Annotated in this window: 105 protein-coding genes, 1 tRNA gene and 3 rRNA genes (1 of these 109 cut by a window edge); 49 read left to right on the top strand and 60 right to left on the bottom strand. The window is 55.1% G+C overall.

The window, feature by feature from the left end; translation table 11 throughout:
• Positions 1 to 140: 140 nt before the first annotated feature.
• The 15 genes from glmS to asnC form a co-directional block, all read right to left on the bottom strand.
• Positions 141 to 1,970: a glutamine--fructose-6-phosphate transaminase (isomerizing) gene (glmS, locus tag ACQG0S_RS22555; protein WP_063137911.1), complete on the bottom strand. Its 1,830-nt coding sequence runs from the start codon at positions 1,968 to 1,970 to the stop codon at positions 141 to 143.
• Positions 1,971 to 2,210: 240 nt separating this feature from the next.
• A complete protein-coding gene (gene glmU, locus ACQG0S_RS22550; protein ID WP_063137912.1) occupies positions 2,211 to 3,581 on the bottom strand; it encodes a bifunctional UDP-N-acetylglucosamine diphosphorylase/glucosamine-1-phosphate N-acetyltransferase GlmU in 1,371 nt (456 codons plus the stop codon).
• Between the two features lie 138 nt (positions 3,582 to 3,719).
• Positions 3,720 to 4,139, bottom strand: coding sequence for a F0F1 ATP synthase subunit epsilon (locus ACQG0S_RS22545; protein WP_006177560.1), 420 nt, complete (start codon positions 4,137 to 4,139; stop codon positions 3,720 to 3,722).
• 20 nt (positions 4,140 to 4,159) lie between these two features.
• Positions 4,160 to 5,542: a F0F1 ATP synthase subunit beta gene (gene atpD, locus ACQG0S_RS22540; RefSeq protein WP_003862362.1), complete on the bottom strand. Its 1,383-nt coding sequence runs from the start codon at positions 5,540 to 5,542 to the stop codon at positions 4,160 to 4,162.
• Positions 5,543 to 5,573: 31 nt separating this feature from the next.
• Positions 5,574 to 6,437, bottom strand: coding sequence for a F0F1 ATP synthase subunit gamma (gene atpG, locus ACQG0S_RS22535; protein ID WP_003862364.1), 864 nt, complete (start codon positions 6,435 to 6,437; stop codon positions 5,574 to 5,576).
• A 51-nt stretch (positions 6,438 to 6,488) separates the two neighbouring features.
• Positions 6,489 to 8,030, bottom strand: a complete 1,542-nt coding sequence (gene atpA / locus ACQG0S_RS22530; RefSeq protein ID WP_006808751.1) for a F0F1 ATP synthase subunit alpha — start codon at positions 8,028 to 8,030, stop codon at positions 6,489 to 6,491.
• 12 nt (positions 8,031 to 8,042) lie between these two features.
• Positions 8,043 to 8,576: a F0F1 ATP synthase subunit delta gene (atpH, locus tag ACQG0S_RS22525; protein WP_003862369.1), complete on the bottom strand. Its 534-nt coding sequence runs from the start codon at positions 8,574 to 8,576 to the stop codon at positions 8,043 to 8,045.
• Between the two features lie 14 nt (positions 8,577 to 8,590).
• Positions 8,591 to 9,061: a F0F1 ATP synthase subunit B gene (gene atpF, locus ACQG0S_RS22520; protein ID WP_003862370.1), complete on the bottom strand. Its 471-nt coding sequence runs from the start codon at positions 9,059 to 9,061 to the stop codon at positions 8,591 to 8,593.
• A gap of 48 nt (positions 9,062 to 9,109) precedes the next feature.
• Entirely contained in the window at positions 9,110 to 9,349 is a 240-nt protein-coding gene (atpE, locus tag ACQG0S_RS22515; protein WP_000429386.1) for a F0F1 ATP synthase subunit C, read from the bottom strand.
• Between the two features lie 49 nt (positions 9,350 to 9,398).
• Positions 9,399 to 10,214 carry a F0F1 ATP synthase subunit A gene (atpB, locus tag ACQG0S_RS22510; protein ID WP_022649873.1) on the bottom strand — a complete coding sequence of 272 codons (816 nt, stop codon included), beginning with the start codon at positions 10,212 to 10,214 and terminating at the stop codon, positions 9,399 to 9,401.
• 8 nt (positions 10,215 to 10,222) lie between these two features.
• A complete protein-coding gene (gene atpI / locus ACQG0S_RS22505) occupies positions 10,223 to 10,603 on the bottom strand; it encodes a F0F1 ATP synthase subunit I (protein ID WP_003862375.1) in 381 nt (126 codons plus the stop codon).
• A gap of 616 nt (positions 10,604 to 11,219) precedes the next feature.
• On the bottom strand, positions 11,220 to 11,843 hold the full coding sequence (rsmG, locus tag ACQG0S_RS22500; protein ID WP_023305125.1) for a 16S rRNA (guanine(527)-N(7))-methyltransferase RsmG: 624 nt from the start codon (positions 11,841 to 11,843) through the stop codon (positions 11,220 to 11,222).
• Positions 11,844 to 11,950: 107 nt separating this feature from the next.
• Positions 11,951 to 13,840 carry a tRNA uridine-5-carboxymethylaminomethyl(34) synthesis enzyme MnmG gene (gene mnmG / locus ACQG0S_RS22495; RefSeq protein ID WP_063137913.1) on the bottom strand — a complete coding sequence of 630 codons (1,890 nt, stop codon included), beginning with the start codon at positions 13,838 to 13,840 and terminating at the stop codon, positions 11,951 to 11,953.
• A gap of 374 nt (positions 13,841 to 14,214) precedes the next feature.
• On the bottom strand, positions 14,215 to 14,664 hold the full coding sequence (gene mioC, locus ACQG0S_RS22490) for an FMN-binding protein MioC (protein ID WP_032626719.1): 450 nt from the start codon (positions 14,662 to 14,664) through the stop codon (positions 14,215 to 14,217).
• Positions 14,665 to 14,754: 90 nt separating this feature from the next.
• Positions 14,755 to 15,213: a transcriptional regulator AsnC gene (gene asnC / locus ACQG0S_RS22485; RefSeq protein WP_003862383.1), complete on the bottom strand. Its 459-nt coding sequence runs from the start codon at positions 15,211 to 15,213 to the stop codon at positions 14,755 to 14,757.
• A gap of 151 nt (positions 15,214 to 15,364) precedes the next feature.
• Here asnC and asnA point away from each other — a divergent pair, with 151 nt between their 5' ends.
• Positions 15,365 to 16,357 carry an aspartate--ammonia ligase gene (asnA, locus tag ACQG0S_RS22480; RefSeq protein WP_003862385.1) on the top strand — a complete coding sequence of 331 codons (993 nt, stop codon included), beginning with the start codon at positions 15,365 to 15,367 and terminating at the stop codon, positions 16,355 to 16,357.
• Here asnA and viaA read toward each other — a convergent pair whose 3' ends face one another.
• Entirely contained in the window at positions 16,358 to 17,809 is a 1,452-nt protein-coding gene (viaA, locus tag ACQG0S_RS22475; RefSeq protein ID WP_063137914.1) for an ATPase RavA stimulator ViaA, read from the bottom strand.
• The gene (ravA, locus tag ACQG0S_RS22470; RefSeq protein WP_063137915.1) at positions 17,803 to 19,299 is read right to left on the bottom strand and encodes an ATPase RavA; all 1,497 of its coding nucleotides are present in this window, start codon (positions 19,297 to 19,299) and stop codon (positions 17,803 to 17,805) included. The genes viaA and ravA overlap by 7 nt, the downstream gene beginning before the upstream one ends.
• A 222-nt stretch (positions 19,300 to 19,521) precedes the next feature.
• On the opposite strand from ravA, the gene kup reads away from it, so the two are divergent.
• The 7 genes from kup (at position 19,522) to rbsR (ending at position 27,442) form a co-directional block, all read left to right on the top strand.
• Complete coding sequence (kup, locus tag ACQG0S_RS22465; protein ID WP_006808744.1) at positions 19,522 to 21,390, top strand: low affinity potassium transporter Kup; 1,869 nt, start codon at positions 19,522 to 19,524, stop codon at positions 21,388 to 21,390.
• 197 nt (positions 21,391 to 21,587) lie between these two features.
• Positions 21,588 to 22,007, top strand: a complete 420-nt coding sequence (rbsD, locus tag ACQG0S_RS22460) for a D-ribose pyranase (RefSeq protein ID WP_003862392.1) — start codon at positions 21,588 to 21,590, stop codon at positions 22,005 to 22,007.
• 7 nt (positions 22,008 to 22,014) lie between these two features.
• A complete protein-coding gene (gene rbsA / locus ACQG0S_RS22455; RefSeq protein WP_022649867.1) occupies positions 22,015 to 23,520 on the top strand; it encodes a ribose ABC transporter ATP-binding protein RbsA in 1,506 nt (501 codons plus the stop codon).
• Positions 23,521 to 23,524: 4 nt separating this feature from the next.
• Positions 23,525 to 24,490, top strand: coding sequence for a ribose ABC transporter permease (gene rbsC / locus ACQG0S_RS22450; protein WP_022649866.1), 966 nt, complete (start codon positions 23,525 to 23,527; stop codon positions 24,488 to 24,490).
• Positions 24,491 to 24,517: 27 nt separating this feature from the next.
• Positions 24,518 to 25,408, top strand: a complete 891-nt coding sequence (rbsB, locus tag ACQG0S_RS22445; RefSeq protein ID WP_003862397.1) for a ribose ABC transporter substrate-binding protein RbsB — start codon at positions 24,518 to 24,520, stop codon at positions 25,406 to 25,408.
• 108 nt (positions 25,409 to 25,516) lie between these two features.
• Positions 25,517 to 26,446 (top strand): ribokinase, encoded by a 930-nt coding sequence (rbsK, locus tag ACQG0S_RS22440; RefSeq protein WP_022649865.1) that lies wholly within the window; start codon positions 25,517 to 25,519, stop codon positions 26,444 to 26,446.
• Between the two features lie 3 nt (positions 26,447 to 26,449).
• Positions 26,450 to 27,442 carry a ribose operon transcriptional repressor RbsR gene (gene rbsR / locus ACQG0S_RS22435; RefSeq protein ID WP_072202236.1) on the top strand — a complete coding sequence of 331 codons (993 nt, stop codon included), beginning with the start codon at positions 26,450 to 26,452 and terminating at the stop codon, positions 27,440 to 27,442.
• On the opposite strand, the gene mdtD is transcribed toward rbsR, so the two are convergent.
• Positions 27,408 to 28,841, bottom strand: a complete 1,434-nt coding sequence (gene mdtD / locus ACQG0S_RS22430; protein ID WP_022649863.1) for a multidrug transporter subunit MdtD — start codon at positions 28,839 to 28,841, stop codon at positions 27,408 to 27,410. The genes rbsR and mdtD overlap by 35 nt on opposite strands.
• Complete coding sequence (locus tag ACQG0S_RS22425) at positions 28,838 to 29,545, bottom strand: FadR/GntR family transcriptional regulator (protein ID WP_023298937.1); 708 nt, start codon at positions 29,543 to 29,545, stop codon at positions 28,838 to 28,840. Before ACQG0S_RS22425 ends, mdtD begins: the two co-directional genes overlap by 4 nt.
• Before the next feature lie 450 nt (positions 29,546 to 29,995).
• On the opposite strand from ACQG0S_RS22425, the gene ACQG0S_RS22420 reads away from it, so the two are divergent.
• The 4 genes from ACQG0S_RS22420 (at position 29,996) to rrf (ending at position 34,972) form a co-directional block, all read left to right on the top strand.
• Positions 29,996 to 31,537, top strand: a 16S ribosomal RNA gene (locus ACQG0S_RS22420).
• Between the two features lie 84 nt (positions 31,538 to 31,621).
• Positions 31,622 to 31,697 (top strand) — tRNA-Glu (locus tag ACQG0S_RS22415).
• Between the two features lie 182 nt (positions 31,698 to 31,879).
• Positions 31,880 to 34,785 (top strand): 23S ribosomal RNA (locus ACQG0S_RS22410).
• 71 nt (positions 34,786 to 34,856) lie between these two features.
• Positions 34,857 to 34,972, top strand: a 5S ribosomal RNA gene (gene rrf / locus ACQG0S_RS22405).
• The 16S, 23S and 5S rRNA genes sit together here with 1 tRNA gene alongside, the layout of an rRNA operon.
• A gap of 99 nt (positions 34,973 to 35,071) precedes the next feature.
• Here the strand turns inward: rrf and mobB are convergent.
• The gene (mobB, locus tag ACQG0S_RS22400; RefSeq protein ID WP_022649861.1) at positions 35,072 to 35,575 is read right to left on the bottom strand and encodes a molybdopterin-guanine dinucleotide biosynthesis protein MobB; all 504 of its coding nucleotides are present in this window, start codon (positions 35,573 to 35,575) and stop codon (positions 35,072 to 35,074) included.
• Entirely contained in the window at positions 35,572 to 36,156 is a 585-nt protein-coding gene (mobA, locus tag ACQG0S_RS22395) for a molybdenum cofactor guanylyltransferase MobA (protein WP_022649860.1), read from the bottom strand. The genes mobB and mobA overlap by 4 nt, the downstream gene beginning before the upstream one ends.
• A gap of 68 nt (positions 36,157 to 36,224) precedes the next feature.
• Here mobA and ACQG0S_RS22390 point away from each other — a divergent pair, with 68 nt between their 5' ends.
• The 3 genes from ACQG0S_RS22390 (at position 36,225) to dsbA (ending at position 38,207) form a co-directional block, all read left to right on the top strand.
• Positions 36,225 to 36,494: a YihD family protein gene (locus tag ACQG0S_RS22390; RefSeq protein ID WP_048966008.1), complete on the top strand. Its 270-nt coding sequence runs from the start codon at positions 36,225 to 36,227 to the stop codon at positions 36,492 to 36,494.
• Between the two features lie 75 nt (positions 36,495 to 36,569).
• Positions 36,570 to 37,556, top strand: coding sequence for a serine/threonine protein kinase (locus ACQG0S_RS22385; protein WP_022649859.1), 987 nt, complete (start codon positions 36,570 to 36,572; stop codon positions 37,554 to 37,556).
• 27 nt (positions 37,557 to 37,583) lie between these two features.
• A complete protein-coding gene (gene dsbA, locus ACQG0S_RS22380; RefSeq protein WP_022649858.1) occupies positions 37,584 to 38,207 on the top strand; it encodes a thiol:disulfide interchange protein DsbA in 624 nt (207 codons plus the stop codon).
• Positions 38,208 to 38,228: 21 nt separating this feature from the next.
• Here dsbA and ACQG0S_RS22375 read toward each other — a convergent pair whose 3' ends face one another.
• Positions 38,229 to 39,137, bottom strand: coding sequence for an acyltransferase (locus tag ACQG0S_RS22375; protein ID WP_022649857.1), 909 nt, complete (start codon positions 39,135 to 39,137; stop codon positions 38,229 to 38,231).
• Positions 39,138 to 39,576: 439 nt separating this feature from the next.
• Here ACQG0S_RS22375 and polA point away from each other — a divergent pair, with 439 nt between their 5' ends.
• Positions 39,577 to 42,369 (top strand): DNA polymerase I, encoded by a 2,793-nt coding sequence (polA, locus tag ACQG0S_RS22370; RefSeq protein WP_048966007.1) that lies wholly within the window; start codon positions 39,577 to 39,579, stop codon positions 42,367 to 42,369.
• A gap of 311 nt (positions 42,370 to 42,680) precedes the next feature.
• Here the strand turns inward: polA and yihA are convergent, their stop codons facing one another.
• Positions 42,681 to 43,310: a ribosome biogenesis GTP-binding protein YihA/YsxC gene (gene yihA / locus ACQG0S_RS22365; RefSeq protein WP_003861913.1), complete on the bottom strand. Its 630-nt coding sequence runs from the start codon at positions 43,308 to 43,310 to the stop codon at positions 42,681 to 42,683.
• A gap of 191 nt (positions 43,311 to 43,501) precedes the next feature.
• Here yihA and ACQG0S_RS22360 point away from each other — a divergent pair, with 191 nt between their 5' ends.
• The 3 genes from ACQG0S_RS22360 to hemN all read left to right on the top strand — a co-directional run bounded on the left by ACQG0S_RS22360 (position 43,502) and on the right by hemN (position 45,968).
• Entirely contained in the window at positions 43,502 to 43,729 is a 228-nt protein-coding gene (locus ACQG0S_RS22360) for a hypothetical protein (protein ID WP_022649855.1), read from the top strand.
• Positions 43,730 to 43,890: 161 nt separating this feature from the next.
• Positions 43,891 to 44,406, top strand: a complete 516-nt coding sequence (gene yihI, locus ACQG0S_RS22355) for a Der GTPase-activating protein YihI (protein WP_022649854.1) — start codon at positions 43,891 to 43,893, stop codon at positions 44,404 to 44,406.
• A 188-nt stretch (positions 44,407 to 44,594) separates the two neighbouring features.
• Positions 44,595 to 45,968 carry an oxygen-independent coproporphyrinogen III oxidase gene (gene hemN, locus ACQG0S_RS22350; RefSeq protein ID WP_048966006.1) on the top strand — a complete coding sequence of 458 codons (1,374 nt, stop codon included), beginning with the start codon at positions 44,595 to 44,597 and terminating at the stop codon, positions 45,966 to 45,968.
• A 100-nt stretch (positions 45,969 to 46,068) separates the two neighbouring features.
• Here the strand turns inward: hemN and ACQG0S_RS22345 are convergent, their stop codons facing one another.
• From ACQG0S_RS22345 to glnA, 4 genes are all read right to left on the bottom strand, one after another.
• Complete coding sequence (locus tag ACQG0S_RS22345) at positions 46,069 to 46,179, bottom strand: YshB family small membrane protein (RefSeq protein WP_017382667.1); 111 nt, start codon at positions 46,177 to 46,179, stop codon at positions 46,069 to 46,071.
• A 110-nt stretch (positions 46,180 to 46,289) separates the two neighbouring features.
• Positions 46,290 to 47,702, bottom strand: a complete 1,413-nt coding sequence (gene glnG / locus ACQG0S_RS22340; RefSeq protein WP_022649852.1) for a nitrogen regulation protein NR(I) — start codon at positions 47,700 to 47,702, stop codon at positions 46,290 to 46,292.
• An 11-nt stretch (positions 47,703 to 47,713) separates the two neighbouring features.
• Positions 47,714 to 48,763 carry a nitrogen regulation protein NR(II) gene (glnL, locus tag ACQG0S_RS22335; RefSeq protein ID WP_003861923.1) on the bottom strand — a complete coding sequence of 350 codons (1,050 nt, stop codon included), beginning with the start codon at positions 48,761 to 48,763 and terminating at the stop codon, positions 47,714 to 47,716.
• 167 nt (positions 48,764 to 48,930) lie between these two features.
• The gene (gene glnA, locus ACQG0S_RS22330) at positions 48,931 to 50,340 is read right to left on the bottom strand and encodes a glutamate--ammonia ligase (RefSeq protein WP_003861925.1); all 1,410 of its coding nucleotides are present in this window, start codon (positions 50,338 to 50,340) and stop codon (positions 48,931 to 48,933) included.
• Positions 50,341 to 50,717: 377 nt separating this feature from the next.
• Here glnA and typA point away from each other — a divergent pair, with 377 nt between their 5' ends.
• A complete protein-coding gene (gene typA / locus ACQG0S_RS22325; RefSeq protein ID WP_022649851.1) occupies positions 50,718 to 52,541 on the top strand; it encodes a ribosome-dependent GTPase TypA in 1,824 nt (607 codons plus the stop codon).
• A gap of 79 nt (positions 52,542 to 52,620) precedes the next feature.
• Here the strand turns inward: typA and ompL are convergent, their stop codons facing one another.
• Positions 52,621 to 53,307 carry a porin OmpL gene (ompL, locus tag ACQG0S_RS22320; protein WP_048966005.1) on the bottom strand — a complete coding sequence of 229 codons (687 nt, stop codon included), beginning with the start codon at positions 53,305 to 53,307 and terminating at the stop codon, positions 52,621 to 52,623.
• A gap of 205 nt (positions 53,308 to 53,512) precedes the next feature.
• On the opposite strand from ompL, the gene ACQG0S_RS22315 reads away from it, so the two are divergent.
• Entirely contained in the window at positions 53,513 to 54,517 is a 1,005-nt protein-coding gene (locus ACQG0S_RS22315; protein WP_000427620.1) for an IS110-like element IS4321 family transposase, read from the top strand.
• Between the two features lie 218 nt (positions 54,518 to 54,735).
• On the opposite strand, the gene ACQG0S_RS22310 is transcribed toward ACQG0S_RS22315, so the two are convergent.
• Genes ACQG0S_RS22310 through yihU form a run of 6 tightly spaced genes read right to left on the bottom strand, consistent with a single transcriptional unit; the run spans position 54,736 to position 62,685 of the window.
• On the bottom strand, positions 54,736 to 56,133 hold the full coding sequence (locus tag ACQG0S_RS22310; RefSeq protein WP_032676786.1) for an MFS transporter: 1,398 nt from the start codon (positions 56,131 to 56,133) through the stop codon (positions 54,736 to 54,738).
• 43 nt (positions 56,134 to 56,176) lie between these two features.
• A complete protein-coding gene (locus ACQG0S_RS22305) occupies positions 56,177 to 57,559 on the bottom strand; it encodes an MFS transporter (protein WP_048966004.1) in 1,383 nt (460 codons plus the stop codon).
• 45 nt (positions 57,560 to 57,604) lie between these two features.
• Positions 57,605 to 59,629, bottom strand: coding sequence for an alpha-glucosidase (locus tag ACQG0S_RS22300; protein ID WP_048966003.1), 2,025 nt, complete (start codon positions 59,627 to 59,629; stop codon positions 57,605 to 57,607).
• Positions 59,630 to 59,645: 16 nt separating this feature from the next.
• The gene (gene yihS, locus ACQG0S_RS22295) at positions 59,646 to 60,887 is read right to left on the bottom strand and encodes a sulfoquinovose isomerase (protein WP_022649846.1); all 1,242 of its coding nucleotides are present in this window, start codon (positions 60,885 to 60,887) and stop codon (positions 59,646 to 59,648) included.
• Positions 60,888 to 60,901: 14 nt separating this feature from the next.
• On the bottom strand, positions 60,902 to 61,777 hold the full coding sequence (gene yihT / locus ACQG0S_RS22290; protein WP_048966002.1) for a sulfofructosephosphate aldolase: 876 nt from the start codon (positions 61,775 to 61,777) through the stop codon (positions 60,902 to 60,904).
• A gap of 17 nt (positions 61,778 to 61,794) precedes the next feature.
• Positions 61,795 to 62,685 carry a sulfolactaldehyde 3-reductase gene (gene yihU, locus ACQG0S_RS22285; RefSeq protein WP_048966001.1) on the bottom strand — a complete coding sequence of 297 codons (891 nt, stop codon included), beginning with the start codon at positions 62,683 to 62,685 and terminating at the stop codon, positions 61,795 to 61,797.
• Between the two features lie 155 nt (positions 62,686 to 62,840).
• On the opposite strand from yihU, the gene ACQG0S_RS22280 reads away from it, so the two are divergent.
• From ACQG0S_RS22280 to nadS, 8 genes are all read left to right on the top strand, one after another.
• Positions 62,841 to 63,737, top strand: a complete 897-nt coding sequence (locus tag ACQG0S_RS22280; RefSeq protein WP_048966000.1) for a sugar kinase — start codon at positions 62,841 to 62,843, stop codon at positions 63,735 to 63,737.
• A gap of 34 nt (positions 63,738 to 63,771) precedes the next feature.
• Positions 63,772 to 64,572, top strand: a complete 801-nt coding sequence (locus ACQG0S_RS22275; protein ID WP_048965999.1) for a DeoR/GlpR family DNA-binding transcription regulator — start codon at positions 63,772 to 63,774, stop codon at positions 64,570 to 64,572.
• A 118-nt stretch (positions 64,573 to 64,690) separates the two neighbouring features.
• A complete protein-coding gene (yihX, locus tag ACQG0S_RS22270) occupies positions 64,691 to 65,290 on the top strand; it encodes a glucose-1-phosphatase (protein WP_003861947.1) in 600 nt (199 codons plus the stop codon).
• A complete protein-coding gene (locus ACQG0S_RS22265; RefSeq protein WP_023298923.1) occupies positions 65,284 to 66,165 on the top strand; it encodes a virulence factor BrkB family protein in 882 nt (293 codons plus the stop codon). Before yihX ends, ACQG0S_RS22265 begins: the two co-directional genes overlap by 7 nt.
• Positions 66,162 to 66,599: a D-aminoacyl-tRNA deacylase gene (gene dtd, locus ACQG0S_RS22260; RefSeq protein ID WP_048965998.1), complete on the top strand. Its 438-nt coding sequence runs from the start codon at positions 66,162 to 66,164 to the stop codon at positions 66,597 to 66,599. Before ACQG0S_RS22265 ends, dtd begins: the two co-directional genes overlap by 4 nt.
• 44 nt (positions 66,600 to 66,643) lie before the next feature.
• Complete coding sequence (gene fabY / locus ACQG0S_RS22255; RefSeq protein WP_022649838.1) at positions 66,644 to 67,585, top strand: fatty acid biosynthesis protein FabY; 942 nt, start codon at positions 66,644 to 66,646, stop codon at positions 67,583 to 67,585.
• A gap of 148 nt (positions 67,586 to 67,733) precedes the next feature.
• Positions 67,734 to 68,045: a toxin HigB-2 gene (locus ACQG0S_RS22250; protein ID WP_045308723.1), complete on the top strand. Its 312-nt coding sequence runs from the start codon at positions 67,734 to 67,736 to the stop codon at positions 68,043 to 68,045.
• Positions 68,046 to 68,336, top strand: a complete 291-nt coding sequence (nadS, locus tag ACQG0S_RS22245; protein WP_032626927.1) for a NadS family protein — start codon at positions 68,046 to 68,048, stop codon at positions 68,334 to 68,336. It abuts the gene before it with no gap.
• Positions 68,337 to 68,377: 41 nt separating this feature from the next.
• On the opposite strand, the gene fdhE is transcribed toward nadS, so the two are convergent.
• From fdhE to fdnG, 4 genes are read right to left on the bottom strand one after another with little or no spacing between them, the layout of a single operon-like run.
• A complete protein-coding gene (gene fdhE / locus ACQG0S_RS22240) occupies positions 68,378 to 69,307 on the bottom strand; it encodes a formate dehydrogenase accessory protein FdhE (RefSeq protein ID WP_022649835.1) in 930 nt (309 codons plus the stop codon).
• Positions 69,304 to 69,939 carry a formate dehydrogenase cytochrome b556 subunit gene (fdoI, locus tag ACQG0S_RS22235; RefSeq protein WP_006808711.1) on the bottom strand — a complete coding sequence of 212 codons (636 nt, stop codon included), beginning with the start codon at positions 69,937 to 69,939 and terminating at the stop codon, positions 69,304 to 69,306. Before fdoI ends, fdhE begins: the two co-directional genes overlap by 4 nt.
• On the bottom strand, positions 69,936 to 70,838 hold the full coding sequence (fdxH, locus tag ACQG0S_RS22230; protein ID WP_003861960.1) for a formate dehydrogenase subunit beta: 903 nt from the start codon (positions 70,836 to 70,838) through the stop codon (positions 69,936 to 69,938). The genes fdoI and fdxH overlap by 4 nt, the downstream gene beginning before the upstream one ends.
• A 12-nt stretch (positions 70,839 to 70,850) precedes the next feature.
• Positions 70,851 to 73,901 carry a formate dehydrogenase-N subunit alpha gene (gene fdnG, locus ACQG0S_RS22225; protein WP_169440837.1) on the bottom strand — a complete coding sequence of 1,017 codons (3,051 nt, stop codon included), beginning with the start codon at positions 73,899 to 73,901 and terminating at the stop codon, positions 70,851 to 70,853.
• A 371-nt stretch (positions 73,902 to 74,272) separates the two neighbouring features.
• On the opposite strand from fdnG, the gene fdhD reads away from it, so the two are divergent.
• The gene (gene fdhD, locus ACQG0S_RS22220) at positions 74,273 to 75,109 is read left to right on the top strand and encodes a formate dehydrogenase accessory sulfurtransferase FdhD (RefSeq protein ID WP_045308722.1); all 837 of its coding nucleotides are present in this window, start codon (positions 74,273 to 74,275) and stop codon (positions 75,107 to 75,109) included.
• 114 nt (positions 75,110 to 75,223) lie between these two features.
• Positions 75,224 to 75,436 carry a DUF1471 domain-containing protein gene (locus tag ACQG0S_RS22215; RefSeq protein WP_003861966.1) on the top strand — a complete coding sequence of 71 codons (213 nt, stop codon included), beginning with the start codon at positions 75,224 to 75,226 and terminating at the stop codon, positions 75,434 to 75,436.
• A 40-nt stretch (positions 75,437 to 75,476) separates the two neighbouring features.
• On the opposite strand, the gene ACQG0S_RS22210 is transcribed toward ACQG0S_RS22215, so the two are convergent.
• A complete protein-coding gene (locus tag ACQG0S_RS22210; protein ID WP_426750778.1) occupies positions 75,477 to 75,800 on the bottom strand; it encodes an AzlD domain-containing protein in 324 nt (107 codons plus the stop codon).
• Complete coding sequence (locus ACQG0S_RS22205) at positions 75,800 to 76,459, bottom strand: AzlC family ABC transporter permease (RefSeq protein ID WP_022649831.1); 660 nt, start codon at positions 76,457 to 76,459, stop codon at positions 75,800 to 75,802. Before ACQG0S_RS22205 ends, ACQG0S_RS22210 begins: the two co-directional genes overlap by 1 nt.
• Before the next feature lie 103 nt (positions 76,460 to 76,562).
• Here ACQG0S_RS22205 and ACQG0S_RS22200 point away from each other — a divergent pair, with 103 nt between their 5' ends.
• The 6 genes from ACQG0S_RS22200 to ACQG0S_RS22175 all read left to right on the top strand — a co-directional run bounded on the left by ACQG0S_RS22200 (position 76,563) and on the right by ACQG0S_RS22175 (position 83,487).
• Positions 76,563 to 77,111, top strand: coding sequence for a helix-turn-helix domain-containing protein (locus tag ACQG0S_RS22200; protein ID WP_023305101.1), 549 nt, complete (start codon positions 76,563 to 76,565; stop codon positions 77,109 to 77,111).
• Between the two features lie 465 nt (positions 77,112 to 77,576).
• A complete protein-coding gene (locus tag ACQG0S_RS22195) occupies positions 77,577 to 78,116 on the top strand; it encodes a fimbrial protein (RefSeq protein ID WP_022649829.1) in 540 nt (179 codons plus the stop codon).
• 59 nt (positions 78,117 to 78,175) lie between these two features.
• A complete protein-coding gene (locus ACQG0S_RS22190; RefSeq protein WP_022649828.1) occupies positions 78,176 to 78,904 on the top strand; it encodes a fimbrial biogenesis chaperone in 729 nt (242 codons plus the stop codon).
• 35 nt (positions 78,905 to 78,939) lie between these two features.
• A complete protein-coding gene (locus ACQG0S_RS22185) occupies positions 78,940 to 81,462 on the top strand; it encodes a fimbria/pilus outer membrane usher protein (protein WP_048965900.1) in 2,523 nt (840 codons plus the stop codon).
• A gap of 19 nt (positions 81,463 to 81,481) precedes the next feature.
• Positions 81,482 to 82,786 (top strand): fimbrial protein, encoded by a 1,305-nt coding sequence (locus ACQG0S_RS22180; RefSeq protein WP_022649826.1) that lies wholly within the window; start codon positions 81,482 to 81,484, stop codon positions 82,784 to 82,786.
• Positions 82,783 to 83,487 (top strand): fimbrial biogenesis chaperone, encoded by a 705-nt coding sequence (locus ACQG0S_RS22175; RefSeq protein ID WP_022649825.1) that lies wholly within the window; start codon positions 82,783 to 82,785, stop codon positions 83,485 to 83,487. The genes ACQG0S_RS22180 and ACQG0S_RS22175 overlap by 4 nt, the downstream gene beginning before the upstream one ends.
• Before the next feature lie 31 nt (positions 83,488 to 83,518).
• Here the strand turns inward: ACQG0S_RS22175 and rhaM are convergent, their stop codons facing one another.
• The 9 genes from rhaM to rhaB all read right to left on the bottom strand — a co-directional run bounded on the left by rhaM (position 83,519) and on the right by rhaB (position 93,464).
• On the bottom strand, positions 83,519 to 83,833 hold the full coding sequence (gene rhaM, locus ACQG0S_RS22170; protein WP_022649824.1) for an L-rhamnose mutarotase: 315 nt from the start codon (positions 83,831 to 83,833) through the stop codon (positions 83,519 to 83,521).
• Positions 83,830 to 84,978: a lactaldehyde reductase gene (fucO, locus tag ACQG0S_RS22165; protein ID WP_048965901.1), complete on the bottom strand. Its 1,149-nt coding sequence runs from the start codon at positions 84,976 to 84,978 to the stop codon at positions 83,830 to 83,832. Before fucO ends, rhaM begins: the two co-directional genes overlap by 4 nt.
• 135 nt (positions 84,979 to 85,113) lie before the next feature.
• The gene (locus ACQG0S_RS22160) at positions 85,114 to 86,115 is read right to left on the bottom strand and encodes an ABC transporter permease (protein WP_048965902.1); all 1,002 of its coding nucleotides are present in this window, start codon (positions 86,113 to 86,115) and stop codon (positions 85,114 to 85,116) included.
• Complete coding sequence (locus tag ACQG0S_RS22155; protein ID WP_022649821.1) at positions 86,112 to 87,116, bottom strand: ABC transporter permease; 1,005 nt, start codon at positions 87,114 to 87,116, stop codon at positions 86,112 to 86,114. The genes ACQG0S_RS22160 and ACQG0S_RS22155 overlap by 4 nt, the downstream gene beginning before the upstream one ends.
• Positions 87,116 to 88,618: a sugar ABC transporter ATP-binding protein gene (locus ACQG0S_RS22150; protein ID WP_022649820.1), complete on the bottom strand. Its 1,503-nt coding sequence runs from the start codon at positions 88,616 to 88,618 to the stop codon at positions 87,116 to 87,118. The genes ACQG0S_RS22155 and ACQG0S_RS22150 overlap by 1 nt, the downstream gene beginning before the upstream one ends.
• Before the next feature lie 99 nt (positions 88,619 to 88,717).
• Positions 88,718 to 89,704, bottom strand: a complete 987-nt coding sequence (gene rhaS / locus ACQG0S_RS22145; RefSeq protein ID WP_023298909.1) for a rhamnose ABC transporter substrate-binding protein — start codon at positions 89,702 to 89,704, stop codon at positions 88,718 to 88,720.
• An 82-nt stretch (positions 89,705 to 89,786) separates the two neighbouring features.
• The gene (gene rhaD / locus ACQG0S_RS22140; RefSeq protein ID WP_022649818.1) at positions 89,787 to 90,617 is read right to left on the bottom strand and encodes a rhamnulose-1-phosphate aldolase; all 831 of its coding nucleotides are present in this window, start codon (positions 90,615 to 90,617) and stop codon (positions 89,787 to 89,789) included.
• Positions 90,618 to 90,738: 121 nt separating this feature from the next.
• Complete coding sequence (rhaA, locus tag ACQG0S_RS22135; protein ID WP_169440836.1) at positions 90,739 to 91,998, bottom strand: L-rhamnose isomerase; 1,260 nt, start codon at positions 91,996 to 91,998, stop codon at positions 90,739 to 90,741.
• Positions 91,995 to 93,464 (bottom strand): rhamnulokinase, encoded by a 1,470-nt coding sequence (gene rhaB / locus ACQG0S_RS22130; protein ID WP_155025053.1) that lies wholly within the window; start codon positions 93,462 to 93,464, stop codon positions 91,995 to 91,997. The genes rhaA and rhaB overlap by 4 nt, the downstream gene beginning before the upstream one ends.
• A gap of 301 nt (positions 93,465 to 93,765) precedes the next feature.
• Here rhaB and rhaS (ACQG0S_RS22125) point away from each other — a divergent pair, with 301 nt between their 5' ends.
• Both rhaS (ACQG0S_RS22125) and rhaR read left to right on the top strand, forming a co-directional pair.
• The gene (gene rhaS, locus ACQG0S_RS22125; RefSeq protein WP_022649815.1) at positions 93,766 to 94,602 is read left to right on the top strand and encodes an HTH-type transcriptional activator RhaS; all 837 of its coding nucleotides are present in this window, start codon (positions 93,766 to 93,768) and stop codon (positions 94,600 to 94,602) included.
• A gap of 73 nt (positions 94,603 to 94,675) precedes the next feature.
• Positions 94,676 to 95,524, top strand: coding sequence for an HTH-type transcriptional activator RhaR (gene rhaR, locus ACQG0S_RS22120; RefSeq protein ID WP_022649814.1), 849 nt, complete (start codon positions 94,676 to 94,678; stop codon positions 95,522 to 95,524).
• On the opposite strand, the gene rhaT is transcribed toward rhaR, so the two are convergent.
• Positions 95,525 to 96,559 (bottom strand): L-rhamnose/proton symporter RhaT, encoded by a 1,035-nt coding sequence (rhaT, locus tag ACQG0S_RS22115; RefSeq protein ID WP_048965904.1) that lies wholly within the window; start codon positions 96,557 to 96,559, stop codon positions 95,525 to 95,527. It abuts the gene before it with no gap.
• Positions 96,560 to 96,847: 288 nt separating this feature from the next.
• Here rhaT and sodA point away from each other — a divergent pair, with 288 nt between their 5' ends.
• Both sodA and yiiM read left to right on the top strand, forming a co-directional pair.
• A complete protein-coding gene (gene sodA, locus ACQG0S_RS22110) occupies positions 96,848 to 97,468 on the top strand; it encodes a superoxide dismutase [Mn] (protein ID WP_003861999.1) in 621 nt (206 codons plus the stop codon).
• Between the two features lie 66 nt (positions 97,469 to 97,534).
• Positions 97,535 to 98,209 (top strand): 6-hydroxyaminopurine reductase, encoded by a 675-nt coding sequence (gene yiiM / locus ACQG0S_RS22105; RefSeq protein WP_048965905.1) that lies wholly within the window; start codon positions 97,535 to 97,537, stop codon positions 98,207 to 98,209.
• A 99-nt stretch (positions 98,210 to 98,308) separates the two neighbouring features.
• Here the strand turns inward: yiiM and cpxA are convergent, their stop codons facing one another.
• A complete protein-coding gene (gene cpxA / locus ACQG0S_RS22100; RefSeq protein ID WP_022649811.1) occupies positions 98,309 to 99,682 on the bottom strand; it encodes an envelope stress sensor histidine kinase CpxA in 1,374 nt (457 codons plus the stop codon).
• Entirely contained in the window at positions 99,679 to 100,377 is a 699-nt protein-coding gene (cpxR, locus tag ACQG0S_RS22095; RefSeq protein ID WP_003862004.1) for an envelope stress response regulator transcription factor CpxR, read from the bottom strand. Before cpxR ends, cpxA begins: the two co-directional genes overlap by 4 nt.
• A gap of 150 nt (positions 100,378 to 100,527) precedes the next feature.
• On the opposite strand from cpxR, the gene cpxP reads away from it, so the two are divergent.
• The 6 genes from cpxP to ACQG0S_RS22065 all read left to right on the top strand — a co-directional run bounded on the left by cpxP (position 100,528) and on the right by ACQG0S_RS22065 (position 106,674).
• Complete coding sequence (gene cpxP / locus ACQG0S_RS22090) at positions 100,528 to 101,034, top strand: cell-envelope stress modulator CpxP (protein ID WP_023298904.1); 507 nt, start codon at positions 100,528 to 100,530, stop codon at positions 101,032 to 101,034.
• Between the two features lie 153 nt (positions 101,035 to 101,187).
• Positions 101,188 to 102,072, top strand: a complete 885-nt coding sequence (gene fieF, locus ACQG0S_RS22085) for a CDF family cation-efflux transporter FieF (protein ID WP_023298903.1) — start codon at positions 101,188 to 101,190, stop codon at positions 102,070 to 102,072.
• A 184-nt stretch (positions 102,073 to 102,256) separates the two neighbouring features.
• On the top strand, positions 102,257 to 103,219 hold the full coding sequence (pfkA, locus tag ACQG0S_RS22080) for a 6-phosphofructokinase (protein WP_003862009.1): 963 nt from the start codon (positions 102,257 to 102,259) through the stop codon (positions 103,217 to 103,219).
• A 232-nt stretch (positions 103,220 to 103,451) separates the two neighbouring features.
• The gene (locus ACQG0S_RS22075) at positions 103,452 to 104,441 is read left to right on the top strand and encodes a sulfate ABC transporter substrate-binding protein (protein ID WP_023298902.1); all 990 of its coding nucleotides are present in this window, start codon (positions 103,452 to 103,454) and stop codon (positions 104,439 to 104,441) included.
• A 111-nt stretch (positions 104,442 to 104,552) separates the two neighbouring features.
• Entirely contained in the window at positions 104,553 to 105,296 is a 744-nt protein-coding gene (locus ACQG0S_RS22070) for a CDP-diacylglycerol diphosphatase (protein WP_048965673.1), read from the top strand.
• Positions 105,297 to 105,369: 73 nt separating this feature from the next.
• Positions 105,370 to 106,674, top strand: a complete 1,305-nt coding sequence (locus ACQG0S_RS22065) for an SLC13 family permease (RefSeq protein WP_048965674.1) — start codon at positions 105,370 to 105,372, stop codon at positions 106,672 to 106,674.
• 47 nt (positions 106,675 to 106,721) lie between these two features.
• Here ACQG0S_RS22065 and tpiA read toward each other — a convergent pair whose 3' ends face one another.
• Positions 106,722 to 107,489: a triose-phosphate isomerase gene (tpiA, locus tag ACQG0S_RS22060; RefSeq protein ID WP_003862019.1), complete on the bottom strand. Its 768-nt coding sequence runs from the start codon at positions 107,487 to 107,489 to the stop codon at positions 106,722 to 106,724.
• Positions 107,490 to 107,600: 111 nt separating this feature from the next.
• Positions 107,601 to 108,197, bottom strand: a complete 597-nt coding sequence (locus ACQG0S_RS22055) for a DUF1454 family protein (protein WP_022649805.1) — start codon at positions 108,195 to 108,197, stop codon at positions 107,601 to 107,603.
• Between the two features lie 112 nt (positions 108,198 to 108,309).
• Between ACQG0S_RS22055 and ACQG0S_RS22050 the strand changes: the two genes are divergently transcribed.
• On the top strand, positions 108,310 to 108,729 hold the full coding sequence (locus ACQG0S_RS22050) for a DUF805 domain-containing protein (protein WP_022649804.1): 420 nt from the start codon (positions 108,310 to 108,312) through the stop codon (positions 108,727 to 108,729).
• Here ACQG0S_RS22050 and fpr read toward each other — a convergent pair whose 3' ends face one another.
• From fpr to ACQG0S_RS22030, 4 genes are all read right to left on the bottom strand, one after another.
• A complete protein-coding gene (fpr, locus tag ACQG0S_RS22045) occupies positions 108,730 to 109,476 on the bottom strand; it encodes a ferredoxin--NADP(+) reductase (RefSeq protein ID WP_022649803.1) in 747 nt (248 codons plus the stop codon).
• 96 nt (positions 109,477 to 109,572) lie between these two features.
• On the bottom strand, positions 109,573 to 110,583 hold the full coding sequence (gene glpX, locus ACQG0S_RS22040) for a class II fructose-bisphosphatase (protein WP_048965675.1): 1,011 nt from the start codon (positions 110,581 to 110,583) through the stop codon (positions 109,573 to 109,575).
• 170 nt (positions 110,584 to 110,753) lie between these two features.
• Positions 110,754 to 112,262 carry a glycerol kinase GlpK gene (gene glpK, locus ACQG0S_RS22035; RefSeq protein WP_022649801.1) on the bottom strand — a complete coding sequence of 503 codons (1,509 nt, stop codon included), beginning with the start codon at positions 112,260 to 112,262 and terminating at the stop codon, positions 110,754 to 110,756.
• Between the two features lie 21 nt (positions 112,263 to 112,283).
• Positions 112,284 to 113,129 (bottom strand): MIP/aquaporin family protein, encoded by an 846-nt coding sequence (locus tag ACQG0S_RS22030; protein WP_022649800.1) that lies wholly within the window; start codon positions 113,127 to 113,129, stop codon positions 112,284 to 112,286.
• 400 nt (positions 113,130 to 113,529) lie between these two features.
• Between ACQG0S_RS22030 and zapB the strand changes: the two genes are divergently transcribed.
• Positions 113,530 to 113,769 carry a septal ring assembly protein ZapB gene (zapB, locus tag ACQG0S_RS22025; RefSeq protein WP_022649799.1) on the top strand — a complete coding sequence of 80 codons (240 nt, stop codon included), beginning with the start codon at positions 113,530 to 113,532 and terminating at the stop codon, positions 113,767 to 113,769.
• Between the two features lie 583 nt (positions 113,770 to 114,352).
• Here zapB and rraA read toward each other — a convergent pair.
• Complete coding sequence (rraA, locus tag ACQG0S_RS22020) at positions 114,353 to 114,838, bottom strand: ribonuclease E activity regulator RraA (protein ID WP_022649798.1); 486 nt, start codon at positions 114,836 to 114,838, stop codon at positions 114,353 to 114,355.
• A 92-nt stretch (positions 114,839 to 114,930) separates the two neighbouring features.
• Positions 114,931 to 115,343: the end of a 1,4-dihydroxy-2-naphthoate polyprenyltransferase gene (gene menA / locus ACQG0S_RS22015; RefSeq protein ID WP_088581795.1), read on the bottom strand. The gene runs 514 nt beyond the window's last position; 413 of the gene's 927 nt are visible here — the last part of the coding sequence; the start codon falls outside the window, past its right edge; the stop codon is at positions 114,931 to 114,933.

The following is a 115,343-nucleotide window of genomic DNA, read 5'->3' as shown; positions in this document are numbered from 1 at the left end:
CCATAGATAAATCATAAATTTAATGATTATTATGACAGCTTGTTTTCAGTAATATTTTCTTTATGTGACACTGATAAAATAGCTGAAAATGACGGATTGTCATAAAAAAAGGCTCCACCGGATGGCGGAGCCTGGAAGGATTATTCTACGGTAACGGACTTCGCCAGATTTCGCGGCTGGTCAACGTCGGTGCCTTTGATCAGCGCGACGTGGTAAGCCAGCAGTTGCAGCGGTACGGTGTAGAAGATCGGCGCAATCACCTCTTCCACATGCGGCATCTCGATGATGTGCATGTTGTCGCTGCTGGCGAAACCGGCATCTTTATCCGCAAAGACGTACAGTACACCACCACGGGCGCGCACCTCTTCGATGTTAGATTTCAGTTTTTCCAGCAGTTCGTTGTTAGGTGCCACCACGATAACCGGCATATCCGCGTCGATCAGCGCCAGCGGACCGTGTTTCAGCTCGCCTGCCGCGTAGGCTTCCGCGTGGATGTAGGAGATCTCTTTCAGCTTCAGCGCGCCTTCCAGCGCGATAGGGTACTGATCGCCACGGCCCAGGAACAGAGCGTGGTGCTTATCAGAGAAATCTTCAGCCAGCGCCTCAATGCGCTTGTCCTGAGACAGCATCTGCTCGATACGGCTCGGCAGCGCCTGGAGACCGTGAACGATATCATGCTCAACGGAAGCATCTTCGCCTTTCAGACGCGCCAGCTTCGCCACCAGCATCAGCAGAACGGTCAGCTGAGTGGTAAACGCTTTGGTGGAAGCGACGCCGATTTCAGTGCCCGCTTTGGTCATCAGCGCCAGATCGGATTCACGCACCAGCGAGGAGCCCGGTACGTTACAGATGGCCAGCGAACCCAGGTAACCCAACTCTTTAGACAGACGCAGCGCCGCCAGGGTATCGGCCGTTTCGCCAGACTGGGAAAGGGTGATCATCAGGCTGTTACGGCGCACAGCGGATTTACGATAGCGGAACTCAGATGCGATTTCGACGTCGCACGGCACGCCCGCCAGGGATTCAAACCAGTAGCGAGAGACCATACCGGAGTTGTAAGAGGTACCGCAGGCCACGATCTGAATGTGCTCGACTTTGCTCAGCATTTCGTTGGCATTGGCGCCCAGCTCGCTCAGATCCACTTCACCATGGCTGATGCGCCCGGTCAGGGTGTTTTTAATGGCGTTTGGCTGTTCGTAGATCTCTTTCTGCATGTAGTGACGATAAGCACCTTTGTCGCCCGCGTCGTATTGCAGGTTTGATTCGATTTCCTGGCGCTTAACCTGCTCGCCTTTCGTGTCGAATACGGTCACGCTGCGACGTGTCACCTCGGCAATGTCGCCCTCTTCCAGGAAGATAAAGCGACGGGTAACCGGCAGCAGCGCCAGCTGGTCGGAAGCGATAAAGTTTTCACCCATGCCCAGACCAATCACCATTGGGCTACCGGAACGCGCGGCCAGCAGCGTGGACGGGTCGCGGGAATCCAGGATCACCGTACCGTAAGCACCACGCAGCTGAGGGATAGCGCGCAGAACCGCATCACGCAGTGTACCGCCCTGTGCCAGCTCCCAGTGCACCAGGTGAGCAATCACTTCGGTGTCGGTTTCAGAGACGAAGGTATAGCCGCGCGCTTTCAGTTCTTCACGCAGCGGTTCGTGGTTTTCGATAATGCCGTTATGCACCACCACAATGTGTTCAGACACATGCGGGTGTGCGTTGCCTTCAGATGGCTCACCGTGAGTCGCCCAGCGGGTATGCGCAATACCGGTGCCACCGTGCAGCGGATGTTCCTCCGCCGCCTGGGCCAGCATCTGCACTTTACCGAGACGACGCAGACGGGTCATATGACCTTCTGCATCGACGACAGCCAGACCGGCTGAGTCATAACCACGGTATTCCAGACGACGTAAACCTTCGAGAAGGATTTCAGCAATATCACGCTGCGCAACTGCGCCAACAATTCCACACATAGTTAGATTTCCTGATTATGGCGTTATGCCATGCGTTGTCGCTGACCTGTATTTGCCCTTTCCGGGCACCCCGAGCCTTGTAGAGAGTGGGGTTATTTTTATGGGTACTGCTGGTGGGGGGAGGATTATGTTATCCCCTCACCCCAGCCCTCTCCCCATAGGGGAGAGGGTGAAAACCGCACCATTCAGTTCCCCTCTCCCCTATGGGGAGAGGGTCAGGGTGAGGGGTGTATATTGTCGTTACTTTTTCTTCACCGGGCGTTTCCAGCCCTGCTTACTGACCTGCGGAACGCGGCTTAACACCAGCTCGTTCTCGGCCACATCGCGCGTAACGGTTGTCCCGGCGGCAATGGTCACGCCTTTGCCCACGGTAACAGGCGCCACCAGCTGGGTATCGGAACCTACAAACACGTCATCACCGATGATGGTTTTAAACTTATTGGCACCGTCATAGTTACAGGTAATCGTCCCTGCACCGATGTTTACGTTGTCGCCAATTTCCGCATCGCCCAGATAGGTCAGATGACCGGCTTTCGAGCCTTTACCGAGACGTGCTTTTTTCATTTCCACGAAGTTACCTACATGAGCGCCTTCCAGCAGCTCAGCGCCCGGGCGCAGACGCGCAAACGGGCCGATGGTACAGGCGGAATCCAGACGCGCATCTTCTACCACGCTGTACGGGCTGATTTCGCAGTCGTCACCGATCACGCTGTTTTTAATCACACAGCCGGTGCCGATTTTGACGCGGTTGCCCAGCGTGACGTTACCTTCCAGGATAACGTTAGTATCTATTTCAACGTCGCGCCCGTGGGTCAGCGTGCCACGCAGATCGAAACGCGCCGGATCGCGCAGCATCACGCCCGCCAGCAACAGTTTTTCTGCCTGCTCGGACTGGTAAATACGCTCCAGGCGTGACAGCTGTAGACGGTTGTTTACGCCGTCCGTTTCGCTGATACGCGCCGGATGAACGGCGGCAATCTCACGCCCTTCCTGGTACGCCATCGCAATGATGTCGGTGATGTAGTATTCACCCTGCGCGTTGTTATTATTGAGTCTGGACAGCCAGCGCTTCATATCCGCACCGTTCGCAATCAGGATGCCGGTGTTGATCTCCTGAATCTGACGCTGTTCGTCAGTGGCATCTTTATGCTCAACAATCCCGGTTACCTTGCCGTTTTCACGCGTAATGCGGCCATAGCCGGTTGGATCGTCCAGCACGACGGTTAACAACCCAATGCCACCCTGCGGTTTGGCTTCACGCAGGCGAGTGAGGGTTTCAACGGAGATCAGCGGGACGTCGCCGTAGAGCATCAGGATGTCTTCATCATCAGCGAAGAAGGGTGCAGCCTGCTGCATTGCATGACCCGTACCCAGCTGTTCTGCCTGTAGCACCCAGTTGAGATTGTCGTCACGCAGCGTTTTTTTCAGCAGATCGCCGCCATGTCCATAAACCAGATGCACCTGGCTGGCGCCTAATTCATTAGCTGCATCAATAACATGCTGCACCATTGGCTTTCCTGCCAGCGTGTGGAGCACTTTAGGCAGATCGGAATACATGCGGGTACCTTTGCCTGCGGCAAGGATCACCACGCTCATCGCACTGTTTAACATACGCATCCTGACGGTAGTTTGTGTGAGAAGTAAAAACGTTTGATGCTTAAAATTCTACATCTTTTTCATCATGAATTAAGGCCGAAAAAAAAAGCCAGCCTGGGATCCAGACTGGCTTTTGTGCTTTTCAAGCCGGTGTTACATCGCTTTTTTGGTCAACTCGATAACGCGCAGTTTCGCGATCGCTTTGGCCAGCTCCGCAGACGCCTGAGCGTAATCCACGTCACCATGAGAGCTGCTAATGTGCTCTTCAGCCTTACGCTTCGATTCCAGGGCTCGCGCTTCGTCGAGATCCTGGCCACGAATAGCGGTATCGGCCAGAACGGTCACACTGCCTGGCTGCACTTCAAGAATGCCGCCGGACAGATAGATAAACTCTTCATGACCGAACTGTTTAACGATGCGGATCATACCAGGCTTAATGGCGGTGAGCAGCGGTGCGTGACCCGGGAAAATACCCAGTTCACCTTCACTACCCGTTACCTGGATTTTCTCGACCAGACCAGAGAACATTTGTTGCTCTGCGCTGACGACGTCCAGGTGGTAAGTCATTGCCATATCACCCTCCGATTAAGGCGTTAAAGTTTTTTGGCTTTTTCCACGGCTTCTTCGATGGAACCAACCATGTAGAACGCCTGCTCTGGCAGGTGATCGTATTCGCCTTCCATGATGCCTTTAAAGCCACGGATGGTGTCTTTCAGGGAAACGTATTTACCTGGAGAACCGGTGAATACTTCCGCAACGAAGAACGGCTGGGACAGGAAGCGCTGGATCTTACGCGCACGTGCTACCACCAGTTTGTCTTCTTCAGACAGTTCATCCATACCCAGGATGGCGATGATGTCTTTCAGTTCCTGGTAACGTTGCAGCAGGGACTGTACACCACGCGCGGTGTCGTAGTGTTCCTGGCCAACAACCAGTGGATCCAGCTGACGGCTGGTAGAGTCCAGCGGGTCAACGGCCGGGTAGATACCCAGAGACGCGATCTGACGGCTCAGTACCACGGTTGCATCTAAGTGAGCAAAGGTGGTGGCTGGAGATGGGTCAGTCAAGTCATCCGCAGGTACGTATACCGCCTGAACGGAGGTGATAGAACCAGTTTTGGTAGAGGTGATACGTTCCTGAAGAACACCCATCTCTTCCGCAAGCGTAGGCTGATAACCTACCGCTGAAGGCATACGACCCAGCAGTGCAGATACTTCAGTACCGGCCAGGGTGTAACGGTAGATGTTATCAACGAACAGCAGAACGTCACGGCCTTCGTCACGGAACTTCTCAGCCATCGTCAGGCCAGTCAGCGCAACGCGCAGACGGTTTCCTGGTGGCTCGTTCATCTGGCCGTAAACCAGGGATACTTTATCCAGAACGTTGGAGTCGGTCATTTCGTGGTAGAAGTCGTTACCCTCACGAGTACGTTCACCAACACCCGCAAACACGGAGTAACCGGAGTGCTCGATCGCGATGTTACGGATCAGCTCCATCATGTTTACGGTTTTACCTACACCCGCACCACCGAACAGACCAACTTTACCGCCCTTCGCGAACGGGCACATCAGGTCGATAACTTTGATGCCGGTTTCCAGCAGTTCCTGAGAGCTGGACAGCTCTTCGTAGGAAGGTGCCGCGCGGTGGATAGCCCAACGCTCTTCTTCACCGATGTCGCCTTTCATGTCGATTGGTTGACCCAATACGTTCATGATACGACCCAGTGTTGCTTTACCTACCGGGACTTCGATCGGGTGCTCAAGGTCTTTCACTTCCAGACCACGACGCAGACCGTCGGAAGAACCCATGGCGATGGTACGCACGATACCGCCGCCGAGCTGCTGCTGAACTTCCAGCACCAGGCTCTCGTTACCATTTTGTACCTCAAGCGCGTCGTACACGCGTGGTACGGCGTCCTGAGGGAACTCGACGTCCACCACGGCGCCGATTACCTGGACAATCTTTCCAGTAGCCATCTTGAATCCTCTACGTAATTCGTAAACCTGGTTAAACCGCGGCGGCCCCCGAGACGATCTCGGTGAGTTCCTGAGTAATGCTGGCCTGACGAGCTTTGTTGTAAACCAACTGCAGCTCTTTAATCAGGCTGCCGCCATTATCGGTCGCGGCTTTCATCGCCACCATTCGTGCGGCCTGCTCGCTGGCCAGGTTTTCTACAACGCCCTGATAAACCTGAGATTCAACGTAACGACGCAGCAGGGTATCCAGCAGCGGTTTCGGATCGGGTTCATACAGGTAATCCCAGGCTTTCTGTTTCAGCTCGTCATCTTCTGATGCCGGTAACGGCAGCATCTGAGTGAGCGTAGGCACCTGAGACATGGTGTTAATAAATTTGTTGCTGACAACGTACAGTCTGTCCAGACGGCCTTCATCGTAGGCCTGCAACATCACTTTAACCGGGCCGATCAGTTCGGACAGGGACGGGTTATCACCCATACCGGTCACCTGAGCGACAATGTTGCCACCAACGGAGTTAAAGAAAGAGACGCCTTTAGAGCCAATCAGTGCCAGATCGCACTGAACGCCTTTATCGGACCAGCCTTTCATATCCGCCAGCAGTTTTTTGAACAGGTTAATGTTCAAGCCGCCACACAGACCACGGTCAGTCGACACCACCAGGTAGCCCACGCGCTTAACGTCGCGTTCTTCCAGGTAAGGGTGCTTATATTCCAGATTACCGTTTGCAAGGTGACCAATCACTTTGCGCATGGTCTCTGCATAAGGACGGCTGGCCGCCATGCGATCCTGCGATTTACGCATTTTGGAAGCGGCGACCATCTCCATCGCTTTAGTGATCTTTTGCGTGTTCTGGACGCTTGCGATCTTACTACGTATCTCTTTTGCGCCGGCCATGAGCTTCTCCTCAATGCCAGACGGCTTGTCCTGAGACAAGCCGCCGGACGATTACCAGGATTGGGTTGCTTTGAAGGAATCGAGGATAGCTTTCAGCTTGCCTTCGATTTCGTCGTTATAGCCACCGGTCTGGTTGATCTCTTGCATCAGCGGAGCGTGATCACGGTCGACGTAAGCCAGCAGAGCGGCTTCGAAGCTACCGATTTTCGCCAGTTCCACATCTTCGAGGTAACCGCGTTCAGCCGCGAACAGTACCAGGCCCTGCTGAGCAACAGACATTGGCGCGTACTGTTTCTGCTTCAGCAACTCGGTCACTTTCTGACCGTGGCTCAGCTGTTTACGGGTTGCTTCGTCCAGATCGGATGCGAACTGAGAGAACGCAGCCAGTTCACGATACTGTGCCAGCGCGGTACGGATACCACCGGACAGCTTCTTGATGATCTTGGTCTGAGCAGCACCACCCACACGGGATACGGAGATACCCGGGTTAACCGCCGGACGAATACCGGAGTTAAACAGGTTGGTTTCCAGGAAGATCTGACCATCGGTAATGGAGATTACGTTGGTCGGAACGAACGCAGAAACGTCACCCGCCTGGGTTTCAATGATCGGCAGAGCGGTCAGAGAACCTGTTTTACCCTTCACTTCACCTTTGGTGAAGTTCTCGACGTATTCCGCATTAACGCGGGAAGCACGCTCCAGCAGACGAGAGTGGAGGTAGAATACGTCGCCCGGGAATGCTTCACGTCCTGGTGGACGACGGAGCAGCAGGGAAACCTGACGATAAGCAACAGCCTGTTTAGACAGGTCATCGTATACGATCAGCGCATCTTCACCGCGGTCACGGAAGTATTCGCCCATTGCGCAACCAGCGTATGGTGCCAGGTATTGCAGTGCAGCAGATTCAGACGCGGTAGCTACCACAACGATGGTGTTAGACAGTGCGCCGTGCTCTTCCAGTTTACGAACCACGTTGGAAATGGTGGACGCTTTCTGGCCGATAGCCACGTACACACATTTGATGCCGGAATCACGCTGGTTGATGATGGCGTCGATTGCCATCGCGGTTTTACCGGTCTGACGGTCACCGATGATCAGTTCACGCTGACCACGACCGATTGGGATCATGGCATCAACGGACTTATAACCCGTCTGCACTGGCTGATCAACGGACTGACGGTCGATAACGCCAGGTGCGATAACTTCGATTGGGGAGAAGCCATCGTGCTCAACCGGACCTTTACCGTCGATTGGCGCACCCAGGGTGTTAACAACGCGACCCAGCAGGCCACGGCCAACCGGCACTTCCAGAATACGGCCAGTACACTTAACCTTCATGCCTTCGGCAAGGTCAGCGTATGGACCCATCACAACGGCACCTACGGAGTCGCGCTCCAGGTTCAGTGCGATAGCGTAACGGTTACCCGGCAGGGAAATCATCTCACCCTGCATACAATCGGCCAGGCCGTGGATGCGGATAACACCGTCACTTACAGAAACAATAGTACCTTCGTTGTGAGCTTCACTCACAACACTGAACTGAGCAATGCGCTGCTTGATCAGTTCGCTGATTTCGGTGGAATTCAGTTGCATGCTCCAGTCCCCTTAAGACTGCAAGACGTCTGCAAGGCGCTCAAGACGGCCGCGTACGCTGCCATCAATGACCATATCACCCGAACGGATGATTACGCCTGCCATTACAGACTTATCGATTTTGCAATTCAGCTTAACTTTGCGTGACAGACGTTTTTCCATCGCGGCGGTGATTTTCGCAAGCTGTTCATCACTCAGTTCAGTCGCGGAAGTTACTTCAACTTCAGCGGTAGCTTCACTAAGGGCACGTAAGTGCTCAAACTGCTCGAGAACATCCGGGAGCACACGGAGACGACCATTTTCCGCCATCACCTTAATCAGGTTCTGGCCGTTGGCATCCAGTTGCTCTCCGCACACGGCGATAAACGACGCGGCGAGGGTTTCAGGCGCTAACGCACCAGAAAGCAACTCGGCCATTTGTTCGTTTTTCGTCACCTCAGCGGCAAACGCCAGCATATTCTGCCAGCGATCGACATTTTGGTGTTCGACAGCAAAGTCAAAAGCTGCTTTGGCGTAGGGGCGAGCTACCGTAACAAATTCAGACATCAGCCCCTCCCTCCTTACAGTTCAGCGACAAGTTTGTCCACGATGTCGCTGTTAGCAGCTTCATCCACGGAACGTTCGATGATCTTCTCGGCGCCAGCAACAGCCAGAATCGCAACCTGCTTACGCAGTTCTTCACGAGCACGTTTACGCTCAGCTTCAATTTCAGCCTGAGCCTGTGTCACGATCTTAGTACGTTCCTGTTCTGCTTCAGCTTTGGCTTCGTCCAGGATCTGAGAACGGCGTTTGTTAGCCTGTTCAATGATTACCTGAGCTTCAGCTTTCGCTTTTTTCAGCTGGTCTGTCGCGTTGGCCTGTGCAAGGTCCAAATCTTTCTTAGCGCGTTCTGCGGAAGCCAGACCGTCAGCAATTTCTTTCTGACGTTTTTCGATGGCAGCCATTAAAGGCGGCCATACATACTTCATACAGAACCAGACAAAGAGAATAAACGCGATGGCCTGGCCGAGGATTGTTGCGTTCATGTTCACAGCACAATACCTCTTAAATTTCTGTGGCTTGGGGTTTTAAAACAACTACTACGCGACAGCAAACATCACGTACAGACCCAGACCTACAGCGATCATTGGGATTGCATCCACCAGACCCATAACGATAAAGAACTGAGTACGCAGCAGAGGAATCAGATCAGGTTGACGCGCTGCGCCTTCCAGGAATTTGCCCCCGAGGATGCCGATACCGATCGCAGCACCGATAGCCGCCAGACCCATCATCACAGCGGCAGCCATGTACAGCAGATCCATATTCAGGTTTTCCATGACAGTCTCCAGTTTGTTTCAATTAAAACGTAGTAGTGTTGGTAAAAAATCAGTGCTCTTCAGACGCCATCGACAGATAGACGATCGTCAGAACCATGAAGATAAAGGCTTGCAGCGTAATGATCAGGATGTGGAAAATGGCCCATGGCACATTCAGAATCCACTGTGACCACCACGGCAGAAGACCCGCGATCAGAATGAAAATCAGCTCACCCGCATACATGTTGCCGAACAGTCGCAGACCCAGTGAAACAGGTTTGGACAGCAGGCTAACGCCTTCCAGGATCAGGTTGACCGGAATAAACGCCCAGTGGTTGAACGGCTGCAAGGTAAGCTCTTTCACAAAGCCGCTTACGCCTTTCATTTTGATGCTGTAGAAAAGAATCAGGATAAATACGCCCAGCGCCATCGACAGGGTGATGTTCACGTCGGCAGACGGAACCACGCGCAGTGCAGGCAGACCGAAGACATGCTCGCCGATCCACGGCAGGAAATCGATAGGCAGAAGGTCCATCAGGTTCATCAGGAAGACCCAAACGAACACGGTCAGGGCCAGCGGAGCAATCAGCTTGCTCTTACCATGGTACATGTCTTTGACGCTGCCATGGACGAAGCCGATGATCATCTCGATGAACGTCTGGAATTTCCCTGGAACACCGCTGGTCGCTCGTTTAGCAACACCGCGGAACATGGCCAGGAACAGAAGACCCAAAACCACCGAGAAGAACATGGAGTCGATGTTGATCGTCCAGAAGGTGGCCGGGGGGTTATGTGGATCCACCAGCGAGAATGTACGCAGGTCCAGCTGAAGGTTATTCAGATGGTGACCTATGTAATCCTGCGGCGTCATATTTTCTGAAGCCATGATGCCTTTTACCCTTTGTTATTGATTACAGCTGGAGCCAGAACTTGTACCACCAGCACCAAAACCCACGTTGCTATCAGCGGCATGAATACCACTTTCAAAACCGCCAGCGCCATCACCAGTAGAGCAAAGGTCAGCAACACCTTACACACTTCGCCGAGAGCGAAGGACCAGGCCACGCGGCCTTTGGCGGGTGTATGCGCCTGATGACGCCAGGCAAAAATCATAAACAACACGTTTGGCAGAACCACCGCCAAACCTCCGCACGCGGCGGAGATGCCCCAGAAGGGGTCTTTGAGGCTAAACAGCAGTCCACTTGCTATCACAGCCAGAAACTGAATGAACAGAAGCTTACGAGCAACGTTTCTACTCAAGAGCGACACAGACATCACGTTTTTACTCCTGCTCCCTTCGAGGTATGCCGCGTGTCGTATAAAACGTCCTTTAAGGCTCAGAGTCAAGCATCAAAAAGCGGTCAAATTATACGGTGCGTACCCGTGATTTCAAACATTAAGTAGCGAAAAGGTGAATAAATGTTTAAATATTTTTCCCCAGTCCTATTTTTCAACTTTTGAACTCAGTGCCAACCTTCAGGCAAAACTGCAAACAGCGCGGAAACGTTGGTGATAAAGCGTGCACGAGATCACAAAATACACATTTGCGATAAAGTGGTATTTATCAAAGACGTAAAACGATTTATTTCATCCGATTGAAATTAAAGCAAAAAAATCGCAACTATTTTTAAAACAGAGCCGTATACAACAAAAACCTTTTATTGACATTCTTAATAAATATTTAACATTTCATTCTTGTTGCCTTTACCCACTTTTAGCAGGCTGATATTTTCATGGTTGACTATCTTCAGGGTGAACGAATCACTTCAGGTTAACCATAAGAAAATCCATGGTGACAACAAGGTTAAATTAACTACGGCCAAATCAGACTGGATGTGCTGCTTTTTAACACCATCAGAACAGCACAAATTCCACATTTTTTATTAATTTTTTAAAATGTGTTTGGCTTAATTATCACCAGATGACGCTCACCTTCGAGCTGAGGGATCTGGAGTTTTTCAATGGATTCCACTGCAAAACCGTCCGGAAGCTGCTCTATTTCGTCCCCCGGAAGTTGTCCTTTCAGCGCATAAAAACGGCCCTTATTCGCCGGCAGGTGTTTGCACCAGCTCACCATGTCATTGAGTGAGGCAAATGCGCGGCTGATAACGCCGTCAAACGGTGGCTCTGCCGGGAACTCCTCTACCCTGCTCTGCACGGGCGTGATGTTTTCCAGCTTCAGCTCATGCTGAACCTGTCGTAAAAAGCGTACGCGCTTGCCCAGACTGTCCAGCAGCGTGAAATGACTCTCCGGTCGAACAATAGACAACGGAACGCCCGGCAAGCCCGGACCGGTGCCCACGTCGATAAAACGTTCACCGGTAAGATACGGCGCCACAACGATGCTATCGAGAATATGGCGAATCAGCATCTCGTTGGGATCGCGTACGGAGGTGAGGTTGTACGCTTTATTCCATTTGTTCAGCATATCGACATAGGCCACCAGCTGATTTTTCTGGTGATCGGTGAGCGAAATACCTGCCTGTTCCAGCAGACGAGAGAGTTTATTGAGCACGGAGGATACCTGTTGAGAGATTTTTCGCCCGGTGGCGCTGCCGCTTACCGGGCCTACGATTAAGTAGGGCGGGTAAGCGAAGCGCCACCCGCCAAAAACAATGTTAATTACGCGCTGCGGCGCAGCATACCCTGCTTTTTCAGCCACACCAGCAGAATCGAAATCGCGGCAGGTGTGACACCGGAGATACGTGAGGCCTGGCCAATCGACACAGGTTTGTGATCGTTCAGCTTAGCGATCACTTCGTTGGAAAGCCCCGTCACCTGACGATAGTCCAGCATTTCCGGCAGCAGCGTATTTTCGTTGCGCTGCTGTTTTTCGATCTCATCCTGCTGACGCGCGATGTAACCTTCGTATTTCACCTGAATCTCGACCTGTTCAGCCGCTTCAGCGTCTTCAAGGCCCGGTGCGAACGCGGTCAGTTTGACCAGATTCTCGTAGGTGACTTCAGGACGGCGCAGCAGATCTTCACCACTGGCTTCGCGCGAAAGCGGCGCAGTTAAGTGAGCGTTCACTTCAGCAGCAGTTTCCGCCTGCGGATTCACCCAGGTGGTTTTCAGGCGCTGACGTTCCTGTTCGATACGCTCCAGCTTCTCGTTGAAGCGCGCCCAGCGTTCGTCATCCACCAGACCCAATTCGCGGCCCACCTCGGTCAGACGCAGATCGGCATTGTCTTCGCGCAGCATCAGGCGATATTCCGCACGAGAAGTAAACATGCGGTACGGTTCTTTGGTCCCCAGCGTGCAGAGATCGTCGACCAGAACGCCCAGGTAAGCCTGAGAACGCGCCGGTGCCCAGCCCTCTTTCTCGGCAGAGAAGCGAGCGGCGTTCAGACCGGCCAGCAGCCCTTGTGCGGCAGCTTCTTCGTACCCGGTAGTGCCGTTAATCTGGCCTGCGAAGAACAGACCCTGGATGAATTTGCTTTCCAGCGTCGGCTTCAGGTCACGCGGATCGAAGAAATCGTACTCAATAGCGTAGCCAGGACGAACGATCTTCGCGTTTTCCATCCCCTGCATTGAACGCACAATCTGCATCTGCACGTCGAACGGCAGGCTGGTGGAGATGCCGTTCGGGTAAATTTCGTTCGAGGTCAGCCCTTCAGGTTCGAGGAAGATCTGATGCTGGTTACGATCGGCAAAGCGCATCACTTTATCTTCGATCGACGGGCAATAACGTGGGCCGATCCCTTCGATCACGCCGGCGTACATTGGGCTGCGATCGAGGTTGCTGCGGATCACGTCATGGGTTTTTTCATTGGTGTGCGTGATGTAGCACGGCACCTGCTGCGGATGTTGCGCCGCATTGCCCATGAACGAGAACACCGGCATCGGGTTATCACCGTGCTGCTGTACCAGTACGCTGAAATCAATGGTACGCGCATCAATTCGCGGCGGCGTACCGGTTTTCAGGCGGCTTACGCGCAGCGGCAGCTCACGAAGACGACGAGACAGCGGAATCGACGGCGGATCGCCCGCACGGCCACCGCTGTAGTTGTCCAGACCAATATGGATTTTACCGTCCAGGAATGTCCCGACCGTCAGCACCACCGCTTTTGCGCGGAACTTGAGACCCATCTGGGTCACGGCGCCAACAACACGATCGTTTTCCACGATAAGATCTTCTACAGCCTGCTGGAAGATCATCAGGTTCGGTTGGTTTTCCAGCGCGGTGCGCACAGCCTGACGGTAAAGCACGCGGTCTGCCTGTGCACGGGTGGCGCGAACAGCCGGACCTTTACTCGCGTTTAGTATCCTAAACTGAATGCCCGCATGATCGATCGCTTTCGCCATCAGGCCGCCAAGTGCATCCACTTCTTTTACCAGGTGTCCTTTCCCAATGCCGCCAATCGCCGGATTACAGGACATTTGTCCCAGCGTGTCGATATTGTGTGTCAAAAGCAGGGTCTGCTGACCCATTCGCGCTGCGGCCATTGCGGCCTCAGTGCCTGCGTGACCCCCGCCAATGATGATGACGTCAAAAGGATCCTGATAAAACATGGTGGTCTGCCTCGCGTAAAGCGGTATGAAAATGGATTGAAGCCCGGGCCGTGGATTCTACTCAACTTTAGTCTTTCGAGAAAGCATTGGGATCCTGGGCTATTAAAAAGAAGATCTTTTTATTTAGAGATCTGTTCTATTGTGATCTCTTATTAGGATCGCAGACCTTTGTGGATAAGTCCGATCCCATAAATAAGATCATGCAGTTAGGAAGGATCGTTTGCTGTGAATGATCGGTGATCCTGGACCGTATAAGCTGGGATCAGATCGCCACTTTATACACAGGTCAAAAACTAAACTAACGTTGTTCTTTGGATAACTACGGGTTAATACGAGCTTTTAACCAGAGTTATCCACATCTGATCGCACGATCTTTAATCGTTTTTGAGTAAATTTTTCCATTCCGCGAGCCAGATCTCGGCTGGATCTTCGGGAATATCATGATCGAGGATGTTGATCTTCAGTGTTTCACCCAGCTGTTTTGCTCCGCAGGCGGTCACCGCAGCTTCTACTTTCTCTATGGCGCCACAGAAAGTGTCATATTCACGGCTGCCGATCCCTACAGCGCCAAACCGGACGTTTGCCAGATCGGGCTGTTGTTCCAGCAGTTCGTCATATAAAGGTTGCAGGTTATCCGGCAGATCGCCCGCGCCGTGCGTGGAGGTGATCAGCAGCCAGACCCCGTCAGTCGGGAGATCTTCCAGCAGCGGTCCGTGCAGCGTTTGTGTAGAAAAGCCCGCGTCTTCCAGCTTCTCAGCCAGATGTTCCGCTACATATTCCGCACCGCCCAGGGTGCTGCCGCTGATAAGAGTAATGTCCGCCATTGATCGCTCGCTCAGATAAAGAGGCGGCCATTGTACGCTGTGAACGAGCTGGGATCTACCTGTGGAAAATGTGGGAATGAAATTGCCCGATCACGGGCGGATAGTACGCATGATCGGGTTTTGCAGGGAGATCAGGGTTTCGGTGGACTGAATTTCATCGATTGTTTGGATCTTGTTGATAAGTACCTGCTGGAGGGCGTCGATGGATCGACACATGACCTTTATAAAGATGCTGTAGTGCCCGGTGGTGTAGTACGCCTCAGTGACTTCATCCAGCGCGTTCAGCTTCTCCAGCGCGGAGGGGTAATCTTTGGCGCTTTTCAGAATAATGCCAATGAAGCAGCAGACGTCGTAGCCGAGTTGCTTCGGGCTGACATCAATGCGTGCGCCGGTGATGATCCCGGCCTGCTTCATTTTCTCTACGCGAACGTGAATAGTCCCCGGGCTGACGCCAAATTGTTTCGCCAGTTCGGCATACGCGGTGCGTGCGTTGGCCATGAGCGCTTCCAGAATGCCGCGGTCCAGATTGTCGATCTGATAATTTTCCATAGGTTTTTCTTATGAAGATTAATGATTCCTTCTATTCTAGCGCCTTATTTTAACGAATCAAAAGTGAAGGTGGCTTTTTGTTGATGGGTTATTGAATTAAGCGCCTGTTCTGTTGCTTAATCAGTATTAACAGGACGCAGGAGTATAAATAATGAAAACCGCTTACATCGCAAAACAACGCCAGATCAGTTTCGTTAAATCCCATTTTTCTCGCCAGCTGGAAGAGAAGCTTGGCCTTATTGAAGTGCAGGCGCCGATTCTGAGCCGCGTGGGTGACGGGACGCAGGATAACTTGTCTGGTTGCGAAAAAGCGGTACAGGTAAAAGTGAAAACACTGCCAGACGCCCAGTTCGAAGTGGTTCATTCCCTGGCGAAGTGGAAGCGTCAAACCCTGGGACAACACGACTTCAGCGCGGGCGAAGGGCTTTACACGCATATGAAAGCCCTTCGCCCCGATGAAGACCGCCTCTCCCCCATTCACTCTGTCTACGTTGACCAGTGGGACTGGGAGCGCGTAATGGGTGACGGCGAGCGTCACGTCGGTACGCTGAAATCTACCGTTGAGGCGATCTACGCCGGGATCAAAGCGACCGAAGCGGCCGTGAGCAAAGAGTTTGGTCTGGCACCGTTCCTGCCGGAAACGATCCACTTTGTTCACAGTCAGGAGTTGCTGAGCCGTTTCCCGGATCTGGATGCCAAAGGCCGTGAACGCGCGATCGCCAAAGAGCTGGGCGCGGTATTCCTGATCGGCATTGGCGGGAAATTGTCTGATGGTAAACGTCACGACGTCCGTGCGCCGGATTACGATGACTGGAGCACCGTGGGCGAGAGCGAATATGCCGGTCTGAACGGCGATATCCTGGTCTGGAACCCGGTTCTGGAAGATGCGTTTGAACTCTCTTCGATGGGGATCCGCGTGGATGCTGAAGCACTGAAGCGTCAGCTGGCCGTGACCGGTGATGAAGATCGTCTGCAACTGGAGTGGCACCAGGCGCTGCTGCGCGGTGAAATGCCGCAGACCATCGGCGGTGGTATTGGCCAGTCTCGTCTGACCATGCTGCTGTTGCAACTGTCCCATATCGGTCAGGTGCAGTGTGGGGTCTGGCCGCAGCAGGTACGTGAGAGCGTCGGTTCTCTTCTTTAATTAACGTCGCCAGCGTCTGAGCAGGCGGCTACGCAACCCGGTATCAAAGCGCCAGATGTGATCGAAGATGCGCATGATGCCGGGTTTTCCATGTGCAGACATCGCCACGGCATGGAAGCGGTGCTGATGCACGCGCTGCATCTCCTTCACTTTATTCACGACGTCGTCCGGCAGCCGCTGGGCAATAAAATCGGAAATCACCACCGCATCCGCGTCGTACCAGTCTCCGCCCTGCATGCGCTCAATGATGCTGCGAAAACAGCTGGCCAGATCGGTGCCGCCGCGAAAGCGCTGGCTTAAAAAGCGGATCGCCTGCTCCAGCCCCTGTGGGCTGGTCAGTTCATACCCCACCACTTCGCTGGAAAATAACATGATGTAGCAGCGACGACGATCGGCGAGCGCCACGCGCATCAGAGCCAGGCAGAACGCTTTTGCACACTGCTCGTTAAATCCCCCCATCGATCCGGACGTATCTACGCAAACAATGAATGGACCGCGCGGTTGCTCATCAAAGTCCTGATGCACCACCGGGCGCTGGCTGTTTTTTTCGCGCCAGGCTTCGCCATGCAACCGATAGGTAAGAAGCTGTTTTTCCACCAGCCGACGATAAAACTCATACTCCAGTTCGGTCATTCCCAGCGTGCTGAGTTCCGTAGGCAACAGGCGCAGGATATCATCGCTTTGCTGTAAGCCGTCCACCTGCTCCGGTACGGTGGACGGCTCGCGTACCAGCGTACGAAAGGTTTCCATCGGCGCATCTTTCTTTGGAACTGACCTGGCCTCCCGGGAACGACCAAGCTGTTCAGCAAGCTTCATCAGCTCCGGCTGTTGTGCCAGAAAGTCGCCGTACTTCACGATCAACTGATAATCGCCACGTTTTAACTGACCGGCACTCATATCCCAGAGTCGACCGGCGGCGTTTTCATTCTCCACCAGCACCTGTTCTAGCTGGCCGCTTAACGTCATCCGCTCCTGAACTTCGCTTAACAGCTGTTCGCGCTCTTCGTCCAGCAACTGCTGGTTGAGAGAGGTGGCCTGAACGACAAGACTGAGCCGCCAGCGCTGTAAAAACAGCGTATGCAGGGCGGGAGTAAAGCTGGGGTTGTCCGTGACCAGCGCTCTGGCCTGGCTGGCAAACGGGGAGTGAACGTTATCTAGCAGCGTCAGGGTTTGCTGTAGCTGGGCAATAAACTGCGGCGTTGAAAGCCGCTGGCACTGCTGGTAACCAGCCACTTCCTCTGTCAGTTCCGGCGGGACTTCCGTCTCCTTAAACCGCTGGCGCAGGTTATCGCGCCAGCGGGGAAGATCGTCCGTCATTGCTTTTCTGAGCTTCGGAAATTTTTCAAAGAAGGCCGCCAGCTGCGGTGAAGCGAGCAGGGTAATGACGACCTCTTCGATCAACCCTTCCTCGCTAACCGCCAGCATGACGTTAAGCGTGTCCAGCGTTAGCATTGACGCGCCTGTTTAATCTGCGCGCTGACATCCTGCAAGCTGGCTTCAATGCGACCTAACCAGTCGCTATGGATAAAGAGGCATTTCTGCTGCTCGCTGAAGCGCGTGTGCTGCTGATGCCATTCGTTATCCAGCGCTTCGAGCTGCTGTTTGATCTCCTCCGGAAGACTGTCAGAGGCCGTGCCCGGCAGCGCCAGGCGCGATCCCTGAAGGCTGACGTCGCGGATCACAAGGTGCTGGCTGCTGTCGACTTCCATCGACAGCGGCTGTGCAAAGCCGATACCGTTGAGTTTACCGCGGATCTCGCCGCCCTTATCCAGCCACTGAACCAGCGCAACGCGTTCGATCGTCACGTGCACCACCTGCATATCATGAAGCTTTAGCGGCTGCTGAAGAAGAAGCGTGAGCGAGGTGTCAGTCAGCTCGGCTGGCAGTTCATAGTGCGGTTTACGGGCAAACATCCCGCCAAGACGGTTCACCTTCAGCGCGGTTTTGTCACTTTGCTGCTGCTGAAGCTGAAGACGACGTTGGGCAATCGCCCCCAGTTGATTAAGCATGGATTGCTGACCCCACGCGTGCCCGGTCATCAAAACGTCCAGCTGCTGCTGCATCAGATTCATCCCATCTGCGTCGTGCCACAGACAGTCTTTCAGCAGGATCAGATCGATGGGGGCGACAGCATCGCGGCCGCTGAACAGGGCGCTTGCCTGAAGCAGACGAATGGCTTTTTTCCAGCGACGGTCGGAGACGTAAGGCGCGGAGGGCAATAAATCAAGCTGCTGGCGCAGCATGAAGATCAGCTCAAAGACGGCATCGGGCAGCTTAATTTTGCCTATCTCTTCCTGCCACTGGTCATACTCTTCGTCCGTGACCTGTAATGATGGTGCCACCGGATTTTCGTTTTCGTCCTGCTGGCTTACCAGCATTGAGCGGAAGTTCGATTTGTCCTGGACTTTATCCAGCCACAGGCGGATCAGCATGCGGTCATACAGCGCTTCCAGGCTGCTGTCGGCTTCGGGAAGTTCGTTAGACGCGGCCACCAGCAACCGCATGGGGATCTTCTCTTCGCTCGCGCCGTTGCGGAAGCGGCGTTCGTTGATTGCCGTCAGCAGGGTATTCAGAATGGCCGGGCCGGCTTTCCAGATCTCATCAAGAAAGACGATTTCCGCTTCCGGGAGATAGCCCGCCGTCAGACGTTCATAGCGTCCCTCATCTTTTAACGCCTGAATGGAGAGCGGGCCGAAAACTTCTTCCGGCGTGGAGAAGCGCGTCATCAAATACTCGAATGCGCGAGCGTTCTGGAAAGCGAATTTGAGGCGGCGTGCGATCAGACTTTTGGCAATGCCCGGCGGACCCAGCAGAAACACGCTTTCCCCGCTCAGCGCCGCCAGTAAACAGAGGCGAATGGCGTGGCTACGCTCGTAAAGGCCTTTCTCCAGCGCACTGCTGAGGCGGGAAATTCTTTCTGCTAATAAATGTGAGTGAGCCATAATAGTTTTGCATCCTTTCGCCGTCGTGGCGGCTAATTGAAGCGAGTATAGACGTTTCGGTCTGGCCTGGTAATAGGCTGAAGTGCGGCGCTATTTTCTTTGCGCTACATTAATGCGGCTGCATTTAGGGGTACGATTTTGCATTGAATCGTGCATACTGTGCGCTTTTTGTGGGCCAAGGGACTAAGCACACATTTGTTATTCAAACGAAAAGACTAGTCTATGAGCACTGATAATAAGCAATCATTACCCGCAGTAACGCTTGCAGCGATCGGGGTTGTCTACGGTGATATCGGCACCAGCCCGCTTTATACGCTTCGTGAATGTTTGTCCGGTCAGTTTGGTTTTGGTGTAGAGCGTGACGCCGTATTTGGTTTCCTCTCGCTCATCTTCTGGCTGCTGATCCTGGTGGTCTCCCTTAAGTATCTCTCTTTCGTTATGCGGGCTGATAACGCGGGCGAGGGCGGTATTCTGACCCTGATGTCCCTTGCTGGGCGCAATACGTCTGCAAGAATGACCTCCGTGCTGGTCATCATTGGCCTGATTGGCGGCAGCTTCTTCTATGGGGAAGTCGTGATTACGCCAGCGATTTCGGTGATGTCGGCCATAGAGGGGCTGGAGATTGTCGCGCCTCAGCTTGATACGTGGGTGGTGCCACTCGCTATTATCGTGCTGACGTTGCTGTTTGCTATACAAAAACACGGTACCGGGCTGGTGGGTAAGCTGTTCGCGCCTATTATGCTGGCCTGGTTCCTGATCCTGGCGGCGCTGGGCTTACGCAGTATTATTGCCAACCCGGATGTCCTGCACGCGCTGAACCCAATGTGGGCGGTGCATTTCTTCCTGGAATATAAAGTGGTGTCGTTTGTGGCGCTGGGCGCGGTAGTGCTTTCCATTACCGGTGTTGAAGCGCTGTATGCAGATATGGGCCACTTCGGGAAACTCCCAATTCGCGTCGCCTGGTTTAGCGTTGTTCTGCCTTCACTGGTGCTGAATTACTTCGGCCAGGGCGCGCTGCTGCTTGCCCATCCTGAAGCGATTAAAAACCCGTTCTTCCTGCTGGCGCCGGACTGGGCGCTGGTTCCGATGCTGATCCTGGCGACGCTGGCGACGGTCATTGCCTCTCAGGCTGTTATTTCCGGCGTATTCTCCCTGACGCGTCAGGCCGTGCGTTTGGGTTATCTCTCCCCAATGCGCATTATCCATACCTCTGAGATGGAGTCAGGCCAGATCTACATTCCGTTCGTCAACTGGCTGCTCTATTTCGCGGTGGTGATTGTTATCGTCAGCTTCGAGCACTCCAGTAACCTGGCGGCGGCGTACGGTATCGCGGTAACCGGAACGATGGTGTTGACCTCTATTCTCTCTACCACCGTGGCGTACCGTAACTGGCACTGGAATAAGTTCCTCGTGGGGCTGATCCTGGTTGGCTTCCTCTGCATCGACGTACCGCTGTTCTCTGCGAACCTCGATAAGATTGTCTCCGGTGGCTGGCTGCCGCTGACGCTGGGTCTGGTGATGTTCATCGTGATGACGACGTGGAAGAGCGAACGTTTCCGCCTGCTGCGACGTATGCATGAGCACGGTAATTCTCTGGAGGCGATGATCGCCTCGCTGGAGAAATCCCCGCCGGTGCGTGTGCCGGGTACGGCGGTGTATATGTCTCGTGCGCTGAACGTGATCCCGTTTGCACTGATGCATAATCTTAAGCACAACAAAGTGCTGCACGAGCGCGTGATCCTGCTGACGCTGCGCACCGAAGATGCGCCGTATGTACACAACGTGCGCCGCGTACAGATTGAGCAGCTGTCGCCGACCTTCTGGCGCGTGGTGGCAAGCTATGGCTGGCGCGAAACGCCGAACGTGGAAGAAGTATTCCACCGCTGCGGTCTGGAAGGGCTGAGCTGCCGCATGATGGAGACGTCGTTCTTTATGTCCCACGAGTCGCTGATCATCGGCAAGCGCCCATGGTATCTGCGCCTGCGCGGCAAGCTGTATCTCATCCTGCAACGTAACGCCCTGCGTGCGCCTGACCAGTTTGAGATCCCGCCCAATCGCGTGATTGAGCTGGGGACGCAGGTCGAGATTTAAGTCCTTTTAAAAAATGCCGGGTGGCGCTGCGCTTACCCGGCCTACCAGATCCTCAACATACCCGCCAAAATCACCTCAATATTTCACTTAGCGAAACGTTTCGACGCCGATCACAAATCCGTTACGTCATGATGGTTTTCTGAACACTTCTGCGGCTACACTGTTTTTAGCGAAACGTTTCGCTAGTGGAGCAAAAAATGAAGAAAGGCACAGTACTCAACTCAGAAATATCATCGGTAATTTCCCGTCTTGGGCATACCGATACGCTGGTGGTTTGCGATGCAGGCTTACCGGTTCCGCGCAGCACAACCCGTATCGATATGGCGTTAACGCAGGGCGTACCCTCGTTCATGCAGGTACTGGAAGTCGTGACGGCGGAGATGCAGGTTGAGGCGGCCATTCTCGCGGCGGAAATCAAACAACATAATCCGCAACTCCACGAAACGTTGCTCAGCCACATTGAGCAACTGCAACAGCACCAGGGAAACACCATAGAAATTCGTTACACAACGCACGAGCAGTTCAAACAACAAACCGCAGACAGTCAGGCGGTGATTCGCAGCGGGGAGTGTTCCCCGTATGCGAATATCATTCTCTGTGCTGGCGTTACCTTCTGAGGCCATCATGGACGCATTACTGCAACTCAAAGGGATCGATAAGTCGTTCCCGGGCGTTAAAGCCCTCTCTGGCGCGGCGCTGAACGTCTATTCCGGGCGCGTAATGGCGCTGGTGGGCGAAAACGGCGCGGGCAAATCCACCATGATGAAAGTGCTGACCGGGATCTATCAACGCGATGCCGGTTCGCTGCTGTGGCTGGGTAAAGAGACCACCTTCAACGGCCCGAAATCCTCTCAGGAAGCGGGCATTGGCATCATCCACCAGGAGCTGAACCTGATCCCGCAGCTCACCATTGCGGAGAACATCTTCCTCGGCCGTGAGTTCGTGAACCGGTTTGGCAAAATCGACTGGAAAACCATGTATGCCGAAGCGGACAAACTGCTGGCGAAGCTGAATCTGCGCTTTAAGAGCGACCGACTGGTGGGCGACCTTTCCATCGGCGATCAGCAGATGGTGGAGATCGCGAAGGTGCTGAGCTTCGAGTCGAAGGTCATCATTATGGATGAACCGACCGACGCCCTGACCGATACCGAAACCGAATCCCTGTTTCGCGTGATCCGTGAGTTGAAATCCCAGGGGCGCGGCATTGTCTATATCTCTCACCGCATGAAAGAAATTTTCGAGATCTGCGACGACGTCACCGTCTTCCGCGACGGGCAGTTCATTGCCGAGCGAGAAGTGGCCACGCTGACCGAAGATTCGCTGATTGAAATGATGGTGGGACGTAAGCTCGAAGACCAGTATCCGCGTCTGGACAAAGCGCCAGGAGAGATCCGCCTGAAGGTGGATAACCTCTGCGGGCCGGGCGTGGATGACGTCTCCTTTACCCTGCGCAAGGGCGAGATCCTTGGCGTCGCGGGCCTGATGGGCGCGGGACGTACCGAACTGATGAAAGTGCTCTATGGCGCACTGCCGCGCACCAGCGGCTACGTTACCCTTGACGGCCATGAGGTAGTCACCCGCTCGCCGCAGGATGGCCTGGCGAACGGCATTGTCTATATCTCCGAAGACCGTAAGCGTGACGGCTTAGTGCTGGGCATGTCGGTAAAAGAGAACATGTCCCTGACCGCGCTACGCTATTTCAGCCGCAGCGGCGGCAGCCTGAAACACAAAGATGAGCAGCAGGCGGTCAGCGATTTTATCCGTCTCTTTAACGTTAAAACCCCATCGATGGAGCAGGCGATTGGCCTGTTGTCCGGCGGTAATCAGCAGAAAGTGGCGATTGCCCGCGGGTTGATGACGCGCCCGAAAGTACTGATCCTCGATGAGCCAACTCGCGGCGTTGACGTGGGCGCGAAAAAAGAGATCTATCAGCTGATTAACCAGTTCAAGGCCGACGGTCTGAGCATCATTCTGGTCTCTTCCGAGATGCCAGAAGTATTAGGCATGAGCGATCGCATTATCGTCATGCATGAAGGGCATCTCGGCGGTGAATTCACTCGCGAGCAGGCCACCCAGGAAGTTCTGATGGCTGCCGCTGTGGGCAAGCTTAATCGCGTGAATCAGGAGTAAGAAGATGACTACCCAGGCTGTTTCTGGTCGCCGCTATTTCACAAAGGCATGGCTGATGGAACAAAAATCGCTGATTGCCCTGCTGGTGCTGATCGCGATTGTCTCGACCATGAGCCCGAACTTTTTTACCGTTAATAACCTGTTCAACATTCTTCAGCAGACCTCCGTCAACGCCATTATGGCGGTGGGGATGACGCTGGTGATTTTGACCTCGGGTATCGATCTGTCCGTCGGTTCCCTGCTGGCGCTCACCGGTGCGATTGCCGCGTCGATTGTCGGTATTGAGGTCAACGCGCTGGTGGCCGTTGCCGCTGCGCTGGCGGCTGGCGCGGCGATTGGTGCGGTAACCGGCGTGATTGTGGCAAAAGGCCGCGTACAGGCGTTTATTGCCACGCTGGTGATGATGCTGCTGCTGCGCGGCGTCACCATGGTGTACACCAACGGTAGCCCGGTGAATACCGGCTTTACCGAAAACGCCGATCTGTTTGGCTGGTTTGGTATCGGACGCCCGCTGGGTATCCCGACGCCAGTCTGGATCATGGCTATCGTCTTCCTGGCGGCGTGGTACATGCTGCATCATACCCGTCTGGGTCGTTATATCTATGCGCTGGGCGGTAACGAATCGGCAACGCGTCTGTCCGGTATTAGCGTCAACAAAGTTAAAATTATCGTTTACTCCCTGTGCGGTCTGCTGGCATCTCTGGCGGGCATCATCGAAGTGGCGCGCCTCTCTTCCGCGCAGCCAACGGCGGGTACGGGCTATGAGCTGGATGCCATCGCGGCAGTGGTTCTGGGTGGTACGAGCCTTGCGGGCGGTAAAGGTCGCATTGTTGGGACATTGATCGGCGCACTGATCCTCGGTTTCCTGAATAATGGCTTGAATTTGTTAGGTGTTTCCTCCTATTACCAGATGATCGTTAAGGCAGTGGTGATTTTGCTGGCGGTACTGGTAGACAACAAAAAACAGTAACTGACGACACTACAGGACATCTTAGATATGAACATGAAAAAACTGGCTACCCTGGTTTCTGCTGTCGCGCTGAGCGCAACCGTAAGTGCTAACGCCATGGCGAAGGACACCATCGCGCTGGTTGTCTCTACCCTGAACAACCCGTTCTTCGTCTCCCTGAAGGATGGCGCGCAGAAAGAAGCAGACAAACTGGGTTACAACCTGGTGGTACTGGATTCTCAGAACAACCCGGCGAAAGAGCTGGCTAACGTTCAGGACTTAACCGTTCGTGGTACCAAAATCCTGCTGATCAACCCAACCGATTCCGACGCGGTCGGTAACGCCGTGAAGATGGCAAACCAGGCGAAGATCCCGGTAATCACCCTGGACCGTCAGGCGACCAAAGGCGACGTTGTTAGCCATATTGCGTCTGATAACGTACTGGGCGGTAAAATCGCCGGTGACTACATCGCGAAGAAAGCAGGTGAAGGCGCGAAAGTGATCGAGTTGCAGGGTATCGCCGGGACTTCCGCGGCCCGTGAACGTGGTGAAGGTTTCCAGCAGGCTGTAGCGGCGCACAAATTTAACGTGCTGGCGAGCCAGCCGGCAGACTTCGACCGTACAAAGGGTCTGAACGTCATGCAGAACCTGCTGACCGCGCATCCTGATGTGCAGGCGGTATTCGCACAGAACGACGAAATGGCGCTCGGTGCGCTGCGTGCGCTCCAGACTGCGGGTAAATCAGATGTGATGGTTGTCGGATTTGACGGCACGCCGGATGGTGAAAAAGCAGTAAATGATGGCAAACTGGCTGCGACCATTGCTCAGCTGCCTGAGCAGATTGGCGCGACTGGCGTGCAAACTGCCGATAAAGTGCTGAAGGGCGAAAAAGTTCAGGCCAAATATCCTGTTGACCTGAAACTGGTCATTAAGCAGTAAAGGCGATTCAGGCAGTCGCTGGCTGCCTGAGGGACACCAAATAAAAGAAAAGTGTGGCATACGCCACCGGGTAATACCGGTGGCGCTCTCAGATGGACACCTCAATACATGAAAACCGCAGGCAACCTCGTCGTCCTTGGCAGTATCAATGCCGATCACATTCTTAACCTTGAAACGTTCCCCACTCCGGGCGAAACCGTCACCGGCAATCAGTATCAGGTCGCGTTCGGCGGTAAGGGTGCAAACCAGGCAGTTGCCGCCGGACGCAGCGGGGCAAATATCGCGTTTATCGCCTGTACGGGTGATGACGATACCGGCGAGCGCGTACGCAAACAGCTGGCAAGCGACAAAATCGACATCGCACCCGTCAGCGTGGTTGCAGGGGAATCTACCGGCGTGGCGCTGATTTTCGTCAATGCGGAAGGTGAGAATGTCATCGGTATTCATGCGGGGGCTAATGCCGCGTTAACGACTGAACGCGTCGAAGCGCAGCGTGGGATCATCGCCGGAGCGGAAGCTCTGCTGATGCAGCTAGAGTCACCGGTTGAAAGCGTGCTGGCCGCTGCGAAAATTGCGCATGAAAATCATACGTCTGTCGTACTTAACCCGGCGCCTGCCCGTGTATTATCAGACGAGCTGCTGGCGCTGGTGGATATCATCACCCCGAACGAAACCGAAGCGGAAAAGCTGACGGGTATCCGTGTCGAAAATGATGACGATGCCGCGCGTGCCGCGCTTGCGCTGCATGATAAAGGCATCGGCACCGTGATCATCACCCTCGGCAGCCGTGGGGTGTGGGCTAGCGTCAATGGCGAAGGCCGTCGCGTACCGGGCTTTAAGGTCAAAGCCATTGATACCATCGCCGCAGGTGACACCTTCAACGGTGCGCTGGTAACGGCGCTGCTGGAAGGAAAAGCAATGGATGACGCGATTCGCTTCGCGCATGCCGCCGCCGCGATTGCGGTGACGCGTAAAGGCGCTCAGCCTTCTGTTCCATGGCGTAAAGAGATTGATGAATTCTTAAGTCAGCAGGGGTAACGCTTGGCCACAATGAAAGATGTCGCCCGTATGGCGGGCGTTTCTACCTCGACTGTCTCCCACGTTATCAATAAGGATCGCTTCGTCAGCGAGGCGATTCGGGAGAAAGTTGACGCTGCAATTAAAGAACTCAACTATGCGCCGTCTGCGCTGGCCCGCAGCCTGAAGCTTAACCAGACGCGCACCATCGGCATGCTGATCACCGCCAGTACCAACCCTTTTTATTCTGAACTGGTGCGCGGCGTGGAGCGCAGCTGCTTCGAGCGCGGCTACAGCCTGGTGCTGTGCAATACCGAAGGCGATGAGCAGCGCATGAACCGAAACCTGGAGACGCTGATGCAAAAACGCGTCGACGGGCTGCTGCTGCTCTGTACCGAAACGCATCAACCCTCGAAAGAGATTATCCAGCGCTACCCTTCTATTCCTACGGTCATGATGGACTGGGCACCGTTCGACGGCACCAGCGATCTGATCCAGGATAACTCGCTGCTGGGTGGCGATATGGCGACCCAGCATCTGATAGATAAAGGTCATACCCGCATTGCCTGTATTACCGGCCCGCTGGATAAAACCCCGGCGCGCTTGCGTCTGGAAGGCTATCTTTCGGCCATGGAACGGGCGGGGCTTGCCATTCCTGATGGCTATCGCATCACCGGCGATTTCGAATTTAATGGTGGATTTGAAGCAATGCAGAAACTGCTGGCGCAAGAGCCGCGCCCGCAGGCGGTGTTTATCGGTAACGATGCGATGGCATTCGGAGCTTATCAGGCGCTGTATCAGGCGGGATTACGTGTTCCGGACGACATGGCGATCGTCGGTTATGATGATATCGAACTGGCGCGCTACATGACGCCGCCGCTGACCACCATTCATCAGCCGAAGGATGAACTGGGTGAGCTGGCCATCGATGTGTTGATCCACCGCATGGCTCAGCCCACGCTGCAACAGCAACGTTTGCAGCTTACTCCTGTTCTGATGGAACGCGGTTCGGTTTAGCCTTATCTTTATGACGCTCTTTAATCAGGTTCCGGCCGTCTTTTGGTTTTAACAACATAAAGACCACCGCCGATACCACGGTAAGCGCGCCCATGGTGATAAAGGTATAGTGGAACTGCTCAACGGTATTTGTACCGTCAAACCCTTCATAAAACCGCAGTACCGCCGCGCTCACAGCAACCCCGAGGCTGATCGACAGCTGTTGAGTGACCGCCAGTACGCTGTTGCCGCTGCTGGCATTCTCGTCGGTGAGGTCCCCAAGGGTGATGGTGTTCATCGATGTAAACTGCGTCGACATGGCCATACCCAGCACAAACAGCGGCAGGATCAGCATCCAGATGGGTAACGCCGCAGATTGCAGGGAGAACTGCGCAATCATCAATCCAATAAAGATCGTCACGCCAACCAGCGTCTTACGATAGCCAAACCAGCGCAGCACCTGCGTGACCGTCGATTTTGCCAGAATTGAGCCCATCGCTGTGGGGGCCATCATGCAGCCAGCAATCAGGGCCGGATAGCCGAAACCGACCTGGAGCATCAGCGGCATCAGGAACGGTACGCAGCCCGTGCCCAGACGCGAGGCAATATTGCCCGCGATCCCGACGGAAAACGTTCGGGTGTTAAACAGAGATAAAGAGATAAGCGGTGTCGGATGGCGACGCGCATGACGGATATATAGAAGGAACAGCAGAATACCGCTAAGAATGATGGCCAGCGCCAGCCACGTCGCTACGATTTTCTCGCCAAACAGCTCCATCCCGCTGGAGAACAGGACCAGGCTCAGGCCAAACAGGAAGAAGCCGCCCATATCGAAGCTGCGTCGTGGTGTGGTGAAGTTCGGCATATATTTGCGGGCATAGATTAGCCCTGCCACACCAATCGGAATATTAATCAGGAAGATCCAGTGCCAGCTTGCCCAGGTCACCAGTACGCCGCCGAGAACCGGGCCAAGTATCGGGCCGACCAGCCCCGGCATAGTCACAAAGTTGAGCACCGGGAGCAGTTCGCTGCGCGGATAGGCGCGCAATAACGCCAGACGCGCGACGGGCATCATCATCGCGCCGCCTATCCCCTGTAGAACGCGGAAGATAACCAGTTCCGTCAGAGAGGTAGAGAGGGCGCAAGCCAGAGAACCGAGGGTGAACAGCGTCACCGCCAGCATAAACACTTTGCGCGTGCCGAAACGATCGGCCAGCCAGCCGCTGACCGGAATGAGCATCGCCACCGTCAGGGTATAACTGATGATGGCGGATTGCATCGCCAGTGGGGAGCGGTTAAGGCTTTGGGCTATTGCGGGAAGGGCGGTATTGAGGATAGTGGCATCCAGTGCCTGCATAAAGAACGCCATGGCTGCAATCCACGGCAATCCGGCCATACTGCGTGCTTTTTTCTCTGTCATTTATTTACCTGCTGGTGGGTTGGCGCGGCCAGCAACGCCTGGCACGCACTCAGGGCTCGCTGCCCGTCGCTTTCCTGAATGGCATCGACTATCGCCTGATGCAGATCCAGCTTCACCACCTCATCCTGTGTGATAGAGGCAAAGTAAGTGTGGTACACAGAATGGAATAAAGAAGCAAAGGAGGTCAGGAAAGGATTTCCGCTCATATTATAGATATGTTCATGCCAGGCCATATCGACTTCTATCCAGCGCTCGCGGTTAAAGTGCTTTTTCAGATCCACCATCTCTTCCATAAAAGTATTGAGCTGCGCTTTTTGCTCTGCTGTGCCGAGCGTGGCGGCAAGCAGACAGGCCTGAGGCTCAAGACTGCTGCGCATGACCAGAAAGTGATCGACGACCTGATTAAAGTTATCTTCGGTCATCCACCAGGTGAGTAACTCCTGATCGAGAAAGTTCCAGTTCCCCTGAGGCATAACGCGGGTGCCAATGCGCGGGCGTGGAAGCACCATCCCTTTCGCCGTTAATGTTTTTACCGCTTCGCGAACGGCGGTACGGCTTACACCAAACTGATCCCCCAGCTCCATCTCGCTGGGCAGGATGCTACCTGGGGCATATTTACCCGCTAAGATCAGCTGAGCCAGCTTTTCTGCCAGCACATAGGACAGGTTTTTTTGAGCTGCCAGCTGTTGTGCGCTTAATGGCATCGCTTTTATTCCTTAAATATTGATGCGGCTAATTATGCCATCTCAGGTGTGATTGTGGTTGCAGATACATCAATTAGAACAATTTGTAGCTTGATCTCATCGCTTTTGGTGAAAAAAAACACGGTCAGAAACTTTTTTTAAATTACCTCTTGTCACTTCAGAAGAACTCCCTATAATGCGCCTCCACTGACACGGAACAACGGCACGCAAGCCGCCGGGTCAGCAGAGAAAAGCAAAATAAACGCTTGACTCTGAAGCGGGAAAGCGTAATATGCACACCCCGCGCCGCAGCGAAAACGTAGCGGCACTGCTCTTTAACAATTTATCAGACAATCTGTGTGGGCACTCAAAGTGACATGGATTCTTAACGTCCTCGGACGAAAAATGAATACCAAGTCTCTGAGTGAACACGTAATTCATTACGAAGTTTAATTCACGAGCATCAAACTTAAATTGAAGAGTTTGATCATGGCTCAGATTGAACGCTGGCGGCAGGCCTAACACATGCAAGTCGAACGGTAACAGGAAGCAGCTTGCTGCTTTGCTGACGAGTGGCGGACGGGTGAGTAATGTCTGGGAAACTGCCTGATGGAGGGGGATAACTACTGGAAACGGTAGCTAATACCGCATAACGTCGCAAGACCAAAGAGGGGGACCTTCGGGCCTCTTGCCATCGGATGTGCCCAGATGGGATTAGCTAGTAGGTGGGGTAACGGCTCACCTAGGCGACGATCCCTAGCTGGTCTGAGAGGATGACCAGCCACACTGGAACTGAGACACGGTCCAGACTCCTACGGGAGGCAGCAGTGGGGAATATTGCACAATGGGCGCAAGCCTGATGCAGCCATGCCGCGTGTATGAAGAAGGCCTTCGGGTTGTAAAGTACTTTCAGCGGGGAGGAAGGCGACAGGGTTAATAACCCTGTCGATTGACGTTACCCGCAGAAGAAGCACCGGCTAACTCCGTGCCAGCAGCCGCGGTAATACGGAGGGTGCAAGCGTTAATCGGAATTACTGGGCGTAAAGCGCACGCAGGCGGTCTGTCAAGTCGGATGTGAAATCCCCGGGCTCAACCTGGGAACTGCATTCGAAACTGGCAGGCTAGAGTCTTGTAGAGGGGGGTAGAATTCCAGGTGTAGCGGTGAAATGCGTAGAGATCTGGAGGAATACCGGTGGCGAAGGCGGCCCCCTGGACAAAGACTGACGCTCAGGTGCGAAAGCGTGGGGAGCAAACAGGATTAGATACCCTGGTAGTCCACGCCGTAAACGATGTCGACTTGGAGGTTGTGCCCTTGAGGCGTGGCTTCCGGAGCTAACGCGTTAAGTCGACCGCCTGGGGAGTACGGCCGCAAGGTTAAAACTCAAATGAATTGACGGGGGCCCGCACAAGCGGTGGAGCATGTGGTTTAATTCGATGCAACGCGAAGAACCTTACCTACTCTTGACATCCAGAGAACTTAGCAGAGATGCTTTGGTGCCTTCGGGAACTCTGAGACAGGTGCTGCATGGCTGTCGTCAGCTCGTGTTGTGAAATGTTGGGTTAAGTCCCGCAACGAGCGCAACCCTTATCCTTTGTTGCCAGCGGTTAGGCCGGGAACTCAAAGGAGACTGCCAGTGATAAACTGGAGGAAGGTGGGGATGACGTCAAGTCATCATGGCCCTTACGAGTAGGGCTACACACGTGCTACAATGGCGCATACAAAGAGAAGCGACCTCGCGAGAGCAAGCGGACCTCATAAAGTGCGTCGTAGTCCGGATTGGAGTCTGCAACTCGACTCCATGAAGTCGGAATCGCTAGTAATCGTGGATCAGAATGCCACGGTGAATACGTTCCCGGGCCTTGTACACACCGCCCGTCACACCATGGGAGTGGGTTGCAAAAGAAGTAGGTAGCTTAACCTTCGGGAGGGCGCTTACCACTTTGTGATTCATGACTGGGGTGAAGTCGTAACAAGGTAACCGTAGGGGAACCTGCGGTTGGATCACCTCCTTACCTTAAAGAACCTGCCTTTGCAGTGCTCACACAGATTGTCTGATGAAAAGTAAATAGCAAGGCGTCTTGCGATTGAGACTGTACGTCCCCTTCGTCTAGAGGCCCAGGACACCGCCCTTTCACGGCGGTAACAGGGGTTCGAATCCCCTAGGGGACGCCACTTGCTGGTTCGTGAGTGAAAGTCACCTGCCGTCATATCTCAAAACTGACTTGCGAGTCATGTTTGAGATATTTGCTCTTTAAAAATCTGGATCAAGCTGAAAATTGAAACGACACACAGCTCATGTGTGTTCGAGTCTCTCAAATTTTCGCAATCAGAAGTGAAACATCTTCGGGTTGTGAGGTTAAGCGACTAAGCGTACACGGTGGATGCCCTGGCAGTCAGAGGCGATGAAGGACGTGCTAATCTGCGAAAAGCGCCGGCGAGGTGATATGAACCTTTGACCCGGCGATGTCCGAATGGGGAAACCCAGTGCAATCCGTTGCACTATCGTTAACTGAATACATAGGTTAACGAGGCGAACCGGGGGAACTGAAACATCTAAGTACCCCGAGGAAAAGAAATCAACCGAGATTCCCCCAGTAGCGGCGAGCGAACGGGGAGCAGCCCGGAGTCTGAATCAGCTTGTGTGTTAGTGGAACGGTCTGGAAAGTCCGACGGTACAGGGTGATAGTCCCGTACACGAAAGCACACATGCTGTGAACTCGAAGAGTAGGGCGGGACACGTGGTATCCTGTCTGAATATGGGGGGACCATCCTCCAAGGCTAAATACTCCTGACTGACCGATAGTGAACCAGTACCGTGAGGGAAAGGCGAAAAGAACCCCGGCGAGGGGAGTGAAAAAGAACCTGAAACCGTGTACGTACAAGCAGTGGGAGCCTCTTTATGGGGTGACTGCGTACCTTTTGTATAATGGGTCAGCGACTTATATTCTGTAGCAAGGTTAACCGTATAGGGGAGCCGAAGGGAAACCGAGTCTTAACTGGGCGTTAAGTTGCAGGGTATAGACCCGAAACCCGGTGATCTAGCCATGGGCAGGTTGAAGGTTGGGTAACACTAACTGGAGGACCGAACCGACTAATGTTGAAAAATTAGCGGATGACCTGTGGCTGGGGGTGAAAGGCCAATCAAACCGGGAGATAGCTGGTTCTCCCCGAAAGCTATTTAGGTAGCGCCTCGTGAACTCATCTTCGGGGGTAGAGCACTGTTTCGGCTAGGGGGCCATCCCGGCTTACCAACCCGATGCAAACTACGAATACCGAAGAATGTTATCACGGGAGACACACGGCGGGTGCTAACGTCCGTCGTGAAGAGGGAAACAACCCAGACCGCCAGCTAAGGTCCCAAAGTCATGGTTAAGTGGGAAACGATGTGGGAAGGCACAGACAGCCAGGATGTTGGCTTAGAAGCAGCCATCATTTAAAGAAAGCGTAATAGCTCACTGGTCGAGTCGGCCTGCGCGGAAGATGTAACGGGGCTAAACCATGCACCGAAGCTGCGGCAGCGACGCTTAGGCGTTGTTGGGTAGGGGAGCGTTCTGTAAGCCGTTGAAGGTGTGCTGTGAGGCATGCTGGAGGTATCAGAAGTGCGAATGCTGACATAAGTAACGATAAAGCGGGTGAAAAGCCCGCTCGCCGGAAGACCAAGGGTTCCTGTCCAACGTTAATCGGGGCAGGGTGAGTCGACCCCTAAGGCGAGGCCGAAAGGCGTAGTCGATGGGAAACAGGTTAATATTCCTGTACTTGGTGTTACTGCGAAGGGGGGACGGAGAAGGCTATGTCAGCCGGGCGACGGTTGTCCCGGTTTAAGCATGTAGGCGGAGGTTCCAGGTAAATCCGGTACCTTATTAACGCTGAGGTGTGATGACGAGGCACTACGGTGCTGAAGTGATAAATGCCCTGCTTCCAGGAAAAGCCTCTAAGCATCAGGTAACACGAAATCGTACCCCAAACCGACACAGGTGGTCAGGTAGAGAATACCAAGGCGCTTGAGAGAACTCGGGTGAAGGAACTAGGCAAAATGGTGCCGTAACTTCGGGAGAAGGCACGCTGATGTGTAGGTGAAGTCCCTGCGGACGGAGCTGAAATCAGTCGAAGATACCAGCTGGCTGCAACTGTTTATTAAAAACACAGCACTGTGCAAACACGAAAGTGGACGTATACGGTGTGACGCCTGCCCGGTGCCGGAAGGTTAATTGATGGGGTTAGCGGCAACGCGAAGCTCTTGATCGAAGCCCCGGTAAACGGCGGCCGTAACTATAACGGTCCTAAGGTAGCGAAATTCCTTGTCGGGTAAGTTCCGACCTGCACGAATGGCGTAATGATGGCCAGGCTGTCTCCACCCGAGACTCAGTGAAATTGAACTCGCTGTGAAGATGCAGTGTACCCGCGGCAAGACGGAAAGACCCCGTGAACCTTTACTATAGCTTGACACTGAACACTGGTCCTTGATGTGTAGGATAGGTGGGAGGCTTAGAAGCGTGGACGCCAGTCTGCGTGGAGCCAACCTTGAAATACCACCCTTTAATGGCTGGTGTTCTAACGTAGACCCGTAATCCGGGTTGCGGACAGTGTCTGGTGGGTAGTTTGACTGGGGCGGTCTCCTCCCAAAGAGTAACGGAGGAGCACGAAGGTTGGCTAATCCTGGTCGGACATCAGGAGGTTAGTGCAATGGCATAAGCCAGCTTGACTGCGAGCGTGACGGCGCGAGCAGGTGCGAAAGCAGGTCATAGTGATCCGGTGGTTCTGAATGGAAGGGCCATCGCTCAACGGATAAAAGGTACTCCGGGGATAACAGGCTGATACCGCCCAAGAGTTCATATCGACGGCGGTGTTTGGCACCTCGATGTCGGCTCATCACATCCTGGGGCTGAAGTAGGTCCCAAGGGTATGGCTGTTCGCCATTTAAAGTGGTACGCGAGCTGGGTTTAGAACGTCGTGAGACAGTTCGGTCCCTATCTGCCGTGGGCGCTGGAGAATTGAGGGGGGCTGCTCCTAGTACGAGAGGACCGGAGTGGACGCATCACTGGTGTTCGGGTTGTCATGCCAATGGCACTGCCCGGTAGCTAAATGCGGAAGAGATAAGTGCTGAAAGCATCTAAGCACGAAACTTGCCCCGAGATGAGTTCTCCCTGAGACCTTGAGTCTCCTGAAGGAACGTTGAAGACTACGACGTTGATAGGTCGGGTGTGTAAGCGCAGCGATGCGTTGAGCTAACCGATACTAATGAACCGTGAGGCTTAACCTTACAACGCCGAAGCTGTTTTGGCGAAGAGAGACAGACACGATTTTCAGCCTGATACAGATTAACAGAATTTGCCTGGCGGCTTTAGCGCGGTGGTCCCACCTGACCCCATGCCGAACTCAGAAGTGAAACGCCGTAGCGCCGATGGTAGTGTGGGGTCTCCCCATGTGAGAGTAGGGAACTGCCAGGCATCAAACAAGTGAAGAGGCCATCCGCAAGGATGGCCTTTTTGCGTTTGTACGTCGAAAAACGATAGGCCGGGTCAGGCGAAGCCGTCACCCGGCAGCTTTCAGACTGCACACCACGCCAAAATAAACTCTGCAATCCCCTCCACATTATTCAAATCCAGAACCGGTACTTCCAGCGTCAACGCAGCGTCACTGGCCACAGCAATCACATGTTCATCCAGCGTTAACTCACTTACATCATGCCCGGCACCGTTTCTGAACAGCAGGATCTTCGCAACAGCCTCGTGCTTAAACCCCTCAACCAGCACCAGATCCAGCGTGGAATGATCCATCCGGCTGACAAGATAAGCGAGATCCAGCGGTGCTTCATCCGGAGTTTCTGTCATTAACGCCCAGCGCTGGTTACTCGCCACCATCGTTTGTGCAGCGCCAGCCTTACGCAGCTCATAGCTATCTTTCCCCGGCTTATCGACATCCATGTTATGGTGCGTGTGCTTAATCAATCCGGGACGAATACCTTTAGCGCAAAGTGCAGGTATCAGCTTTTTTAGCAGCGTAGTCTTCCCGGTGCCGCTCCAGGCAGAGATCGCTAATACGGGTATCATTTCTTCTCCTGCATCATCTGCAAATCTTCCGTCGTGTTTACATTCACAAACGCCGATTTCATGTCGCTGAAATCAACGGAATGCCCTCCCGACTGGCGCATAAATACCATAACGCGTCGCTCTCCTGCGGCCAGGTAATCTTCCAGCGCAGATATTAACGAGCGATTAATCAATGCGATCGTCGGATGGTCGCGTTCGCCGTCGTGTACCCAGACGACGGGAGCACCCTCGCACCGCTGCACCAGACGTTCAACCAGACAGGACGGGATGAAGGGCGTATCACATGAACAAAAGAGAAACCACTCTCCGTGCGACTGCTGCATAACGGAAAGCATTCCCGCCAGCGGGCCGGGGTAGTCCACAAGCTTATCCTGATAAACCGGATATCCACTGCGCTGATAAATATCAACATGTCGGTTAGCGCTGATCGCCATCGACGACACCTGATTTGCCAGGGTATCAGCAACATGCTGCCATAAGGGGGTGTTGTTCAGGAGCTGAAGACCTTTATCTTTTCCGCCCATTCGCGTTGCCCTGCCTCCGGCAAGAACGACCCCGATGATTTCCTGGCATTGATTCACGAATATCGCCTCTTTTATTGTGGGATTGACCCTGCTAACGTGTCTCTCTAAATGAAAGGAGCACTACCATGAAATGTAAACGTCTTAATGAAGTCATTGAGCTTCTCCAGCCGGCCTGGCAAAAAGAGCCAGAGCTGAATCTGATGCAATTTTTACAGAAACTGGCGAAAGAGTCAGGTTTTGATGGCGAACTGGCAGACCTTTCTGACGACATCCTGATCTACCACCTCAAAATGCGTGACTCGGCTAAAGATGCTGTTATTCCTGGTGTTCAGAAAGATTATGAAGAGGATTTTAAAACCGCATTACTGCGCGCCCGAGGCGTAATTAAAGAGTAAAAGCTTGTAAGCGGAGCCACCGAAATCGCCACAAGATGATATCCTGAATCATTCGTATAATTTCCGGATGATCGGATGAACGACCAGGCTTTTACTTTCCAGACACTACACCCGGATACCATTATGGATGCGCTGTTCGAGCAGGGTATTCGGGTGGATTCCGGGTTAACCCCTTTAAACAGCTACGAAAACCGTGTCTACCAATTTCAGGACGAAGAGCGCCAGCGCTTTGTCGTAAAGTTTTACCGGCCACAGCGCTGGTCCGCAGAACAAATTCAGGAAGAGCATCAGTTTGCCCACGATCTGCTGGATGACGATGTTCCCGTTGCGGCACCGCTCAAATTTAATAACCAAACGCTGCTGACCCATCAGGGTTTTTACTACGCGGTATTTCCGAGCCTGGGCGGAAGACAGTTTGAGGCAGATAATATCGATCAGATGGAATGGGTTGCCCGTTATCTGGGGCGCATTCATCAGACGGGACGTAAAAAATCGTTTGTTGCCCGACCGACGATTGGTGTTCAGGAATATCTTATTGAGCCGCGAGAGGTATTCGAAACATCGGCGCTGATCCCAAAGGCGCTTAAGGATAATTTCCTCACGGCGACCGATAAGCTTATTGATGCTGTAAAAGCCTGCTGGCGGGATGATATTACCGCTCTACGCCTGCACGGTGACTGCCACGCCGGGAATATTCTCTGGCGCGACGGCCCGCTATTTGTCGATCTTGATGACGCTCGTATGGGACCTGCGGTGCAGGATCTGTGGATGCTGCTCAACGGTGATAAAGCCGAGCAGCGCATGCAGCTTGAGACCATAATTGAAGCATATGAAGAATTTAGCCCCTTTAATTCAGACGAAATTGCCCTGATAGAGCCTTTACGTGCGATGCGATTTGTTTATTATCTCGCGTGGTTAATCAGGCGTTGGGAAGACCCGGCTTTTCCCCGAAATTTCCCCTGGCTTACCGGGGAGGATTACTGGCGCAACCAGATATCCACATTTACCGAGCAGGTTAAGGTTCTACAGGAACCCCCTCTGCAATTAACGCCGATGTATTAAATGGACACACCCAGGAGAGAGTTAATCATGAAAAAAATTTGGCTGGCGCTGGCTGGTATGATTCTGGCATTTAGCGCAACTGCTGCGCAGTTTACCGACGGCAAGCAGTACATTACGCTGGACAAGCCTGTAGCTGGCGAGCCTCAGGTGCTGGAGTTCTTCTCCTTCTACTGCCCGCACTGCTACGAGTTTGAGCAGGTACTTCATGTTTCTGACAACGTGAAGAAAAAGCTGCCGGAAGGCACCAAAATGACGAAATACCACGTTGAGTTCCTTGGCCCATTGGGTAAAGATCTGACTCAGGCATGGGCGGTTGCGATTGCGCTGGGTGTGGAAGATAAGATCACCGCGCCTATGTTTGAAGCCGTACAGAAAACCCAGACCGTACAAACTACGGCAGATATCCGTAAAGTGTTTGTTGATGCCGGTGTGAAAGGTGAAGACTACGACGCTGCCTGGAACAGTTTTGTGGTGAAATCTCTCGTGGCACAGCAGGAAAAAGCTGCCGCTGACTTCCAGTTGCAGGGCGTGCCGGCGATGTATGTTAACGGTAAATACCAGGTAAATATGCGTGGTATGGACACCACCAGTATGGATATCTTCGTACAACAGTACGCTGATACCGTGAAACACCTGGTTGAGATGAAGTAACAAACATAAAGAAAACGCCGGTCATTGACCGGCGTTTTTGTATGAAGATTTTAACTCCGCTATCTGTTCGTCTTTCTCTTTCCAGAGTGTATTGAGCCAAAGCTGGAAACGACGTTTGAAGTTTTTATCGTTAACGTAATCACCGTGCAGTTCCGTATCGATGGGCAACAGATCAACGCGGACTACGATACGCGTCAGCTTGCCGCTGAGCATATCGTAGAACGGCGTCCTGTCGTTTTCCGGATAGCAGAGCGTTACGTTCAACAATTTATCAAACTGCTCACCCAGCACGTTGAGGGCCATTGCGATACCCGCTGCCTTTGGCGGCAACAGGTGCTGATACGGAGAGCGAGTCTGCTGGCGCTTCTCTTCGGTAAAGCGCGAACCTTCGACGAAATTAACTATGGTGGTGGGATGCGCGCGAAACTTCTCGCAAGAACGGCGCGTAGTTTCCACGTCCATACCGCGGCGTTCCGGATGACGAATCAGATAGCTGCGTGAATAGCGTTTCATAAACGGCATATCCAGCGCCCAGCAGGCCAGACCAATGAAAGGCACCCATGCCAGTTGCTGTTTCAGAAAGTATTTGTTCATCGGAATATGTTTGCGAAACAGCACGCACAATACAACGATGTCGGCCCAGCTGTGATGATTGCAGATCAGCAGATACCAGTTCTTTTTATTCAGCTTCTCAAGGCCCTGAACGTCCCACTTTAACCAGGGGTTCAGATACAACAGGATCGCCAGCCCTTCACACCAGCAGTACATCATAAAATTACAAAAAGCAGACACTGCACGCCATACCGGAGGGACGGGCAGCAGGAGCTTAATTATTCCGGCAACGATGATTGGCACAGAACAGGCGATGGTAACCAGAATAGTTAAAATGACGCTTAGCAATAAGGTTATCGCAGCGAGTATTTTCGACATAATGAATTTTTTCAGATAGTTAGCTGTAATTAAGCAGCCGGCTATCCGGTGCTGGGCGCCGATCTTATCAGATATTGGCCCAGACCAGGGCGCTTTCACACGAAGAGGCTGCGGCTTTTCCTGCCATGCAGCGAAATTTTCTATATAGACAGGGTGCTTACGTCTTATATCCACATAGACTAAATAACCATCAGCGGGGTGGGATCTTAAGTGATCTAATTTCAACTATTTGATTTTATTTGATAAATAAGTTTTCAGTATCAGTTTTATAGAACTGTTATTCACCTGTATTAAAAATATGCACAAACTTATCCACAGTTTGTTTTTGCGAGCGATCTTCACGATCGCAAAATCTTTTTCTGTATAAAGCGCTAAAACCTGATGTTTTCATCCTTCTGTGGCATCCTTTACCCATAAATTAATTAAAGGCACGGACATTATGGTTCAGATCCCAGAAAACCCACTTATACTCGTCGATGGCTCTTCTTACCTTTATCGGGCGTATCATGCGTTTCCTCCTCTGACCAACAGCGCAGGGGAACCTACCGGCGCAATGTACGGCGTGCTGAATATGCTGCGCAGCCTGATTCTGCAATACCACCCAACCCATGCGGCCGTGGTGTTTGATGCGAAGGGGAAAACCTTCCGCGATGAATTATTTGAGCATTACAAATCTCACCGTCCTCCCATGCCTGACGATCTGCGTGCGCAGATTGAACCGCTGCACGCTATGGTCAAAGCGATGGGGCTGCCTTTGCTGGCTGTCTCGGGCGTTGAGGCTGACGACGTTATTGGCACCCTGGCGCGCGAAGCTGAAAAGGCTGGCCGCCCGGTGCTGATCAGTACCGGTGATAAAGACATGGCGCAGCTGGTAACACCTGGGATCACGCTGATTAATACCATGACCAACACCATTCTTGGCCCGGAAGAAGTGGTTGCCAAATATGGCGTGCCGCCAGAACTCATTATTGATTTCCTCGCCCTGATGGGGGATTCCTCGGATAACATCCCTGGCGTGCCGGGCGTGGGCGAAAAAACAGCTCAGGCACTGCTGCAAGGGTTAGGTGGGTTGGATACGCTGTACGCTGAGTCCGACAAAATTGCCGGACTTACCTTCCGTGGTGCAAAAACCATGGCCGGAAAGCTCGCCGATAACAAAGAGGTGGCTTACCTCTCTTATCAGTTAGCCACCATCAAAACCGACGTCGAGCTGGAGCTTACCTGCGACCAGCTTGAAGTGCAGGAACCCGCCGCTGAAGAACTGCTTGGCCTGTTCAGAAAATACGAATTTAAACGCTGGACCACGGATGTCGAAGCCGGGAAATGGCTTCAGGCGAAAGGGGCAAAAGCTGCGGCGAAGCCGAAAGAAACTATCGTTGTCGATGCCGAAGAGCAGGCAGAAGAAGAAGCGGCAGCGCTCTCATTCGATAACTATGAAACCATCCTTGAAGAGTCGCAGCTCGTCGCCTGGATTGAAAAGCTGAAAAAAGCACCGGTATTTGCGTTCGATACCGAAACGGACAGTCTCGATAACATATCTGCCAATATGGTGGGCCTGTCATTCGCGACGGAGCCGGGTATGGCAGCCTATGTTCCGGTAGCGCATGACTATCTGGATGCGCCGGAGCAGATCTCGCGCGAGCGCGCCTTAGCACTGCTGAAGCCGATTCTGGAAGACGAGAAAGCGCTGAAGGTCGGGCAAAACCTGAAGTACGACCGCGGTATTCTGCAAAACTACGGCATTGAGCTACGTGGTATCGCTTTTGACACCATGCTGGAATCTTACATTCTGGACAGCGTGGCGGGCCGCCATGATATGGATTCCTTATCCGATCGTTGGCTGAAACACAAAACCATCACCTTTGAAGAAATTGCCGGTAAGGGCAAAAATCAGCTGACCTTTAACCAGATCGCGCTGGAAGAAGCAGGCCGCTACGCCGCGGAAGACGCTGATGTTACGCTACAGCTGCATCTCAAAATGTGGCCGAAATTGCAGAAGCACGAAGGGCCGCTGAATGTTTTCCAGAACATTGAGATGCCGCTGGTGCCTGTGCTGTCCCGCATTGAGCGTAACGGCGTCAAAATCGACCCAACGGTGCTGCATAATCACTCTGGCGAGCTGGCGCAGCGCCTGACCGAGCTTGAACAGAAAGCGCATGAACTTGCTGGAGAGGCATTTAACCTGTCGTCACCGAAACAGCTGCAAACCATCCTGTTTGAAAAGCAGGGTATCAAACCGCTGAAGAAAACGCCGGGCGGCGCGCCTTCAACCTCTGAAGAGGTGCTGGAAGAGCTGGCGCTGGACTATCCGCTGCCAAAAGTTATCCTGCAGTACCGTGGTCTGGCGAAGCTGAAATCGACCTATACCGACAAACTGCCGTTGATGATTAACCCGAAAACGGGCCGCGTACATACTTCCTATCACCAGGCTGTAGCGGCGACCGGGCGACTTTCGTCAACCGATCCTAACCTGCAAAACATTCCGGTGCGTAATGAAGAGGGCCGCCGTATACGCCAGGCTTTCATTGCGCCAGAGGATTATCTGATTGTCTCCGCAGACTACTCGCAAATCGAACTGCGTATTATGGCGCACCTGTCGCGTGACAAAGGCCTGCTGACGGCATTTGCCGAAGGGAAGGATATCCACCGGGCGACAGCTGCCGAAGTGTTTGGCCTGCCGCTGGACAGCGTGACAAACGAACAGCGTCGTAGCGCAAAAGCGATTAACTTTGGCCTTATTTACGGCATGAGCGCATTTGGCCTATCACGCCAGCTCAACATTCCGCGTAAAGAGTCGCAGAAGTATATGGATCTCTACTTTGAGCGCTATCCGGGCGTGCTGGAATATATGGAGCGTACCCGCGCGCAGGCGAAAGAGAAAGGCTACGTTGAAACGCTGGATGGCCGTCGTCTTTACCTTCCGGACATCAAATCCAGTAACGCCGCGCGCCGTGCTGGCGCTGAACGTGCTGCTATCAATGCCCCGATGCAGGGCACTGCGGCAGATATCATCAAACGCGCGATGATCGCCGTTGATGCCTGGCTGGAAAAAGAGAAACCGCGCGTGAAAATGATCATGCAGGTACACGATGAACTGGTATTTGAAGTCCATAAAGACGACCTGGAAAAGGTCTCTCAGAAGATCCATGAACTGATGGAAAACAGCATGAAGCTGGACGTTCCGTTGCTGGTGGAAGTGGGTAGCGGCGAAAACTGGGATCAGGCTCACTAAGCGTTATCGGAATAACGCGCTTTTTATGTAAGTAAGCAACATAAGTACGCGCGTTTTGTGACGATCATTAGAATTCCCTATGTAAAGAATGAAAAAAAACTACAAAAAGTGCTTTTTCAAGAGACAAAAAAAGAGTAGAGTTAACGACGTAGGGTACAGAGGTAAGATGTTCTATCTTTCAGACCTTTTACTTCACGTAATCGGATTTGGCTGAATATTTTAGCCGCCCCAGTCAGTAATGACTGGGGCGTTTTTTATTGCGGAAAGGAAAGTTTCGGGCGAAAAAAACGCGGTCATCGCCGCGCCTGTTGTTACTCTGCTTCCGCTTCTGTCGCCGGTTCCAGATCGTTAAACCAGCTGTCTAGCTTCTGTCGCAGTTTGTCCACACCCTGCTTTTTCAGCGAGGAGAACGGTTCAACCTGTACATCACCGTTGAATGCCAGCACCGCTTCACGCACCTTGTTCACCTGCGCCTTGCGCGCGCCGCTCGCCAGCTTATCCGCTTTTGTCAGCAGCACCAGCACCGCAATATCGCTTGCCACCGCCCAGTCAATCATCTGCTGGTCGAGATCTTTTAGCGGGTGTCGAATATCCATCAGCACCACCAGACCTTTCAGACACATGCGTTTTTCCAGGTATTCACCCAGCGCACGCTGCCATTTGATCTTCATCTCTTCCGGTACCTGCGCGTAACCGTAGCCCGGTAAATCGACCAGGCGTTTGCCTTCAGCCACTTCAAACAGGTTAATCAGCTGAGTACGGCCAGGTGTTTTTGAGGTACGCGCCAGGTTTTTCTGATTGGTCAGCGTATTCAGGGCGCTGGATTTTCCCGCATTGGAGCGGCCAGCAAATGCCACTTCAATCCCTGTGTCTGAGGGCAGGTGGCGAATATCGGGCGCACTGGTGACAAAATGCGTCTGTTGGTAGTTCCAGGTAGTCACGTGGTCGTCTCCAAAAATCGTAATCTGCGGGGGATTATACCTGAATGCGGGCAAAAGGCTTTTCCCTTCGTCATTGACGTGTAAGTGAAAGCCCTACGGAATGTAAGAGATCTGCCCTTAAGCGTATGAGAAATTTAAGAGAAATCGCAGGCGCTAAAAAACTCAAAATATTAAAATTCAAAGAGTTATTAATGAGTAATTATCTGAAAATCCGGTTTAGTACCTTTTCGTTGCTTGTTAGTTTAAGAGAACAAGGTAAAGTGTGCGTCAAGGCGAGGATGCCAGCAGGAAAACGACTTAAGGATAAGGGTCAGGAGCGCCAGGAGGCGAAGACTCAGGATTGTCAGGACGACCGGCGCCTGGAGGCGTTTTTAACAGGAAACGGAACCGTATCACGGACGGTAGTAGCCAAGGGATAAACAGGGTTTGTTGAAGGCAAACAGGGAATGTCTGACCCGTTAAGGGTTGTGAGTCAGGAAAAAAGGCGACAGATTGCTCTGTCGCCTTTTTTCTTTGCTTGCTTTCTGCTAGATTTCGCCGCAATTCTATACTGAAGAAAACGACTTAAAGATAAAACATCATGAAAAAACCGACCTCCGCTGCGGGCGCGAAACGCCCTGCAAAAGCCCGCCGCAAAACGCGCGAAGAACTGAATCAGGAAGCGCGCGATCGCAAACGCGATAAAAAGCATCGTGGCCATACTGCGGGTAGCCGTGCTAACGGTGGCGGTGCCGCAGGCGCTTCTGCAAAAGGCAAACAGCAGAAAGATCCTCGTATCGGCAGTAAAACTCCCATTCCACTGGGCGTGACAGACACGCCGGTCACTAAGCAGCACAAACCAAAGAGCGAGAAACCTATGCTTTCACCGCAGGCTGAGCTGGATATGCTGGAGAACGATGAGCGCCTGGATGCGCTGCTGGAACGTCTTGAAGAGGGTGAAACCCTGACCGCTGAAGAGCAGTCCTGGGTAGATGCCAAACTGGATCGCATTGATGAACTGATGCAGAAGCTGGGTCTGTCCTACGATGATGAAGAAGACGAAGAGGAAGACGAAAAGCAGGAAGATATGATGCGTCTGCTGAAAGGTGGAAACTAACATTTGCACCCGGCAGGTACACTCGTCCTGCTTATAACCCTTCCGGTTATATGTTATCTGGTGTGGTTATTCGTTAAACTACGGCGGTTGTCGCGGCGACAGAAGTGGCTGCGCACCCGAATGATGGCCCGCAACGGGACCAGAACGGGCCGCCGTATACGAACGCGACACCAACGGAAGGAGTGAGCATGTCTGTACCATCTATCGACTGGGATTTGGCCCTGATCCAGAAATATAACTATTCCGGGCCGCGTTATACCTCATACCCCACCGCGCTGGAGTTCTCGGACGCTTTCGGCGAGGCGGATTTTCAGCAAGCTGTGGCGCGCTATCCCGAGCGCCCGCTGTCGCTCTACGTCCATATTCCGTTCTGCCACAAGCTCTGCTACTTCTGCGGCTGCAATAAAATCGTTACCCGCCAGCAGCACAAAGCCGATCAATACCTCGATGCGCTTGAACAGGAAATTCTGCACCGCGCACCGCTGTTTAAAGGCCGTCACGTCAGCCAGCTTCACTGGGGCGGCGGTACGCCAACTTATCTGAACAAAGCGCAGATCAGCCGCCTGATGGCGCTTCTGCGCGGCAATTTCAGTTTTAACCACGACGCTGAAATTTCGATCGAGGTCGATCCGCGTGAAATCGAGCTGGATGTGCTGGATCATTTACGCGCCGAAGGCTTCAACCGCCTGAGTATGGGCGTACAGGACTTCAACAAAGAAGTACAGCGCCTGGTCAACCGCGAGCAGGATGAAGCGTTTATCTTTGCCTTACTCAACCATGCGCGTGAAATCGGCTTTACCTCAACGAATATAGACCTGATTTACGGCCTGCCGAAGCAGACGCCGGAGAGCTTCGCCTACACGCTTAAACGCGTGGCTGAGCTCAACCCGGACCGTCTGAGCGTCTTTAACTATGCGCACTTGCCGACGCTGTTCGCCGCGCAGCGCAAAATCAAAGATGCGGATCTGCCTTCCGCCCAGCAGAAGCTGGACATTTTGCAGGAGACCATCGCCTCGCTGACCGAAACCGGCTATCAGTTTATCGGGATGGATCACTTTGCCCGCCCTGACGACGAACTGGCGATTGCCCAGCGCGAAGGTGTTCTCCACCGTAACTTCCAGGGATACACCACCCAGGGAGATACCGATCTGCTCGGAATGGGTGTCTCCGCTATCAGCATGATTGGCGACTGCTACGCCCAGAACCAAAAAGAGCTGAAGCTGTATTACCAGCAGGTTGATGAAACGGGCAACGCGCTGTGGCGCGGCATTGCGTTAACGCGCGACGACTGCATCCGTCGTGATGTGATTAAGGCGCTTATCTGCAACTTCCGTCTCGAATTCCGCGAGGTGGAGTCGCAATGGGATCTGCAATTCAGCGATTACTTTGCCGAAGACCTGAAGCTTCTTGCGCCGCTGGCGAAGGACGGGCTGGTGGATGTGTCGGAGAGCGCGGTGGTCGTCACGCCGAAGGGGCGTCTGTTGATTCGTAATATCTGCATGTGCTTCGATGCCTATCTGCGCCAGAAAGCGCGTTTACAGCAGTTCTCGCGCGTGATTTAAGTTGCAATGCCGGGAGGCGCTTCGCTTACCCGGCCTACAACTCGCAACTATGTAGGCCGGGTAAGGCGAAGCCGCCACCCGGCTTTTCATTGACAGCTCGTTAGCTAAACAGCCCAACCAGTGCCGCACACAATACCGCCGCAACGGCAGTTTGTGGCGTGTGGCTTTCTGCTGCACCGCTCGAAAGTAAGGTCACTAATGATTCCAGCATGATGCTCCCCCCAGTTTCCGGGCACGATCATACAAAACTCATCGGAACAGTAAAGCGCAAAATAACGGCACTTTGCGCTCAATTAGTAACCTTTACACAGCGGAGTAAGATCACTCCATTCCCAGCTCTTTCAGCTTGCGCGTCAGGGTGTTTCGACCCCATCCCAACAGGCGAGCCGCTTCCTGTTTGTGGCCCTGGGTATGACGAAGCGCGGTGGTCAACAGCGTGCGCTCCATTTCAGGCTGTGCTTCAGAGAGCAAGTTTTGATGACCGGAACGCAGCGCGCGATCTGCCCACTGCGCCAGCAGCGTTGCCCAGCTGTCCGGCAACGTATGTCCTGCGGTGCTCTCGGGCACGGTGGCTTCAAACAGTTCTGCCGGTAAATCCTGAATCAGCACTTCCTGGCCGGCGGCCATCACCGTCAGCCAGCGACAGGTGTTTTCCAGCTGACGCACGTTGCCCGGCCACGCCAGACGGGTGAGGGCGGCATCCGTTTCCGGATGAAGCTGCTTGGCTTCCACGCCCAGCTCGCGGGCCGCCACCTGCAGGAAATGGCGCGCCAGACGCGGGATATCTTCCCGACGCTCGCGCAGCGGCGGCAGGTGGACGCGGATCACGTTCAGACGATGGAATAAATCCTCACGGAATTTCCCCTCTTGTACGCGCAGCTCCAGGTTCTGGTGCGTCGCGGCGATAATGCGTACGTCCACCTTCACCGGCGCATACCCGCCCACGCGGTAAAACTGTCCATCTGCCAGCACGCGCAACAGTCGGGTCTGTACATCCAGCGGCATATCGCCGATTTCATCCAGGAAAAGCGTGCCGCCGTCAGCCTGTTCAAAGCGTCCCTGACGAATGGTATTGGCTCCGGTAAACGCCCCTTTTTCGTGGCCGAACAGCTCAGATTCAATTAAATCCTTAGGGATCGCTGCCATGTTCAGGGCGATAAAGGGGGCTTTCGCCCGCGGGCTGTGGCGATGCAGGGCGTGTGCGACCAACTCTTTACCGGTCCCTGATTCACCGTTAATCAAGACGCTGATAGACGAACGCGACAGACGCCCGATGATGCGAAACACGTCCTGCATGGCCGGCGCTTCACCGATGATGTCCGTCGTCGGTCCAAAGTCGGGGGCATTGCGGGGCTGCTGTTGCTCCTGATAGTGGCTGATAGCGCGCTCAACCAGCGCAACGGCTTCGTCGATATCAAACGGTTTTGGCAGGTAATCAAACGCGCCCTGCTGGTACGCGCTGACGGCAGCATCCAGGTCGGAGTGGGCGGTCATTATGATGACCGGAAGCATAGGGTGGCGCTGTTTGATCTGCTTTAAGAGCGCCAGTCCGTCCATTCCCGGCATGCGAATATCCGAGAGCAGAACGTCCGGCGTTTTGGTGGTGAGTGCGTCGAGCACCTCGCTGCCACTCTCAAACGTCGTGCAGCTTAATCCCGCTCCTGTGAGCGCGCGTTCAAGCACCCAACGGATGGAGCTATCGTCATCGACTACCCAGACTATCCCTCGTTGCATAAACGTCACCTTTATTTTTTAATCGGCAGGAAAACCGAAAACTCGGTATGTCCCGGCCAACTGGTAAATTCAATTTTGCCGGAGTGTTGGTCAATCAAATTTCGGGCTATGGATAACCCCAGCCCGGTGCCGCCTTCGCGACCGCTGACCATCGGGTAGAACAGGGTGTCCTGGAGATGCGGCGGGATCCCCGGTCCGTTATCTTCCACATCAATACGTGCTGCCAGACGATAACGTACGCCGTGCAGCGTCAACTGGAACGCGGTGCGGGTACGCAGAATAATTTCGCCACCCTCCGGGCCCAGCGCCTGCAACGCGTTACGCACAATGTTCAACAGCACCTGTTCAATCTGGTCCGGATCGTGCGCCAGCTCCGGCAGGCTTGGGTCATAGTCACGCACCAGCGTGACGTTATCCGGCAGCTCCATCGAGACGAGTTTCACCACCCGCTCCGCGACCTTGTGAATGCTTTCTGAAACGTGCATCCCTGGCTGCTGCGGCCCGAGCAGGCGATCGACCAGATTACGCAGACGGTCCGCCTGCTCAATAATGACGTTGGTATACTCCGCCAGGGCAGGGTCAGGCAGCGCTTTGGTCAGAAGCTGTGCCGCACCGCGTAAGCCGCCCAGCGGGTTTTTGATCTCATGGGCCAGCCCGCGCACCAGGTCGCGCGCCGCAATCTGCTGCGCATGCTGAAGCTGCTCCTGGCTGAGACGACGCTGGTTATCCATCGGCGCCATTTCCAGCAGAATCATGCCATCTGGCAGGCGCTGTGCGGTGAGGGACAAAATATGCGAGCGTCCGTCAATCACCAGCGTCACTTCGTTATCGGTGAAGCCCTGACCCGCCTGCAAACTCTCCTGCATCAGGCCAATATTCAGCGAGAAATAGCTCAGCAGTTCTGGCAGCGGCGTGCCAAACAGTTTACGGGCGCTTTGGGCGAGCAGCTGCTGCGCCGCCGGGTTGGCGTAATGCACCGCCAGCTCGTCGTCGACCAGCAAAATACTGTTAATTAAAGAATTGAGGATCTGCCCAGCATCGGGCAGCGTGCCAGTTGCCATTCAGCAGTCTCCTGGAGTCGTTGCACTATTTTAGTGCAGTATAGCGTTTTAGAGGTAAAAAGCGCGTGAGATCAGGTTGTTGGTGGAGAAAAAAGCCCATCCGAAGATGGGCTAAAGTTTCCACGGCAACGACTCCCGACGCGTATGCGCCGGGTAAAACAAATCAATTAAACGCTGTAGTACAGTTCGAACTCAACCGGGTGCGGCGTCATGCGAACGCGGTCGTTTTCTTCGGTACGCAGCGCGATGTAAGCGTCGATAGCTTCATCGGTGAACACGCCGCCAGCGGTCAGGAACTCGCGGTCTGCGTCCAGCGCCTGGAGGGCTTCTTCCAGAGAGCCGGCAACCTGTGGGATCTCTTTCGCTTCTTCTGGCGGCAGGTCGTACAGGTTTTTGTCCATGGCTTCGCCCGGGTGGATCTTGTTCTTGATACCGTCCAGACCGGCCATCAGCAGTGCTGCGAAGCACAGGTATGGGTTAGCCGCCGGGTCCGGGAAGCGCACTTCGATACGACGCGCTTTCGGAGACGCAACCACCGGGATACGGATAGAAGCAGAACGGTTACGGGCAGAGTACGCCAGCATTACTGGTGCTTCGTAGCCAGGGACCAGACGCTTGTAGGAGTTAGTGGTTGGGTTCGCCAGGGCGTTGATCGCTTTAGCGTGTTTGATAACACCACCGATGTAGTGCAGCGCCTGCTCGGACAGACCCGCGTACTTGTCGCCAGAGAACAGGTTAGTGCCGTTCTTGGACAGGGACATGTGGCAGTGCATGCCGGAACCGTTGTCGCCAAACATTGGTTTTGGCATGAAGGTCGCGGTTTTACCGAAACGGTGCGCAACGTTGTGTACAACGTATTTGTAGATCTGAATCTCATCCGCTTTTTTGGTCATGGTGTTGAAGCGGGTAGCGATCTCGTTCTGGCCAGCCGTTGCCACTTCGTGGTGGTGCGCTTCAACAACCAGGCCCATCTCTTCCATGATCAGACACATGGTAGAACGGATGTCCTGTGAAGAATCGACCGGAGGAACCGGGAAGTAACCGCCTTTCACGCCCGGACGGTGACCTTTGTTACCACCTTCGTACTTGGTGGAAGAGTTCCATGCGCCTTCGATGTCATCGATAGCGACGTGGGAACCAGAAATGGAAGCACCAAAACGGATGTCGTCGAACAGGAAGAACTCTGGCTCTGGCCCGAACAGAACGGTGTCTGCAATACCGGTAGAACGCAGGTACTCTTCAGCGCGTTTTGCGATGGAGCGTGGGTCACGGTCATAGCCTTGCAGCGTGCCAGGTTCCAGGATATCGCAGCGGATGATCAGCGTAGGTTCTTCGTAGAACGGGTCAATGAGCGCAGTGGTTGCATCTGGCATCAGAACCATGTCGGATTCGTTAATGCCTTTCCAGCCGCCAATGGAGGAGCCGTCAAACATTTTGCCTTCTTCAAAGAATTCGGCGTTCACCTGATGAGCAGGGATCGTGACGTGCTGTTCTTTACCTTTGGTATCGGTGAAGCGCAGATCAACAAACTTCACTTCATGTTCGTTCAGCATCGTCAAAACGTGTTCAGCGGACATACTTAACTCTCCAGATTGGTCATTGTCGTCGTGGTAACGAGGTCTTCAAATCGGCTGGGCTGCCATATTTTTACTGTATTTCTGTAAAGCGAAATCTGTGCCAACTTTTAAAACACCCCAAAAAGGCGTTATCATGCGCACCATAGTGCAGAAGGGCTGCACCACATTGGATTCGTTGCACCATTATAGTGCTTCAGTGTGAACATTGAGCACCATATTGGTGCAATTTACGTTAAAGTGCCCTTTTACCGCTCCGTGAAAGCGATCACAAAGCATCTCTGCAATACTTGTTTGCGGGGGATGTTTGTGATCCTGTTTTGTAGTGCGATTAATCCGTGTACAATAACGCGCTATTTCTAAATGCCTGAGGCAAAGTTGTGATCGAAAAATTGCGTAATATCGCCATCATCGCGCACGTCGACCATGGTAAAACTACCCTGGTTGACAAGCTGCTACAGCAGTCCGGTACGTTTGATGCTCGTGCCGAAACTCAAGAGCGTGTGATGGACTCCAACGATTTGGAGAAAGAGCGTGGGATTACCATCCTCGCCAAAAACACCGCTATCAAATGGAATGACTACCGTATCAACATCGTTGATACCCCAGGGCACGCCGACTTCGGTGGTGAAGTTGAGCGCGTGATGTCCATGGTGGATTCCGTGCTGCTGGTGGTTGACGCATTTGATGGCCCTATGCCGCAAACGCGCTTCGTGACCAAAAAAGCATTTGCCCACGGCCTGAAACCTATCGTTGTGATCAACAAGGTTGACCGTCCTGGCGCGCGTCCTGACTGGGTTGTTGACCAGGTCTTCGACCTGTTCGTTAACCTCGACGCGACTGACGAACAGCTGGACTTCCCTATCGTTTATGCGTCTGCGCTGAACGGTATCGCCGGTCTGGATCACGAAGACATGGCGGAAGACATGACTCCGCTGTACCAGACGATTGTTGACCGCGTTCCTGCGCCAAACGTTGACCTGGAAGGCACCCTGCAAATGCAGATCTCCCAGCTCGACTACAACAACTATGTTGGCGTAATCGGCATTGGTCGTATCAAGCGCGGTAAAGTGAAGCCTAACCAGCAGGTCACTATCATCGATAGCGAAGGCAAAACCCGTAACGGTAAAGTCGGTAAAGTTCTGACTCACCTGGGTCTTGAGCGTATCGAGAGCGACATCGCTGAAGCGGGCGACATCATCGCTATTACCGGTCTGGGTGAACTGAACATCTCCGACACCATCTGCGATCCGCAGAACGTCGAAGCGCTGCCAGCCCTGTCCGTTGATGAACCAACCGTATCCATGTTCTTCAACGTCAACACCTCTCCGTTCTGTGGTAAAGAAGGTAAGTTCGTTACCTCTCGTCAGATCCTTGACCGCCTGAACAAAGAGCTGGTGCATAACGTTGCGCTGCGCGTTGAAGAAACCGAAGACGCTGATGCATTCCGCGTTTCCGGTCGTGGTGAGCTGCACCTGTCTGTTCTGATTGAGAACATGCGTCGTGAAGGTTTCGAGATGGCGGTATCCCGTCCGAAAGTTATCTTCCGCGAAATCGATGGCCGTAAACAAGAGCCATTCGAAAACGTAACGCTGGACGTTGAAGAGCAGCACCAGGGTTCTGTCATGCAGGCACTGGGTGAGCGTAAAGGCGACCTGAAAAACATGAATCCAGATGGCAAAGGCCGCGTACGTCTCGACTACGTGATCCCAAGCCGTGGCCTGATCGGCTTCCGTTCTGAGTTCATGACCATGACCTCCGGTACCGGCCTGCTGTACTCCACCTTCAGCCACTATGACGACATCCGTCCGGGCGAAGTGGGCCAGCGTAACAACGGCGTACTGATCTCCAACGGTCAGGGTAAAGCGGTTGCGTTTGCGCTGTTCGGTCTGCAGGATCGCGGTAAGCTGTTCCTGGGTCACGGTGCTGAAGTTTACGAAGGCCAGATCATCGGTATTCACAGCCGTTCTAACGACCTGACGGTAAACTGCCTGACCGGTAAGAAACTGACCAACATGCGTGCGTCCGGTACTGACGAAGCAACGGTTCTGGTTCCACCGATCAAGATGACGCTGGAGCAGGCTCTGGAATTCATCGATGATGACGAACTGGTAGAAGTGACGCCTCAGTCAATTCGTATCCGTAAACGTCACCTGACCGAGAACGATCGTAAACGTGCTATGCGCGGTGCGAAAGAAGAGTAATTCGGTTATGCCGTAGGCCGGGTAAAGCGCAAGCGCCACCTGGCAACGAAAAGCCGCTGAGCGATCAGCGGCTTTTTTATTAGAACGAATAACGTAACCCTAAACGGATCCGGTACTGCTCGCGGTTGTAATCATTCCATCGGTCCAGCCACTGTAGCTCAAGATACGGCAGCCAGTTTCTGTCGATTTTATAGCTGAACTTGTTGGTAATTTCCCAGTGATGATCTTTGCCATTTTTGCTGTGGTAATCATTCACCCGCTGGAAAAAGTGCGGCTCAAAGGTGTAGAAAAACGCATCCGTCATTTTGAAATTCCAGTAGTTGGCGAATTCGTGCGTGTCGTTTTTATCCATCTGTCCGTTATAGTCCGGCGTATCGTAATTGTTATGGTTATAGCGATAGCGGAACGTCAGATTGAACCAGTCCGTAAATTTATAGTTAGTATCTAAATAGAGTGCTCCACCCGATCCTGCGCTGCTGTCATTGATCAAGCCGCCGGGCTGGAAGGTGAGTTTGTCGGTCGGTTTGAAGAGCGGATACCAACCCTCGATTTCGTTATAGCTGTGCTTCAGTTCGTCCCATTTCCCCACGTTATAAGCGTTGGTGAACATCAGCCCCGCGCCCATATCGAAGTTATAGCCCGCACGCAGGATCACCTCGTGCAGCTCAGAGGCCGTATTGTACGCTTCGCGCGTTTCGACATAGGCCCCGGCAAAAACCGGGCAGGACACAGACGACACGATCAGTACGGTGATGATTCTATTCATAATTTGTCCATGTATCAGGTACAGAAAGGCCTCCCTCCTGATTAACAGGAAGGACATATTGGCCGGATTTATAGTTATAAAGTGACTGCTGACGCTTTATTGTTGGTGGTTATCTCAGGGGTATTTGCTGTCTGTTTTTAATGAGATGGTCACTCCCTCCTTCCCGGTACTATGCTGAGGATAGGCTTTCATTCGGAGAACTATCATGGAAAACATTGCGCTCATTGGTATCGATCTGGGTAAAAACTCTTTCCATATTCATTGCCAGGATCGTCGCGGCAAGGCTGTTTACCGTAAAAAATTTACACGGCCAAAGTTAATCGAATTTTTGGCGACATGCCCCGCTACAACCATCGCAATGGAAGCCTGTGGTGGCTCTCACTTTATGGCACGCAAGTTGGAAGAGTTGGGGCATTTTCCTAAGCTGATATCACCACAATTTGTCCGTCCATTCGTTAAAAGTAACAAAAACGACTTTGTCGACGCCGAAGCTATTTGTGAAGCTGCATCGCGTCCGTCTATGCGTTTTGTACAGCCCAGAACTGAATCTCAGCAGGCAATGCGTGCGCTGCATCGTGTCCGTGAATCCTTGGTTCAGGATAAGGTAAAAACAACCAATCAGATGCATGCTTTTCTGCTGGAATTTGGCATCAGCGTTCCACGAGGAGCTGCCGTTATTAGCCGACTGAGTACCCTTCTTGAGGACAATAGTTTGCCTCTATACCTCAGCCAGTTATTGCTGAAATTACAACAGCATTATCACTATCTTGTTGAGCAGATTAAAGATTTGGAATCCCAGTTGAAACGAAAGTTGGACGAAGATGAGATTGGACAGCGCTTGCTGAGCATTCCCTGCGTCGGAACACTGACAGCGAGTACTATTTCAACTGAGATTGGCGACGGGAAGCAGTACGCCAGCAGTCGTGACTTTGCGGCGGCAACAGGGCTAGTGCCTCGACAGTACAGCACGGGAGGTCGGACGACATTGCTGGGAATTAGTAAGCGAGGTAACAAAAAGATCCGAACTTTGTTGGTTCAATGTGCCAGGGTATTCATACAAAAACTGGAACACCAGTCTGGCAAATTGGCCGATTGGGTCAGGGATCTACTGTGTAGGAAAAGCAACTTTGTCGTCACTTGTGCTCTGGCAAACAAGCTGGCCAGAATAGCCTGGGCCCTAACGGCACGACAGCAAACTTATGTAGCATAACGGAAGAAATACACCGGTTTAAAGAATCACTGATCTGGTTTTGCGAATACTGATATTGATGATACTAACGGCCCACCGGCCTGTTGAGGAACCTGTAAAACGGAAAGGCTCATTGAAGCCGTATATTTTCTGGAGGTTCATCAGGCGCGGAACTCATCGAGGCGCGGGAATAAAATCCCATTCAGACGCCGGATAGATTCAAGCAAGCCAATTTATCGTCAAAATCGGTGTTGCAAAAACGGGAGTGACCATAGATTCCGTTTTCCAATCTCCTCGATAATAAAGGCGAAGCGCGCTTCGTTGAGTTTATAAAACAGCCCCATGGTCACGGCAGCAACGATCGCCAGGCCGCACGGCCAGAGGAAAATCAGCTGACGCAAACCCAGCAGCGTGCCCGCGCTCTGCACGGCATGAGGAACGTAGCCAATCTGGGTCAGCATGATACCGGGCAGAAAACCGGCGAGCGCCGCGGAGATTTTGCGCGAGAAGGTATAGCCGGTATACACCGACCCTTCGGCGCGAATCCCGGTTTTCCACTCGCCGTAATCAACCGTATCCGGCACCAGCGCCCAGTTCAGGCTGTTCACAAACGCCGTGCCAAAGAAGGCCATGCAGGAAAAGAGCACGAAAAGCAGGGAGCTGGTCCCCCAGAAGAAATTCAGCACGTCGCCCACCGCCCACAGCGCCAGCCCGCCCAGATAGACCGGTTTCTTGCCAAAGCGCTTTACCGCGCCAGGCACCAGAAACACCCCAATCAGAATGCAGCCCATGCTGAAAAAGCCCATCCACGACAGGAGATGCAGATCGTTCAGCACATACTGGGTGTAATAGACCTGAATCGCCAGCTTGATGTTAAACGCGGCGAGGGTACAGAGGTTGGCGATGCACAGCACCAGCAGCGGCGGATTGCGGAAAATTGCGCAGAATGATTTCAGAATGCCGGGCTTATGGTGATCGGGCGTAAGCTCGACGTAGCGCTCTTTAACCCCGCTGTAGCACCACCACATGCAGAACAGCCCCCCGGTGACGAACACCAGCGCGGCCACCAGATAGCCGAGTGAGGGCTGGCTGACGAACAGCGCCTGAATCGGCATAAAGCCGACGGTGCAGAGCAACAGTCCTACCGTTGCGCCGCCCTGACGCCACGCCGCAAGCTGCGCGCGCTCGTTCGGGTTTTTGGTGATGGCCGGAACCATTGCACCGTAGGCGCAGTTCATCAGGCTGTAGCAGAGGCCAAACATCATGAAGAGCACGGTGGCGAGGGCCGTTTTCACCGTCAGGCTAAAGTCGTTGGCCATAAACTGCGCCGTGGCCACCAGCGCCACCGGGACGGAGGCGTAGAGAATGAATGGCCGGAATTTCCCCCGCGCGCCGATATTACGCCGGGAGTCCAGCAGCACCCCGGTCAGCATGTCGGTAAACGCGGTAAAGAACTTGGCGACCAGAAAAATGATGCCGCCGTAGAACGCGGGCATGCCCAGCTCGTCCGTGTAAAACTTCAGCAGATACAGCGTGCCAATACAGAGCATCAGGTTCGAGCCAAAATCGCCCATCCCGTAGGCGCACTTCTCTCGCAGGCTCAATTTCAGGGTTAACGGATCAGTATTGTGTGTCATGGTCGATCCTCAAAGCGCCCCGCAGGGCGCTCAATCACGTCATTTATGCCGTACGTTTGCGCAGCTCAATTTCTTCCACGATGCGCACATACATCTTCTCGTTGAGGTTGTAGAAGCAGCCCATCGCCACGATGGTAATGACCGCCAGCAGGCTCGGGTAGATAAATATCAGCTGCCGCAGCCCTTCAACCGTGCTGGCGGATTGCACCACGTTGGGCACATAGCCAATCTGCGTAAGCATGATCCCCGGGAAGAAGCCCGCCAGCGCCTGCGATACCTTGCGGAAGAAGGTAAAGCCGGTATAGACCGTCCCCTCGGAGCGTACGCCGGTGCGCCACTCGCCGTACTCCACGGTATCGGAGACCAGCGCCCAGTTCAGGCTGTTCACGAACGCGGAACCGAAGAACGCCAGACAGGAGAACGCCACAAAGCTCACCGAGCCGCCGCCGAAGAAGTAGTTAAGCAGATCGCCTGCCACCCAAATTGCCAGCCCGCTGATATAGACCTTTTTCTTACCAAAGCGCCGCACCGCGCCAGGCATCATAAAGACGCCGATAAAAATACAGCCCATGCTGAAGAAGCCCATGTACGACAGCAGGATCGGGTCGTTCAGCACGTACTGCGTGTAGTAGACCTGAATGGCGAGTTTGACGTTAAAGGCACCCAGCGTGCACAGGTTAGCGATGCACAGGATAAACAGCGGACGGTTCCCAGCGATGGCGCGAAACGACTGCAACAGCCCCGGTTTCTGCGCCGGGTTAGCAGGTTGCGTCTCAACGTAACGCTCGGTTACGCCCTTATAGCACCACCACATAAAGAACAACCCGAATAGCGAGAAGAGGGTGGCGGCAAAGATGTAGCCAAGCTGGTCATTGCCCTCAATGAGGTTCATCACCGGGACAAAGCCCACCGTACAGAGCAGCAGGCCGAGCGTGGCGCCGCCCTGACGCCAGGCCGCCAGCGAGGCTCGCTCGTCCGGGTTTTTGGTAATGGCGGGCACCATCGCGCCGTAAGAGCAGTTCATCATGCTGAAGAACAGGCCGTACAGCATGAACAGCACCGTTGCCATCACCGTTTTGCCGGTCATCTCAAACGGTGTGCCGACGAAGTTGGCAATCGCCAGCAGCGTCACAGGGAAGGCTGCATACAGCACGAACGGGCGGAATTTCCCTTTCGGGCCAATCTTGCGCCGGGAGTCGAGCATGATCCCGGTGCCCATATCGGTGAAGGCGGTAAAAAACTTCGCAATCAGGAAGATAATCCCCCCGTAGGTACCGGGCAGTCCCAGCACGTCGGTGTAGAACTTCAGCAGATACAGCGTGCCGATATCCAGCAGGATGTTAGAGCCGAGATCGCCCATCCCGTAGGCGAGTTTTTCTTTAAACGGCAGGCGCAGGGTTGCCGGGTCAGAAGTATGTTGACTCATTATTGTTCTCCGTCTGCCCGCAGGTTTCCCCGCGGGCGAGCCTTATCAGATATGACGTAAGGTGCTAAACAGATCTGCCCATTCGCTTTGCTGGCGATAGAAGACCGGCGGTTTGCCGAGCGGGGCATCAACGGTGATGTCACCGCCCTGGCAGGTTTCCCCCGTCCACGCATTGACCCAGCTGTCCTGCGGCAGATAGAGCGACCAGTCGCGGCGTCCCTCTTCATGAACCGGGGCCACCAGCAGATCGCGGCCAAACAGGTACTGGTATTTCAGCGTGTAGGCGCGCGCGTCGTCCTCGTAGTGCAGGAACAGCGGACGCATCACCGGCAGGCCGCTTTTCGCGTTCTGCGCAACCGCCGCTTTGATGTACGGCTTCAGAGTGGTGAACACGGTGGTCATGCGCGCGAAGTGCGCGATGGTTTCGGCGTCGCCGTCGAACTGCCAGTTGTCGCCAGGGCGATTGCCCTCGTGGGTACGCATCATCGGCGTAAAGGCGCTGAAGTCGCACCAGCGCAGCAGTAGCTCTTTGCTGCGCTTCATCTCGAACAGCGTCGTATAGCCGCCAATGTCGCTGTGGTGCAGCCCGTGCCCGGTCATCGCCAGAGACAGCGCCGCCGGTACGACGGACGCCAGACCGTCGTCCAGGCTCCAGTCGACGTTCTGATCCCCCGCCCACATCATCACCGAGTGCTTCTGGCTGCCGGTGTAGCCCGCGCGCATGAAGAACAGGATCTCCCCGAGCTTGCCGGTCTCCTCCAGTGCTTCGTAGTTACATTTCGCCCACAGGGCAGGCCAGGCGTTATGCATGATCTCCGCGCTAACGCCGTTGTGCAGGAAGGTATCGGTCGGCAGATATTCCCCGAAATCGGCCATCCAGCCGCCGCAGCCCAGTTCGATCAGGTTCTTTTTGATGACCTCTTTGTACCAGCCGTAGGCTGCCGGGTTGGTCAGGTCGATAACGCCCGCGTAGAATTCGCCGAACTCAACGTGGTAATCCTCGCCGTTGGCGTTTTTGGTCAGATAGCCGCGTTTCGCCGCCTCTTCGCAGAGATCTTTATCGCTGGCGACGTACGGGTTGATATAGGAGAGGAACCGCACGCCTTCCTGTTTCCACTGCGCAATCCGCTCATCAAGCTGCGGATAGAGCGCGCTGTTCCACTTCCAGTTCCACATCACGCGTTTGCCGAAGGAGGTCATCCGGATGCCGGACCAGTCCTGCGCCCAGATGCCGTTCACCTTCACGCCGCCCTCGCGCATGGCGTCGAGCTTCTGCTGACACACCTCGGTGCCACCCTGAATACCCAGCGTCACGCCGTCGTAAACCCAGTCCGGCAGTTCAGGCTGACGCCCCAGCAGGCCGGTCAGTTTTTCCAGCAGATCGACGTAGGTTTCTGCGCATTCGAAGCGCAGCGTGGCGTTATCTTCCCAGAACGCCAGCTCGTGGAAGTCCGGCGCGCTGAAGTCGAAGTTCATATAACAGCTGTTATCCACGTGGCAGTAGTACTTCTGGGTGCTCACGAAGGTAGGCTGCGGGAAGAAGGTCCAGTAGTAATCGCCGCCCGCGTTCTCTTTGCAGTCGGCCTGCCAGGTGACGTAGGTCTGCTTATTGCGGCCCACGCCCTGCTCGCTGGTCCACAGCGGAAACGGCTTGCCGCGCAGATCGAAATACGAGAACTGCTCGCCGCAGCCGTAAATATGATCGTCAGGCTGAGCTGCCAGCCGCAGCCAGATGCGGTTATGGCTGGCGGCGTCATTTTTCAGCTTCAGCTCCAGACGGCCTTCAGCATCCACGCCGACCAGCAGCGTCGCGCTCACCGCGTCGCCGCGGGTAAAGCGGATTGCCCAGCCCGTGCTTTGCTGCGTAACGGTCGCGTTCGTCAGGGCAATCTTTTCGTTGAGCTTGTCTTTGATGCTGAAGTTGCCGCGAAACATCTCGATATCCGCCTCACCTGCGCCGATCCACAGGCAAGGGGCATCCGCAGAGTGGGATAAAATCAGACGGTCCTGCCAGCGCAGGGTAAAACCACTTTCGTTATTTTTCAGGTCAATATTGTGTAGGGTACGCATAAAAACTCCGTCTTTATTATTTGGCCAGGCTATCCAGTAATCCGGCGGCTACGGCAGGCGCTAAGCCCGGCGCCAGCGGCAGGCGGGGGATCACCAGGCAGTGCAGCAGATGGTAAATATCCTGCTTGCCGTCCCAGACTTTGGTGGTCACTTCGTTATTGGTGTCCAGCTCCTGCCACCATGAACCGTTTTCGTAATCCATCAGGTACTTGATGCAGTAATCCCACCACTTCTGATACCAGGCTTCGTACTGCGCCTCACCGGTGACGGTGTAGAGCGCGTAAGCCGTACCCATCGCTTCGACGATTGGCCAGCGCACGCGTTCGCGGACGATTGGCTTGCCGTCCCAGCCCACGGAATAGACAAATCCATCGGCCCCGTCGGGTGCCCAGGCGTCCCGGATGGTGGCGTGGAACAGGCCTTTCGCATCTTCCAGCAGCCATTCCGGCGGGGTTTCAAAGCGCGCTTCCAGGGCGGCGCGCAGGTGCAGCATCAGGCGACCCCACTCAATCCAGTGCCCCGGCGTGCCGCCGTAGGCGCGGAAGCGGTGGGCGGGATTATCAATGTTGTAATCGCGGATCGGGTTCCAGTTGGTGTCGAAATGCTCGTTAACGCGGTACTCCCCTTTGCGCGCCACGTCGTGAATAATCACCGAGGCGATGCGCAGGGCGCGGTCGAGCCATTTACGGTCGTGGGTCACGTCATAAACGATCAGGAAGGCTTCCACGGCGTGCATGTTGGCGTTACCGCCGCGGTAATCTTCCGTTTTGCTGAAGGCTTCATCCCAGGACTCCAGGCACATCTGCTCCTGTTCGCTCCAGAAGTAGCGCTCAATCACCTCGATGGCGTCGTCCAGCAACTTGCGTGCCTGCGGATGGCCGGTGGTGACGGCGCTCGCCGCGCCCAGCAGGACGAAGAAATGCTGATAGCCCTGCTTGGAGGCATCAATTACGCCTTCATCGTTTACGCAGGCGTACCAGCCGCCGTGCTGTTTGTCGCGCAGCGGACCGTTCAGGGCATTAATGCCGTGCTCAACCAGGGCGTACGCACCAGGACGTCCCATGTTCGCCGCCACCGCGTACACGTGCAGCATGCGGGCGGTGATCCACAGATGGGTGCCCATATCGCTACGCACCTGCCCGTTATTGCCCAGCCAGCCAAAGCCGGTCGGTACGGCGGCGTTTTTACCGAAATCAAGAATGCGGTCGGTCTCTTGTTCGAGCCAGCGGTTATGGCTCAGGGTATTAAACCATTTCATGTTCGGATCCTTTCTTAACGGCGAGCCATCATTTCGTCGACGATCTCACCCAGACGCTGAAGTTTTGGTACGGAAATATCACGCAGCATCAGCTCGGTGTCCGGCAGGCCAATCACAGAGGACCAGACGGCGCGACCGGCTAAAAAGCCCGATGCCCCCGCCTGCATCGCCACGCTCACCGCGCGCGGGAATAACTTATCGTCCACGCCGGAGGAGAGGATCACCCACGGCATGGCGATGTTCTCGTTCAGCTTCTGCGAGGCCGCCAGCAGCTCCTGCTGCGTGCCCTTACCAAACAGCGGCATTTCCACTTTGTAGAGGTCGGCACCGCTGTCGCCCAGCTCTTTGGCCGCATCGATAATCGACTGCTCGCGGTCAAACGCGGCGCCGCGGCGCGGTGGACGCACAACCGGCTCGATAATGCTCAACAGACCGTTATCGTGGCACAGCGTATTGAACGCTTTCACCATCTCCAGGCGCTGCTGCGGATCTTCATCGCTGCGCCACAGCACCAGCAGCTTCAGCGCCTTGCCGCCGTCGCGTTTGACCGCCTGCGCGTCAATGCTCTTGTCGATCACCACGCTGTCGACCGGAATACCGTTCCCCGGAATAAACTCGTCGGCTGCCACAATCATCGCGCAGCTTTTGGCCACGGCCCGCTGCTCGACAATCTGGCGATAGCAGAACTGCTGGTCGACGAGAATGGCAGAGGCGTACGGCGACAGAATTTTTGCCGCGTTGACTTTAAAATCCGTCAGGTGCTGGTCGATTACCGGTACCGGCGCGCCTGCCGCCGCAAACATCAGGCGCATCGCTTCGCGCTGATCCACGGCCAGCATCGCAAAACCGCCGGAAGGTCGGGTGATATCTTTCAGGGTGTACATCGTCATTCCTCAGTCCTTTCGTATCAGTGTGATTTTTTCAGCCCGGCAGATGCGCGAACCTGTTCAAGAATGGCTGTCCAGTCTTCGCGCCCGCGCCCGGCGGCGCGTGCCTGGTTGTAAACTTCGCGGGAAGCCGCGCCCAGCGGCATTGGGACATGCAGCTGGTTGGCCACGTCGAGGGCGATCCCCAGATCCTTATGCGCAAGGTCGATCATGAAGGCGGGTGAAAGATCCCCTTTCAGCACCTTGTTCGGCCATGACGTGGTGAAGTGGCCTTTGCCCGCAGGTGTGCCGCTCATCACCTTGAGCGCCACGTCAAAGGAGAGGCCAAGCGCTTCGCACAGTACGGCGGCCTCGGCGGAAAGGGCGTTCAGGGCGATGCTCATGTAGTTATTGATGAGCTTCACGCGGATGCCCATTCCCGGCCCGCCGGCGTTAATCAGTTCATTACCCATCGCCATTAAGACGGGGGTGGCGCGCTCAACCTGCTCTGCCGTGCCGCCTGCCAGCAGGAGTAGCGTACCGGCGATGGCATGATCAGAGGTGCGCCCGACGGGCACGTCCATCAGGCTGAAGCCTTGCTCAGCCATGTCGCGGATCAGCGCGTCGGTTTGCAGCGGGTGAATGGTGGACATATCAATGACCAGCGCGTCGCGGGATAATCCTTCGCACACGCCGTGCTCGCCGAACAGCACGCTGCGCACCAGGTCGCCGTTTGGCAGCATAGTGATCACGAATTCGGCATCCGTTGCTGCCTGTGCGGGCGTTGCCGCCGTCCGGGCGCCGCTCTCTACCAGCGCCTGAACCGCCTGCGGGTTCACATCAAAAACGTTAAGCTGGTGGCCCTGTTTCAACAGATTCTTCGCCATGGGCGCGCCCATCTGTCCTAAACCGATAAATGCGATTGCTGACATGCCTCTCTCCTGTCACATCGTGTCAATTTTTGCGCGTTTGTGGTGTCTGTTTTTGATCGTATTTGTAATTTATAGTCAAAAAATTGACACGGGTCACTTTTTAAACATTTGGTGAAATTAAAATGAAGGCATCAGAAATCGCAGAAGGAATCACCATGACTCGCATCGTTTGTGTCGGCATTACCGTGCTGGATCGCATCTGGTATCTCGATGATTTACCAAAAGAAGGTGGGAAATATGTCGCAAAAGACTACACGGAAGTGGGCGGCGGCCCGGCGGCAACGGCGGCAGTGGCAGCCGCGAAACTGGGCGCGGAAGTGGATTTTATTGGTCGGGTGGGGGACGACGATACCGGCAGACGGTTGCTTGCGGAGCTGGAATCCCTGGGGGTGAACACCCGCTATACGCGCGTAGTTAAGGGGGCCCGATCGTCGCAATCGGCGGTGCTGGTGGACGCAGGTGGGGAAAGAGTGATTGCCAACTACCCCAGCCCCGATCTGCCCGCCGAGGCAGGCTGGCTGCATGAAATCGACTTCTCTCAGTGGGACATTGTCTTAGCCGACGTGCGCTGGCATGACGGGGCAAAACAGGCATTTACCCTGGCCCGTCAGCAGGGCGTTCCGACGTTGCTGGATGCGGATGTTACCCCGCAGGATATCGCGGAGCTGATCGCCTTAAGCGATCACTCGGCCTTCTCTGCGCCGGGACTGCGGCGTTTAACGCAGTTGGATGAAACAGAAGACGCATTAAAAAAAGCACAAATGCTCACAAATGGACATGTGTATGTCACGCAGGGGCGAGACGGCTGTTTCTGGCTGGAAAACGGCGCGCTATGTCATCAGCCTGGATTTGAAGTGAAGGTCATTGATACCACCGGCGCGGGCGACGTGTTCCACGGTGCGCTGGCGGTCAGCCTGGGGCAGAAATTGCCCGCCGCAGACGCCGTGCGTTTTGCCAGCGCCGTCGCAGCACTGAAATGCACAAAGCCCGGCGGGCGCGCGGGTATACCCGACTGTGATCAAACCCGCTCTTTTTTGTCACTTTTTGTATAAAATGCGGGGCGTGATGGTTTTCAGAGGACAGCCCATGAGCCTTACCGAACTGACCGGCAACCCGCGTCACGATCAGCTGCTGACGCTGATTGCCGATCGCGGCTATATGAACATTGATGAACTGGCGCAGCTGTTGGATGTGTCGACGCAAACCGTGCGCCGGGATATCCGCAAGCTCAGCGAGCAAGGGCTGATCACCCGTCATCACGGCGGCGCGGGCAGGGCATCCAGCGTGGTCAACACGGCGTTCGAACAGCGTGAAGTCTCGCTTACCGAAGAGAAACGGGCGATTGCCGAAGCGATTGCGGACTATATCCCGGATGGCTCGACCATCTTTATCACTATCGGCACAACGGTGGAGCACGTTGCACGGGCGCTGCTTAATCATAATCATCTGCGCATTATCACCAACAGCCTGCGGGTGGCGCACATTCTTTATAAGAACCCGCGTTTTGAGGTGATGGTACCTGGCGGTACGCTGCGCCCGCATAACGGCGGCATTATCGGGCCTGCGGCAACGGCGTTTGTGTCTGGCTTCCGGGCGGACTACCTCGTGACCAGCGTGGGGGCGATAGAGCACGACGGCGCGATGATGGAATTTGACGTTAACGAAGCCAGCGTGGTGAAAACCATGATTGCCCACTCCCGTCACATTTTACTGGCGGCCGATCATACGAAATACCACGCCTCCGCGGCGGTTGAAGTTGGCAACGTGGCGCAGGTGACGGCGCTGTTCACCGATGAGCTGCCCGGCCCGGCGCTGCAAAGTCACCTAAAATCCAGCAAGGTTGAGGTTGTCGAAGTGAATTCCGGAGAAGAGCAGCAGGCTGGCTGATCGTCTTATGGCCCGATATTGCGATTCGGGCCTTTCCTTTCTCTAAGCTGAATCTGGCGCATAGCTAAACTTTCTCTTTCCCGCTACAGTTACTTTTCCACGGCGAAAGGAGATAAACATGCTTTATATCTTTGACTTAGGAAATGTAATCGTCGATATCGATTTTAACCGGGTGCTGGGCGCATGGAGCGATTTTAGCCGTGTTCCGCTGGCGACGTTAAAGCAGAATTTCGCGATGGGTGAGACTTTCCATTTGCACGAGCGCGGTGAGATCAGCGACGAAGCGTTCGCAGAGCGTTTCTGTCAGGAAATGGGTCTCTCGTTAAGTTACGAGCAATTTTCCCACGGCTGGCAGGCCATATTTGTCGCGATCCGCCCCGAAGTGATCGACATCATGCACAAGCTGCGCGAGCAGGGGCATCGCGTTGTCGTGCTGTCTAATACCAACCGCCTGCATACCACCTTCTGGCCGGATGAATACCCTGAAATTCACGCGGCGGCAGATAAAGTGTATCTCTCCCAGGAGATGGGGATGCGTAAACCTGAGGCGCGCATCTATCAGGCGGTATTGCAGGAAGAAGGATTCACGGCAGCGGATGCGGTCTTTTTTGACGACAACGCCGATAATATAGAAGGGGCTAATCAGTTAGGTATCACCTCCATTCTGGTGACCGGAAAAGAGACGATACCGAACTACTTTGCGAAGCAGTTATGCTAAAAACCGTTCATCAAAAAGCCAATCACCACACGCGCCCGCTGAGGGCGTGGCTGAAACTCCTCTGGCATCGCATTGATGAGGACAACATGACCACGCTGGCGGGCAATCTCGCTTACGTGTCCTTGCTCTCGCTGGTTCCGCTGGTGGCGGTGATTTTTGCGCTTTTTTCGGCGTTTCCGATGTTTGCCGATGTGAGCATGCAGCTTCGCCATTTTGTTTTCGCAAACTTTATTCCTGCCACCGGCGATGTGATCCAGAACTACATTGAACAGTTTGTCGCTAACTCCAGCAAGATGACGGCGGTGGGGGCGTGTGGGCTTATTGTTACCGCGCTGCTGCTGATGTACTCCATCGACAGTGCGCTCAACACTATCTGGCGGAGCAAAAAAGTCCGCCCAAAGGTCTATTCCTTTGCCGTCTACTGGATGATTTTAACCCTCGGCCCCTTGCTGGCGGGGGCGAGCCTGGCGATCAGCTCCTACCTTCTTTCGCTGCGCTGGGCGAGCGATTTAAACAGCGTGATCGATAACGTGCTGCGCATCTTCCCGCTGATTTTATCGTGGCTTTCGTTCTGGCTGCTTTATAGCGTGGTGCCAACTACGCGCGTACCCAACCGGGATGCCGTGGTGGGCGCGCTGGTCGCGGCGTTGCTCTTTGAGTTGGGCAAGAAAGGATTCGCGCTTTATATCACCATGTTCCCCTCTTATCAGCTGATTTACGGCGTACTGGCGGTGATCCCCATTTTGTTTGTCTGGGTCTACTGGACGTGGTGCATCGTCTTGCTTGGCGCCGAAATAACTGTCACTCTCGGGGTCTACCGCGAACTTAAAAAAGCAGCAGAAGCTGAAAAACAACAAGAAGCAGACCAACCATGATTGCATTGATTCAGCGCGTAACCCGTGCCAGCGTCACCGTGGCGGATGAGGTGACGGGTGAAATCGGCCCAGGACTTTTGGTGCTCCTGGGTGTCGAAAAGGATGACGACGAACAAAAAGCCAACCGCTTGTGTGAGCGCGTGCTGGGCTACCGCATTTTCAGCGATGCGGAAGGCAAGATGAACCTGAGCGTTCAGCAGGCGGGCGGCAGCGTGCTGGTGGTGTCCCAGTTTACGCTGGCTGCGGATACCGAACGCGGCATGCGGCCGAGTTTTTCGAAGGGCGCGGCACCGGATCGCGCAGAAGCCCTTTACGAGTACTTTGTTGAGCGCTGTCGCCAACAGGACATGAATACACAAACCGGACGATTCGCTGCGGATATGCAGGTTTCGCTGGTGAACGATGGCCCCGTCACATTCTGGCTCCAGGTATGAGCCAACTGGCGGCCTGGCCGCGGGTAACAAGAGAGAGTACAGCTATGTATCACCTTCGAGTACCGCAAACGGAAGAAGAGTTAGAGGTTTATTACCATTTCCGCTGGGAAATGCTGCGCAAGCCACTGCATCAACCTAAAGGGTCTGAACGCGACGCCTGGGACGCGATGGCGCACCACCAGATGGTGGTTGATGAAGAGGGCAATCTGGTTGCCGTGGGGCGTTTGTATATCAATGCCGACAACGAAGCTTCAATCCGCTTTATGGCCGTTCACCCCTCCGTGCAGGACAAAGGCCTCGGAACGCTGATGGCAATGACGCTGGAATCCGTCGCCCGTCAGGAAGGGGTCAAGCGCGTCACCTGTAGCGCCCGTGAAGATGCCGTTGAGTTCTTTGCCAAGCTTGGTTTCGTGAATCAGGGGGAAATCACCGCCCCGCAAACTACGCCGATTCGTCACTTTTTGATGATCAAACCCATCGCCACCCTGGACGATATTCTCCATCGTGCCGACTGGTGCGGGCAGCTCCAGCAGGCGTGGTATCAGCACATTCCGCTCAGTGAAAAAATGGGCGTGCGTATTCAGCAATATACCGGGCAAAAATTTATTACCACCATGCCGGAAACCGGCAACCAGAACCCACACCATACCCTGTTTGCCGGTAGCCTGTTTTCACTCGCCACGCTCACCGGCTGGGGACTGATCTGGCTGATGCTGCGCGAACGTCATCTCGGCGGCACCATTATTCTGGCCGATGCCCATATCCGCTACAGCGCGCCGATCAGCGGCAAGCCGAGCGCGGTAGCTGACCTGGGCGCACTGGGCGGCGATCTCGACCGTCTGGCGCGTGGGCGTAAAGCACGCGTACAAATGCAGGTTGAGCTGTTCGGCGATGAAACGCCGGGCGCGGTGTTTGAAGGCACCTATATCGTTCTGCCTGCGAAGCCGTATGGCGCGTATGAAGAGGGCGGGAACGAGGAGGAGTAGCAGTCGTCTGGAAAGCGGCTCGCAAATACACAACGTAGCAGGAATTATACTTCGCTTTATTCAGCGTATCCCATTAACGTAATCAGCTAGGGGTACGTCATTGACGTACATTGGATGTTTGCTACTATAAGCCAATGGCGTACGATATATGCTATTCATTGAAACGGATATTTTTACAGAAGACGTCAAAACGTTACTGGATGACGACGAATATCATAGGTTCCAAATATTCCTGGCAACGCAACCGGATTACGGCGATCTGATCCAGAATTCGGGAGGCTTGCGAAAGATTCGCTGGCTTGCTGGCGGTAAGGGAAAGCGTAGTGGAGTCAGAGTTATCTATTTTCACCGTACGCGTGAGTGTGAAATCAGGTTGCTGCTCATCTATCGCAAAGGGATCAAAGATGACCTCTCCGCGGGTGAAAAAGCCATACTGAAAAAGATGATTGAGAGGTGGTAAATGGATAAGGCGCTGTTTGAGCGATTAACCCAAAGCATTGCGCAAATCAACGAAATTGCCGAGGGCCAACGAGAGCCGTCGCGTACGTTTCAAATTGATGCGATGAAAATAAAAGAAATTCGTCAGGCGTCCGGGTTGTCGCAGAGTAAATTCGCGAACTTAATCTCAGTTAGCGTTGATACGTTGCGTAACTGGGAACAAGGCAGACGCTCACCTACAGGCCCCGCTAAAGCGCTATTGCGCGCCATTGCTAACGACCCTCAACATGTCATCCCAGCCCTATCGCAGTAAATAGCCCGGTTGCACAGAGGCTCGCCGGGCTTTAGTGGAGATTACTCCCCTTCCCCCGGGAACAGGAACGGGTTGATCGAGCTACGGGCAAAGCCCTCCTGCTCCATCTTCGCGTCCAGGATCAGCGAGGCGAGATCGTCGGCTACCGCTTCGACTTTCGGGTCTTTTTCCTGATACAGAATCTTCAGGTAGGTCCCGCAGTCGCCGCAGCTTTCGGCTTTCACCGCCGCGTCTTCGTTTTCCAGCGACCAATAGTTCAGATCGCGGGTCTGTTCGCAGTTGCTGCACTTGATGCGCACCACGTGCCACTCGGTTTCACACAGGTTGCAGTGCAAGTAGCGCAGCCCCTGCGTCGTACCAATCTGTACCATGCTGGAGACCGGCATTGAGCCGCACACCGGGCAAAACTGGCGCGCTTCGCCATATTCAGCGCGGGCTTTACCCGGGATCAGGCTCGCCATTTGCGCCCAGTAGAGCGACAGCGCAGCCCAGATGAACGGCGCTTTATCGCTGCTCACCAGCGAGAAGTCGGAGGCAAACAGCGCGCTCGCCATCTCTTCCAGCTCTTGCTCTGAGGCTTTTTCCAGGTTCTCAATGACCGCCAGCGCCGTGCCGCTCATTTCGGGCTTCAGCTCGGCAATCAGCGAATGCAGCAGCTTATGCCAGTGCTTGTCGCGCGGCAGAACGTGAATGTCCAGCGGCGGCTTGCCCTGCGCGTTGGCTTCTTTGATGCGTGCGGTCAGATCCATTTGCAGCGGGTGGTCGTATAGCACCACTTCCTGCGCATGGGCGACCAGCGCGGCAAAACGCAGAAAATCGCCCAGCGGGTTGTTCTCTGCCAGCTCGCGCAGACGCTCTGCGCGGCGGTTGTAGAGGTTCTTGAGTCTGGGGAACAACAACGGCGGAATATAATCCGCCGTGCGTTTCTCGCTCGACCCCAGCTCATCTTGCGGGATTATGCGAATACTCATTCAGATGACTTTTCCTGTTTCTGGCGGACTTCACGGTACCAGCGCGGGTGATGTTTCTTCGCCCACGTACTGGTTACCCATCCTTCCACCATCGCGGTAATGGTGCCTTTCACCCAAAGGGCGGCGTAGATATGCACCATGATAACCACAATTAACGCCACTGCGGCAAATGAATGCAGCATCAGCGCAAATCGGATCACCGGGATTGAGAAAGCAGGCGCAAAGTACGGACGCCAGATGATCACGCCGCTCACCAGCAACAGGACCAGGAAGATAATCGCCGCCCAGAATACGCATTTCTGGCCGAAGTTATAACGCCCGGTATCACCCACTTCCTCGTTGACGACGATCTTACGAATATTCTTCGCCCAAAAGATATCATCCCGATTGATTAGGTTATGGTGCCAGTAGCGGAAAAACATGATGATAAACGAGGCAAACATCACCACACCCACGAACGGGTGCAGGATGCGCGCCAGCTGCGGCGTGCCCAGTATCTGCATCAGCCAGTTGAAGGAGGGGAAGAAGAACCCCAGCCCGCTTATCGCCGCCAGCATGAAGCAGAAGGCGGTGACCCAGTGGTTGATGCGTTCCGGCGCGGTGTAGCGCACGATGGTGTCACGTTTTCTCATTTGCGCACCTCGTCTTTCTCTTCATGCAGGTTATCGTCTTCCTCTTCCGCGCGGTTCGGACCAACGCCGACGTAGTGGAAGATGCTCGCTGCAAAGGTGGCCGCAAAACCGACCGCGGCCAGCGGTTTCCAGATACCTTTCCAGAACTTCACGGTGGCGCTGATTTCCGGGTTCTCCGGCAGGCCATGGTACAGATTCGGCTTGTCGGCGTGGTGCAGCACGTACATCACGTGCGTACCGCCAACCCCGGCCGGATCGTACAGGCCCGCGTTATCGTAACCACGGGTTTTCAGCTCGCCCACGCGCTCTGCCGCCAGCGTTTTCATATCCTCTTTAGAGCCAAAGTGGATAGCGCCGGTTGGGCAGGTCTTCACGCAGGCTGGCTCCTGACCGACATTTACGCGGTCAACGCACAGCGTACATTTGTAGACGCGGTTGTCTTCCGGGTTCATGCGCGGCACGTCGAACGGACAGCCCGCGATGCAGTAGCCGCAGCCAATACACTGCTCAGACTGGAAGTCGACGATGCCGTTGGCATACTGAATGATAGCCCCTTCTGACGGACACGCCTTCAGGCAGCCCGGATCCGCACAGTGCATACAGCCGTCTTTGCGGATAAGCCATTCCAGTTTGTCGTTCTGTTCCACTTCCGAGAAACGCATTACCGTCCAGGACTTGGCGGTCAGGTCCGCCGGGTTGTCGTACACCCCGACGTTGTGACCCACTTCGTCACGGATGTCGTTCCACTCTGAACAAGCCACCTGACAGGCTTTACAGCCGATACAGGTGGTCACGTCGATAAGCTTCGCCACTTCCTGCTGGTGGTCCCGCGCCTGAGGCGCGGGCGTGAAACCGTTAGTCGCGGAACGACGGATAATGTCTTGAGATTGATAAGCCATAAGTCGTCTCCGTTACACCTTTTCCACGTTCACGAGGAAGGCCTTAAACTCCGGCGTCTGCGTGTTCGCATCACCGACGAACGGCGTCAGGGTATTCGCAATGAACCCTTTCTTCGCCACGCCCTCATAACCCCAGTGAATTGGGATGCCGATGGTATCCACCTGCTGACCATGAACGTTCAGCGTGCGAATACGCTTGGTCACCACCGCCTTGGCTTTGATGTAGCCGCGGTTAGAGGAGACCTTCACGGTATCGCCATGGGCGATGCCGAGCTTGCCCGCCAGCTTCTCGCCGATCTCCACAAACTGTTCCGGCTGCGCGATGGCATTCAGCAGCGCGTGCTTGGTCCAGTAGTGGAAGTGTTCGGTCAGACGGTAGGTGGTGCCGACATACGGGAACTTGTCCTTTTTACCCAGCGCTTCAAAATCGCCCTTGAAGATACGGGCTGCCGGGTTAGAGACCACGTTCGGGTGCAGCGGGTTAGTACCCAGCGGCGTCTCAAACGGCTCATAGTGTTCCGGGAATGGACCTTCCGCCATCTTATCGATAGCAAACAGGCGCCCCATCCCTTCAGGCTGCATGATAAACGGCCCGACATCGCTGCCTGGTGCGGCAGTGCTGTAGTCCGGAATATCCACGCCGCCCCATTTCGCGCCGTCCCACTTGAGTAGCTGACGCTTCGGATCCCACGGGTTGCCCTGCGGGTCAGCAGAGGCACGGTTATAGAGGATGCGGCGGTTAAGCGGCCATGCCCATGCCCAGCCCAGCGTATTACCGAGGCCCGACGGGTCGGCGTTATCGCGGTTGGCCATCTGGTTGCCTTTCGGCGTCCAGCTACCGGCAAAAATCCAGCAGCCGCTTGACGTCGTACCGTCGTCACGCAGGTGTGCGAAGGTGCTGAGCTGATCGCCTTTCTTCGCCAGCACGGTGCCGGTCGCCGGGTCGATAACGTCCGCCAGCGCCTTACCGTTGCTCTCCATGGCCACTTCTTCCGGCGCAGGGTTTTCCGGCGTCGAATAGTTCCAGGTCATGTTCAGCACCGGCTCAGGCGTTGCGCCGCCTTCAGCCGCGTACATTTTACGCAGGCGTAAGAAGATACCGGCCAGGATCTCGCCGTCGTTCAGGGCGATGCCCGGGGCGTCCGCGCCTTTCCAGTGCCACTGCAACCAGCGGCCAGAGTTGACGATAGAGCCGTTCTCTTCCGCGAAGCAGGTGGACGGCAGACGGAACACTTCGGTCTGAATCTTCGACGGGTCGACATCGTTCGACTCACCGTGGTTCTGCCAGAACGTCGAGGTTTCGGTATTGAGCGGGTCAATTGTCACCAGGTACTTCAGTTTCGACAGAGACTCGACAACCTTGTTCTTGTTCGGGAACGACGCCACCGGGTTAAAGCCCTGGCAGATATAGCCGTTGACCTGGCCCTGGTGCATCATTTCGAAGTACTGGAGGACGTCGTACCCTTTGTCCCACTTCGGCAGCCAGTCAAAGCCCCAGCTGTTTTCCGCCGTCGCCTTGTCGCCGTAGAAAGCTTTCATCAGCGAGACGAAGAACTTCGGATAGTTGCCCCAGTAGTTTACCTGGCCTTCGAGCAGCGGTTTTGGCGTGCTGGCCGTCAGATAGGTTTGCAGGTCGGTCTGTTTCTCGCTCGGCAGGTTCATGTAACCCGTCAGGCTCTGAGACAGCAGGCCAAGGTCGGTCAGACCCTGGATGTTGGAGTGACCGCGCAGGGCGTTAACGCCGCCGCCTGCCATCCCCATGTTGCCGAGCAGCAACTGAACCATCGCCATGGTGCGGATGTTCTGCGCGCCGATGGAGTGCTGCGTCCAGCCGAGTGCATACAGGAACGACGCGGTTTTATCTTTCGCGCTGGTTTCCGCAATCAACTCGCACACCTTCAGGAAGTCCGCCTTCGGCGTCCCACAGATGTTTTCGACAACCTCTGGCGTATAGCGGGACACGTGCTCTTTCAGCAGGTTCCACACGCAGCGCGGGTGTTGCAGGGTGGTGTCGCGCTTCGCAAAGCCGTTTTCGTCCAGCTCGTAGTTCCAGCTGGTTTTGTCGTACCTGCGTTTTTCGGCGTCATAACCGCTGAACAGGCCATCTTCGAAGTGGTAATCCTCACGCACGATCAGGCTGGCGTTGGTATAGGCTTCGGTGTACTCGCGGTTATATTTTTCGTTGGTCATCAGGTACAGCAATACGCCTGACAGGAAAGTGATGTCAGTACCTGAACGAATAGGGGTGTAGAAATCCGCCACTGACGCTGTACGCGTAAAGCGGGGATCGATCACAACCAGCTTCGCGCCGTTGTGGATTTTGGCTTCCATCGCCCAGCGGAACCCGACAGGGTGCGCTTCAGCGGCGTTACCGCCCATCACCACAATAAGGTTGGCGTTCTTGATGTCGACCCAGTGGTTGGTCATCGCACCGCGACCAAATGTTGGAGCAAGACTTGCTACCGTTGGTCCGTGTCAGACACGCGCCTGGTTGTCGACCGCGAGCATACCGAGTGCGCGCGTAAATTTCTGGGTTAAATAGCCGGTTTCGTTACTGGACGCTGAAGCACACAGCATGCCGGTGGAGAGCCAGCGGTTAACGGTGGTGCCTTCGGCATTCTTCGCAATAAAGTTGGCATCGCGGTCTTCTTTCATCAGCTTAGCGATGCGATCGAACGCCTCTTCCCAGCTGATTTGTTGCCATTTGTCAGAGCCGGGAGCACGGTACTCAGGAAACTTCAGGCGGCTTTCAGAGTGGATAAAATCTACCAGACCGGCCCCTTTCGGACACAGCGCACCACGGTTGACCGGATGATCCGGATCGCCTTCGATGTGGAAAATAGATGCTTTGGCGTTTTTCGCACCGTCGCCGAGGCTATACATTAACAGCCCACAGCCGACGGAGCAGTACGTACAGGTGTTACGGGTTTCGCGGGTGCGCAGCAGTTTATACTGCCGAGTTTCCGCCAGCGCTACGCCGGGCGCAAAGCCCAGTGCCGCCGCCGTGGTGCCTGCCATACCGCCAGCGCAGATCTTAAAGAACTGCCTTCTGCTGACCTGCATGGGTCACTCCTTGGTTCATTACGACATTGCTATGTAGTTTTACTTTGCGGTTGAGAATTAACCGCAAAGGAGAAAAATTTGCGTTAATCCCTCATTTCTCCGAGGGATAAGCCCAGAATACCACAATGTCGGTACGCCTGTTCCAACGGCGTTAAAACAAAGTGAACGTATTATCACGGCATTGATTATAAAGTGTGATATCAATCACATTTCTCTCTGCGGATGTTAAGGGTGTGTAGCAGATGACCGGTTGCACCCCTCCGAATTGAGTAGGAGAATGGATGCTGAAAAGTTGATCCATACTATGCGTAAGGTCCGCTGTTTGTGGTGCAATAGCAGGCTCACTTCCGTGGTTGTTCAGGAATACCGTCGTGTTTAAACAAAACCGTGCTACCCACGCGTCGCCACTGCCTGCGGGCATTGTGGAGCTGTCGGTACACAGACCGCCTCACATTTCACATGCCACGCCGGATTTTCTGGCGGAAGAGGTCCCCGTTGCCCTGGTTTACAACGGGATTTCGCATGTGGTGATGATGGCCTCGCCGAAAGATCTCGAGCTGTTCGCCATCGGTTTCTCCCTCTCGGAAGGCATCATTGCGCATCCGCAGGAGATCTACGGCATGGACGTCGTACCGGCCTGCAACGGTCTCGAAGTGCAAATCGAACTCTCCAGCCGCCGCTTTATGGGGCTGAAAGAGCGCCGCCGGGCGCTGGCCGGACGTACCGGCTGCGGCGTGTGCGGTGTTGAACAGCTTAACGATATCGGCAAACCCATTATCCCGCTGCCGTTCACCCAGACGTTCAATCTGGCGCATCTTGATCGGGCGCTTGTGCACCTGAATGACGTTCAGCCCATCGGCCAGCTCAGCGGTTGTACGCATGCGGCGGCGTGGGTATTGCCGTCGGGGAGCATTGCAGGCGGGCATGAAGATGTTGGCCGCCACGTCGCGCTGGATAAGCTGCTGGGCCGTCGCGCTCGGGAAAACAACGTCTGGCAGCAAGGGGCCGCGCTCGTTTCCAGCCGCGCCAGCTACGAGATGGTGCAAAAATCCGCCATGTGCGGCGTGGAAATTTTGTTTGCGGTGTCAGCGGCAACCACGCTGGCGGTTGAAGTGGCGGAGCGCTGCAACCTGACGCTGGTGGGGTTCTGCAAGCCAGGCAGGGCGACAATTTACACCCATCCGCAGCGATTAATTGTTAATCAGTAATTTTGAATGAGTATAGCAAATCCTTCCGCTTTTAGTTGTTCATGATGAGGTCTAGTATTTATCTCATCAAGGCACGGTGCCTTATCTAAACAACTTAACGAAAGGGTTTATCTCATGAAAAGCATCAAAACTTTTGTCGCAGTAATCGCTCTGGCTACATCTTTCGGTTCTTTCGCTGCGCAGACTGTGACCGCATCCGCCTCTACGCTGGACGGTGCAGAAGCTAAAATCGCCGCACAGGCTCAGGAAGCGGGCGCGTCATCCTACAAAATTACTCAGGCATTCACCGGTAACCGCGTACACATGACCGCTGAACTGAACAAATAATTTCGCAGTACCGTCGAAAGAGCGCCCCTGGGGCGCTTTTTTAGTTTATGCCCGCCAGACGCAGCAGCGCCGTCACCACCGCCGCCGCGACGATCACCACAATTAACGGCATTTTGCGCCAGCCCAAAAACACCGCGAACCCCACCCCCAGCACGCGCGCCATCCCGGCAAAATGGTCCCCTTCATAAAACGTTGTCGCCAGCGCGACGGAGAACAACAAAACGGTAGCCGCATCTGAAAGCAGCGCCTGCGACCGTTCAGAAAGCGCCAGCCGGCTGCCGAGTTTTGCCCCGCCGAGACGCATCAGATAGGTTCCGGCAGAAAGAATGGCGATGCCGAGAATAAAGACCGTCATGTTTTCCATTATTTTTTCCTCGCGGCAAGGCCGAGCAAAGAGAGCAGCACCGGCAGGCCCACCGGTGCGAACGGCACGGCTGCCAGCGACAACAACGCGCCGCTACAGGCGCGGATCAGCGTGGTACGGTTTTTAAATGCCGGCACCACTAACGCCAGCAGGATCGCCGGGAACACCGCGTCCAGCCCGATGGTTTCCGGGTCTGGCAGTAGCTTGCCGACCATCGCCCCCAGCACCGCGCCCAGCGGCCAGATGATTGCCACGCCTAACCCGCACAGCCAGTAGGCCGCTTTACGCTGCTCGGCGGTTTTTTGCGACAGGCCAAACACCACGCTTTCATCGTTCATGATATGACAGCCCAGAAAGCTCAGGCCGCGCTTGCCCACCAGGTCACGCACCGTCACGCCGAACGGCACATGGCGCGCGTTTACCAGTAAACCCGCAGCGGCCGCCGCCAGCGGATTGCCGCCGCTCGCCACGATGCCGATAAACATAAACTCGGATGCGCCTGCCAGCACCGTGAGGGAGAGGACAAATGGCACCCACAGCGGGAAGCCGTAGGCCATCGCCAGCGAGCCGTAGGACATGCCGACCACGCCCACCGCGAGGCAGACCAGGACGATCGCTTTTATCGTGTCGCCTTTCAGGCAAGAGAGGTGATTCTTCATACCATTTTAGCCATATCGAACGTATTTCCATTATAATGAACGCATCAAAAACGTTTTACAAGGCGAACGATTCGTTCGTTATAGAGAGAATGAGGCCGTTATTATGACGCAGCCAATCAGCGTAATCGCCAGAAGCCTGGTGCGAGAACGCCTGCGAACCGGGCTCTCACTGGCGGAAATTGCCCGCCGTGCCGGGATCGCCAAATCCACGCTTTCACAACTGGAGTCTGGCAACGGCAACCCTAGCCTGGAAACGCTCTGGTCGCTTTGCGTGGCGCTGGATATTCCGTTTGCCCGGTTACTGGAGCCGCAACAACCCGTCACGCAGGTGATCCGCCGCGGAGAGGGCACAAAAGTTGTCGCCGGGCAGGCGAACTACGAGGCGATTTTGCTCGCGGCGTGTCCGCCGGGGGCGCGTCGTGATATCTACCTGCTGCTGACTCAGCCGGGGGCAGACCGTATTTCCCAGCCGCATCCGCCAGGATCGGTTGAGCATATTATCGTGACCCAGGGGCGGGCGATGGTCGGCCTGATCGACGCGGCAGAAGAGCTCGGCCCGGGAGATTACATTTGCTATCCCGCTGACCAGCCGCATATCTTTAAGGCGCTGGAGCCAGATACGCACGCGCTGCTGGTGGCGGAACAAAACTAAACAGCGGCAAACCCGCTGCCGGTAAGACGACAGCGGGGCGATAAAATGAGACTAAGATCATAAAACAAAATATCCATATTAAATATATTCGACCATTAAATCATTTATGGCGTGAATTGTTCTTTGTACTTTAATTTAAGTTTAATACAGTTTTTAGAATATTTAATCATTTGGATTATAAATAAATATGAAAGACTAATTGTTCGTTTATGCGAGAATTCATTGGGTTAGGTGGGAGACGTCACGTTTAATGGCGATACTTTATCCTGTTAACCTTTTTTTGTTATTCATGGAATTTATGTGTGATTACCTTGTTTTTTCGCAGGGCTGCTTATTTTTATGATTTGTTAACCTCTGAAATATATTTACACATAATTTTTATAGGGGTATGTTTGTTCTAAGAAATAATCATTATTCGCGCATTGGCTCTTATAACGATAAGGGCATGTAAAGGAGACAATAAAAATGAAAAAAAGAGTGCTGGTAGCATTTATTGTATCTGTCGGAGTAAGTGGCGCTGTCTATGCAAATAATACCGTACGTTTTTTAGGAGAAGTTACCGATCAAACCTGTACCATAAAAATTAATGGCACCGATTCTTATCCGGTTGTCCTGTTGCCTGCCGTCAGTAAAAGCGAGCTGACGGCTGCGGGGTCCAGCGCAGGGCAAACGCCTTTCACTGTGACGTTGAGCGGCTGCGATGTTACTGCGACGTCGTCATCTTCGGCAGGCGTACGTTTTGTCAGTAATTATCTGGACGGTAACAACCTAAAAAATATCGCGGCGGCAAGCCCGGCGACGAACGTTGCTATTCAGCTACTTGAAGGCACGACCGAGCTGGACTTCACCAGCGGCATAGCAAAAACGTCTATGCAGACGGTAGGTGGAACGAGCGGTCCAGACTCTGTCTCCTTTGATATGGCTGCACGTTACTACTCTTCTGCTGGCGGGGCTACGGCCGGAGCAGTAGAAGCGCAAGCACAGTTCGCAATTACCTATTTGTAACTCTTTTAGGCGCTACTTAACGTAGCGCCATTTATTCCCTATTAATTAGGGAGGTGTATATGCTGTACACTAATAAATGCTGTTTTATTGCTGTAATGGCATTTTTGTCTTCTATTTTTATATCGAACATAGCATCTTCCAGTGTTATTCTTAAAGGTAATAGAATAATTTATTCTGCTGATGCAAAAGATAAGGTTGTAGAATTTTCTAACAATGGTGATACACCGATGCTGGTGCAGGTGTGGCTGGATAAAAATAACCCAGATTCAACGCCAGACACAGCGGATGCACCTTTTATCGTCACGCCACAAATATTTCGGATTAATGCGCTGAATGGTCATGCGCTGCGGCTAAAATTTACAGGGCAGACCCAACAGCTCCCACAGGATCGCGAGTCCGTGTTCTGGTTTAATTATTTGCAATATCCCGCCATTAAATCGTCCGATCTTGCACAGAATCGCCTGGCATTGATTGTAAAAAGCCGGCTCAAAGTATTTTATCGCCCGCCCGGTCTGCGCGGCGACGCCAGTCAGGCTCTGACGCAACTTCAGGTGCAGCGTAAAGGAAATATGCTGACGTTACAAAACCCTACGCCATGGCATATTTCACTGCGCAACGCGCTGTTAACCCGAGGTGAGAAATCTACGGCGGTTGGCCAATCGGTGATGATTCCACCATTTGGCGACACACGCTGGGTTTTAACCGATCCGGTGGCCACATCTGTCACGGTTTACGCCATGAATGATTATGGCACGGCGGTGAGCCACACCTTCACGCTGCCTCGCTAGAAGTCGACATGGAAAGAGTGGGCAGGGAGGGTTTTATGCTCCGACATCGCGCGTATCCCCGGTGTTGTCTGTTTGTCTCGACGCTGACGTTAATCAGCGCCTCTTTCGTGCAAGCGCAAGAAGCGTATGTCTTTGACGCGTCGCTACTTCGCGGGTCTGGCCTGAATAAGGTTGATATTGAACAGTTAAACCAGGATTCAATGATCAAGCCCGGCAGTTATACACTGGATCTATATGTTAACGGTACGCTGGCCGCGAGGGATGACATCGTATTTACAGCCGTGGAACATCGCGTAATGCCGTGTTTTAGCTGGGGTACCTTAAAAAAGATTGGGCTGAAATCGTTGCCGGAAGAGCCTGGAGAAGGCTGCTATCGTCCGGACAATGCGCTTTTTTCCGGCATCACGGTGAGCAGCGTGATGTCGCAAATGCGTGTTGATTTTTCGGTACCACAAACCCTGCTGGATAAACTGCCGCGAGGAGGAATACGTGAAGAGAGCCTGGAGTCCGGAGAAAGTATGCTCTTTCTCAACTACATGGCTAACCAGTACCACGTCACGCAAAAGCAGGATGGCGGTGGCACGACAGACTCCACTTACCTGAACCTGAATGGCGGGTTAAATCTGGGACTGTGGCGCTATCGTCAGCAGTCTGCGCTCAACTATGACAGCGATCTGGGCAGCCATTGGACAACAACGCGGCGCTATGTCCAGCGAGCGATTGTGCCGCTGCGCAGTGAAATGATGATTGGCGAAGGCTACACCGACGGCAGATTTTTTTCCGGGATCAGCTTTCGCGGCGTGCAGCTCACCTCCGATACCCGAATGCGTCCGGAATCTCAGCGCGGCTACGCGCCAGTGGTGCGTGGGATTGCGCGAACCAACGCCAAAGTAACCATTCGCCAGGGCAACAACACGCTCTATGAAACCACGGTCGCGCCCGGTGCGTTTGCGATTGACGATCTTTATCCCACTAATTACGCAGGCGATCTGAACGTCATTGTCACGGAAGCGGATGGGAGTGAAAGTACGTTTAACGTACCCTTTTCCGCGCTGGCGGAATCCATGCGCGCGGGGTTTTCGGAATACAGTGCGACAGTGGGGCGCGTGCGGGACGTGGGCAACAATGACGAATTCAGTGAAATTGTCTGGCAGCACGGGGTAACGAATGCGCTCACTATCAATGCGGGCAATCAACTGGCAAACGGCTATCAGGCGTTTATGCTCGGCGGCGTTTACAGTTCCACGCTGGGCGCATGGGGGATGGACAGCACTTTCTCGCGCGCACGGCTGAACAGCGACGATTACCAAACCGGCTGGATGTCCAGGCTCAACTACAGTAAACATTTTCCACAGACGGGGACGTCGGTTGCGTTGGCGGGCTACCGCTACTCTACAGGCGGCTATGCTGAGCTGTACGATGTGCTCGGTTCACGCGCTGCGCATAATGAGGAGTGGCAATCCTCCACCTGGCGGCAGCGCTCCAGGGTTGAGCTTTCGGCCAGCCAGGCGCTGGACTGGTTGGGTAATATTAATCTTTCCTTCTCTTCACAGGACTATCGCGACCAGAAAAGCCGCGATAAGCAGCTTCAGGCCAGCTGGAGTAAGGCATTTGCCTACGGCATATCGGTGAACCTTACGGCGGCGCGCACCCGACGAATCACCCCATCTTCACAAAACGGCATGGGGAACGCCGTCGACTGGAGCGACGCCTGGCAGGCAAAAACGCAAACGCTGTGGTCATTATCGTTTTCTATTCCGCTTGGGCAGAGTCGCTACTCGCCAATGCTTTCGATTAGCGCTAACCATAGTGATGATGACGGCGGAGATTATCAGTCGACGCTTAGCGGGGTGATGGGTGAGCGCGATCCGCTGAGCTACAGCCTCAACTACGCCACAAACGATCGCGGGGAGCAGTCCGTCTGGGGAGCAAATTTTCAGAAGAATTTCCCTTGGGCCAGCGGCGGCGCGTCGTGGTCTTCCTCCAGTGATTACTGGCAGGCGTCGGCATCGTTACAGGGGGCACTGGTATTGCATCGTGGAGGTATCACGCCGGGACCGTATCTTGGTGACACCTTCGCATTGATTGAAGCACCCGGTGCGGATGGCGCACGGATATCCGGCGGGCAAGGGGCACAGGTGAACGCGTTTGGCTATGCGCTTGCACCATCGTTGGTGCCTTATCAGTTCAATACTGTCAGCCTGGACCCGCAAGACATGGCCGACGATGTGGAACTCCAGACATCGGTTCAGCGTGTTGCGCCATTCGCCGGGGCGATGGTTCGCCTGCGCTACACCACGCTTCAGGGACAGGCCATGTTGATCACTGCGCAGAGGCTGAAAGGTGAGGTTATCCCGATGGGGGCCGCCGTTTACGATGAGTATGACAACAGCATTGGCATGATGGGGCAGGCGAGTCAGCTCTATTTTCGCGCCAGCGACGAGAAAGGCATATTGCGGATTAAGTGGGGGGAGGCCCAGCAGGAAAGCTGTCGGATAGCCTGGCAAAATACGCAGCCGTCGGAACCGTTACGGGTATTAACGTTGCCTTGCCGTTAAGCCCACCAGGGAGGAAATCATGAACAGACTACGTTTTGTCGTCGCGGCATTTTGCCTGATGAGCGTGGCGGCGTTTGCCCAGTGCGAAAAAGGGCCAAAATTCGAGCACACCGAAGAGGACGCAATGGGGACAGGGCTTGCGCTGGGGCGTATCAATGTCAGCAGCATTGACGTTCAGCCGGAAGGTACAGTTTTGGCTAGTAGCGTGGTGCGCTTCTCTGATAATCCGCTCTATAGCAGCCCCGATAATATTTTGTGGGTTTGCGATATTAGCGATAAAAATAACATCTTCGAAATCATTGCCACTAACGGAGATGACCGTTACGGCGGCTACTGGGATATGGGGCAGGCAAGCGGTAATCCGAATGTTTACGGCACCTTATTTAAAAAAGTCGGGGTGCGTTTAACGCACCTTAACTCAGGCACTGTGTTTACCCGAAATTATCAACGGATACCGATGACCCGTTACGCGGTCTCAGACGATGGCAAAAAAATTTATATTCGGGTCAAGGATTTTAGCCCCATTCGCGCCGAGGCGATTCGTCTCAGCGCAGATGTTCCCACCAACACGGGAGCTGGAACCTGGTGTGGCGCTCCGGTGAGTAGCGGCAGCTATAGCTGTAATCAGCCCAATGGCTACGTCAGTTTTTGTTCGCCGGGCAGTAAAAATAACGATGCTTACTGTGATTCCGGAGACTCGGCAACCAGTTACACCGGGTGGGGTTACGATAACTGGATGGCGTTAAACATGGGAACGGCACCTGTCTCAACGCTGACCACCATCGCTACGTGCGTGGCGAAAAACGTCACGCCTGTGGTCGTGTTCCCTTCTATTTCGCGAACTGAGCTGGAAAGCGGCAAAGCGGCGCAAGCCAATTTCAGCGTGACGGTTCGTTGTGAAAATACAGCCGTCGGCGGTGTGGCGCAAAACCAGACGGCGCTGGGGTTACAGGTGCCTTACGAAAGCTTTCTCGCCGCGCAAACTCTTGGGCTGGTAAACAGCAGCGGCGGGGTGAGCCATCTCCTTTCCGAGAATTACGGACAAACCGGTATGGCAAGGGGAGTGGGGATACAGATTGCTAATGCCAGCGACGGTATAGTTCGCCAGTTCCTCGGTTGGGATCGCTGTACGACCACCAGTTGCGCAACGGGCAATAGCGGTGGCTGGTATCCCGTCAATGTAGGGGCAACCCGAATTGCAGGATCAGGGAATACCCAGGACTACCTGATTAACTTTAATGCTTCACTGGTGCGTTTACCTGACGAGGCGATCGCTGCCGGTAAGGTAGATGCCAGGGCGTATGTTTGGGTGAAAGTGCAATGATGCGTATTTCTCTGTTATTGCTATGGATGCTTGTGTCCTGGCCCTGCGCAGCGGGCATTATTGCCTCCGCAACGCGTGTGATTTTTCATGAAGGCGAAGCGCAACAGAGTCTGATGCTGGTGAATACCAATCCGTGGCCGGTAGTCGTGCAAACCTGGGTGGATGATGGCGATATCAATCGCGAACCGGGAAGTGTTAAAACGCCGTTTGTTGCGGTGCCGCCGTTGTTTCGTCTGGAGCCTAAGGGCGTACAAGGGCTACGTATCATGCACAACAAAGCGCGTATGCCCACTGACCGGGAATCGGCATTCTGGCTGAACATCTATGAAATCCCGCCTACCGGAAGTGTTGCCACACAACAACAAAGCATGGTGCTGACGATGAATACACAGATGAAAATATTCTGGCGTCCGGCGTCGCTCAACAATCCAGAAAGCGCGTGGGCGCGATTAACCTTTCATCGCGAGGGTTCTGTGCTGGTTTGTCATAATGATTCGCCTTACTTTGTCTCTTTTGCGGGCATTAACTTTAAGGCAGGCGAAAAGCTGTATCCGGTGACACAACTACCCGACATGATGGTTGCCCCCTTCGGGGAGAAGCGCTACGCCTTTGCCGCCAATGCCCCCTTCTCCGGGCAGGTGCAGGGGGAGTTAATCGACGACAACGGTAATAGCGCTGTTTATAACTGGCCGGTTAAATAACGCGACCCGACACAATATGCCGGGCCATGGCTCAGTCCAGGTAAAACACCTCGTTCAGCTCCGCACTCACCGGGCTGTTGTCCGGGTTAGACGGCATAACGTCAGCCATATGTTTCCACCAGCGCTGGCAGACGTCGGTGTTTGCCACCGCGTTCCAGCGCTCTTCCGATTCAATCTCCACTGTCGCAAACAGCAGGTTGCGGGCTTTGTCGAGGTAAATGGCGTAGTGGTGCGCGCCGTGGGCTTTCAGTACCGCTTCCAGCTCAGGCCAGATCGGGTTGTGGCGGCGCGCATACTCCTCGTGCGCATCCGGGTTTACCTGCATCACAAACGCTTTGCGGATCATAATGCCTCCAGGTACAGCTCGCGGACCTCATCGCGGCTGGCGGTACGTGGGTTGCACGGCGCGCACGGGTCAGCGAGCGCTTTATCCAGCCAGCCTTCAATATCGGCTTTGGTGACGCCGAGCTGGCTAAATCCGGACGGAATGCCGACCCGGGCGCTCAGATCGCGAATCGCCTGAATGGCGGACATGCTGGCCGCTTCGTCGCTCATGCTGCGCGTGTCAACGCCCATCGCCTGTGCCACACGGGCGAATCGGGCGACCGCGTTCGGGCGGTTAAAGTTTTCGATGATCGGCAGCAGGATGGCGTTGCAGACGCCGTGCGGCAGGTTGTGCGTCGCGCCCGGCTGGTGCGCCAGAGCATGCACCAGCCCCAGCCCGGCGCTGTTAAACGCCATGCCCGCCAGATACTGCCCAAAAGCCATCTGCTCGCGCGCTTCCAGGTTGTGACCGTCGTCGACCGCTTTCGGCAGCCAGAGGTTGATCAGACGAATGGCTTCCAGCGCGTTGGCATCGGTCAGCGGGTGTGCACCTACGGACACGTAAGCTTCAATGGCGTGGGTTAGCGCGTCCATGCCGGTTGCGGCGGTCACGGAGGCCGGAATATCGAGCATCACGCTGGCATCGTCCACGGCGATATCCGGGATGATGTTCGGGTCGATGATCACCTCTTTCACCTGACGCGCGGCGTCGATGATCACCGCGTTGCTGGTCATCTCCGCTGCCGTGCCTGCGGTGGTGTTGATCGCCACCAGCGGCACGCCCGCGTTTTTCACCTTGCCGACGCCGGAATAATCGGTTGACGGACCGGGGTTGGCGGTGAGGATTTTGATTGCCTTGGCGGTATCAATCGGGCTGCCGCCGCCAAAGGCAATCAGGTAATCACACTCTGCATCCTGATATGCCGCATAGCCTTTTTGCACCAGCGCTTCCGTCGGATTCGGGAATACCTCATCGAACAGGTGATACGACATCTGATGGGCGTCGAGCGCGGAAAACAAACTGTCGAGCAGGCCCAGCTTCACCAACTGGCCGTCGGTGACAATCAGCGCTTTTCCCCACTGTTTGTTTGCCACCAGATTGACCATATCGCCGATCGCGCCCGCGCCGTGCAGGCTGATTTTGGGGAGTGCCAACATAAAGCTCATGATAATTCTCCTTAATATGCTTTTGAGGTAATCCGTTCCCCTCACCCTAACCCTCTTCCCGGAGGGGAGAGGGGACTGCTCGGTGCGGCTTTTCACCCTCTCCCCTCAGGGGAGAGGGCAGGGGTGAGGGGCAATTTAATTCCGTCTTCGCTGCATCATCCGGCGGGTAATAATCGGCAGCGAAATCACCACGATCAGCATCGCGCCGATAATCACCGACATCACAATGCCGGGCACGTTGAGCAGGCTCAGGCCGAAGGTCACCAGCCCCATCAGGAAGGCGGCGATAATCACGCCCACCATGCTGCCGGACCCACCGAGAATATTGACGCCGCCGAGCACCGCCATCGTCACCACCGCCAGCTCCCAGCCCATCGCGATGGTCGGGCGGGTGCTGCCCAGACGCGAGGTAAGCAGCACCGACGCCAGGCCGGACATCAGCCCAACCAGCGCGAAGAGGATCAGGTTGTGGCGCTTCACGTTGATGCCGGAGTACCACGCGCCGGTCGGGTTGTTGCCGATGGCGTAGGTGCGGCGGCCAAAGTTGGTGCGGTGCAGCACAAAGGCAAACAGAGCGGCCAGCACGATAAACAGCGCAAACTCAAACGACAACGCGCCCCAGACGTAGCCCTGGCCGAACCAGGCGAAGCTCTCCGGGTAGCTGTTCAGCGCCTGGTCCCCGAGCAGGATGTAGGTGATCCCGCGGTACAGGCTCATGGTGCCGATGGTGATGACGATGGACGACAGGTTAAAGCGCGTCACCAGAATGCCGTTGAACAGCCCGCACAGTAGCCCGACGCCTAATCCCACGCAGACCAGCAGCGGCGTATCGACGCCCGCCGCCGCGCAAAAGCCCATCACCGTGGAGCTGAGCGCGATGGTGGAGGCTACCGACAGGTCAATTTCCCTGGCGATAATCAGCATCGCCATCGGCAACACGATGATCGCCTTTTCGGTGAAGTTGAACGTCGCGTCGGAGAGGTTCCAGACGTTGAGGAAGTAAGGCGAGGCGAGCGCGTTCACCACGAACACCGCCAGCGTCACCGCCAGCAGGAACCCCTCCCAGCACAGCAGACGCTGGAAGATGCCCGGCGCAGAAGTGGGTTTGATTGCTTCAGATGTCATCATTTTGCTCATGATTTCACCGCCAGTTTCTGACGTGCCAGCGCCGCATCGCGCAGTATCAATCGGCCTTTACGTTTATTGCCGCGCTCGTTCAGCAGCACCGCTATCACAATTACCGTGCCGGAAATCGCCATCTGCCAGAACGGGGAGACGCCGATCACCGGCAGGGCGTTGTTAATCACCCCGAGGAACAGTGCGCCAAACAGACAGCCGAGCACGCGCCCGGTGCCGCCCATGGTGCTGATCCCCCCAATCACACAGGCTGCCACCACTTGCAATTCAAAACCGTTAGCGACGTCAACATACGCAACGGCAAAGCGCGATATCCACAGGTAGCCGCAGAACCCGGCCAGCAGACCGGAAAGGCAGAAACTAATGAACTGCATTTTTCCGGCGTTGATCCCGGTGTAGTATGCTGCCGTGGCATTACCGCCTGCGGTGTAGAGCGCTCGTCCGGTGCGGCTGTAGCGCAGGAAATAGCCCACCAGCAGCAGCGCGGCGATGGCGCACCAGCTCAGCACCGGCAAGCCCAGCACTGACGCACGTGGCAGGCCGAGGAAATCTGTACCCATCTGGTTTGAGTTCACCCAGCCGCCGCCGGAGAGCAAAAAGATCATTCCGCGGTAGATGCTCATAGTGCCGAGCGTTACCACAATCGCCGGAATGCCCAGCTTCCACACCAGCAGGCCGTTTATCGCGCCCATCAGCAGCCCAAGCACGCTGGCAAGGATCAGCAGCGCCCAGACGGGCACGTCCGGGTAATGGAAATTAATCAGGGCGACAATCATCCCGGTCAGGGCCAGATTGGCCGCCATCGACAGGTCGATGCCTTTCGTGAGCAGCACCATCATCTGCCCGAGCGCGAGGACGATCAGAATGGCGGTGTCGTTAAACATCTCCACCAGGTTGTCCGGCGCGATAAACGATGGCACGCGGCTACCAATGGCGACGATCATCAGGATAATCACCGCGCCCAGCAGGGCTTCGCGGTGTTTTAAGAGTGAGCTAAGCATTATGCCGCCTCCTGTTTTGCACCGCTGGCGGCGCTGACGATGGTTTCCGCCGTCGCGTCTCCCGCCCGGTACTCGGCCACCATCAGCCCCTCGTGCATGACGATAATGCGATCCGCCATGCCCATCACTTCCGGCAGTTCGGACGAGACCATAATTACCGCCAGCCCCTGACTGACCAGCTCGGACATAAACTGATGCACGGCTGCTTTTGAGCCGATATCGATGCCTTTTGTCGGCTCATCGAGGATAATCACGTCAGGGTGCGTCGCCAGCCATTTGCCGATCACGACCTTTTGCTGGTTGCCGCCAGAGAGGGTCTCCACCGCCTGCTTCCAGCTGAAGGCTTTCACTTGCAGGCGTTTGGCGTATTCGTCCGCCAGCTTCCATTCACGGTCGTCATGCAGCACACCGTTCGGATTGAGCTTGCTGAGCTGAGGCAGGCTGATGTTCTGGGCAATCGGCAGGGCGATAATCGCCCCCTGTTTCTGTCTTTCTTCCGGCACGCAGACGATACCGGCTTTGATCGCATCCGCAGGCTGGCGGAAGCGCCGGGGCTGTCCGTTGAGGATAATTTCCCCGGACGATGGCCGCGTGACGCCGGAAAGCGCCTGCATCAGCTCGGTACGCCCGGCCCCCACCAGCCCGTAAAAGCCGAGGATTTCCCCTTTACGCAGGGAGAACGAGATATGCGCAAACTCGGTCGGATGGCAGAGGTTTTTCACCTCCAGCACCGTCTCGCCTTTTTCGCAGTCGATTTTAGGGAAAGTTTGGGTAATGGCGCGCCCGACCATCATCGACACCATGCGCTCCTCGGTGATCTCATTTATTGCACCTGCGCCGACGAACGCGCCGTCGCGCAAAATGGTGTAATGGTCCGCCAGCTCAAAAATCTCGTCGAACTTGTGGGAAATAAACAGGATGGCTTTGCCCTCCTGCTTTAAGCGCTCCACAATCTGGTAAAACTCGAGGATTTCATGCTGCGACAGCGCCGCCGTCGGTTCATCGAGGATCACCACCTGCGCCTCAAACGACAGCGCGCGGGCAATCGCCACCATGTGACGCTGGGCGATGCTCAGGGTTTTCAGCGTCGCGCGCGGGTCGATTTGCACTTCCAGCCGCGTGAGGATCGCCTGCGCCCGGCGGTGCATTTCCGGCCAGTCGAGCTTTTTCAGGAAGCCTTTGTGAAGGTACTGACCGACAAAAATATTCTCGGTGACCGAGAGTTCATCAAACAGCACGGTTTCCTGGTGAATGGCGGTGATGCCCATTTTATGCGCCGACTCCGGCGTCGGGAGATGAACGGGGATCGCTTTATAGAGAATTTCGCCCTCGTCGGGCTGGTAAATGCCGGTCATCACTTTGACCAGCGTCGACTTGCCCGCGCCGTTTTCGCCTATAAGCGCCGTCACTTTGCCGGGCCACAGCGCAAGCTGCACGTTCTCAAGAGCACGCACGCCGGGGAACACCTTGGTGATGCCAGAAAGCTGTAGCAATGGGGTCATGATAGTTCTCCTGGACAGAGGAATTTGTAGGGCGGGTAAGCGGCAGCGCCACCCGCCTTTTGCCGGATGGCGCTACGCTTATCCGGCCTACAAATTGCATCAAAAGATTTTCGAGAACTTATCAATATTGCTGGCATCGTAGACGAACGGCTCGGCCATCGCGCCGTTGCCGTCAGCATCCAGCTTCACTTTGCCCAGTCTGCCCATGCTGGCCTCACCTTTCGTGGCCGTGCCTTTCACCAGGTCATCCGCCAGGTAGGTTGCCGCATAGCCGAGGTCGATCGGGTTCCAGATGGCAAAGCTCTTGCTCGCGCCGGACTTCACCGCGCCCGCCATCTCGGACGGCAGGCCTAAACCGGTGACGTACACTTTGCCAATCTTGCCCTGGTCCTTCACCGCCTGCGCAGCGGCCACGATGCCCACGGACGATGGCGAAACAATCACTTTCAGTTCGGGGTAGGTTTTCAGCAAGCCGACCGCTTCGCGGTAGCTTTTGTCAGAGAGATCGTCTCCGTAGGCCACGGTCACCAGATTGACGGACGGGTACTTCGGCAGCACCTTTTTCATCTCCGCAATCCAGGTATTCTGGTTGGTGGAGGTTGGCGTGGCACTCAGCACCGCCACGTCGCCCTTCTCCACGTTCAGCGCTTTCAGCGCGTCGGCGGCGAGCTTCACGTTGGTTTCGCCAATCAGGGCATTATTGGACGGGTTGAGGTGGATCTGGCGTCCGGCTTTCGCCACCCCGGAGTCCCACGACACAACCTTAATGCCGCGCTGCATCGCTTTTTTCAGCACCGGCACGACGGCGTCCGGATCGTTCGCGGAAATCGCGATCGCATCCACGCCCTGGGCGATCAACCCGTTCAGCACCTCGATCTGCGCTTCCGCCGTGGTGGTGGTCGGGCCGGTATAAATCACTTTCACATCGCCTAACTCTTTGGCCGCCTCCTGCGCGCCGACGTTCGCTGCCTCGAAGAATCCATTTCCTAAGGACTTCGCCACCAGGGCGATTTTCACTTCTGCTAAAGCGGAACCGGACAACGCCAGAGCGGCAACGGTGAGGATCAAGCTTGCTTTTATTTTCATTGCTTTTACTCCACTGACTTGAGTTAGTTGTAGGGATTGCAGGTGGTTTTCGCCCCGTCTCAATGAGCGGGGCGCGATGTTGTTATTGGTACAGATCTAACGCCGACTGCATGGGGGTGACGCCAAAGCGTTTGCCCAGGGCGATCAGCTCTTCCCGGGTGATGGTCTGCTTCATGCCGCCCATGGAATAGACCTTCACCAGCACTTCCGCGGATTTCTCGGCGGTGTCGATCAGGCCGAAGGTTTCATCCAGCGTCGGGCCGCTGCCGAAGACGCCGTGGAACGGCCACAGCACCAGTGAGTGCTTCTGCATGTCCGTTGCGGTTGCCTGACCGATTTCGTCGGTGCCCGGCACCATCCACGGCAGAATGCCGACGCCGTCCGGGAACACCACCAGACACTCGGTACTGCCTTCCCACAGTTTGCGGGTGAAGAAATCAGAATTATTTTCCAGCACGTAGGTCAGAGCGATCAGGTTGGTGGCGTGGCAGTGCATGATCACGCGGTCTTTGCCATTGGTCGCCTTGATGCGCTCGCAGTGGGAGAGGAAGTGTGCCGGCAGTTCAGAGGTCGGCACCGCGTCGTCCGTCAGTCCCCAGAGAATGTGGTAGCCCGCGCCGTCGCTGTCCACCTTCACCACGCCAAGGTTGGCCTGCGGGTCGAGCTGGACGTTGCGGAAGAACTTCCCGGAACCGGTGACGATAAACGGCGTGTTGGCGAGCAGCGGCATCGGCTGGCTCAGGGCGATATAGCGCGGCTTCTGGTGGAAATCGGCGGCAAATGGCTCGATATCCGCGTCGTCCAGGCGTAGCGTCAGGTTGCCGCCGTTGCGCTCATCCCAGCCTTTGAGCCAGGCGTCAGAGGTGGCTTTGATCATGCCCTGGACGAACCAGGAAGTGGTGATGGTCTGCATAGTTTTCATTTCCAGTTATCGCGGTGAGGTTGAACCCCTCACCCTAACCCTCTCCCCAAAGGGGAGAGGGGATGGTTTGCTCCCTCTCCCCTTTGGGGAGAGGGCAGGGGTGAGGGGGCAGTTACCCGCGCTGACTCAACACGTCTTCCTCATATGCCCGCACGTTGTCCAGCCACTGGCTGCCCGCAGGCGCATCGTGACGCTGGCAGTACATCTCCCATACCGCCTGCCACGGCAGGGATTTCTGCTCTTCCAGCAGCGCCAGGCGCGCGGTGTAGTCGCCGTTTTCTTCCAGCTGTTTCAGGGCGGCGACAGGCTCCAGCAGCGCGCGCAGCAGGGCTTTCTTCATGTTGCGGGTGCCGATAACCCACGCCGCGATGCGGTTGATGGAGGCGTCGAAGAAGTCGAGGCCAATGTGTACGCGGTCAAAGAGGTCGTGGCGGATGATTTCGCTGGCAATGGCCTGGGTTTCGTCATCCAGCAGCACCACGTGGTCGCTGTCCCAGCGAACCGGGCGGCTGACGTGCAGCAGCAGACGCGGCACGTAGAGCATGGCGGCGGAAATTTTGTCGGAGATCACCTCGGTTGGGTGGAAGTGGCCGGCATCCAGGCACAGCGCGGTCTGGCGGCTGGTGGCGTAACCCATGTAGAACTCGTTTGAGCCCACGGTGTAGCTCTCTGCGCCAATGCCGAACAGCTTGCTTTCGACGGCGTCGATGTGGTGCGCCGGGTCCAGTTTTTCGCTGATAGCTTCATCCAGCGCGGCCAGCAGACGCTGACGCGGGGCCAGTCGGTCTACGGTGATGTCCTTCATGCCGTCCGGGCTCCAGATATTCATTACCGATGGCGTGCCAAGCTGCTCGCCGAAATACGCCGAGACCCGGCGGCTGGCTTTGACATGGTCGATCCAGAACTGGCGGATTTCGTCGTTGGCGTGCGCAAGGGTAAACCCGTCCGCGCTCAGCGGGTGCGAGAAGCAGGACGGGTTAAAATCGAGACCCAACCGGTTGGCTTTCGCCCACTCCACCCAGTTCTTAAAGTGTTCCGGTTTGATTTCGTTACGCGCGACCGGCTCGTCGGATTCGAGATAAATGGCGTGCAGGTTCAGGCGCTTTGGCCCGGGGATCAGGCTCAGCGCCAGCTCCAGATCCGCACGCAGTTCGGTGGCGTTGCGCGCTTTGCCCGGGTAGTTACCCGTGGCCTGAATACCCCCCGTCAGGGAACCGCCCGGGTTCTCGAAACCGGCGACGTCATCACCCTGCCAGCAGTGCATGGAGACGGGCAGACGGTCGAGCTGGCGCAGCGCCTCTTCGACATCCACGCCGACGGCGGCGAAACGCTGTTTAGCCAGGTCCCAGGCTTGTTCAAGTTGAGTGGTCATGCGCAAAGCTCCTTAGTCAGTCGTTTTTGCTGAAACTGCGCCCGGTAGCGGGCAATTTCATGGCAGGGATGGGGGGTGAAGGTGGTCAGGCTGTTATTCGCCGTCACCACCGAACGGAAATCGTCGACGTTTGAAAGTTCGTCCAGGGTCATCAGCTGAATGCCGATATTGCCGAGCGTGGAGGCTTCAATCGGACCTGCCACCACGGTAATGCCGCAGGCATCCGCGCAGAGCTGGTTCAGCAGCTGGTTCTGGCAGCCGCCGCCCACGATATGCAGTTGTGTGAACGGTTTGCCGCGAAGGTCAGCCAGCTCGCTCAGGATGTCGGCATACAGCAGGGCGAGGCTGTCAAAAATGCAGCGTGCCAGCTCGGCGGGGCGGGAAGGTACCGGCTGCCCCGCTTCAAAACAGGCGGCCTGGATTTCGGCGCTCATGTGCACCGGGTTGATAAAGCGATCGTCGTTCGGGTTGATCAGGAAGGTGCAGGCCTTCAGCGTTTCGGTTTCCGCGATAAGCGCGGGCAGGTCGGTGATGGCCTGCTCTTTCAGCACCCGCTGGAGCAGCCACAGCCCCATGATGTTCTTCAGCACCCGGTAGCGGCCTTCGGCACCGCCTTCGTTGGTGATGTTCGCCGCCATCGCGGCATCGCTGGTGTACGGGGTTTTGCTCTCGAAGCCCATCAGCGACCAGGTGCCGGAAGAGAGATAGGCCGCATCTTTGTCGGCGAGCGGCGAGGCAATGACCGCGCTCGCGGTGTCGTGACTGGCGACGGCGACAACAGGGATTTCATTCCCCTGCGGGCAAAGCCAGTGACCGATCACATTGCCCGGATGGGTTGGCGCGCCGAACCAGGACGGCGAGGCGCCCGTCCAGGCCAGCAGATGTTCATCCCAGTTATCGGTGTTGATGTTGACCAGCTGCGTGGTGGTGGCGTTGGTGTATTCCCAGTTCATATTGCCGGTCAGACGGTAGCTTAAGTAGTCCGGGATCAGCAGCGCATGCGCCACCTTTTCGACCAGCTCAGGCTGTTGCTCAACCAGCGCACGTAGCTGATACAGCGTGTTAAACGGCAGGAACTGGATGCCACTGCGACCATAGATGTGCTCCTTGCCAAGCTGCGCGATGGCGTGCGCCATCAGCCCATCGGTGCGGCTGTCGCGGTAGGAGACCGGCAGGCCGACGCGTTCGCCGTGACTGTCCAGCAGCACGTAATCCACACCCCAGGTATCAATGCCGATACTGTCGATGCGAATACCGTCTTCGCAGACGTTGTGAAGTCCGGTGCGGATCTCTGCTTCCAGGGCGTCGATATCCCAGGTAACAAAACCGTCCTGTTTTTGCAGACAATTGGCGAAACGGTGCATTTCGCGAAGCGTAAGGGTGTGCAGGTCGCAGTCCCAGGTGGCGAGCATTACACGGCCGCTGGATGCGCCTAAATCGACAGCCACACAATGGCGAAAAGTCATGGTCGGGTCCTTTCTTAAGTCATTACCGAGGAGTGTAAGAAAGGGAAGAAATAGCCACCTTCTCGCCACTGACAGCCCAAATCTCGCGCTGGCAAGAAAGCAAAGATGAACGTGAGGGAGTTCACAGTTTCCAGTAATCGCGGGGTTTGCAGGCAGTGTGACGCTGACCGCATTTCCCGATCTTTCCGCCTGTTTCTTGAAAAACCGGCAGCTTTTGCGCGGTTTGCTGTCAAAAATTTAAGGTGAGCGGGGAAGGCCTTAATTACTATTTTGAGAACTTTTCTCATTGGTAGAGGCCGTTATGACCGTACTGCACAGCGTCGATTTTTTTCCTTCGGGGGCTTCGCCGGTTGCGATTGAGCCACGGCTGCCTCAGGCTGCGTTCCCGGAACATCATCATGATTTTCATGAAATTGTGATTGTTGAGCACGGAACGGGCATCCACGTGTTTAATGGTCAGCCGTATACCATCAGCGGCGGTACGGTGTGCTTCGTGCGCGATCACGACAGGCACCTGTATGAACATACCGATAACCTGTGCCTGACCAATGTGCTCTATCGTTCTCCGGATGCGTTTCAGTTTCTCTCCGGGCTGAATCAGCTGTTGCCGCAGGAGAAGGACGGCCATTATCCGTCGCACTGGCGGGTGAATCAGTCCACGTTGCAGCAGGTGCGTCAGCTGGTAAGCCAGATGGAGCAGAGCGAGGATGGACAGGAGACGCACGCCATTGCTACCCGCGAGATGCTGTTTATGCAGCTGCTGGTGCTGCTGCGGCGCAGCAGCCTGGTGGAAGGGCTGGAAAATAACGACGCGCGCCTGAATCAGCTGATGGCCTGGCTGGAAGATCATTTTGCCGAAGATGTCTGCTGGGAAACGCTGGCGGATGACTTTTCGCTCTCGCTGCGCACGCTGCATCGTCAGCTCAAGCAGCATACCGGGCTGACGCCGCAGCGCTACCTCAACCGTCTGCGCCTGATTAAAGCGCGTCACCTTTTAAGGCACACGGATGAAAGCGTCACGGATATCGCCTATCGCTGCGGTTTCGGCGACAGTAACCACTTTTCAACGCTGTTTCGTCGGGAATTTAGCTGGTCGCCGCGCGATATCCGTCAGGGGAAAGACGCGTTGCTTCAGTAACGCGAGGGCAGTCACCGTTTTTTTACCGCAGAAAGGCTAATAATGTCCGGTTATTCGCCGTCGAGGTTGTGGTGTGGCTGCTCAGTTAATTCTTCGTAAAGATGATTTTTTTGCCTCCGCGAGTCAGGCCGTCGCGGTGGCGGACCGCTATCCACAAAACGTCTTTGCCGAGCATACCCACGAGTTCTGCGAGCTGGTGCTGGTGTGGCGGGGCAACGGCCTGCACGTCCTCAACGACCGTCCCTACCGCATCACGCGCGGAGACCTGTTCTACATCCGCGCCGAAGATAAACACTCTTACGCCTCGGTTAACGATCTGGTGTTGCAGAACGTCATCTACTGCCCTGACAGGCTTAAACTGAATGTCGACTGGGCGGGCAATATCCCCGGTTTACATGATGCCAGAGGCGAACCGCACTGGCGCTTAAGCAGCAACGGCATGGCTCAGGTGCGCCAGACGATTTCCCAGCTGGAGCAGGAGAGCCAGAAGAGCGATCCGGTGGCAAACCAGATGTCGGAGCTGCTTTTTGCCCAGCTGGTGATGACCCTGAAGCGCCATCGTTACGCTACGGATAATCCCTCTGCCACCACGCAGGAAGCGCTGCTGGATAAGCTCATCACCCGGCTTGCGGGCAGTCTTAACAAGAGTTTCGTGCTGGAAAAATTCTGCGAGCAGGAGCAGTGCAGCGAGCGCGCGCTGCGCCAGCAGTTCCGCACCCAGACGGGGATGACGGTCAACCACTATCTGCGCCAGCTGCGCATCTGCCACGCCCAGTACCTGTTACAGCATACGGAGCTGATGGTGAGTGAAGTGGCGATGCGCTGCGGCTTTGAGGACAGTAACTACTTTTCGGTGGTGTTTAACCGTGAGGTGGGGATGACGCCGGTTCAGTGGCGTCATCGCAGTCGAAAGGCAGCGTAATCAGTTCGCCATGCCGAGGCCGACGATATTGGCCGCAATAATAATCACCACGCAGCCCAGGCTCAGCACGCCAACCGGACGACGCCCGGCGTTGTTCCACTCTTTCAGCACCAGCCCAACCAGCCCGCCGCACAGCACGTAGAAGCTCATGTGCAGCATCCAGCTCATGTAGTCATACTGCGCCGGAATACTGGCGTGACCCCAGGCGTAGAAGAAGAATTGCAGATACCACATAAGACCGCCGAGGGCGGAGAGCAGGACGTTGGTGACGATCAGCGGTTTTGCCAGCGAGAAGTCGGCTTTTACCGACAGGTTGTTCACTTTTGCCAGACGAATAAAGCAGAAGCCGAGGTTTACCAGCGCGCCGCCGCCCATGATCACCACGTAGCTTGGCAGGGCAACGTACAGCGGGTCGACGCCCAGCGCCGCAGCGGCGTCGTGCATCGGTTTGGCGGCGTTCATCGCGAACGACATGCCCGCCGAGAAGACACCGCACATCACCGCCAGTAGCAGCCCTTTCTTCAGGTTGAACTCTTCGGCTTTAATGCCCATCTTGCGTTCTTTCAACTGGCCCGCGCGGGTGACAATTCCCACGCCGATCACCGCTACCAGCACGCCCAGCAGCGTCATTCGCCCACCCTGGGTGTTGATCAGCACATCGAAGTTGCCGTTGAGGATTGGCGTCATCAGGGTGCCAACAATCAGCGTAATGCCGATCGCGATGCCAATCCCCATCGACATGCCGAGGTAGCGCATGGTGAGGCCGTAGTTGATATTACCGATACCCCACATCGCGCCGAACAGGAATACCTGCAGCAGGGTGGAGGCGTTGAAGGAGGAGAAGTAGCCCCAGAAATCGGGCAGCAGCATGGCGCTGATTGTCCACGGCAAAATCAGCCAGGACACGGTACCGCCAACGGACCACATGGTTTCCCATGACCAGCCTTTCACCTTTTTAAACGGGGCATAGAAACAGGCTGCACTGGCCGCGCCTATCAAATGCCAGAAGATACCCATCGTAATCGCATGATTCATTTTTACATCCTCATCGTTTTTATAGCCGGAGGCTTCCCGCCGACTTGATGAGTGTAAAAATTAGGCGGTTTGGGAACCTTCAGAAGGTTGCCGCACTTTTGTTTTGAATGGCAATCAGCTCGTTAACCGCGTGAGCAGACTCACAATTCCTTCATTTCTTAAAAACCGAATAACCTTATAAAAACTACGGCATTGATAATCATTTTCAATATCATTTAATTAACTATAATGAACCAACTGCTTACGCGGCATTAACAGCTGTGCCGCCCGACAATAATGGAGAGGATTATGAGTTATACACTGCCATCCCTGCCGTATGCCTACGACGCACTGGAACCGCATTTCGACAAGCAGACGATGGAAATCCATCACACTAAACATCACCAGACCTACGTGAATAACGCGAATGCTGCGCTGGAAAGCCTGCCAGAGTTCGCTAATCTGCCTGTTGAAGAGCTGATCACCAAACTGGACCAGCTGCCAGCAGACAAGAAAACCGTGCTGCGCAACAACGCGGGCGGTCACGCTAACCACAGCCTGTTCTGGAAAGGCCTGAAAACCGGCACCACCCTTCAGGGTGACCTGAAAGCGGCTATCGAGCGTGACTTCGGTTCCGTTGACAACTTCAAAGCGGAATTCGAAAAAGCCGCTGCAACCCGTTTCGGCTCTGGCTGGGCGTGGCTGGTCCTGAAAGGTGACAAACTGGCGGTCGTTTCAACCGCAAATCAGGACTCCCCGCTGATGGGTGAAGCTATCTCTGGCGCATCCGGCTTCCCAATTCTGGGTCTGGACGTGTGGGAACACGCATACTACCTGAAGTTCCAGAACCGTCGCCCTGACTACATCAAAGCCTTCTGGGATGTAGTGAACTGGGACGAAGCAGCAGCGCGTTTCGCCGCTAAAAAATAAGGTTGCATTGACGCCTGTGAGAAGCGAGTCTGATGACTCGCTTTTTTTGTATCTGAAGGAGTGGAGATGCATTACCCGGTGAATGTGTTTACAGGCAAGGTAAGGGAGTACGAAGGCAGTCGCCCTAGCGCTATCGCCAAAGTGCAGGTCGACGGTGAGCTGACGCTTACCGAGCTTGGTCTGGCGGGCGACCAGCAGGCCGAAAAGAAAATCCACGGCGGGCCCGATCGCGCGCTGTGCCACTATCCGCGCGAGCACTATCAGCACTGGAAAACCGAATTTCCTGAACAGGCGGACCTTTTCGTCGCCCCCGCGTTTGGCGAAAATCTCTCAACGGAAGGGCTGACGGAGAAGAACGTCTTTATTGGCGATATTTATCGCTGGGGCGATGCTCTGATTCAGGTCACCCAGCCGCGCTCGCCGTGCTTCAAACTTAACTACCATTTTGGCATTCAGGATATGTCGGCCCAGCTGCAAAACGCGGGTAAAACCGGCTGGCTGTATCGCGTTGTGCAGACGGGACAGGTTTCGGCGGATGCGCCGCTGGAGCTGGCGTCGCGGCTGAGCGATGTCTCCGTGTATGAGGCCTGCGCTATTGCCTGGCATATGCCGTTTGACGACGAGCAATATCACCGTCTGCTGTCGGCGGCGGGGTTATCGACCAGCTGGACCAGAACGATGCAGAAGCGGCGCGTAAGCGGCAAGATCGAGGATAATTCGCGGAGATTGTGGGGGAAATAATTGCCCCTCACCCCGGCCCTCTCCCCAAAGGGGCGAGGGTGAAAAGACCGCACCGAGCCTTCCCCTCTCCCCTATGGGGAGAGGGTTAGGGTGAGGGGATTACGAACGCTTATACAGCGGCAGCCACAGCGTTAGCCGCAGACCGCCCAGCGGGCTGTCATCGGCTTTCACCCAGCCACGGTGCTGCTGCATGGCTGTTTCAACAATTGCCAGACCCAGCCCTGTACCGCCAGATTCACGGTCGCGCGCCTCGTCGGTACGGTAGAACGGACGGAAAATCTGCTCGCGATCTTCCGGGCTGACGCCTGGACCGTCGTCGTCCACGATGATAGTGATCCCGTCTTTATCCACCGAAAACGCCACTTCAATCTTCGTGTGCGAGTAGCGCAGGGCGTTACGCACGATATTCTCCAGCGCGCTTTCCAGCGTGTTGGGGTTACCGTACAGCGGCCACGGGCCCGGCGGGAAATTGACGGTGAAGGATTTGCCCATCTGTTCCGCTTCGAAGGCCGCGTTGTCCAGCACCTCATGCCAGAGGTGATTGGCTTTCACCGTTTCGCTCACCAGCGCGTTTTTCTGCTGATTGCGCGACATCACCAGCAGATCGTTGATCATGCTGTCCAGGCGATGCGCTTCCGTCTCAATACGCTCCAGCTCTTTGCTCTCACCGCTGCGACGGCGCAGCAGGGCGGTACCCAGCTGTAAACGCGTGAGCGGCGTACGCAGCTCGTGGGAGATATCCGACAGCAGACGTTGCTGGGCCGTCATCATTCGATCAAGCGCGCTCACCATCTGGTTAAAACTGGTTCCGGCGGCCAGGAACTCCTGCGGCCCGGATTCCAGCTCCGGATGCTGCCTCAGGTTGCCCTGCGCCACTTCGTCCGCCGCGTTTTTCAGCTTACGCGCCGGTTTCGCCAGGCTCCACGCCAGCCATAACAGCAGTGGGGAACTAACCAGCATGGTGACAATCAACAGCAACAGCGGACGGTCAAACAGCAGGTTGATGAAGTCGGACTGGGAACTGCTCGCGGGGCGAATCAGGTAGAGCTGGTAGTTATCTTCCCCATCCCGCACCGAGAAAGGACCCACCATTTCTACCCGACCATATTTCTTTTTCTGTGGGTGATCGGCGTTATCCGCCTGGCCAATAAAGTTGCGGATAATCTGCATTTCATTGCGATCGGCCCCAATCACGCGGCCTTCACTGGTGACCAGTAAAAGACGTTGTCCGGGGGGCGCCCACTTGTCGATAGCGCGAAACAGCCTGCGCCACCACATTAAATCGTTCGGCGGATCGTTTGCCAGCTCCGCTTCCACGTGCTGCTCGATCATCACGCCCTGACGTTGCTCGCTGTCGAGCAGCTCCGTCATCTGGCGTGAGTCGAGTTTTGGCAACATCAAAACGAGCATTAAAACCAGTGCCAGCGTCAGCCAGAAGATGGCGAAGATGCGGGCGGTTAAGCTGCCTATCATGAAGCGGAAACCATCAGATAACCGCGACCACGCAGGGTTTTAAACCAGGGGTGACCGTCTTTACGCTCCGGCAGCTTACGGCGCAGGTTCGAGATATGCATATCGATGGCGCGGTCAAACGGGGTGAGGCGTTTGCCCAGCACTTCCTGGCTCAAGTGTTCACGCGACACCACCTGGCCGAGATGCTGCGCCAGCAGATACAGCAGGGTGAACTCGGTGCCGGTTAGCTCCAGCGTTTCACCGTCGAAGCTCGCTTCCTGGCGGCCCGGGTTCAGGCTCAGGGAGTCCACTTCCAGCGTAGGTGAGCTGTTGTCGGTATTCTGCTGCTGCTCGCTCCAGTGAGAGCGGCGCAGGATCGCGCGAATACGGGCCACCAGTTCACGGTCGTTGAACGGCTTAGGTAAATAGTCATCCGCACCCAGCTCAAGGCCGAGTACGCGGTCAAGCTCGCTGCCGCGCGCGGTCAGCATAATGACGGGGGTCTGGTGTGTCTGGCGAAGCTCTTTCAACGTATCAATACCGTTTTTCTTCGGCATCATGACGTCGAGCAAAAGTAAATCGATGCTGTCGTCAAGGAGACTCAGCGCCTGTTCCCCATCATGGGCAACCAGGACGTTGAAACCTTCCATGTCGAGCAACTCCTTTAAAAGAGATGTGAGCTCTCGGTCATCATCAACTAACAGGATTTTATTCATTGTTTAAATACCTCCGAGGCAGAAATTACGACATCAAGGCTATCTAATCCATGACTTTACGTTGTTTTACACCCCCTGACGCATGTTTGCAGCCTGAATCGTAGACTGTCTCTCGTTGAATCGCGACACGAAAGATTTTGGGAGCAAGTGATGCGCAAAGTTACCGCTGCCGTCATGGCCTCAACGCTGGCCTTCTGTGCGTTTAGCCAGGCTGCTGTAGCTATCAACAGCGATAACGGTTCCTCAGTAGAGGGCGCAACGCAGCACAGCAGCCAAAGCCATATGTTTGACGGCATAAGTTTAACCGAACATCAGCGTCAACAGATGCGAGATCTGATGCAGAGGGCACGACACGACCAGCCCCCTGTTAATGTTAGCGAAATGGAGACAATGCATCGCCTTGTCACCGCAGAAAATTTTGACGAAAGCGCTGTACGCGCTCAGGCAGAAAAAATGGCGCAGGAACAGGTTGCCCGCCAGGTAGAAATGGCGAAGGTTCGCAACCAGATGTTCCACCTGCTAACGCCCGAGCAGCAAGCGGTTTTGAATACCAAACATCAGCAACGTATGAACCAGTTGCGTGAGGTTGCACGGATGCAGCGAAGCTCAGATATGACGCTTTTCAGTAGCAATAGCAGTACCCGTAGTAACCAGTAAACCCTGTTTTCCTTGCCATAGACACCATCCCTGTCTTCCCCCACATGATGTGGGGGTTTTTTTTGCCCATCGTTCAGTGTTGTTAACGCTTTATTCATCCTTTCACTCCACCGCCATCCGTTATACTAGCGCCATGGCATGACAGGAGTGTTTATGAATCAATCCTATGGACGGCTGGTAAGCCGGGCCGCAATAGCCGCGACGGTGACGGCGTCGTGTTTGCTGATCATTAAAATTTTCGCGTGGTGGTACACCGGGTCGGTTAGTATTCTGGCTGCGCTGGTGGATTCACTTGTGGATATTGCCGCCTCGCTGACCAACCTGCTGGTGGTGCGCTATTCGCTGCAACCGGCGGATGAAGAGCATACGTTTGGCCACGGCAAAGCGGAATCGCTGGCCGCGCTGGCACAAAGTATGTTTATTTCGGGCTCCGCGCTTTTCCTGTTTTTGACCGGCATTCAGCATCTTATTTCGCCTTCTCCGATGAACGATCCGGGCGTTGGTGTGGTCGTAACCGTAGTTGCACTTATAAGCACACTTGTTCTTGTAACGTTCCAGCGCTGGGTTGTACGCAAAACACAAAGCCAGGCTGTACGGGCCGATATGCTTCATTATCAGTCTGATGTTATGATGAATGGGGCTATTCTTATTGCGCTCGGTCTGGCCTGGTATGGCTGGCATCGTGCCGATGCGTTGTTTGCGTTAGGGATAGGGATCTATATTTTATACAGCGCGTTGCGGATGGGGTATGACGCGGTACAGTCGCTTCTTGACCGTGCGCTTCCGGATGCAGAACGTGATGAAATTTATGCCATCGTGACCCACTGGCCTGGCGTCAGTGGTGCTCACGATCTTCGTACGCGGCAGTCAGGGCCGACCCGCTTTATTCAGATTCATTTGGAAATGGAAGACAACCTGCCACTGGTTCAGGCGCATATGGTCGCTGAACAGGTGGAGCAGGCGATTTTGCAGCGTTTCCCTGGGTCAGACGTCATTATTCACCAGGATCCGTGCTCTGTCGTCCCCAGGGCGTTTTGAGCTTTCGTAATTCGTTGTAAAAAAGTGAGCCAGACCAGCATTTTGTGGATAAATTACCACCATATGGCCTGACCTGAATCAATTCAGCTGGAAGGGATTGATATACTATTTGCAGTATTCGACGGTTGAACAGTTTCTTCCGGCAGCAGATTTCAATTTTGCATTCCTAAGTTCAGAGGTAGTCATGATTAAGAAAATCGGTGTGTTGACAAGCGGCGGTGATGCGCCGGGCATGAACGCGGCAATCCGTGGGGTTGTCCGTGCAGCGCTGACGGAAGGTCTGGAAGTTTTTGGTATCTATGACGGTTACCTGGGTCTGTATGAAGACCGCATGGTTCAGCTCGACCGCTACAGCGTGTCTGACATGATCAACCGTGGCGGTACTTTCCTCGGTTCCGCGCGCTTCCCGGAATTCCGTGACGAACACATCCGTGAAGTGGCTATCGAAAACATGAAAAAACGGGGTCTGGATGCGCTGGTGGTTATCGGCGGCGACGGCTCGTACATGGGTGCAAAACGTCTGACTGAAATGGGCTTCCCGTGCATCGGCCTGCCTGGCACCATCGACAACGACATCAAAGGCACTGACTACACCATCGGTTACTTCACTGCGCTGGGTACCGTTGTGGAAGCGATTGACCGCCTGCGTGACACCTCTTCCTCTCACCAGCGTATTTCCATTGTTGAAGTGATGGGCCGTTACTGCGGTGACCTGACCCTGGCGGCGGCCATTGCCGGTGGCTGTGAGTTCGTGGTAGTTCCGGAAGTAGAGTTCAGCCGTGAAGATCTGGTCGCAGAGATCAAAGCCGGCATCGCGAAAGGTAAGAAACACGCCATCGTTGCTATCACCGAGCACATCTGTGACGTTGACGAGCTGGCGAAGTACATCGAAACCGAAACCAAACGCGAAACCCGCGCGACCGTTCTGGGTCACATTCAGCGTGGCGGTTCCCCAGGCCCGTACGACCGTATCCTGGCGTCCCGCATGGGTGCGTACGCGATCGAGCTGCTGCTACAGGGCCACGGCGGCCGCTGCGTCGGTATTCAGAACGAGAAACTGGTTCACCATGACATCATCGACGCCATTGAAAACATGAAGCGTCCGTTCAAAGGTGACTGGCTGGACTGCGCGAAAAAACTGTACTGATCGGCTCTGTTGCCCGGTGGCGGCAAGGTAAATGCAAAACGGTAACCCTTGGGTTACCGTTTTTTATGGTTGCTCCCTCTCCCGTGGGAGAGGGTTGGGGTGAGGGCATCAGGCCGCTCATTCACTTTTTTTTATTCCTTCACGTTATAGCCAATCTTTTTTTATTCTTTAATCATCGGTTAGCTTTCTGGCACGCTGCATTCATCAAAACACTACACAAGAGAGCCGGGCGATGAATAAATGGGGCGTGGGGTTAACATTATTGCTGGCATCGACCAGCGTTCTGGCAAAGGACATTCAGTTACTGAACGTGTCGTACGATCCGACGCGTGAACTGTACGACCAGTACAACAAAGCTTTTGCGGCGCACTGGAAACAGGAAACCGGCGATAACGTGGTGGTTCGTCAGTCTCACGGCGGTTCAGGTAAGCAGGCGACATCGGTGATCAACGGCATTGAAGCCGATGTGGTTACCCTGGCGCTGGCTTATGACGTAGACGCGATCGCGGAGCGTGGCCGTATCGACAAAAACTGGATCAAGCGCCTGCCGGACAACTCTGCGCCATACACCTCGACCATTGTCTTCCTGGTGCGCAAAGGCAACCCGAAACAGATTAAAGACTGGAACGACCTGATTAAGCCGGGCGTGTCTGTCATCACGCCGAACCCGAAAAGCTCCGGCGGCGCACGCTGGAACTACCTGGCGGCCTGGGGCTACGCCCTGCACCACAACAACGGTGACCAGGCTAAAGCGCAGGAATTCGTGAAAGCGCTGTTTAAAAATGTCGAAGTGCTGGACTCCGGCGCGCGCGGCGCAACTAACACCTTCGTCGAGCGCGGCATCGGCGACGTGCTGATTGCCTGGGAAAACGAAGCCCTGCTGGCGACCAACGAGCTGGGTAAAGACAAATTCGAGATCGTGACCCCGAGCGAATCCATCCTGGCTGAGCCGACCGTCTCCGTCGTCGATAAGGTTGTTGATAAGAAGGGCACTAAAGCGGTGGCGGAAGCCTACCTGAAGTACCTCTACTCACCGGAAGGGCAGGAAATTGCGGCGAAAAACTTCTACCGCCCGCGCGATGAGGCCGTCGCGAAGAAATACGAAAACGCCTTCCCGAAACTGAAGCTGTTCACTATCGATGATGTTTTTGGCGGCTGGACCAAAGCGCAAAAAGAGCACTTCTCTAACGGCGGCACCTTCGACCAGATCAGCAAGCGCTAAGCGTTTTACAAAGAACGACACGGTAACCCGGTGTGAGAAATCCACCGGGTTTTTTATTTGGTCATCATTTTGCGTTACTCTTTTGCCTCTATTGAAAACAGGGAACGCGTTGTGAAAAAAATTATCTTACTGATTCTGATCGTTATCGCCCTTGCCGCAGGCGGCGTGTACTGGATGAAAGCGGGTAATCCGAATGCGTTGCGTCATATCGTTCTCGACCAGTGTGTGCCCAACCAGCTGCAAAACCGTAACCCGGCGCCGTGTGCGCAGGTGAAGCCAGATGCTGGCTACGTGGTGTTCAAAGACCGCAACGGGCCGCTGCAATACCTGCTGATGCCCACGTACCGTATTAACGGCACCGAAAGCCCGCTGCTGACTGAGCCTCAGACGCCGAATTTCTTCTGGCTGGCGTGGCAGTCTCGTCATTTTATGAGCATGAAACGGGGAGCCGACGTGCCTGACAGCGCTATTTCGCTGACCATCAACTCCCCGACCGGACGCACGCAGAACCATTTTCATATCCACATCTCCTGCCTGCGCCCGGACGTGCGCGAGAAGCTGAACGCGGCGCAGGGGCAAATCAGCACCCAGTGGCTACCGCTTCCGGGCGGGCTGGAAGGGCATGAGTACCTTGCCCGTCGGGTGACGGAGAACGAACTGGTGCAGCGCAGCCCGTTTATGATGCTGGCGGAAGAGCTGCCGGAAGCGCGCGACCATATGGGACGCTTCGCGCTGGCGATGGCGCAGCAGTCAGACGGCTCGTTTGTATTGCTGGCGACAGAGCGTAACCTGCTTACCTTTAACCGTGCGTCGGCTGAGGAATTGCAGGATCATCAATGCGATATCCTGAAGTGACCCCACCATAAATAGCGTTTACTCGCCCTGCCTGTCGCCGTAGACTTGCTGAAAAATTCTACAGGAGACAGGTATGTCGCTCTGGTTAACGCATCCTCTGCTGCTTCCCTCGCTGATCGTCGGCGTCACCATCGTGCTGTGGGCGACGTCGCTGTTGCCGGAATTTATCACCGCGCTGCTGTTCTTTACGGCGGCGATGACCGCCAGAATCGCCCCGCCGGAAGTGATCTTTGGCGGCTTCGCCTCGTCTGCCTTCTGGCTGGTGTTCAGCGGCTTTGTGCTGGGCGTGGCGATTCGGAAAACCGGCCTGGCGGACAGGGCCGCCCGGGCGCTGTCGGCAAAGCTTACCGACTCCTGGGTGCTGATGGTGGCAAGCGTTGTGCTGCTGAGCTATGCCCTGGCATTCGTGATGCCGTCGAACATGGGACGTATTGCGTTGCTGATGCCGATTGTCGCCGCGATGGCGAAGCGGGCCGGCATTCCTGATGGCTCGCGGGCCTGGTTTGGCCTGGCGCTGGCGGTCGGGTTTGGCACCTTCCAGCTCTCGGCCACTATTTTGCCCGCTAACGTGCCAAACCTGGTGATGAGCGGCGCGGCGGAGGGCTCATACGGCATCCACCTCAACTATGTCCCGTATCTGCTGCTGCACACGCCGGTGCTGGGTATTCTCAAAGGCCTGATTCTGATTGGCCTGATCTGCTGGCTGTTTCCCGGCAACCCAAAACCGGCGAAGGATCTCGCGCCATCGGAACCGATGGCGCGTGACGAAAAACGTCTCGCCTGGCTGCTGGCGGTGGTGTTGACGATGTGGGTAACGGAGAGCTGGCACGGCGTGGGCCCAGCGTGGACAGGGCTGGCGGCCTCGGTCATCGTTATGCTGCCGCGCATCGGATTTATCACCGGCGAGGAGTTCTCGGCGGGGGTGAATATGCGCACCTGTATTTACGTCGCGGGTATACTCGGGCTGGCCATTACGGTGACGCAGACCGGTATCGGTGCGGCCGTAGGCGAGGCGTTGCTCCATATCATGCCGCTGGATGCAGACCGCCCGTTTACCAGCTTCCTGGCGCTGACGGGGATCACCACGGCGCTCAACTTCATTATGACCGCCAACGGCGTTCCGGCGCTGTACACCACGCTGGCGCAGAGCTTCTCCGACGCGACCGGCTTCCCGCTGCTGTCGGTGATCATGATTCAGGTGCTGGGGTATTCCACGCCGCTGCTGCCGTATCAGGCGTCGCCGATTGTGGTGGCGATGGGCTTAGGGAAAGTGCCTGCGAAGGCGGGGATGCTGCTCTGCCTGGCGCTGGCGATTGCGACGTATCTGGTACTGCTGCCGCTGGATTATTTGTGGTTTAGCGTATTAGGACGTTTGTAGTGGTTTTGTAGGGCGGGTTAGCGAAGCGCCACCCGCCCCAAAGGCAATTACGCCTGCTTAGCCGCTTCTGCCGCTTTAACGATCACCGCGAAAGCGTCTGCTTTCAGGGATGCGCCGCCAACCAGCGCGCCATCGATGTCTGGCTGGGTGAACAGCTCAGCTGCGTTTGATGCGTTAACGGAACCGCCGTACTGGATGATGACCTGCTCAGCCACTTTCGCGTCTGCTTTTGCAATGTGGTCACGGATGAACTTGTGCACCGCCTGTGCCTGCGCTGGAGTTGCAGATTTGCCGGTACCGATCGCCCAGACTGGCTCGTAAGCGATAACCGCGCCTTCGAACGCTGCCGCGCCCTGGGTTTTCAGCACAGCGTCGATCTGACGTGCGCACACTTCTTCGGTTTTACCCGCTTCGTTTTCTGCTTCGGTTTCACCGATGCACAGAACCGGGATCAGACCCTGCTCTTTCAGCACAGCGAATTTCTTCGCGATGAACTCGTCAGATTCTTTGTGGTAGGTGCGACGCTCAGAGTGGCCGATGATGATGTATTTCGCGCCGATGTCTTTCAGCATTTCAGCGGAGGTTTCACCGGTAAACGCGCCAGACAGGTTAACGTCAACGTTCTGCGCGCCCAGAATGATGTGGCTGCCGTCAGCGGCACGTTTAGCCAGATCCAGGTACATATCCGGCGGAGCGATAGCAACCGCGCAGCCGGTCACGCCAGCCAGCTCTTTACGCAGGTTAGCAACCAGTTCGTTTACCATGTGGCGGCTGCCGTTCAGTTTCCAGTTACCCATCACTAAAGGATGTCGCATTTCAATTCTCCACGCTCAATAAGCGAATTAAGGAATATGGCCACCCTTAAGGGCAGCATGGTCTGTGAATCAGTATAGAGATTTTCCCTCGAAAGGCTTTGCTTTTTGTCATTAATTCGCCCCCTCGAGTGCGTCTGATAGGGCCAGCTTAATCGGTTCAACCGCGAAGGTCAGCCCCTTTTCGCCGTTATCTGCGACGACATAGCGAACGGCACCTTCCGTATCGGCGTAATAGCGTTTGTTTTTCCCGGCGGTAAGCAGTTTTTGCAGCTTTTGCTGGCTTTGCGCTTTCGTGAAGGTGGGAGTAAAGGCGCGCAAAATAGCACTCATATACTCCAGCGCTTTCGCTTTCGCCGCTTTCTGCTCTGGGCCCTGAATCGGCAGCCAGGTGATCTGCATGCTTTTGATTTTTAACGTTCCGCGCTCAAGGGCAGTGGAAGCATATAGATTCTCGTTAATTTTGCTGGCAGCGCGGGTCAGGGTTGGCGTATCGCGGGCACCGTCAATCGCACGGAACTCCCCCAGCGCAAGCGAGGGGTTTTCTTTATTGAAGGCTTCGCGGAACTGGCTGATAGATTGATCGAAAGAGGGGGCGCCCGCCAGAAGGTAGGGGGCGGTGACCGGGGAAGCCGGTTCCGCGGCGTGCAGAGAAAAACTGGCGCTCAGCATCGCTAAACACAAATAAAGAGAGTGTGCCGAACTTTTCATCAACATTGCCCCTGGCCGTTATTGCCCATGATTAAAACGATATCTGGTCGGCTTGTCAAAAGGTCACAACTCCAGGGTAAAATGCGGGCTAAACAATAATAAGGAACCTTACATGACCATACAGCAGTGGTTGTTTTCATTCAAAGGGCGTATTGGACGCCGTGACTTCTGGATCTGGATGGCAGCGTGGGTTGTCGCCATGCTGCTTCTGTTTTTTGTTGCCTATAACGCCTGGCTGAGCACGCAAACTGCGGCTTTTGCGCTGGTCTGTTTACTGTGGCCAACCGCCGCCGTGGTGGTGAAACGTCTGCACGATCGCGGTCGCTCCGGCGCTTGGGCTTTTCTGATTATTCTGGCGTGGATGCTGGTGGCGGGGAACTGGTCAATGCTGCCCTCCATCCTCCCGTGGGTGGTGGGCAGACTGCTGCCGACGGTTATCTTTGTGATGATGGTTGTCGAACTGGGCGCGTTTATTGGCACCCAGAGCGAGAACAAATACGGAAAAGATACCCTTGAGGTGAAGTACCGCTGATCACCAGTAGTGTTCGGCGGTCATATGGCCCGGTCGGCGGCGAAGGTGTTTCGTCATCTGCCGGGTATCCTTCAGCAGTTGCTGCGTATCGCGCACCATCTGCGGGTTACCGCACAGCATCACGTGGCTGGTTTCGGTATTCATCGGTAAACCCACCGCCTCTTCCAGCGCGCCGCTTTCAATCAACGCCGGAACGCGACCGGTTAACGAGCCAGCTGCGGTTTCGCGGCTGACCACCGTCTGAATTTTTAACTTCCCGCCATATCGCTGTTCCAGCGCCTGCATCTGCGGCAAATAGCTCAGGTCTGCGGCGTAGCGCGCGGCGTGGACCAGCACGATATTCTTAAAGCGCTCCAGATCTTTGCCGTACTCCAGGATAGAGAGATACGGGCCGATGGCCGTGCCGGTCGCCAGCATCCAGAGCGTGTCACAGTCGGGGATTTCATCCAGCACGAAGAACCCCGCCGCGTCGGAGACAATCTGCACCTCATCGCCCGGTTTCAGCGCGGCGAGGCGCGGGCTGAGCTTACCGTCCGGGACGGTGACCAGATAGAATTCGAGATCCGGGTTATCAGGCGCGTTAACGTAAGAGTAGGCGCGCTGTACGCGTTCACCGTCGATATCCAGCCCGAGCTTGGCAAACTGCCCGGCGGTAAACGGATGAACGGGAGCGTGCAGCGTGAGGCTAAATAGCGCATCGGTCCAGAACTGTACCTTTGTGACTTTACCTGTTACCCAGTCCGCCATGATCTTCTCCTGTGCTGTTTCTCTCTTCTATCTTCCGTACTTGTGGGAAATATTTCCAGCCCATTCGGGCCGGAAAGCTCTATCGATCAAACGGTTTTACAGAATGTGCGTCTGTACGTCCGGGTCTTTGCGGTCGAGATAATGAATGGACTGAATGCGGCGAATGGTGCGGGATTTGCCGCGGATCAGCAGGGTTTCAGTGGTGGCCATGTTTCCCTTGCGGGTGATGCCATCCAGCAGATCGCCTTTGGTGATGCCGGTTGCGGAGAAGACCACGTTATCGCTGCGAGCCATCTCGTTCAGCGCGAGCACTTTATTGGCCTCGATGCCCATCGCCGCACAGCGCGCCAGTTCGTCTTCACCAATGCGAAGGTTCTCGTCGCTGTCGCCTTTGACCTCATGGCGTGGCAGCAGACGCGCCTGCATATCGCCTTCCAGCGCGCGGATCACTGCCGCAGAGACCACACCTTCCGGCGCGCCGCCGATGCCGTAAAGCACGTCGACCTCGCTGTCCGGCATGCAGGTCAGAATAGAGGCGGCAACGTCGCCATCAGGAATGGCAAATACGCGCACGCCGAGTGCTTGCAGATAAGCGATGGTGGCGTCGTGGCGCGGTTTCGCCAGGATGGTCACGGTGAGTTCGTTGAGCGGTTTACCCAGCGCCGCTGCGATATTGCGCAGGTTGGCATCCAGCGGCAGGCTAAGGTCGATAGCGCCTTTAGCACCAGGACCGACAATCAGCTTTTCCATGTACATATCTGGCGCGTTGAGGAAGCAGCCCTTATCGCCCACCGCCAGCACCGCCAGCGCGTTGGCCTGGCCCATCGCCGTCATGCGCGTGCCTTCGATCGGGTCGACCGCGATATCCACCGCATCGCCTTTGCCCGTCCCGACTTTTTCACCGATGTAGAGCATCGGGGCTTCGTCGATTTCGCCTTCGCCAATGACGATAGTGCCATCGATATTGACCTGATTAAGCACAATGCGCATGGCGTGGACGGCTGCGCCGTCTGCGGTATTTTTGTCGCCACGGCCCAGCCACTTGTAGCCTGCGAGGGCGGCAGCTTCGGTGACGCGGGAAAACTCGATAGCAAGTTCACGTTTCATGAGGTACTCGTACAATCAAAAGGAATTGCACGAAGTTTATCACAGAGTGGGGAGGGGGAGGGGTGGTGCGGTCTGAGCCCCTCACCCCGGCCCTCTCCCCAAAGGGGAGAGGGTGTTTTAAGTCCCCTCGCCCCTTTGGGGAGAGGGTTAGGGTGAGGGGTGAGTCTGTCTTACTCGTCGTGCTCTTCCCATGCCAGGGCACGTTTCACCGCTTTCTTCCAGCCGCTGTAGCGGTAGTTGCGCTCGGTGGTTTCGATGCCTGGACGGAATTCGCGTTCGATCACCGCTTTTTCCTGAAGCTCGTCAAGGTTTTGCCAGAAGCCAACCGCCAGACCTGCCAGATACGCCGCGCCCAGCGCCGTTACTTCTCGCACCTCAGGACGTTCAACGCGGGTACCCAGAATGTCGGACTGGAACTGCATCAGGAAGTTGTTGGCTACCGCACCGCCGTCCACGCGCAGGGCGTGCAGACGAATGCCGGAGTCCGCCTGCATCGCTTCCAGCACGTCGCGCGTCTGGTAGGCGATAGATTCCAGGGTCGCACGAATAATGTGGTTTGAGTTCACACCGCGCGTCAGGCCGAAAATCGCGCCGCGGGCGTACGGATCCCAGTACGGTGCGCCCAGACCGGTAAACGCTGGCACCACGTATACGCCGTTGGTGTCTTTCACTTTGGTCGCGAAGTATTCGGAGTCAAACGCATCGCTGATCAGCTTCATCTCGTCGCGCAGCCACTGAATGGAGGCGCCCGCCATGAATACCGCCCCTTCCAGGGCATAGTTCACTTCACCGCGTGGGCCGCATGCGATGGTGGTCAGCAGACCGTTTTCTGATTTCACCGCTTTCTCGCCGGTGTTCATGAGCATAAAGCAGCCGGTGCCGTAAGTGTTCTTCGCCATCCCTTCCTTGACGCACAGCTGGCCGAACAGCGCCGCCTGCTGGTCACCGGCAATACCGGCGATAGGAATACGGGTGCCGCCTTTACCGCCGATGTTGGTCTGGCCGTAAACTTCTGAAGATTTGCGCACGTCTGGCAGCATCGCACGCGGAATGTCCAGCGCGTCCAGCATCTTGTCATCCCACTCCAGAGTGTTGATGTTGAACAGCATGGTGCGCGAGGCGTTGGTGTAGTCGGTGACGTGAACGCGTCCCTGAGTCATCTTCCAGATAAGCCAGGTATCGACGGTGCCAAACAGCAGCTCGCCGCGTCGTGCACGCTCGCGTGAACCTTCCACGTGGTCGAGGATCCACTTCACTTTGGTGCCGGAGAAATACGGGTCAATGACCAGACCGGTTGTACTGCGCACGTACTCTTCCATTCCGTCGCGCTTCAGTTTTTCGCAGATCTCTGAGGTGCGGCGGCACTGCCAGACAATGGCGTTGTAGATGGGCTTACCGGTTTCGCGCTCCCAGACAACGGTGGTTTCACGCTGGTTGGTGATACCGATAGCGGCAATCTCGTCAGAACTGATGTCGGCTTTCGCCAGCACTTCCACCAGCGTGGAGCTTTGTGACGCCCAGATCTCCATCGGGTCGTGTTCAACCCAGCCTGGACGCGGATAGATTTGCTCAAATTCGCGTTGAGACACGCTGACAATGTTCGCGTCATGATCCATTACGACAGCGCGGGAGCTGGTAGTGCCCTGGTCGAGCGCAACGATATATTTTTTTTCGGTCATGGTATGTGTCCCGTAGTCAGATTACAGCGAAGCTTTTTGTTGTGTGGTGGAAGTCGACTCTTTTTCCTCTTCCACACAGGTGTCGCACGGTAAGTGGCGACCAATTAATTTGCGATAGCCGAATGCGCCCAGCGCCGCCCCTACGATTGGCCCGAACAGCGGAACCAGGAAGTAAGGAATGTCTTTGCCGCCGGTAAAGGCGACATCGCCCCATCCTGCAAAGAAGGCGAAGGTTTTTGGACCCAGGTCACGCGCCGGATTCATCGCAAAGCCGGTCAGCGGACCCATGGATGCGCCAATTACCGCAATCAGAAGGCCAATCAAAAGTGGTGCCAGCGGGCCGCGCGGAATGCCGTTTCCGTCGTCGCCCAGCGCCATAATGACGCCCATCAGAATAGCGGTAATCACCATTTCAACTGCGAACGCCTGCACAAAATTAATATGCGGATTCGGATACGTTGAGAAAATGCCTGCCAGATCCAGACTTTCGACACTGCCACGCACCATATGATGCGTCTGTTCGAAGTCGGTGAAAAGATTGTAATAAAGCCCGTAAACTAACGCCGCTGCGCAAAAGGCGCCGGCAAATTGTGAAATGATGAAAGGGACAACTTTGCGTCCGTCAAAGCACGCGAATAGCCACAACGCGATGGTCACCGCCGGGTTAAGATGTGCGCCGGAAACCCCTGCGGTCAGGTAGATGGCCATCGCCACGCCCAAACCCCAGATAATACTGATTTCCCACTGACCAAAACTGGCACCTGCCACTTTCAGTGCAGCGACACAGCCTACTCCGAAGAATATCAACAACCCGGTACCCAGGAACTCTGCAATGCACTGGCCTTTTAAGGTTGATGTCTGACTCATAATCGGAATCCTGCAAAAGAGTAATGTTTATTGTTTGCGTGACCGCCCGTGACAGCCACGATGCCCTGTAGACATAGTGTTAATTTATCGTTAACGAGCACAAACGAGAAATATCGAAATCAAAATGTGTGGTCTGTGTCAATAAAATGAGCGTTTTCGCGCCATAAAGCGCGTTTTTGCATCAAAGGTATAATGTGAGCTGAATCATTTCATTAACTAAAGAGTTAACAATTTAGGGGTATATGCCGCGAACGCACCAGGACCAGACCTAAAAGTGTTGCAAACCGCGATCTGCGCGGTGTGTCGCTGGACACAGAGCGCCGCGCTCCATACAATCGACGGTATATGTCGTGCGCGTTTACGTTAAAGCGTCGCCTTGCAATTCAGGAGAGGTAGCATCATGTCTTTAGAAGTGTTTGAGAAACTGGAATCGAAAGTACAGCAGGCGATCGACACCATCACCCTGCTGCAGATGGAAATTGAAGAGCTGAAAGAGAAAAACAACTCCCTGTCCCAGGAAGTTCAGAATGCTCAGCACAGCCGTGAAGAACTGGAGCGCGAAAACAACCAGCTGCGCGAACAGCAGAACGGCTGGCAGGATCGCCTGCAGGCACTGCTGGGACGTATGGAAGAAGTTTAATTCCGGTGGGGTTAACTGATTAGGCCGGGTAAGGCGAAGCCGCCACCCGGCTTTTTTATGGTTTTCGCTAACCGATATCAAACCATAAAAAAGGCCGCCTGAGGCGGCCTTAACGCTACTTGTCCTGCGCTGTCGTAGCAAAAGCAACAAACCCAACAGGTTCATCGCTCTTTACAACGAGTACGCTGGCGACAATGAACGCGATACATAAATAGCGTTTCATTATGCGGTCCCTGCTGCTTACCGCTCCACCGTTCACCACCGGTGATAAGTCGGTGGACACAAGCCCGGTTAAAGGTTGCTTTACGGTTGTGAATACACCTTTCCCTGGACCGGCGCCCATTTGCGAGATGGCGGAAAGGGACACAGCATCATAATGAGCAACAGCTGCGGAGTTAAGGTTCCCACACATAATTAGGAATTCATAAAGGGTCGACAGGGGTTACCTGAGGAATGAATCAGGGTAAGATAAAAATCCTGGTTAAAGGTTGCAATATCACCCAACGGACCGCGAATCCCGAGGGACAAAAAAACCGCCACATTGCTGTTGGCGGTTTTTTTATGCATCTCGCTTATCGATTAACTACTCAATGTCCAGCGCATCCTCGGAAAGGATAATGCCGGTATTGTCAGCATAAAGGTGGTCGCCCGAGAAGAAGGTCACGCCGCCGAAATTGACGCGCACGTCGCTTTCGCCGATGCCGTCGCCCGCTGCGCCTACCGGTATGGCCGCGATGGCCTGAATCCCGATATCCATGTCTTCGAGATCGTCCACCTGACGCACGGAACCGTACACCACAATGCCTTCCCACTCGTTCTGGACGGCAATTCCCGCCAGTTCAGCATCAATCAATGCACGGCGCACGGAACCGCCGCCGTCGACCACCAGAACGCGGCCACGGCCGTTCTCTTCGAGCAGATCGTACAGCAACCCGTTGTCCTCGAAACATTTCACCGTGATGATTTGCCCGCCAAACGACGACCGTCCGCCAAAGTTGGAGAACAGGGGTTCAACGACGTTGACATCTTCCTGGTAGATGTCACAAAGCTCGGAGGTATCGTATTTCATAGGTTTAACGCTCTGTTGCTGCGAATGTGTTCAGTATATCGTGCGAAATGCCTTGTTGGCAAAATCATCAATTGTTAATTGATATTTGTCAGCTAACTCAGCGTCTGGCTTAAGACAATCCCGATGACGAACAGCAGGTTAGTCAGCAACGCGCCTTTTACCGTGCGCTCCAGCATCGGCGGCATGGCAGCCGGGCTGAGTTCACGCATGACATAGCGGGCCTGCTTAACCAGCAGCGGTGCGGCGAGCACAAACAGCCAGCCCCACAGGCTGTGCAGAGAGATCAGATTGAACAGTGCCAGGCAGACCAGCGCGCCGATGAGCAGGCAGGCGTGATAGCGGCGGGCATTCACCGGGCCCAGACGCACGGCCAGCGTGTTCTTACCGTTCTCACGGTCGCTGTCGATGTCGCGCAGGTTATTGATATTCAGCACCGCCGTCGCCAGCAGACCGCAGGCGGTCGCGGGCAGGAACAGGGCGGGGATCACCGTATGCGCCTGCAAGT

The sequence above is a fragment of the Enterobacter cloacae complex sp. 418I7 genome (genome assembly GCF_050030705.1).
Lineage (GTDB): Bacteria > Pseudomonadota > Gammaproteobacteria > Enterobacterales > Enterobacteriaceae > Enterobacter > Enterobacter intestinihominis.
Note: the sequence above shows the minus strand (reverse complement) of the source record. Positions and strands in the feature narration are given on the sequence as shown.

Coding starts and splice junctions, on each gene's coding strand:
- ACQG0S_RS22250 (WP_045308723.1), top strand. CDS start 67,734: ATGCTATTCATTGAAACGGATATTTTTACAGAAGACGTCAAAACGTTA.
- rhaB (WP_155025053.1), bottom strand. CDS start 93,464: ATGACTTTTCGCCATTGTGTGGCTGTCGATTTAGGCGCATCCAGCGGC.
- glpK (WP_022649801.1), bottom strand. CDS start 112,262: ATGACCGAAAAAAAATATATCGTTGCGCTCGACCAGGGCACTACCAGC.
- fpr (WP_022649803.1), bottom strand. CDS start 109,476: ATGGCGGACTGGGTAACAGGTAAAGTCACAAAGGTACAGTTCTGGACC.
- glnL (WP_003861923.1), bottom strand. CDS start 48,763: ATGGCAACTGGCACGCTGCCCGATGCTGGGCAGATCCTCAATTCTTTA.
- ACQG0S_RS22315 (WP_000427620.1), top strand. CDS start 53,513: ATGGAAAACATTGCGCTCATTGGTATCGATCTGGGTAAAAACTCTTTC.
- atpH (WP_003862369.1), bottom strand. CDS start 8,576: ATGTCTGAATTTGTTACGGTAGCTCGCCCCTACGCCAAAGCAGCTTTT.
- ACQG0S_RS22425 (WP_023298937.1), bottom strand. CDS start 29,545: ATGCCATTAAGCGCACAACAGCTGGCAGCTCAAAAAAACCTGTCCTAT.
- dtd (WP_048965998.1), top strand. CDS start 66,162: ATGATTGCATTGATTCAGCGCGTAACCCGTGCCAGCGTCACCGTGGCG.
- ACQG0S_RS22200 (WP_023305101.1), top strand. CDS start 76,563: ATGACGCAGCCAATCAGCGTAATCGCCAGAAGCCTGGTGCGAGAACGC.
- rbsK (WP_022649865.1), top strand. CDS start 25,517: ATGAAAACCGCAGGCAACCTCGTCGTCCTTGGCAGTATCAATGCCGAT.
- atpB (WP_022649873.1), bottom strand. CDS start 10,214: ATGGCTTCAGAAAATATGACGCCGCAGGATTACATAGGTCACCATCTG.
- rhaM (WP_022649824.1), bottom strand. CDS start 83,833: ATGATCCGCAAAGCGTTTGTGATGCAGGTAAACCCGGATGCGCACGAG.
- fieF (WP_023298903.1), top strand. CDS start 101,188: ATGAATCAATCCTATGGACGGCTGGTAAGCCGGGCCGCAATAGCCGCG.
- atpE (WP_000429386.1), bottom strand. CDS start 9,349: ATGGAAAACCTGAATATGGATCTGCTGTACATGGCTGCCGCTGTGATG.
- rhaT (WP_048965904.1), bottom strand. CDS start 96,559: ATGAATCATGCGATTACGATGGGTATCTTCTGGCATTTGATAGGCGCG.
- mobB (WP_022649861.1), bottom strand. CDS start 35,575: ATGATACCCGTATTAGCGATCTCTGCCTGGAGCGGCACCGGGAAGACT.
- kup (WP_006808744.1), top strand. CDS start 19,522: ATGAGCACTGATAATAAGCAATCATTACCCGCAGTAACGCTTGCAGCG.
- rraA (WP_022649798.1), bottom strand. CDS start 114,838: ATGAAATACGATACCTCCGAGCTTTGTGACATCTACCAGGAAGATGTC.
- ACQG0S_RS22050 (WP_022649804.1), top strand. CDS start 108,310: ATGACCATACAGCAGTGGTTGTTTTCATTCAAAGGGCGTATTGGACGC.
- ACQG0S_RS22360 (WP_022649855.1), top strand. CDS start 43,502: ATGAGTAATTATCTGAAAATCCGGTTTAGTACCTTTTCGTTGCTTGTT.
- rbsB (WP_003862397.1), top strand. CDS start 24,518: ATGAACATGAAAAAACTGGCTACCCTGGTTTCTGCTGTCGCGCTGAGC.
- glmS (WP_063137911.1), bottom strand. CDS start 1,970: ATGTGTGGAATTGTTGGCGCAGTTGCGCAGCGTGATATTGCTGAAATC.
- yihS (WP_022649846.1), bottom strand. CDS start 60,887: ATGAAATGGTTTAATACCCTGAGCCATAACCGCTGGCTCGAACAAGAG.
- ACQG0S_RS22345 (WP_017382667.1), bottom strand. CDS start 46,179: ATGCTGGAATCATTAGTGACCTTACTTTCGAGCGGTGCAGCAGAAAGC.
- atpI (WP_003862375.1), bottom strand. CDS start 10,603: ATGTCTGTGTCGCTCTTGAGTAGAAACGTTGCTCGTAAGCTTCTGTTC.
- ACQG0S_RS22300 (WP_048966003.1), bottom strand. CDS start 59,629: ATGCGTACCCTACACAATATTGACCTGAAAAATAACGAAAGTGGTTTT.
- ACQG0S_RS22215 (WP_003861966.1), top strand. CDS start 75,224: ATGAAAAGCATCAAAACTTTTGTCGCAGTAATCGCTCTGGCTACATCT.
- yihT (WP_048966002.1), bottom strand. CDS start 61,777: ATGACGATGTACACCCTGAAAGATATCACCCGACCTTCCGGCGGTTTT.
- ACQG0S_RS22265 (WP_023298923.1), top strand. CDS start 65,284: ATGCTAAAAACCGTTCATCAAAAAGCCAATCACCACACGCGCCCGCTG.
- glmU (WP_063137912.1), bottom strand. CDS start 3,581: ATGTTAAACAGTGCGATGAGCGTGGTGATCCTTGCCGCAGGCAAAGGT.
- ACQG0S_RS22195 (WP_022649829.1), top strand. CDS start 77,577: ATGAAAAAAAGAGTGCTGGTAGCATTTATTGTATCTGTCGGAGTAAGT.
- yiiM (WP_048965905.1), top strand. CDS start 97,535: ATGCATTACCCGGTGAATGTGTTTACAGGCAAGGTAAGGGAGTACGAA.
- glnG (WP_022649852.1), bottom strand. CDS start 47,702: ATGCAACGAGGGATAGTCTGGGTAGTCGATGACGATAGCTCCATCCGT.
- ACQG0S_RS22155 (WP_022649821.1), bottom strand. CDS start 87,116: ATGCTTAGCTCACTCTTAAAACACCGCGAAGCCCTGCTGGGCGCGGTG.
- ACQG0S_RS22180 (WP_022649826.1), top strand. CDS start 81,482: ATGAACAGACTACGTTTTGTCGTCGCGGCATTTTGCCTGATGAGCGTG.
- mdtD (WP_022649863.1), bottom strand. CDS start 28,841: ATGACAGAGAAAAAAGCACGCAGTATGGCCGGATTGCCGTGGATTGCA.
- ACQG0S_RS22385 (WP_022649859.1), top strand. CDS start 36,570: ATGAACGACCAGGCTTTTACTTTCCAGACACTACACCCGGATACCATT.
- rhaS (WP_022649815.1), top strand. CDS start 93,766: ATGACCGTACTGCACAGCGTCGATTTTTTTCCTTCGGGGGCTTCGCCG.
- cpxP (WP_023298904.1), top strand. CDS start 100,528: ATGCGCAAAGTTACCGCTGCCGTCATGGCCTCAACGCTGGCCTTCTGT.
- ACQG0S_RS22390 (WP_048966008.1), top strand. CDS start 36,225: ATGAAATGTAAACGTCTTAATGAAGTCATTGAGCTTCTCCAGCCGGCC.
- asnC (WP_003862383.1), bottom strand. CDS start 15,213: ATGGAAAATTATCAGATCGACAATCTGGACCGCGGCATTCTGGAAGCG.
- ACQG0S_RS22030 (WP_022649800.1), bottom strand. CDS start 113,129: ATGAGTCAGACATCAACCTTAAAAGGCCAGTGCATTGCAGAGTTCCTG.
- rbsD (WP_003862392.1), top strand. CDS start 21,588: ATGAAGAAAGGCACAGTACTCAACTCAGAAATATCATCGGTAATTTCC.
- ACQG0S_RS22210 (WP_426750778.1), bottom strand. CDS start 75,800: ATGGAAAACATGACGGTCTTTATTCTCGGCATCGCCATTCTTTCTGCC.
- ACQG0S_RS22065 (WP_048965674.1), top strand. CDS start 105,370: ATGTCGCTCTGGTTAACGCATCCTCTGCTGCTTCCCTCGCTGATCGTC.
- fdhE (WP_022649835.1), bottom strand. CDS start 69,307: ATGAGTATTCGCATAATCCCGCAAGATGAGCTGGGGTCGAGCGAGAAA.
- mnmG (WP_063137913.1), bottom strand. CDS start 13,840: ATGTTTTATCAGGATCCTTTTGACGTCATCATCATTGGCGGGGGTCAC.
- ACQG0S_RS22275 (WP_048965999.1), top strand. CDS start 63,772: ATGAGCCTTACCGAACTGACCGGCAACCCGCGTCACGATCAGCTGCTG.
- hemN (WP_048966006.1), top strand. CDS start 44,595: ATGTCTGTACCATCTATCGACTGGGATTTGGCCCTGATCCAGAAATAT.
- mioC (WP_032626719.1), bottom strand. CDS start 14,664: ATGGCGGACATTACTCTTATCAGCGGCAGCACCCTGGGCGGTGCGGAA.
- yihX (WP_003861947.1), top strand. CDS start 64,691: ATGCTTTATATCTTTGACTTAGGAAATGTAATCGTCGATATCGATTTT.
- ACQG0S_RS22175 (WP_022649825.1), top strand. CDS start 82,783: ATGATGCGTATTTCTCTGTTATTGCTATGGATGCTTGTGTCCTGGCCC.
- dsbA (WP_022649858.1), top strand. CDS start 37,584: ATGAAAAAAATTTGGCTGGCGCTGGCTGGTATGATTCTGGCATTTAGC.
- ACQG0S_RS22075 (WP_023298902.1), top strand. CDS start 103,452: ATGAATAAATGGGGCGTGGGGTTAACATTATTGCTGGCATCGACCAGC.
- ACQG0S_RS22305 (WP_048966004.1), bottom strand. CDS start 57,559: ATGAGTCAACATACTTCTGACCCGGCAACCCTGCGCCTGCCGTTTAAA.
- nadS (WP_032626927.1), top strand. CDS start 68,046: ATGGATAAGGCGCTGTTTGAGCGATTAACCCAAAGCATTGCGCAAATC.
- cpxA (WP_022649811.1), bottom strand. CDS start 99,682: ATGATAGGCAGCTTAACCGCCCGCATCTTCGCCATCTTCTGGCTGACG.
- ACQG0S_RS22190 (WP_022649828.1), top strand. CDS start 78,176: ATGCTGTACACTAATAAATGCTGTTTTATTGCTGTAATGGCATTTTTG.
- asnA (WP_003862385.1), top strand. CDS start 15,365: ATGAAAACCGCTTACATCGCAAAACAACGCCAGATCAGTTTCGTTAAA.
- ACQG0S_RS22545 (WP_006177560.1), bottom strand. CDS start 4,139: ATGGCAATGACTTACCACCTGGACGTCGTCAGCGCAGAGCAACAAATG.
- ACQG0S_RS22055 (WP_022649805.1), bottom strand. CDS start 108,197: ATGAAAAGTTCGGCACACTCTCTTTATTTGTGTTTAGCGATGCTGAGC.
- fucO (WP_048965901.1), bottom strand. CDS start 84,978: ATGAGCTTTATGTTGGCACTCCCCAAAATCAGCCTGCACGGCGCGGGC.
- ACQG0S_RS22280 (WP_048966000.1), top strand. CDS start 62,841: ATGACTCGCATCGTTTGTGTCGGCATTACCGTGCTGGATCGCATCTGG.
- rbsA (WP_022649867.1), top strand. CDS start 22,015: ATGGACGCATTACTGCAACTCAAAGGGATCGATAAGTCGTTCCCGGGC.
- yihU (WP_048966001.1), bottom strand. CDS start 62,685: ATGTCAGCAATCGCATTTATCGGTTTAGGACAGATGGGCGCGCCCATG.
- ACQG0S_RS22375 (WP_022649857.1), bottom strand. CDS start 39,137: ATGTCGAAAATACTCGCTGCGATAACCTTATTGCTAAGCGTCATTTTA.
- rbsC (WP_022649866.1), top strand. CDS start 23,525: ATGACTACCCAGGCTGTTTCTGGTCGCCGCTATTTCACAAAGGCATGG.
- atpG (WP_003862364.1), bottom strand. CDS start 6,437: ATGGCCGGCGCAAAAGAGATACGTAGTAAGATCGCAAGCGTCCAGAAC.
- pfkA (WP_003862009.1), top strand. CDS start 102,257: ATGATTAAGAAAATCGGTGTGTTGACAAGCGGCGGTGATGCGCCGGGC.
- glpX (WP_048965675.1), bottom strand. CDS start 110,583: ATGAAACGTGAACTTGCTATCGAGTTTTCCCGCGTCACCGAAGCTGCC.
- ACQG0S_RS22310 (WP_032676786.1), bottom strand. CDS start 56,133: ATGACACACAATACTGATCCGTTAACCCTGAAATTGAGCCTGCGAGAG.
- ravA (WP_063137915.1), bottom strand. CDS start 19,299: ATGGCTCACTCACATTTATTAGCAGAAAGAATTTCCCGCCTCAGCAGT.
- fdxH (WP_003861960.1), bottom strand. CDS start 70,838: ATGGCTTATCAATCTCAAGACATTATCCGTCGTTCCGCGACTAACGGT.
- ACQG0S_RS22150 (WP_022649820.1), bottom strand. CDS start 88,618: ATGACCCCATTGCTACAGCTTTCTGGCATCACCAAGGTGTTCCCCGGC.
- polA (WP_048966007.1), top strand. CDS start 39,577: ATGGTTCAGATCCCAGAAAACCCACTTATACTCGTCGATGGCTCTTCT.
- tpiA (WP_003862019.1), bottom strand. CDS start 107,489: ATGCGACATCCTTTAGTGATGGGTAACTGGAAACTGAACGGCAGCCGC.
- atpD (WP_003862362.1), bottom strand. CDS start 5,542: ATGGCTACTGGAAAGATTGTCCAGGTAATCGGCGCCGTGGTGGACGTC.
- fabY (WP_022649838.1), top strand. CDS start 66,644: ATGTATCACCTTCGAGTACCGCAAACGGAAGAAGAGTTAGAGGTTTAT.
- ACQG0S_RS22160 (WP_048965902.1), bottom strand. CDS start 86,115: ATGAGCAAAATGATGACATCTGAAGCAATCAAACCCACTTCTGCGCCG.
- cpxR (WP_003862004.1), bottom strand. CDS start 100,377: ATGAATAAAATCCTGTTAGTTGATGATGACCGAGAGCTCACATCTCTT.
- sodA (WP_003861999.1), top strand. CDS start 96,848: ATGAGTTATACACTGCCATCCCTGCCGTATGCCTACGACGCACTGGAA.
- rhaD (WP_022649818.1), bottom strand. CDS start 90,617: ATGCAGACCATCACCACTTCCTGGTTCGTCCAGGGCATGATCAAAGCC.
- rhaS (WP_023298909.1), bottom strand. CDS start 89,704: ATGAAAATAAAAGCAAGCTTGATCCTCACCGTTGCCGCTCTGGCGTTG.
- zapB (WP_022649799.1), top strand. CDS start 113,530: ATGTCTTTAGAAGTGTTTGAGAAACTGGAATCGAAAGTACAGCAGGCG.
- ACQG0S_RS22185 (WP_048965900.1), top strand. CDS start 78,940: ATGCTCCGACATCGCGCGTATCCCCGGTGTTGTCTGTTTGTCTCGACG.
- glnA (WP_003861925.1), bottom strand. CDS start 50,340: ATGTCCGCTGAACACGTTTTGACGATGCTGAACGAACATGAAGTGAAG.
- viaA (WP_063137914.1), bottom strand. CDS start 17,809: ATGCTAACGCTGGACACGCTTAACGTCATGCTGGCGGTTAGCGAGGAA.
- yihI (WP_022649854.1), top strand. CDS start 43,891: ATGAAAAAACCGACCTCCGCTGCGGGCGCGAAACGCCCTGCAAAAGCC.
- ompL (WP_048966005.1), bottom strand. CDS start 53,307: ATGAATAGAATCATCACCGTACTGATCGTGTCGTCTGTGTCCTGCCCG.
- fdoI (WP_006808711.1), bottom strand. CDS start 69,939: ATGAGAAAACGTGACACCATCGTGCGCTACACCGCGCCGGAACGCATC.
- ACQG0S_RS22205 (WP_022649831.1), bottom strand. CDS start 76,459: ATGAAGAATCACCTCTCTTGCCTGAAAGGCGACACGATAAAAGCGATC.
- atpA (WP_006808751.1), bottom strand. CDS start 8,030: ATGCAACTGAATTCCACCGAAATCAGCGAACTGATCAAGCAGCGCATT.
- rhaA (WP_169440836.1), bottom strand. CDS start 91,998: ATGACCACTCAACTTGAACAAGCCTGGGACCTGGCTAAACAGCGTTTC.